This window comes from Pseudoalteromonas rubra, assembly GCF_005887095.1.
GTDB classification, from domain to species: domain Bacteria; phylum Pseudomonadota; class Gammaproteobacteria; order Enterobacterales; family Alteromonadaceae; genus Pseudoalteromonas; species Pseudoalteromonas rubra_E.
This window is the reverse complement of the sequence record NZ_PNCI01000013.1, coordinates 57,672-170,206: the sequence shown is the minus strand read 5'-3', so window position 1 is coordinate 170,206 and position 112,535 is coordinate 57,672. Positions and strand designations below refer to the sequence as shown.

Here is a 112,535-nt window from a genome sequence, read left to right as displayed (position 1 = left end):
CACTCCGCCAACATTTTAACGAGTAAAAAATTGCATTATATCTCTGCGGAGTGGTAGTTCAGTTGGTTAGAATACCGGCCTGTCACGCCGGGGGTCGCGGGTTCGAGTCCCGTCCACTCCGCCATTTGATATAAGCATAAAAAGTCATACCACTGCGGAGTGGTAGTTCAGTTGGTTAGAATACCGGCCTGTCACGCCGGGGGTCGCGGGTTCGAGTCCCGTCCACTCCGCCATTTCATGTAGTAATTCAGTTATATCCTTGCTTATAAGCCTTCATATTAGTCTAATTTCCGAGTCGTTTAATCAAAGCGCCTAATCTATATCATATTCACTACCCCAATAATGCGGTTAGCTTATCAGATTAAACCGATAGCACCGTTAGCGGCATATTTGCTCCTTCAAATTGAACAGGTATTAAGTGAAATTGGTATTATGTGTTGCCCAAAGACACCAAACCACTGCGTTGTCCTGTTTACTTTATGTGTATTCGATGGAATGATGGTTCGGTAAAGTATCGCCTGTATCGTCGGCTGACATCCCGACATCTTGGGCGGTAAGAAGGTTTTAGATCTAAAAGGCTGACTTTCGATGAGACTCAAGTTACTAATGGCATGTTTGACTTCCGTGCTTTCAGCTGATGCGCTTGCGGAGAATTTAGATCCAAAAACGGATTTAGAATATGCGCAAGTTATGATGGAGTGCTACACAGAAAACCTCCCAGCAAATGAAAGGTGGGAAGTTTTGAAGTTCACATACGTCAGAGATAAGACGGATAAAGAGGGGGAAAAGGAAGTTAACATATCGGCCAAATACAGTGCTGATAATCGATCCTGGAAAGATGCACCGTCATGCCATCCACTCGCTCCAATCGCAATTACTGAAAGCTTCCTGAAGAGTACTGGTAAATTCGATGACAAATTTAAAAGTATCGAACTCATAGTTAAGTGGGTCGGTGACTTTAAGGTAAATATAGTTCAGAAATAAACTTAACCGGCCCCGGTCCTTCGAGTCGGATTCGCAGTCCTTGGCCCGACCCCGCTTCGATTTATGCTTTGAGCTTTAATGCACGCTAATAGGGTGATCATTGACCACCAATGACTGGCCATTTTTCTGAGCGCGAAGAAAACTAGATATCAAAACATCATTCGATAGAGTGTTAATATCATCGACCTCTTCAACCATGCAAAACATAATAGATTCCCAGCCTAAATCTTTAATGAAAGTCTTGAGCTGACCGATGTTCTCTTGATAATTTTTATCGGTTGTAAGCAGGCCGATAGGGTGCTTGTTGCCTAGCTTGTACTTGCCCTGTTGAGTGGTCGAGCATTTGGCGTATCCACTCAACACGTAAACTGTATTAGCGCTTTTATTCATATTGGTGACGTTCTTAAAATGGCATTTGAACTTCTGATGCATTTTTTAAACCAGATTTATGAGTTGTTATGGTTTTAATCTAAGTGTTTGACCTTTAAAAGAAATTTCGCATTTTTTTGAGAGGGCACCATCATAAGTGTCAATTTTTTGCTTGTATGGCGATTTGATTCTGGATTGCGGTCAAGCCGTGATGGTACTTAGCAATCTGTGTGCTTGCCGGTGTCCTTTGATCGGATCCGGTTTTATTAATGGCGGTACTGGCCAAGTCCAGTGAAAGGCTTAATTTGGAACTGTCTTGCAGAACTTGATTCAGCAAGACAGGTCGTGGAGCAGGACAGGTAAACCAGAGACTAGGTTTAGTAATCCTCTGACTCATCGTCAGACGAATTATGCGCTTGCCTGACGGCTGGTTTTGCCATAATCTCTACATAGAAAGAAGTGAGGTTTTCTTCTTGCGTCTTGTCGATCAACTTGTTCAGTTGTGAGACATGCACTGGTTCAGCTTCTGCTTCTGTGTTGCCAAACTGGCAGTCAAAGTCCCAATAATCCGCGCCTGCGGGCAACGTCTTGTTACGCTCGCGCTTGAGATATTTTTTAAGCTCATGCTTTACGGCGTCAACGCGTCGTGCAAGTTTGATTTTAGGGTGAGTTAGTTCAAATGTTTTCTTCATAGTTGCCTTCAAGCAGGAATTACTCAATCGGCAAAAAGCATGCCTGAGTAGGGAATGTGTACTTATCAAGCGTAAAGCTTATATCTGGATAAATATAGAAATGTAATACGCTATTTTACGTTATATTCTGCGAGCTGGCGAGGGAGTAGATGTATGTACTACCCAGATCCTGATATTTATTTTGTTACTCTTGCACTTTTAAGGTTATATTGGCCTACGCCCGATGAGAGCAAACGCCGAAAATATTTCCCTTTCAAGTACAGCGAGCACAGTAAAAAGTGAAGGTAATACCCTGACTTTTTGTACGTTTTTGCTTTAAAAAAGAAAATAGATCCAGGCAATCGCTTCAGCAATAAACTATGGGAACAGCACTATACTGATTAGTTATTAAGGACGAGTGTTTACAGAGATGAGTCGTGCGCTGTGCATAAAGGAACCTCAATAGCTGGCACACAGCAACAACGTGCCAGCCTGCCACACGCAAGTAAAGCCGCAGCCTGAGCGGCTTTAGTACTCACATTCACCACTCTCACAGCACAATAGAAAGCGCCTGCCATACCCTCCGCCCATGATTGCCGCACCAAGCTTACTCGCATGTGTAAAGTACGTCAGAGTTATAATATCCATGCAGACCGCTTACATCACATCTGTCAGCCGGTAAACCTATCCCACTACCAGGCGATTATTGGTGTCCCGACTGGTTAGGATCTGGCCTGCATCAAATTCAGTTGCGCGTTTTGCCATGCGGTCATAAAGCAGTACATTAACCGTCGCGGCGAGATTCATGCAGCCGGTCGTTGGCACATACACCACGGCATCAGCGGCATCCACAATGTCTTGTGGCAGGCTACCATCTTCGGGACCAAAAACGTAAATTGCATTATCGGGGTGAACAAATTGCGGCAGTGGTGTTGCGCCTTCCACCAGCTCGATACAGATAAGCGCGCGGCCTGGTACTTTTAAGCTGGAGAGATCATCTACCTGTTGAATGGGAATATTACCGGCGATATTTTTGGTGTCGGTATGGTATTTGGCGGCCTTTGCGTAGCGATTACCATTAAAATAAACTGCTTGTGCATTATAGCAACCCGCAGCTCTTAACACGCCCCCCACGTTAGTTGGCGATTTAGGGTTGACCAGCCCAATCGCGACAAACGATTCACTCATACTTTTCACTCTCAATATACGGCAGCGAGGCTACCAAACTCTTAGTACACAAGCAGCAAAGCTACCTAAAGATCTGACGCGCGATTGTATCATGTGGATGATTTTGTGCCAGCCAGTGTGAGTGGTTAATGTCGCCATTGCATTTTCAATGACTTAAGTTATCCAGATTAAGCCCATACTTGGCTGATAGCCTACCAATTACGCCTTCTTGTCTGGCTTTATTGAGTGACGCTTGCATCTTTTCAAAAAAGGTTGCTGGGTCGGGAAGCACCTTAGATTGCTTCGACACAGCAATATAATAGGCCTTTTCTTGGATGATATAAGCGCCTATCGTGAGCGTATCCGGATATCCAAGTGCTTTTAACTCCGAGATCAAGGTATGTGTTGAGGCTGCGGTAATATCACTTCTGTTTGCAATGATCTTTTTCAGGGCATGTTCTAGGGTCACTGAGGTATACACATCCCTTTCAAGTGCATTGGCTGTTTCTCTGATCTCTTTTGTGTATGAAACGCCTCGAACAAACTCAAATCGCAATGGGGAAATGTCGTTTACATGCTGGATGTGAGCGTGTTCCGGTCGTGACACAAACCTAAGTGAAACACTATACAAAGGAAAATCAGCATAACTCACAAACTGGACGCGCTCGGGGCGATACGACAATACCGACACATCCAGTTTGCCCATTTTAATATACTGATTCCCGCGCTTTATGGGTAACGGAACAAAATGGTAGGCGTAACCATTATCTTCTAATAGGTACTTGAGTAACTCTTTGGCATAACCTGTGGCGGTATCATCATAAGTAAAATAAGGACGCCAGTCAGGGCTATTGATCAGCAGTGGTTGAGTATGAGCAGGATTTTGGCCAGTACAAAAGAGGCAAAGTAATAGGGCTGGAAGTCGCATCAACATATTCCAAAAGACCACTGTTCTTCACGTTTAGGCCACTTCTATGGCTGTTGCATCGAGTATTGATATTGCTTCGGTTTGTATATTCTACGGGGTCTTATTTGTTACGACCTGACAAAGAAAAATCGCACTAAGTTGGTATGTGCCTAATATGGGGATATTGTTGATGTGAGTGTTCACAAACCTAAACTAAAGGAAATATTATGAAGTTGTCACTTAACAAATCAAAATTGAAGAAACTTTCTCAAGATAGTGCGCTAGATAAAAACCAAACCTTGCACGTTGCAGGTGCAACGGGTTATTGCAGCACAATGTGCGGATGTCATACTGGTGGTCATCAAGATCAGTGCGAACAAAAATAAAATTTGAAAAAGGGAGCATGGACAAGCATTGACCTTGCTCCTGTCATTCCAACCTGTCTTTTATAACTCTAAAACTTAGTCTTCTGGCCCGTCTAAAGTAAAGGTTAAGTGTTTACGCATATCTTTGAGGATCACTCCTTTTTTCAGCATTGCGGCGCTCAGGCGCTTTTGCCACTTTAATAAGTCTGGTTTGGCAGCATCCAGTGCGGCTTGCTCTTCAAACTGAAAGCACAGCAGCAGTGAACCCGGGAACAAGTGATATTCCACATCAAACCAGCACTGCACCATACCGGGGATTTGCGCACGCGCCTGTTCTTCGATTGCATCGGCAACGCTGAGCACCAGCGCCTGCTGTTTTTGCTGGACTTTAGAGAGCTTTTTCATGGAGTTTCCAAGTTTTATGAATATAAGACTGTTACGTCGAATTATACCCAGTACCTTATAGAGATAGGAAGTGGAAGTAAGCTGAGGAAGCATAACAGTTAATATGAGAGTTGTGTGATAAATGTCCGATATCGGTATAATTAATAACCGGAAGTGTTCAGAGGTACTTAGCCTGTTTTAGCCATTTTATACACTTCTGCTCTGGTAGGGGCCTGTGCTGTACTATAGCCTGTAAGTTCAACCCCTTTACCAAATACGTCGTGCAACAGGGCTTGATAATCTTCAGGCGAGCGCTCGGGCGAGTATCTGAATAGCTCTTTAAGTATTTCTCTTTCTATGCCTCGTGCATCCGCTACGTCTAGCAGGGATTGACCAGCGTCGACAAAGCCTTTTTCATCTCTGCTTGCCACAACCTGGCCATCAACGCTGTATACACTGGTCTGTGGCGTTTGTTCAAACATCAGCTTTCTGCGGTAGTGTTCTTCAGCTGCAATTTGGTCGGTCAGATACTGGTCATTATAGCTTTGTACCTGTTCATGCACAAAGTCTTCATAGGATTCGCCATAGCGTAGTTCAAACACTTCGGCATTGGTTGGCCCTTTACCTTGTGCGTAAAATTCGACGTGGGCATCGGGGAAGTGTTGGGCAACGAGCTGTTTTATTCTTTCTGGATCATTACCGGCCTGGCTGAAAATATCGGCCTCAGGACCCTGACCGTATATGGCACCGTCATAATCTTGGGACGCGACCGCTTTACCTTCCACAAAGATAATGGCGCCCACATCTCGTTGCAGCCCATTTTGAATATATTGTTGCTCCAGCTCTTGCGGAGTTTTAGAGGCGGCATGTAAGTCGGCCAGAAAATTACGCTCACCCGAAAACTCGGTAAGGTCTTGCGGCTTAAGCAAATAGACAAGATTGACCTTACCGCGCACATCAAAGCCATTTTGTGGTGTACTTACCTGCTTCGAGTGTTGTTCGATCTGCTGCTGTACATAACCTGTGTTTTGTGTCGCTTTAGTGGGTTTCTGATATGCGTTGTTCACCGGATACGGGTTGGATGTAACTTGCATGTTCAGCTCCTTTGATGATGTTTGAGTTAACGACAAGTGTTCCGGCACTTGTACTACCTGATCAAGTAAAGCAAGTTGCATTCCATAAATTAAAGGGTGTAATGAAGCTGCTGCCGTGCAGTAACGAGGTTTTTATGGATAAGGGGTGAGTTGAATGAGCGAGAAAAGTGGCAATGGCTTGCCGCTGTGGGTTGGAGTCATCCAGCGGCAAGCTTTAACATATTTAGTCTTTTTGCTGATTCAACAGCGCGTCTAACTTGGCTTCAACGCGCTCAATGTCTTCACGTGTTGCCAGTACTTGATCTGGTTTTCCTTCTTCTTCATGCATTACCTGCATGGCGTCAACTATGATACCAATAAACAGGTTCAGAACCGCAAAGCTGGTAATAATGATAAAGGGCACGAAGAACAACCAGGATTGCGGAAACAGCTCCATCGTCGGACGCACAATACCCATAGACCAGCTCTCTAAAGTCATAACCTGGAACAGGGTATAAGCAGATGCCCCGATGCTGCCAAACCACTCCTGCATATTTGGATCCGGGTGCTGGCCAAACAGTTTTGTCGTTAGTACCGCAGAGACGTAAAATACGATCCCCAGTACGCCTATGACTGACGCCATTCCTGGCAGTGAGTGGCCCAGTGCACCAATAACCCGGCGCATTTGTGGAACAATAGAAAACAACCGTAAAACCCGCAGAATACGGAACGCACGCAATACCGATAGTGGACCACTGGAAGGAACCCAGGAAACGGCAACAATAATTAAATCAAACCAGTTCCAGCCCGACTTGAAAAACTTAAGGCGGTATACCACCAGCTTAAGCACTAGCTCTATGGTAAAAATCATCAGAATTACAAAATCGATTTTATGCAAGATGGTGGCATTGTCTTTACCAAACTGAGTGGTCTCCAGACCTAAGGTCATGGCATTAAATAAAATGACTGCAATCAGAAAGTTCTGAAACCACTTGGCTTCGACGAGGTCCGTCAGTTTCGACATAAAGGGAGTAGAGGTTGTCATGGTTCTTTTTTAGGTAATTTTAAAAGTAAATTATGATGTCGGGAAAAAGCGATTTTTTCAAGGCTTCTGGTTGTTGAGAACGCATAAAAATAGCAGGGCAAACGGTTCAGAGAGTATTTTTACCCAATTGAAATCAATGTATGTGCTTGTTGACTGGTTTGATATGAATACATGAATAGCTGCTTCTTCAGCATACAAGATATAACAATCCATCGGTAACTCAGTTATTATAAACCGCTTGTACCGCGACGGTTAATTTAAACAGGATGGTTTATTCCATGAACTCACTACTTAAAATGGTTACGCGCATTTTCCTCTGTAGTTTGGCAATGAGTTTGGTTGCCTGTGGTGGTAGCTCTGACTCTGGTACGACGCAGCAGTACTTGCCAGCTCAACCTTTTATGCCCGGCGAGCGACTGCAACTTGACGCGATTTCCTCGACTTATACAGGGGTGTCGTATCCGTTAAAAATTTATCTGCCACAAAATCGTACCGCCAACAAAACGTATCCTGTGATTTATACGTTGGATGCTGAGTGGCGTTTTGAAACGATTGCCGACAGCCTGGATAAAAATAAGATGGAAGTGATCCTGGTCGGTGTAGAAAATTACGTAGATGAAGGATATCAACATAGAGAGAGCTACTCACAGTGGCCTCTGGCGGCAGATTATTTTGCTTTTATTAGTAATGAGCTCGCGCCGTATATAGAAACCCAATATCCAGTCAATCAAGCTGATCGGACAATTATGGGACATTCTAATACCGGTTTGTTTGTTGGTCTGGTTTTGCTAATGGATGACCCTCATCAGCCATTCTTTCGTCGCCATGTGTCAATTGATGGCAGCTTCTGGGCGCATACCGAATTGACCTCACAGATGGTTGATGACAGGCGGTTGCTAAACCAGACATTAAAGAGCCGCACTATTTTGGTTGGTGCCAATGGCCGAGTTGGCAATGTCGTCTATGTGCGTAAATTCGACGACTGGCTTGAACGCGCAAACTTCTCACAGCTGGATCTTACTTACCTAGAGTATGAACAAGAGCATATTCCAGTGGTTGCACACTCGGTGGATGAAGTGCTCACTACTTTGTATCGCGAGTAACCAGATGTAAGGACCAAGTCGCTGTCAGTTCATTATGTCGAACGGGCATATAAATGCGCCATAATTTCATTTTAAGATTATGATTTAAATAGAACTAGATATGAGTATAAGATTAGATAATGCGTTTTGTGAACAATTAATTCTCAAGGCTGATGAAAGCCCCAGAAAACGCAGTCATTATAATTTACATCAGGCTTTGGATGAGCCTGTGCAAAGATTAGCAATTGCATTGAAAAAAGGCACTTACGTTCGTCCACATCATCACCCTCAATGCAATAAGTGGGAGCTATTACTGGCACTCAGAGGCAGTGTTATGTTTGTTGTCTTCAATAATGAAGGCGTAATACTGGAAAAGTTTGTACTGAGCCCGGACGATGCCCTCAGCGGAATTGAAGTCCAGCCCGATACATGGCATATGGTATACCCAATAACTGACCATGCCGTTATTTTTGAAGTCAAAGAAGGTCCATACACGCCTTCAGTAACAAGTGATTTTGCCCAGTGGGCGCCTGCAGAGGGCAGTGCACAGGTTGCGCACTTTTTAGATTGGGTGGACACGGCTTCCCTGGGTCAATCATACAAATTGGCTCAATATTAAGTCGGGCGTGTATCACTAAATCTGACAATGCAAGTTGGTTTATACAATCGTGAAACATCTTCACTTAATGGATAACAGACAATCAATGTAGCGCTTGCGTATTGGATACGTCTGGCAGATAAAATGAAGATATCAGAGGCACAAAGGCAGAGGTGAGACTTCCCCCCTCGGTACACCCACTCAAGGAGATAACATGACATTGTGGCAGCTACTATTCTTTATTCCTGCCTGTTTTGCCCTCAATATGGCGCCAGGCCCTAATAATTTATTGAGTATGAATAATGCGCGTTGTTACGGGTTCAGAACAGCGGTTATTGCAGGTGGTGGACGGATAGCCGCTTTTGCAATCATGATAGCTCTGGTGGCGTCTGGTCTGGCCGTGGTTTTGTATGCTTCTGAAACCCTGTTCTTTACCATTAAAGTGGCGGGGGCCGCTTATTTGCTCTGGCTTGCCGTTGCACTTTGGCGATCAGAAGTCAGTCCGTTGGCTGAAGTGAGCCGGGAAAAGAGTCGCTTTGGATTGGCAAGACAAGAGTTCCTGCTGGCGGCGGGTAACCCAAAAGCGATTTTGATTTTTACCGCATTTTTACCTCAATTTGTTGATAATACAGGAAATGTGCGAGAGCAGCTGTTCTCTTTAGGCTGCGCTTTCCTGGTACTTGAGTTATGCGCTATTTCTATCTATGCCCTGTTTGGCCTATATCTGAGGCAATGGTTTTCTAAGCCGCACATGGTGAAGCGTTTCAATCGGGCATGCGCGGCATTTCTGGCGGTATCTGGAATAAATTTACTGTTTAGCAGGCAGTCTTAATTCATCATAAAAATCAAATACTAAAATAGGCGTCCAGGCGCTTAGATTTAACTGAGCGTTTGGTCATGAAGATGGCCAGCTCAGCGACCCCAACGGCCAGCAATGTTGCACTGAATTTAAAAATCATAAATGGGGTAAATGCGAGGATCAGCGCCATATTGATCAGACAAAGTACGGTAACTAACCACACAATCGCAAGCAGCTGGGTTTGGCTTTTATTTATTCTTTCTGGTATTTGCATTGTTTTTTCCTGTTGATAGGTCATCTGTGATGACTGATTAGCGTTTTTTAATAAGTCGTAGCACATTTCTTACTATGGCCTTTCTGCCCTGTGCCAGAGCCAGACCCATTAATAAGGCACTCAGCCAGATAGCCGCCTCTGTCGCCAACGCAACGCTTGTCACCGCTGCGAGCCTGACTGCTTGGACATCACTGATAAACAGGACCGAAAGCATCACTATCCAGCCCAGAGCAATGCTTGTCCAAATGGTGATTAAGGCACGTTTTTTATTTGCTTTTAATATGGTCAGCATAAGTATCTCCTTAATATTATGTGAGTGAATTTGTGTTTCGTTGGGGTTAGTCGCAGCACGCGGGTCGTTTTTACAAATGTTTTATCTATTCTGGAACTTTTGTTTTATTACTATGATTTTTAAGTAGTTTTAATTGTTCTTCTAGTTTTCTAATGGCTGAGAATGAAAACAATTCGAATTGTCTGTAATAAAGGTAAACCTGCGCCGACTAACAGAGCATAATCAATATCAGGAATCGTTATGAAAAGTCTTAAAATGCTGTTTTTTGCCTTGTATCTGACTGTGTGCTGGGAACATCTGTTCGCAATCTGGCCCTGTTCAGTAAAGTGATGGGAGTTGATGTTTGCTAGGGTACTGTTTTTAAAAACCGGCTGGCTGTAATAAATGTCAGATCATATCGACTAGTATAGGCTAGTTTATAGTGAGTGGAGCAGTATCAGTGACTGAGCACATCAAGGAGCTGGACAGGTCGCACATTGTTGAGACGTTTTGGCCGCAGATCAGGCGTGCGGCGAAAGGTTATGAGCAGCGCTCGGCGTTGTGTGAGGAGTTGTCTCAGGATATGGCCTTTGCGCTTTGGCGGGCGCTGGGTAACTTTGATGGGCAATGTAAGTTAAACACTTATGTGTATCGGGTGATCCACAATGTAGCGGTTGATCATATTCGCAAGTACAGCAGACAAAAGGAAGATGAATTGGTTGAGGAGCAGGCTCATAGCGCTGATTCACCAGAAGTAAACATGCAACAACAGCAACAACAACAGCGGCTGGAAAGGGCTATTCAGCAGCTGCCTTTGAGTCACAGGCAGGTGATGATGCTAAAACTGGAAGGAATTGATACGGCTGAGATCAGTGATGTGCTGGGGATCAGCGAAGCTAACGTCGGGATCCGGCTGCATCGTGCCAAAGCGCAACTCACAGAGCAATTAATGGAGAAAAACTAATGGATAATCATGACTTTTCGGATTTGGCGCAGCTTTGGCAGTCGACGCCTGCATCCCCACCACCAGCATTGGAAAAGTGCATTCAGCGTCATAAAAAGCAGCAGCTTCGACTCTTTTTTGGTATCGCTCTTGAAACACTTATCATGTTGTTAGTGAGCGCTTGGTTTGTCCAGGCACTACAGGAGAGTGGACCTTTAATCACTCAACTTTGGCTTGGTTTTGGCTGCGTTTGGGGCGCGAGCATGTATGCACTGGTGAATAGAAGTCGCTTGACCAGTTTACGCATATTAAAAAATCAGCAGCTCTCACAGTCGCTGGAGGCGCATCAGCAGCTGCTCAGACAGGAGCTCTGGCGCTGGGATCTAAGCATAAAAGCCACTTTGCTATTTGCGCTGGCACTTGTGTTTTTGATTCTGGTTCAGTACGCGATGAGCTCGATATTTTTGCCTAATAGCCTGTTAGGCTTGCTGGTAGTGGCTGTCCTGTTATCTGTTTTTAAGGCCAAAAAACGCCGGGCACGGCAGGTATTGAAAACACTGAGTGAGTAATTACTCTGTGTTTTTTCAATTAAATTGCATGTTCTCTGTTCTGAAATCACTTACAAGCTTGGTGTGGTTATTGTGTGAATTCGCCAGCTCTGCCGATTGAATCGTTGTGGCTATCAGCGCTTCAAACAAGGCTAGCTGTCCAGCGGGTATCAATTGATTTTGTATGGCTTTTCGCTTGTTTGAGTCAAACAGCCGCTCTGCCAGCCAACCAATTAAATACATCAACGAAAGGCAGCCACCGGCAGTTGCTATATTACCATCTATGACGAGTGGTGTGTCCTGAACATCTCCGCCCAAACTTTGCAGGGCAGTCTTAGCATCTGGGTTTGTTGTCAAAGGCTTGCCCTTCAGTAAACCGAGCTCATGAAGGATGAATGAACCCGCACAAATCGAACCAATAAGCTGCTTTTTAGGGTCAAGGTTCAATGCCGACATAAACGCGGCATTCTTCATGGCCGCTGGAATACCGCGCTTGCCGCTTGTGATAAGTACGGCATCTTGCTCCGCCACTGCTGAAACGTGTCCGTCCGTTTTGACTGTTATACCAAGGTGAGAGTGATGTTCAGGCTTGGTACCAAGTATGCTAACCATCCAGCTATCGGCTGCTCGGCCAAGCAAGTCATACATAAGAAAGAAGTCCACATCCGTGAAATCATCAAACAAAACAATTCCGACTTTATACATACTGCATGCTCCCTTGCGGTGCTTGGTTAGGTGTTGACTAACCATGCCGCGACTACAAAGCAAGCCGAAGCGATTAAAATACCCGTGAAGGGTACTTTAAACCAATATTTTTTTGCCAACAGGAGGTAACCAACACCTACAACCGATGGCAGAGCTGAAAACCAGATAGTGCCCGCGACAACATCAAAGTGGTTGATGCATAGAGGAATGTAAAAGGCTGCAAATAACAACGCACCAAGGCTATGGCTCGCGTTAAACCCGACCCAGGCTTGCCACATATTGGTTTGTTTTGTGATTCTGGGAGAGGTATTAAGCATAGCTTCTTTCACAGCCAGGTTGTAGGGGTCGAACTTTTTAGAGAAGAAGGTATAAACCAGGTGGATCAACCCCAGAAGGCCAAAAATGGAAGCACCTACAATGAATAATGTTTTTTCCATAATGTGTTGTTTCCCTGGCGCGTCGCGCCTCACTCTGAGGCATCCCCAGAAATTAGATTTAAAGTTATGTGATGGACACGCACTGCATTGTTTTGGCGAGATTTACTTCGGCAAAAAATAACTTTACAACACTATGCGTGATACCATTATCCTACAGGATATACCAAGAAAAAATTGTCACAAATCTATAGGTATGTTGCGGGGCATCGGTAACGCACTCATTAGCTCTCTAATCTTAGGGCAGGTGTCTTCTAAAAACGTCTGTTAGATACGTAGTTTGCTTGCAATTGCACTTGCTGACTCTTCAGCTGACATTTGTGTTGTGTCTAAGGATATGGAGCTTGTGCCGGGAATGGATTCGCCAAAATCAAAGCGTTTTAAATAATCCAATAGATGTTCTTTAGTCTGAATTTTATTCGTGTTTTTTCGTCCTGTGCTTGTAACCCTTTGTATATGTTGATCTAAGTCGCATTTTATACGGACAAACTCTGCTGATATATCTAATTCGTGTAGTAGTGATAGCAGACCTTCAATAAAAAAGTCGCTAGCTTTTGTCACGTAGCAGAAAGTAACCACTACTCCTTTGGTGTTTCTGGCGTGAAGTGTTTTAATTGCCTGTAGACAAACATCCCTTTGATATTTTTCGAATCCGTTATTCCCAAAGCCAACGACAGCACTAGCAATATCGAATGCCAGATGCTGAGGAAAAACATGCCAATCTTTTTTTGCGGCCAAATTACAGGCTATCGTTTCTTTTCCGATCCCTGATGGGCCAAAAACCATAACTAACTTCATTGCTTAACTCCTTTGAGCATCTAACGCTTTAGTTTTGATGAGAACGCAGAACTATGCCAATTCCTGAAACAGCAAAATCTATTGTGCTCGAACATTTATCAATGTAGAGAGCAATAACCTATCACCAGCAACCTCGTCGTTCAAGCCAAACCAGTTTCCAAAAGAGTCATGTGATGGACACGTACGGCATTGTTTTAATTTACTGCGCTAAAAGCTAATTAGATAGCAACACCATGTGTGACGCCACCATAGTACACGATATGTTCAGAAAAAATTGTCCCTAAATTAATAGTTGTGTAATTGGATGTTTGACATCCCCCATCTGCACGACAATTTTAGGGTGGATACCTTCAAAAACGCTTTTCAGTTGCCTGTGTTTGAAAGGGGGTCGTTACCTGAACTCGATGCTCAGAGGCGGAACAGTGTGGGAAGCACCAAATGCTGAAATTTAGTTGTTGACGCCAAAGCCTCTTGTTATGTGCGTAACTCGTCTATGAACGTCTGTGCCTTTTTGGGGCTTGTTATCCTTACGAACTTGATATGACTGTATTTGGGGTCGTTAAGTAATTCGGCGTAGCGAACTCGATTGTAGCTGTATGTTTGCAATGTCCAAAGGATGATCGATTTTTTGCTTAGAAAGCACTTTCTGAACGATTCCACATTACCTGTTTTACCCCATAATTCCTTCTTTGTCACAATACGGATAAAAGCCCTTTTCACGGCTTGAAATAGTGTCCTTGCAAAAGAATAATCAACCCAAATGATGGTATCGACTCTACCCCATTTAATTTCTGAAGTACGGCTGTAATTGCCATCAAGAACCCAATGTTCGCCACTTAACCAGTCAGCCAAGTTTGAAAAGAACTCTTCATCTGAAGACTCTTGCCAATTAGGCTTCCAGAATATGGCATCCATTTCTAAATAAGGATAATTGAGCTCACTCGCAAGCATGCGGCTGAAAGTACTTTTTCCACTACCACTAGTTCCTATTACATTGATTCTTTTCATCGCCTGACCTGATTTTTTAGCCCTAGTACATAACCATTCATTCTGCCCTGACATGTCGGAACATAAATTGATGCATTTGACGTTATCACATAACACTATGACCTTAAAGTGAGAAATTAAAGTAAACAACCTGTTCCAACTGACAAAGTCACAGATATGTGAAATTTGAACGAATCGGGCCGAATAATGTTATTGAACAACGCTTAAGTTTCTGTTTGTATATCCAGTATCGAATTTGCTGGAGGGAATGCTTATAAAGCGCTTCAGTGCGCCTCGGGGCACCCACCTCAAAACGTGTGTGCTTTGCTCGGGCAGGCTCAACTTGAAAAAATTTTCAAGCCAAAGGTTTTAAGCCCGTGTAAGCTCAATCTCCATCAGGTATTTCAGCGAACTTACCTGATATTTTTTGACCGCTAATCTTATTTGAGTACCAATAGTAAAATGGAAATCCGAGCATTCCAGACAAAGCACCGCCAAGTGCTGAGGTGATAGGAGTAACCACTAAACCCATTATTACCTGTTCAGGCTGTCCTGATTGCATTGCCGTGATAAAAACTAAAACCGCGCCGAGCAAGCCAGCCCCAAACCCCAGAGTGGCGGATATAGTGATAACAGAAAGAAAGTCTAATTGGCTTCTAAAGCGCCTCTTCATAAATATTTCCAGAAACATAACGGTTAGCAACTTTGGGATAATGTACGCGTTTTGGTAACTTGTTGCCAGCGTCCCTTACACCAGGATTAGCTTTTATTTTTATCTGAAAACATCATGTTGCGAACAAAAGCATAAGTGTACAAGCCAATAACCGCCAGAAATATAAAACCTATAATCAAAGGCCAATATACCAAAAAGGATGAATAGGGCTTTTCTATATAATGAGGCGATGGGGCGTAGCCATTGCCAAAGTAATCTTGAATGACAGTCAAAGCTTTGTCATGATCCAAACCACAGTAACCATTTGGCATCAATACAAACCAGAACACATAGCAATGTAGAAAAAATTGAAACCAGAACTTTTTTCATTGGTGAAAATTTATGTATTGTCTTTGCCAAGACTTCTTACCACTAAAAAGTAATAAGATAGATATCCAACCCATGAAAACATAAAGGAGAGTAAACACCATACAATTTTTTGGGTCCTGGAAGTTTGTTTCGAAAATAAAGCCATTAAGACTGGCAAAATTGTAATACTAAGTAACACAGGAGTTATTAGTAACTGCCAAACACTGATACCCAAAAAGATCTCCTTAACTTAGATTTTTACGTAAACACATAACACCGAATTCTGAGAAGTCCCCAGATATTCATAACTAAAATCAATGTGATGGACTCACACGGTATTGTTTGAACTAATTCATTTCGTTAAAAACGAATTAGATAATAACACCATGCGTGACGACACCATAGTACACGATATGTTCAGAAAAAATTGTCCCTAAATTAATAGTTGTGTACTTGGATGATTGACATCCCCCATCTGCACGACAATTTAAGGGAGGATGTTCTGCAAAAAAACGTGATGCATTGCTTAAACAAATCAGCTAAGCCACAGCGCGACATCGACAGTTTACTGCCTTGGCATGTTGGCTTTTAGGTGTAGTTAGCCGCACGCTTACGGAGCGAGTGTCCTTAAGCACCTCCGATAAAACTGAAACAATATTTATGAGCTAACCAAGCCCGATCGTCTGGTTTGGCTAGCGTGTGGAGACTTGTGACAATAAGTTATAAAGATCTTTGCAATACTCGCTTGAGGTATTAAGACGTTTGATTCTTTTCTAAACGTTCGGTATCGATACTGGAGACTATTAACAGGGAAAGCACAAGACCGCAGATTATGGCTCTCAATGGATAGATAAATAGTTCATAGTTGTAGTAAATGAAGGTCCAGTTATAAAACATATCGGCTATTTCTTTGTCTACCCCAAGCTGTGCCAAATTCCGGAGTATATTTTCTGCTAGTGCAAGCCACATTACGATGGTGATAACACGGTAGATGCCCGCGATAATACCTTCAGCATGAGTCAGGTGCACTTCATGTACTTTGTTAACATTGAATTTAGTAAGCCATTTTCTGGAAATGTCGACTAACTCAGCCATGTGCTGTTGTGTTTTCCCGGCCAGAAGACGCATGCTCTTCAAGTCGTCCCCGGTTATCATGTGTGGCCTGTCCCTCACAGTCACGGTTCCTTATTCCTGCTCAATGGATACTTATCTAGTACCTTTGATTGAAATTGAAGGATAATAACTATTTAATAACTAATTTACAACATTGAGGCTGAGTAAGGTGGGAGGGAAGATTTATTAACACACCCAGCCCAGTGCAGATACGTAGCTGCTTGGCACTTTTGAGTTTGTCCGCACTGTTCAAATGGTCCAGGCTAAAAATCCGGGTGCAGAGATTATCGAAAGGCCAAGTGAATTATCACTCGGCGCCTCTTATCTGAAATACAAATTCGCTGCCCTGACCAAGTTGGCTGTTTACCTTGATTTCTGACTTGAGCAGTTTTAATAGTCTGGCGGTTATGGCCAGGCCAAGGCCTGCATGGGTTTTTTTGCAGCCTTTGCTGTTGCTGGCCTGATAGCGCGCTTCAAAAATATAGGGCAGCTCTTTGGGACTGATCCCAACTCCTGTGTCCTGAACTGCAATATCGTAACCGCCATCCTTGGGATTTACGGCAATAGAGATAATGCCACCAGCCGGGGTGTGACGCAGTGCATTCTCTATTAAGTTACTCAGTACGCGTTCTAGTTTGGCGATGTCTGAGTACACCACATAGTCACATTCCGTGGGGGTGACGCGCAGGGTGATCTCAGCCTGCTGGGCTTTGAGGGCAAACTTGGCGAGCACATCGTAAATGAGTTCACCCATATTAAAGACCTCAAAATGCACCTGAGTATGTCCGGATTCCAGATGTGCCAGCTCGAAGATCTGGTCGATGAGATTTTTCAGTTGTGAGCAGTTTTTCAGGGCAATCTCCATGTAACGCTGCATGTCGCCGGTTGCTGCAGATCCTCGCTCAACCAGTTCGAGATAGCCCTGTAAAGAGGCTAATGGGGTGCGCAAGTCATGTGACAGATGCGCCAGCAGCTGGCGGCGTTGCTCATCCACCGCTGTCAGTTGGGACATCTGCAGATTGATGGTGTGCAGCATGGTGTTGATGCCGTTGCCCAGCTGATGGATTTCATTATCCTGTTGCTGCCACTCAAGCAGGGGGGCTTGTTCAATATCAAATTTATGCGCCTCAACGGTGCGAATATATTGATTCAAACGCTTCAAAGGTTTGGTCATAAAACGGAACAGCAACAGCAGGGTGATAAATAAAAGCAGTAAAAAGACACCCAGCCATACTGCCTGTTTTACCAGTTGATCAGAACTGTTGAGCTGCGCCACAATCGAGTCATAAATCGACGAGCCAATAATAACGTACAGATATCCCTGCAACTTTTGTTCGTTATACACAGGTGCAACAGAAAAGATCTTTTGCCCTGTTAGAGCGCGTGGATCATCGCCATACACCGGGAGTCTGGCGGGGGCGTTGATTAGCTGTACCAGCGGGCTTAAATTAATCGACTCGCGTTTTACCTCGCCTGGTTTGGCAGAGTAGGTCAGCAGCTTGCCGCTGGGATCAACAAAATAGAATTCAAATGCCGGGCCCAACACCATCAGGGTATGAAACAGGTTCTCCAGCGCCTTATAGTCGTAGACTCCTTGCTGGAGTAGCGGGTTATCCTGTGCCAGATGCTCAGCAAGCCCAATATGCAGTTGTTGCTCTGCCTGTGCACGTGAAACCGATGACAGATTCTGGGTCCACCAGACAAACACCGACACGATAAGCATAAAAACGGCTGTGATTGTCAGTGCGAGGCGGTGATAAAGAGAGAGAGTCATTGCATTTCCTGCTGTAGCGGTTTGGCATTAAGTTTGTAGCCCACACCCCATACGGTTTCTATGATCGTATGCTCGGTAATTTGCTCAAACTTGTTGCGAATGCGGTTAATATGGGAATTGACAGTGTGTTCATAGCCCAGATGATCATAGCCCCACACCGACTCCAAAAGCTGAGCCCGGGAAAACACCTGGTTGGGGTGGCGGGCAAAAAACAACACTAAATCAAACTCTGTGGCAGTAAGGTCTACGGGGGTTTGCTGTAAAGTCAGTTCATGAAAATGCGGGTCGATATGTAGTTGGCCAATCACCACCGGGCTGGGAGTTGTTGCCGCTTGTTGTTGTGGTTCGCATAACAGTTTAATGTGTCTGAGTTGAGCCTTAACTCTGGCCTGAAATTCCCGGTAACTAAAGGGCTTGCAGATATAGTCGTCGGCCCCCATTTCAAGGCCAATAATGCGGTCCATTTCACTGCTTTTCGACGTCATCATGATCACACTGACTTTGGGATAGCGTGTTTTGATCTCCCGGCACAAGGTCAGGCCATCGACTTCGGGCAGCATGATATCGAGTATGACGATGGCATAATGATGATTGCTCAGATGTGGCATAACCCGATCTCCACTGGCAAGATGTTCTACGTCGAGATCCAACTCGTTCAGATGAACGCGCAATAGATCGGCAATATCGGCATCGTCTTCAACGATAAGCACTTTTTGCTGCATAGCAGGTCTCCGCACCGGTGGCTGACACCGGCTGTTCGCGCTCCGCAACCGCAACGGTTACGGAGCGGCTCGGAGACTACTTGGTTCTTGTAATGGTAACCGTCATCAGCGGGTTGTCGAATTTATGACTGCTCGTCAATACAGATGTTGTCAGTCCATCATCCATTCCAACCACACCAGGGTGCATAGCCACCTTGTTTAACGCTTCTCTGTCGGCACTAAATCCGGTGCCACCATCCGCCGGGCCGGGTATGGTGCCCTGAGCTTCTGTATTGGCCTCTGTGCCCGCGTCGTAGGCATGTGTCGTGAACGTCATGGCTTGACCCACTGTCATTGCAGACACATCCAAACCATTAAGACCGGTAAAGCCATCATTTGTATTCACCATCATGGAGATCAGAGATAACTTTTGTCCGTCAAGCGAGTCATGGGTCAGCGTCAGCTGGGTTTTTTGTCCGGGTGGTAAGGGGGCGGTTGCACTGGCCTTACTTTGTACAACACCGAGTGCAAGCAGGTCGCTGTTATCGCCGCCCTCAGCCAGTACCTCCAGTGCATTGCTGGCCGGTTCACCCACTTGCCAGAATTGTCCTTCCTGGTGCAGTGCAACTGCGATGGGAGACAAGGGTTGTGCATAGGTCAGGTTTGTTGCCGTGACCACTAACTCGATGGTTGTCGGGGTTGGGTCAACCGGGTCGACCGGATCAACCGGATCTACTGGGTCAACGGGTGCAGGGTCATCGACCATTTGCATATCTTCATCCGGCATCGTAGTCGGCATAGGGTCGTCATTGTCACTGCCACAGGCCGCTAATACTAAGCAGGCTGCGGGCAGGGTAAGTCTGAATAGTTTCATAATGGACCCCTTACTTAACTGTTACAGTCACTTTAGCAACCGGGTTTAACCAGCGGTGAACCGTATTGTGCAAATCGCTTTTACCGCCTGTTGTGTCGTCGTCACCTAAATTGCCGCGATGAATATGAACAAGCGTGTTACTTTCAGTTTCCGTCACACCGCTGCCCTGAGTACCTGGAGCAGCGCCCGGAGATGCGGGGATCCCTGGGGTGTTGGGTGCGCCAGAGCCATCCACCACCAACTCATTGTTTGCTTCTGTTCCGGCATCGTAGGCATTCAGGTAGATATGATATGTGCCTGGTGTAGTTGGAATGGGCCAGCTATTGAGACCAACGAAACCGTCGTTAGTAGGCAGCATCATGGCGACGATAGACAGGCGGTCGTTTCCGGCATCGGTTTCCAGACTGGTCATTGTTGAAGCAACCGGTCCGAGCAGACCTCCAGCCGGGTTTTCCATGGTGTTGGCATTGACACCCGTCAGTATCTCGCTCAGACCGGTTAGTGAGCCACCTTCGGCCATCGCCTGAAGTGCTTCAGACGCTTGCTCTCCAGTTTGGAATAACATGGCGTTGCTGGTATGGGCACTCACCAGTAAGGGAGTAAAGTAAATCCCTTGTGTCAGGTTAGTGATCTTAACGTCCAGAGAAGCTGCGCTGGCTGTGCCAGATGCCAGTAAAATACCTGTGATGAGGGGGATGATGCGTGTTTTCATAATTTACTCTTGTTGTTTGGATTTGACCCTGACAAGCATGCAGGCAAATTATGGAAAATCGCTCCCGGAATTATCACAAAACCATCACAATGTTGTGACTTTTCTGTCTGGCCTGGTTTTTAGGCTGATTTTCGATTGAAATTTGAGCCTTAGTCGGTGGATAAGTAAAAACGATAAATTAGTGGTATGTATAAGAAACTATGTCGGGCAGATGCACTCAAGCCTGCTGGGTGCATATTCTTACATTAAGTAGAATAAAATTTGTGGACAGAGGGGAGTGTTTGAATAAGTACTGGGTAAAAAATGTTTAAAATCAAACTGCCTGATAAGCCCGCCTGATAGGTGATTCGTTCAGCGGGCTTAAACTTCACTGGGTGATTAGCACAACCAAGAAGTTTGTGTGCCTGGGCAGCGATGATCTGACCAGCAGTAGTAAGTTTGCTCTACACCACCAGCAACTTGTGGTGTCATGTTTGCAGGTACGCCCGCTTTGTCGTTAGATAGGGCTTTCATTGGTTTCTTTTTTAGTTTTAGTAACATAGTTATCTCCTTTGTTTGTTACGGTAATCAAGCTAACATAGGACAAGTGTGAAAACAAAGTAAAATATTTAATTAATTTATCTGTGATAGGCTGTGGTTGGTATTACCTGAAACAACTACAAGGAAACTGTGATGAAACTTAATCTAAATAAAAAACAGCTCAAACGTTTAACCTTCTCCGGCAAAACACTGGAAGGCCAAACACCGAATGTCGCTGGTGGCGCAGGCTCTTACTACGCTTGCTGGACAGAGCAAAAGTACTATTGCATGACGTGGGACGCAGACTGTCTGACACAACGTCGTTGCCAGACCTGGGATGGATGTAACTAACAGGTTTATATAAGAAGGGGTGACTACTCACCCCTTTTTTTATACCGCCTGGGCGACTTCGTTCAGTGTCGGGTAATCCGTGTAACCCTTGGCGCCACCGCCGTACAGGGTGCTGTCATCCATATTGTTTAAAGGTGCGTTCAGCCTGGCTCTGTCTACCAGGTCCGGATTTGCGACAAATAAAGCACCCAGACTCACTCCATCGCACAGATCTTGTTGCAATACTTTGTCTGCAATTGCTGGCGTGACAGGCCCGTCTTCCCAGTGGTTATGTGGGTTCAGGATCAATGCCCCTTTCCATAATCGACGTATTGCATCACTGGTTTCACGGCATGCAGCTTCCATAATGTGTAGATAAGCCAGCTCGGTGGGCAGTGCTTGAATCAGCGCGCTGTATAACTGTTCGCTGTCCGTTTCGGCGATATCGTTGAAGGTATTGTGAGGCGAAATACGCAAGCCGATGCAATCGGCGCCAATGGCGTCTGAGACTGCCGCGACTATCTCCAGCGTAAAACGCGTTCGATTTTCAATGCTGCCACCATAGTTGTCTTGTCGCAGATTGGTATTGTTGGCCAGAAACTGGTGCGGCAGAAACCCATTACCAGCGTGGATTTCGACACCGTCAAAGCCTCCCATAATGGCGTATCTGGCTGCTTGTACGTAGTCTGAAATTGTGCTTTGGATTTCATCCATAGCGAGCGCCCGGGGTGGAGCAAAGTCTTTCATACCATCCGGCGTATACGTCTGACCCTGCGCAGTAATGGCACTGGGGGCGACAGACTGGTGTGCACTGGGATACAGGCTGGGGTGGCCTATGCGGCCGCAGTGCATGAGTTGTGCAACAATTTTGCCCCCTTGTGCGTGAACCGAATCGGTTACTTGCAACCAGCTTTTTGCCTGCTGCAGCGTGTGCAGTCCTGGCGAATTCATATAACCCTGACCAACCTGGCTGGGCTGTATGCCTTCAGAGATGATCAACCCGGCACTCGCGCGTTGACCGTAATAGGTTGCCATCAGCGCCGTTGCGTGGCCTTGTTCTGTGGCGCGGTTACGGCTCATAGGGGCCATTACAAATCGGTTAGATGTAGCGATGCTGCCGTACTGAACAGGTTCAAATAAAGTGTGCATAGTATTTTCCTTAAATTTTGCGAAAAGTATTAAGATGGTTTGGTACTTAACTGACTGTGGAGTTTGGCGTTTGAGCACCCAGCCTTCGAGTGTGTAACAGTGAGTCGCTGAGAGATAACGATGGCCAGCACAATGGCGCCGGCGCCGACCAATTGGTTGGGTGTCAGGGTTTCATCAAGCATGAAATACCCTAATAGTGCCGCACTCAGCGGGCTGGCAAACGACACAAAAGACACGCTGACCACGGGCAATTGTTCAATGGCTTTGAACCATATCAGATAAGCCAGCAGCGCGCCGACCAGGCTCAGATACCCATATCCCAGCAGGTTATTCCCGGTTAATACGGTAGGTAAGCCTTCCTGAATGAGCCCAAACGGCAGTAAAAAGAATCCTCCAACTGTCAGCTGCCAGCCTGTGAATGTAGCAACAGACACCCCCTCTGGTTTTCCCCATTTTTTGCTCAGCACCAGGCCAGTAGCCATCGACGCTGCACCAGCCAGCCCAGCCAGTACGCCCTTTGCAGGCAGCACCATACTGGGTTCGAGAACCAAAATTGACAGACCTGCAATGCCTGTCAGGCAAGCAAAGAACTGATGGAGCTTAAGAGACTCTTTGAGAATCAGCACACTCAATATCATAACCAGGACAGGCTGACTCGACATCACCAGTGCTGCCACGCCTCCCGGGAGCAGGTAAGCCGCCACAAACAGGCAATAAAAAAATCCGCCAATGTTTAATATCCCAAGGGTGAGTGTGCGCAGCCACCAGCGGCCCTGAGGCAAAGCAGGGGTAAATAGCAGCAGTAACAGGCCCGCGGGCAGTGCCCTGAATACCGCCGCCATTAAAGGTTTATCAGCAGGCAACATCTCTGTGGTGACGACATACGTGCTCCCCCAAATTACAGGGGCAACCATCGCCACGAGCAACCACCCTATGGTGTGTCCTTCACACCTGCGCTGCCGTGGCATCGCTGATCTGATCAATTCAATGAGTCTGTTCACCGCGGTTCTCCGTTTTAAAAACTATCTTGCTTTGATTAATCTTCACATGAAGATTATTGGCAATAAATCTCTTTGTCAAGTATCTTTATGTGAAGTTATTTGGGTATCATAAGCTCACCCTAATTATTTTAATAATTATCAAATTGAACAGGTATCAAGTGAAATTGGTATAAGGGTCGCAGAGGGTCTGTGTGTCGACTACGCAAAGGTACGGATCATTGAGGTAACGGCGTTGTGGGGAATGGCAAAAGGCAGAGCCCCGTCCATGGTCAGTGACAGGGCAGATGCACAGGCAGTGAGGCTTAGTCGTGCAGGATCAGCTGTTCCAAATCTCGGTGTAATACATCATCATCACCCAGATTCAGCTCAATCAGTCGCTTCAAATGGGTCACACTGTCGAGATCAATCTGGCTGCAATGTACACCAAGGTGGCCTTCTTCGATGTGACGGATCTGCACTTCCATTGCAATCTGTATGTCACTTTGTGGTAAGGCAAAGCGCAAGCTGGCGGGCTCATCTTTGAGGGGCACATATCCCACTGGCAAAGTCAGCAGGGCGCCATTCAGTGACAGGTCGATCACTTCGCACTTATAGTCTCCACTGGCGGTCATGAGTACGGCCGGGTTAGAAAACAGTACGCGTGAAAATCGTCTACGTTCTTTCATTAGTCTTCTCTTAGCTTGTTTATCTATAGCTTAGCCAGTTTTTTGCCGAGTCTCCACTTCACGGGCTAATTTCTGGTTTAAATCAAACATAAAAAAGCCCTGAAAATCAGGGCTTTTATCCGGTATTACTGGTGATTAACCAATTTTCTTGTACTTGATGCGCTTAGGCTCCGCGGCTTCTGCACCATAGGTCTTTTTCAGCCACTCTTCGTATTCGGTGTAGTTACCGTCGAAGAAGTTCACCTGACCTTCGTCGCGGTAATCCAGAATATGCGTCGCAATACGGTCAAGGAACCAACGGTCGTGCGAAATACACATAACGCAGCCCGGGAATTCCAAAATGGCGTTTTCCAGTGCACGCAGCGTTTCTACGTCGAGGTCGTTGGTAGGCTCATCCAGCAGGATCACGTTACCACCAGCTTTGAGTAGCTTAGCCAGGTGTAGTCTGTTGCGCTCACCACCTGAGAGCTCTTTTACGAACTTCTGCTGGTCGTTGCCCTTAAAGTTAAAGCGGCCCACATAGGCACGGCTGGGTACTTCAAAGTTACCAATTTTCAGGATGTCCTGACCGTCTGATACTTCCTGGAATACGGTGTTATTGCCATCCATATCATCACGGAACTGCTCAACAGTGGCCAGTTCCACGGTTTCACCCAGTACAATTTCACCACTGTCTGGTTGGTGTTGTCCGCTTAACATTCTGAACAGAGTCGACTTACCGGCACCGTTGGCACCAATAATCCCAACGATTGCGCCTTTTGGCACCGAAAAACTTAAGTTGTCGATCAGTACGCGATCGCCAAAGCTCTTGGTCAGGTTGTTCACTTCAATGACCTGATCGCCCAGACGCGGTCCTGGTGGAATAAACAGCTCGTTGGTTTCGTTACGCTTCTGGTAATCCGACTGCTGTAGCTCGCTAAACTGTGCCATACGGGCTTTAGATTTAGCCTGACGACCTTTGGGGTTTGAGCGAACCCACTCAAGTTCTTTCTCAATCGACTTTTGGCGTGCTTTTTCAGACTTTTCTTCTTGCTTCAGACGGGCATCTTTTTGCTCCAGCCATGAAGAGTAGTTACCTTCCCACGGAATACCATGGCCACGGTCCAGCTCGAGGATCCAACCTGCAACGTTATCAAGGAAGTAACGGTCGTGGGTAATGGCAACCACGGTACCTTCGTAATCGTGTAAGAAGCGTTCTAACCAGGCAACCGACTCTGCATCCAGGTGGTTGGTCGGTTCATCCAGTAGCAGCATGTCTGGTTTTTCAAGTAACAGACGACAAATCGCAACCCGACGACGCTCACCCCCAGACAGATGCTCAATTTTGGCATCCCACTCAGGCAGACGCAGTGCATCGGCTGCACGCTCTAATGCGTTGTCCAGATTGTGGCCATCATGTGCCTGGATAATTGCTTCCAGCTCACCTTGTTCTTTGGCCAGTGCATCAAAGTCGGCGTCTTCCATTGCATACTCAGCGTATACCTCATCCAGACGGCTCAGTGCGCGTTTTACTTCACCCACTGCTTCTTCAATGGTTTCACGGACCGTTTTACTTTCATCCAGTACCGGCTCCTGTGGCAGGTAACCGATTTTTGTACCTGGCTGTGGACGTGCTTCCCCTTCAAACTCGGTATCTACCCCAGCCATAATGCGCAGCAGGGTCGATTTACCTGCACCGTTCAGACCAAGCACACCGATTTTGGCACCCGGAAAAAAGCACAGAGAAATATCTTTTAGGATTGTGCGTTTGGGTGGCACTACTTTGCTCACCCGCGACATTGTATAGATATATTGAGCCATGAATTTTGCTTCTCTTTGTTTAGATGTGGTTATTTTAGTGAATGCCGTGCACTGGGGCAATGTTTGTCTGGTGCACAAGCTATTTTGTGAAGAATGCCTTTTATAAATTTACAATTGTTAACCTTTTTTTCTTTCATCATTATCCGCAAGTGAGTCTCGATAAGAATCTGAGCTAAATTTTAACTTTATAATTGTTAGGGCATTTTTGACCTGTTTTGGACCGATGAAAAAGGTATTATAACCCTAAGCTTGATAAAGCTACGACATGGAGTTGTAAACATGTGATGCGATTTTTGCATCAGCGCACTTTCCTTCAGTCTCTGTGCCAGCACACTTATAACAGCGGATGTTACATGGAGTGAGTGAACAGCCTACCTGATTCACTGACGCATCAGCTTAATTCAATGACCACAAATATAAACAGTGACCACGGTTGTCTGTGGCAGCTTACCTTGGCTGGCCATCACATACTGAGTGCTGCATATCGCAAGCTGCGTATAGGGCGCTGTTTAGTTGAATAAATGACTTCACAGTATAAGGAAAACGATGAAGCAATATATGTATGCAAAGCCGCGGTTAACGCAGCAAAAAAGAACCCCTTTGGGTGCAGATATCCTGAGATTTGCCCGTCGCCTGAGAGGTTACACTCAGGCTGAGTCTGCGGCACATTATGGCGTTGAAGAGCGCACACTGAGACGGTGGGAAAATAAAGAATACAGCCCCAGATGGAACGACGTTGTCGGTCTGGTCGAGGATGTTTACTCACTCGATATTTTAGAAGTAATAGGAAAGATCAATGATGATGACACAACCAACCATTAAGCAGTTACGCAGCGCTTTAAAACGCTGGGGTAGGTTCTGGCGAGCAAAAGAACTGGGTAAAGGGTTCAGCCGTCAGGCCGTGACCGAGCGGATAGGCGACTCCAGCGCACGCTACGTGAGCAGCGATATGATGAGTGTGCCGGAAGAAATAGAGGCACTGACGCAGCAAATTGCACAATTACGGCCTGAATGCATTCGAGCACTGCGCGGCAAGTATCTGGTCGAGGGAGACATAGCTCAGGTTGCAAAAACACTGGGTTTTGACTCAAAGCGATCGTTGGAGTTTTGGCTGGTTAAAGCAGAACGCAGTTTACTGCAGACATTGTGTCAGCCATAAGGAGTGCACCATGACAATTATGAATACAGTTGAGCAGATAAAAAAACATGAAGGATTTCGTCGTTTCCCTTACTACTGTACGGCTGGCAAGCTCACAATCGGGTATGGCAGAAATCTGGAGCACAACGGAATAGCCGAAGAAGAAGCCGAGCAGCTGTTGGCACAAGACGTAGCCAATGCACAGGCTGGGGTACGGCGTCGTGTGGATACTTCTCACTGCAATGAAGCCCGTCAGGCAGTACTGACAAATATGGCCTTTAACCTGGGTGTACAGGGATTGCTAGGCTTCAATAACATGTTGACTGCAGTACAAAAAGGTGACTTTGAGCAAGCTGCACTGGAAATGCTGGATAGCCGCTGGGCCAGACAAGTCCCGGAACGTGCGCAGGAGCTGGCACAGCAAATGCTGAGCGGACAGTGGCAGTCTTAAATTGGGGGCAACTATGAATGAGGAGGTGGCCAAACCATGCAAGCCGATCAATGGCAAATGAAAAAGGAGCTGAATCTGGCTCATATCCTGACCACCATAGCATTACTGGTATCGGGTATTTTATATCTCAATGATCTGGACAAACGGATCACCACAAACTCGCAGGAGCTGGCGCATTTGAAGCAGATCCGCAAAGAAGATCAGAAACGCATTGAAAAGCGTCTTGATTCGATAGACAAGAAACTTGACGCCCTGTTAAGTGCAAAGCGCAACAACAACTAATTAGTGACCCCAGCGGTGACAACCCTGTTATCACCTGTTCTACCAGCCTGAACCTTACTTGCTAAACCGAAGGTCGAACTGACCAAGTTCTCAAATCAACAACGCATCTGCCTGGGTATGTTTGTACAGGAAGGGATGGTTGTGCCAGAGGAAAAATCTATGAACACTGCGATTGACCTGTCACGCCTGGCACCGCCAGAAGTGATAGAAACGCTAAATTATGAGGAGATCCGTGCACAGCTGATGACAGCTTTGACGGATCAGATACCCGAGCAGACTTTACTGGCCTCAGATCCTGCGGTGAAAGTGCTGGAAGTGGCCGCTTATCGTGAGCTGTTGCTCAGACAAAGAGTAAATGACGCGGCCCACGCTGTGATGCTGGCTTTTGCCGCCGGCAGTAATCTGGATCATTTGGGCGCCTTGTTTGGGGTGAGCCGTGCTGAAGGGGAAAGTGATGAAAGGTATCGTGCCCGAGTACCATTGTCGCTGGAAAGTCACAGCATGGCAGGTACAGCCGGTGCCTATCAGTTTCAGGCTATGTCGGCCGACGCCAGAGTGCGCGATGTATATGTACAGTCCAATACACCGGGCGTGGTAGATATCACGGTGCTAACAGAATCCGGGTGTGATACTGCATCAGTGCAAGCGGCGGTGTCTGCGCATCTAAATCACGAGGATATTCGCCCGCTAACCGATCAGGTGCAGGTTTCGGTAGTCAGGCCCACAAACACGCTCGTTGAGGCACATCTTTACCTTAATCCAGGTGTCAGTGAAGCTCAGGTCAGGTTAGCAATAGATATGGCACTGGATGCCTTTAATCAGGAGCACACCCGCCTGGGTAAAGAGGTCCCCTATTCAGCCATTATCGATATGTTGCATCAGGGTGGCGTACGCAAAATTAAATTGTTGTCTCCGGCTGATGATATTACGCCCAGCGTGACTGAGGCGGTAAGCCTGTCGCTACAGCTGAGTTTTTTCTAGGAGTGTGTTTGTGAGTGAAACACCAAAGTTGCTGCCGCCCGGGTCGAGCGCGCTGGAGCGAGGCTTACTGAACTCGACGTCTGATGGACGAGGCATCATTCCAGAGCACATAGCCACCTTATGGGATCCACAACACTGTCCGGAGTCACTGTTGCCCTGGCTGGCGTGGTCATTGTCGGTTGATGAGTGGGACGAAAACTGGTCGGTGGAAACCAAACGGGCGTTGATCGCGCGCTCAGTACCAATCCATAAACACAAGGGCACAGTCGGTGCGGTGAAGCGGGCGCTGTCCTCTCTTGGCCTGGAGCTTGAGTTTTTCGAATGGTTTGAACAGACGGACGATGTCTATCTGGCGCCATACCTGAGCAAAGAGCCACATACCTTTGTTTTTGTTGCCTGGGCCAATGCGCTGCCTTACACCAGCCGGGCTATCAGACTCGATCAGGCTCTGTATGACGCCATTTATCGGGTGACTAATCAGACCAAGCCGCAAAAGGCCCACTTTGATTTCCTGGTTGGGATAAAAATGGCAAGTCATACGGCGGTGGGCGGAATTATCCATCCGGTTATACACAAGCGTGTGTACGGGGCGGTCGAGCCGTGTATTGGCGACAAAGCCAAACAGCGAGATAGCCAGGTTGGGCTGTCTGTGGCTAGCAACTTATCACGCGCGCGCTATCAGGTGCTCAGACACCGCAGCGCAGTGGATAAACTGCGCCACCGGATCTGGCAATGTGGTTTACGTCAGGCATTGTGCATGACTCGTAAGCCTGTGCAAGTCGTTCGTTTCAGAGGGCTGACAGATCAGCGTATTCCCGATGAGTTTATTAACAGTCGCAGTTGCGCCTCTGCGGTGATGCACATCAGTCGCCGCCGGGTGAGTGCTGTGCGTTGCTACGGCACGCTTAGCGTTTCTGCGTAAAGGAGTTTTTTAACAATGAGCATTTTACTACAACCCGTGATCACCTCGGCCGGGTTATCGGCGCTGTTCAGAGCGCAACAAGGTGGCTTTAAAGCCAAAATCAGCAAAGTAGGTCTGGGCAGTGGCAGCTATCAGCCGCATGAAGGGATCACCCGTTTACAGGATGAAAAGTACAGACTGGAGCTGGCCAGTGCCAAAACCCTGGCTGATGGCAAGCAGTTACATCTGACGGTGCGTGACGCTGAGCCGATCTCAGGAGAGGGCTTTTTCGTTAATGAAATCGGTTTTTACACCGAAGAGGAAGTCAATGGCGAAATTCAGTATGTGTTGTTCGCTGTGTATTCTTCCCCGACGGAATCAATTGCATATAAATCCAACGATGTTGAGTTATTGCTGGCGTTTGACCTGGCCCTTACGGGTGTGCCTTCGGACTCAATCACGGTGATCGACCAAGGAGTTGAGTTCAATATTTTAGTCGCCCCTGAGCTTGCCAAAATGGGCAAGGCACAAATTGGCAATATGCATCGTCACCTGAAACTGAAATTTGCATTGATGGATCAGGGCGTGCTTTAGGCGCCTGAGCAGAATAAACAAGGAGGCATCACGATGACGCAATACAACACGGCTCCTGAGCGGGCACAACAACTGGCTGAAGAGGCCATTAAATTACTCAAACAAGCCAAAGCACTGCAACACCAGGCGCAGGTGGATGCCGCCCGGATGCAGGCTTATCAGCAACACAGCGATGGCAAGGCCTTTCAGTTTCTGGCTGCCTGCGCTGAATACGGCGAACACAGCCCGCAGGCTGGCAAAGCCCGTGAACGCTGGCTGGGCGCACGCAACACCATTAAAGCACAGTTTCCAAGAACCTAATTTTACTTAACTTTTTAATTCCAATTTTAAACGGAGAGATGTATGGCATTAGAACACGATATTGCCAGCCTGGTTGAAGCCTCAGAAGCGCTGACCAGCACGGTAGATAACAAAATTCAGAGTATTGATAGCGCGCTCAGTGCGGCACTCAGTGCAAGTGAGACAAAAGCAAACCAGCACCTTGCAAAAGTAGATGCGCAGCTGAGTAAGTACACGGAATCTCAGTCGCATTTTCGGGTGACAAAGAACCAGGCATTAATTCCTAAAGAAGACGGCTCGTTTCCCAAAGATTGGAGTGCGGGCTATCTAAAGCAAGCCAGGTTGGTTGAAACCGTAGAAACGGGTGTTGAGCCGCAGAACAGAACTGATCTTGCGCGCGAGTTTTTACGCGCAATTGGTTCAGATACCAAGTACTTTGCCAAAAACTTTAATATCTGGGAAATGGAGTTTCTGCCTTATCGAAACGTGACCAACGAGAACGGAGACACGGTTAAAACCTATTCCTATATGATGTATCAGTATCTGCGTCGCCCTACCTACGTGACCTGTGCGGCGATAGTAAAGCACATTCGTGGTGCGGTTCCAACCGGGTTCTGGTGTAGTGGTTTAGAAGCAAATGCACCGGCTAAGGTATGCGGTGGTGGCATATCCCATAATAATCGCAACTTTTACACACATTGCCATCCCTATATCCATGGTGAAACCCTCGACTTGTCTGAAACAACGGTGATTCAGATTGCATTACCTGCGGTGGTTACGGGCAATGTTCCAATTGCGAACGCCTGGGGCCAGTTCCCATACTTGGGTGACAGTACTGTGTCTGCTTATGAACATCAATCAACCCCAACTTTACCTTAGGAGTGCAACATGGCAAAACTTATCGTCAATAATCAGGTAGCAGAGCAATTCTTTGACCCATTTACCCCACCTGCGGTGGTTGCACAGTTTGTGGAGGAAAACTTCGGTAAACACAGCGAATATTCAGTTGAACTAAGTGAGACCGAACAACAGATGAAAAACCGTATTCAGGTTCGTAGTGACGTAGAAAAGCAGGTGGCAGACAGTCACTCCTTACTTGGTACAACGTCAGATACGGCCCACTTATTACTGAATGAGCTCAGTGGTTTCGTCAACAAACTGTCTGAAGCAAATAGCCTGGAAGACGTGAAAGCGTCAGTGACCTCACTAAAAGCCACCATTGGTGATATTGAAGGCCAGGTGGCAACGGGTGAGCTGACCTTCCCGTATCAAAGCAAAGGACTGGACACAGTTAAACAGGAGATCATTGACCGTGCCAATGGTGTAAACAACCTGCTGTAACCTTGCCTTCCCACCGCATTTTTGCGCTGCCCTTTGCCTTTATTTCCACATTTGTAATATCAGGAGCTGCTATGTCTCTGACCAATTTTAGTGCCATAGATATGGCACGTTTACCTGCGCCAAAACTGATAGAGGCGCTGAGCTTTGATGAGATAAAAACCGCCATCGTGGCGGACTTTTCACAGCGTTATGACGGCGGGGGGCTGGATTATGCCAGTGACCCCGCCATAAAGCTCATAGAGGCATTTGCTTACCGGGAAATGCTCTTAAGGCAGCGCATTAATGAGGCGGCCGAAGCGGTGTTACTGGCCAAAGCCAGCAGCGCTGAGCTGGATTACCTGGGCGCGCGCTTTGGTGTCAGCCGTGCGATGCGCTCGGCAGGCGATACCTCTGCGACCTCGCCTTCACCACCTCAATATGAAAGTGATGAGCGTTATCGTGAGCGAATTCGTCTGGCGCTGGAAGGATTCAGCACTGCGGGACCGGCCGGCGCCTATGTGTTTCATGCCCTGAAAGCATCGTCAAACGTACGAGATGTGTATGTATCCGCGCCTGAGTTTGAGCGCTCAGCGGTGGCTGACGCCACTGCAACAAGCGCATTTGTACTGAACTGTACATCAAATGCGGGATTGAGCGAACCTATGCCGGGTGATGTGGCAGTGACCATTCTCAGTGATGAGGGAACCGGTGTCGCGTCGCCGGCTTTACTGGATACAGTCCAGACCTATCTCAACCAAGATGAGATCCGCCCGCTGACCGACCGGGTGCGGGTGAAATCCGCAACTATCAAGCCGTTTACCATAGACGCGCGCTTGTATCTTTATCCGGGGATGGATGGCGATGCTATCAAGCAGCAGGTATTAGACATCACCTCAGAGTGGCTCTCTGAACACCGTAAGCTCGGCCATGACATTTCGCTGTCAGCCTTGTATGCGGTGCTGCACCGCGAAGGTGTTCAACGGGTAGAGTTACTGGAACCACAGTGGGACATCACGGTTGGGCAGGATGAGGCAGCGTATTGCTCCGCGATTGAAGTCGACATCGGAGGTGAGCATGTCTGAATCACTGTTGCCCTGTCAGGCGAGCCAGTTTGAGCAGGCATTGGATGAGGCCGGAAGTCGTATTTCTATGGTGCCTGTGCCCATTTCGCAAATTTGGGATCCGTGGCGTTGTCCTGCGCATTTTTTGCCCTGGCTGGCCGATGGGCTCAGCGTGGATAGCTGGGACAGCCTCTGGCCCGAGCATATTCAGCGTCAGGTGATTGCCGACAGTGTGCCGAATCACAGGATCAAAGGCACCGTTGGAGCAATTAAGCAGTCTCTGAACAGCCTGAATGCCAGTGTCGAGTTGCAAGAGTGGTGGCAAACCGGAGGCGTACCGCACAGTGCTGAATTACTGGCACTGGCCAATGATAACCTCGACTCGCAAGGCAACACCTTACTAACGCCTAAGCTTCAGGCCCAGCTATGGCAAACCGTGGCGGCCACTAAACCATGTCGTAGTCAGATCCAGTTTAGTGTTGGTGTGATGCAACATAAGACGCTTGGTCTGGCTTTAGGTGCAAACTCACTGAGCGCTCAGACGGGGCAGTGGTCTGAACAATACGATTTTTCTTTTTCACCTTCATCAACATACCTGTCAGGGGCTGCACAGTCTTTGTCTGTGTCGACAAGCCGCTTAGATCAGTCTGCCCAGATGCAACTGAATAGCGCTGTGTGGGTGGCCAATGGGATGGCCACGATACAGCTGCAACAGGTCATGATGACAACTGTTTAGGCAACCTATGAGTATCTATACACCCATTATTACCCAGGCGGGGATCAACGCCGCCGTGAATGCACAAACCCATGGCATTCAACTAGAGATCGGGCGCATTGGCGTCGGTGACAAAGGCTATGTGCCCAATCGCACCCAGACGCGCCTGCAAAATGAACGTAACAATGTGCCGGTCACCGATGGTCGCGTGGTCGGCGATGGCCAGTTTCATTTGTCTGGCGTATTTACCGATGATACGCAATACGCGGTTCGTGAAGTAGGTTTTTATCTGAACGATCACGCTGATGATGCGCAGAAAACCCTGTTTGCCATCTGGTCGCACCCGGAGCATGTACTGTTCTATCAGACCCCGGTTGCCCGCGTTGTACAAGGCTTTGACCTGACATTAACGGCGGTGCCCTTTGAGCATCTGACCGTCAATACCAGCGGGGATCTGAACCTGTTTCATACCCCCGAATTTGTGGCCATGGCAGAAGCGCAAACAAATATTGCGATTGCCCAGCTGCAGTCAAACCACAGACAAATTCAATTTAACGACCGTTTACTCGAGCTAGGAGTGTAACTATGAGTAATTCACAAACTATGTCGCTGGATCAGCGTATCGCTGCATTGCAGCAAACCAATGGAGAGCTGGTGGCGTCAAACAACACGCTGACCCAAACCGTCACTGGAAAAATGGGCGCGATTAACGCCACAGTCGCCAGTGCTGAGGCACGTATGGACCAGGCCATCGCTAACTTGGCTGCCAGTCATTCGGACATGCGTATCAATTATTATGATGGGGTTGCGCACTCTAAAGCATCTATGGAGATTGAGGCCGATCCACAACAGCCACATATGTCCAAGTGGAAGCTTGTGCCTGTAAGTGATATTGGTTATCACCAATATCCGGTAGCAGGCGCTTTAACGCGAGTCCATTTAAAAAATGGCTACAGCTATGAGCCAGGTTACTCAGAGTCTCCCACCCAATATGCCGCGGACTGGAGTCGTTCCAATATGCAGTTCGTACTGGCAAATGAACATGCGAACAGTGAGCAGATCGATGCAGCAATAGAGGCTCAGGGCGCAACTGTTTACACAACTGGTGGATGGAATAGCTGCGCTAAGATGGTGATGATCCCCTGTCTGAGTATTGCCGGACTACACCCCTATACTCGACTTTTTGTTCGTTTTGTCAACGCAGTCAGCCCTCAGGTTCCGGCTGACAAGCAGCCACAAAACATCGTCGATTTTGGTGGAAACACGACATTTGCCGTTGACCGCGTTGTTAACTATCCGCATATCAAAGTATAGGAGTATCGAAATGGATCAAATTCCAACCCCAGAAGCACATCAGGCCATGCTGGCAAGCCTGGAAAAGCAAGTTAAACGTGGCCAAATCACGCAACAAGTCGGCGACAGTGAGTCACTGTTGGGCACGACTTCAGATACGACCCACTTGTTATTGGTGGAGCTTTCTAAACTGGTGTCTGCGATTGCCAGTGCAAATTCTCTGGATGATATTAAACCCACGGCACAAAACTGTGCCGATCTTATTGGTACAATCAGTGAGCAAGTTGATTCTGGTGCTCTGTATTTCCCCTATCAACAAAAAGGGACTGAGGTGGTTTTGTCTGACATTCAAAGCCGCGCCAAAGGGGTGTCTGAGATTTTAGCATCCTAATCACTCCATTCCAGAAGCACTTCGGCAGTCTCTGAGGCTGCCTTTACTCACCCCTGAGGCACTCCATGACCGATCTTTTCGATTTTACGGCGCTTCCTGCGCCCGATATTTTAGAATCTATTGAATTTGAAGACATTTATCAGGCGCGGGTGGCGCGGTTTAAAGCCCTTGCGCCTCAGTATGCAGACGCACTGTCTCTGCAAAGCGACCCGTTATCGGTGTGCTTGCAGGTCGAAAGTTACCGTGAATTACTACTACGCCAGCGTATTAATGAGGCTGTGCAGTCGAACTTATTGGCGACAGCACAGGATGCCGACCTGGATCAGCTGGGGGTGTTCTACGGTGTGCTGCGGGCGGCAAATGAAGCTGATAGCGGATTCCGCCAGCGGATCCGGCAAAAGACCCTGGCATCCAGCACGGCGGGCAGTAAAGATCACTATCGCAATGCGGCTCTGACTGCCGCACCCAGCGCTATCCGCGATGTGGAAGTCGACAGCCCCGAGCCCGGTAAGGTACGCGTGGCGGTACTCTTTCATACCGAACAGGAACCAACATCGGCGTTACAGCAGGTTCGAAGCTACGTACTCAGTGATGAAGTCAAAGTACTGACAGATACAGTAGAGGTTGAGCTGGCTGAAGCCATTGAGGTGGATGTCCACGCTGATATTTACCTTAATCCAAATACCCCTTTTCGGGTGTTTGAACAACTGGAAGGCAAGCTACGTGCCGCATGGCAGACTGAGCTGGCGCTGGGCACAGTGATGACCCCCAGCTGGCTCAGTGCACAGTTGCATGTCGCAGGTATTAAGCACGTGGAGATCCATACCCCGGCCACTTTGGTTGAGGTTGCGGCAAATCAATATGTCCAGCTTAAGCAGGTAAGCTTATGTCTGAAAACTTAACCCCGAATACCCCCTTAGTGCCACCTAATCACACCACATTGCAATGGGCGCTGGATCAACACGGACAACTCACCCAGACACTGGAAGCTGGTATTTCATTGCTGAGAGGCTTTAAGTCTCACCCCAACCCTAATTTGTTGCCCTGGCTGGTATGGGAATATGGCCTGGATCCGCTGGAGCCTTATCTGGACAATCTGGATGAGGTGCTGTTGCAGGGCCTGAGCTGGCAGCGGATCCGCGGCACGCGGGCCAGCCTGGCTATGGCAGTGGGCTGGCTTGGTGTGCCTTTATTGCAGATTGAAGAGTCGGGATCACTGCGGCATTTTTATCGTTATCAGTTACACCTCGATAGTGTCCCAGGTGAGTGGCAACTTAATCGGCTGGCACAGCTGAGTGAGCTCAGTGCGCCGGCTCGAAGCCAGCTGGTGAGGGTTACCTATCAGCTCGATATTCGTGAACTGGCACTTTCGTCAGGTCAGTTTGGCGATTTGCTCAGCGACCAGTCCGGCTTTCGCTACACCTTGCAAGATGGCAAACAAGTGAGGCTGTCCCGTCAGCGTTCCCACTGCGATGGAACTGATATATCCGCACACAGCGGGAATGGCGTAATTCGCAAGCGAGGGCAAATGTGGGGTCAAGTCCATAGCAGTCGCCTGGGTTCATTGGTACTCAGTGAACCGCCCGCCAGTCAGCTTCTCGCTGGCATTTCACATCAACGTAACGTTGCCAGTCACATCCATACCCAACCCGGACTCTGGCAGGGGAGCTGGTCAACGGTGAGCTGGTCACACAGTCAGACACCTCAGCTTGTCCAGTGTCATTACTCACTTACTTAACCTCTAAACAAGGAGTTACATTGTCTATTTTCACCTTTAACGGGCGGACCCTGCTTGCACGCAGTGTGGCCCAAACCCCACTTTATCTGGCATGGGGCCGTGGTGATGGCAACTGGCAAACGCCACCATCCGAGCCAATCAGTGCTGCGCATCTGGCCGATCCTCTGGGATATCGCAAAGTCAAAGTGCAAGGTTTTTGCGAACCGCACGAGCAGGGTGACATCGAAGTGCAGGGCGCGCGTTATCGCCACAGCGCAGAGCCGACACGCCATGTTTACTGCCAGTTTGTTTTTGATTTTGCAGATGCTCAGGGCGAGACCATTCGTGAGCTGGGGATCTTTTCTGGCACCACGTTCACAGCCGATGTGGCAGCAGGGCAGGTATACGTACCGCCGGAGCAAGTTGCATCATCGGGAACCTTGTTGCTACTGGACCATCGTGCCCCTTTGGTGAGAGAGCCAGGGGTGCGAGAAAGTTTTGAATTTGTGATGAGTTTTTAGGAGAGCCCATGCTACAGGATTATTATCACAATTATGATAAAGCCAATGGTTATGAGCGGCTGTTGTTTCGCTCCGGACGAGGGTTGCAAAGCCGGGAGCTGAATGACCTGCAGTCTCAGGTTCAACATCAGGTTAAAGACATTGCCGATGTTTTGCTAAAAGACGGCGATCTGGTGTCTGGCGGCGACGTGGTGATCGATACACAATCTGGTGAGACGCAACTAAGCGCTGCTCAGGTTTATCTGGATGGTCATATCAGAAGCCTGCCTGCTGCCACACTTAGCATTGCGTTGCAAGGCGGTGTGGATATTGGTGTCTGGTTGACCCACAATGTGGTGACGGAAGTGGAAGACCCGTCGCTCAGAGATCCCGCTGTTAATGCGCTCAACTACGACGAGCCTGGTGCTGCCCGGTTGCAGCAGCATTGCCAGTGGGGTTTGCGAGACGACGCCCTGGCCGAAGAAAACGCGTTTTATCCGGTACACCGCATTGAAGATGGGGTGCTGATCATCAAACAACCCCCGCCTCAGCTGGATGCCGTGACCCAGGCGCTGGCCCGCTATGACCGTGAAGCCAATGGTGGCAGTTATGTCGTTGAAGGCATGGCGCTGAGCTATCGTGACCGCGAAGCCGATCAACAGGTATTTAGCCTGCAAGAAGGAAAGGCGCATATTCAGGGCTATGAAGTGGCCTTTGATACCGCACGTAGCGCAGCGTTTGACTGGGACCCGGATATTGGCACCGTCAGGGAAGAACCTAAAGCCTTTATCAGTGTACCGGCATCGGACGATGGCACACGCAGTATGCGGGTTGACCTGGATTTCTTCCCGGTGAAAACCGTAGCAGAAGTGAATGTCAGCATCGAGAAAAGTGCCACACTGACGCGTGCTCAGCTGGCTGGGGGGGAAGATCTGCTGCTGGATGAATCGGTGCTGGAGATCCTCAGTGTCACTCAGGGTGAGACCACCTTTGTGGCCGGGGTCGATTTTCTCTTTTTGCGCAATCACATCAGCTGGCAGCTCAGTGGAGCAGAGCCTGCGCCGGGCAGTCAGTTTGAGGTGCGTTACCGCTTTCGTACCCAGGTTGTAGTGGAGCCCGATGAATTTGGTTTTACCTTACAAAAGCAACAGCCACAGGGAGAGCTGGTTGAGAATGCACTGATCACTGTGGACTATCAATGGTATCGACCGCGTATTGACTTAGTGGTACTGGACCGCTTTGGCCAGCTTAAACGTATTAAAGGCCAACCGGCCCACCAACTGCCCGTAGCACCAAAGGTACCAGCCAACCATTTACCTTTGGCGCAGGTGAGTCAGAGCTGGTTTACCGAGCAGGCGCCGGAAATTGAAAATCTGGCTGTCAGAGCGGTATCTATGTCTGAGCTGGAACAAATGCAGTCTCAGATCAGCGATTTGTACCAGTTGCTGGCGATTGAGCGGCTGCGTAATGACGCCAATAGTGAAGAGTCTTCCAGCAAGTTTGGTGTGTTTGTCGACCCCTTTATTGACGATGATATGCGCGATGCAGGTATTGAACAAACGGCGGCCATTGTCGATGGTGAGCTTATTCTGCCCTTAAGTGCTGATATCGTTGAACTGCCTTTGCCGACAGGCAATGTGCTGACCTTACCCTATGAGCTCGAAGACGTGCTGGCGCAAACCAAGCAAACCGGCAGCATGAAGGTCAATCCCTATCAGGCGGTGGAACCTATTCCAGCCATCGTGCGTTTGTCACCCAGTGTCGATCACTGGACTCAGACAAGCCGCAGCTGGACCAGCCCAATTACCCGGCGCTTTAATATTGGCCGAGGCCTGCGCAGGTTAACCCGTACACGCACCAGCACTCAGGTATTGAGCCGAACCACGCGTCAGGCTCAGTTTATGCGTTCACGTTGGGTGAACTTTACCATCTCCGGATTTGGCCCACAGGAAACCCTGGACAGGGTGACCTTTGACGGGATCAGTGTTCAGGCTCAGGAGGCATAATGATCAAGGCAGATAATAATGGTCAGGTACGTGGCCGATTTTTGATCCCCGGTAATGTACCGGTGGGCAGTAAAGATGTGCGCTTTAGTGGTGCCATGGGATCGGTGGGGCAGGCCCGTTATACCGGTAATGCGACCATCCGCAGCGAAACGGTCAGACGCATCAACTCCATCGTGACGGTTCGCTACGATCCGCTGGCACAAACTTTTACTTTGCCAGAGCGTCGCTTTATTGCGGCTGTGGAGTTGTGGTTTAAAAAGACCGGCAAGGAAGCGGTGCGAGTACAGATCCGCGAGACCGAGCTGGGGATCCCTAACCATACCGTACTGGCGGAGGCGACTTTGCAGCAAAGCGACATCAAACTCGGCGGCGAGTCGACCTTGTTCGAGTTTACGCCGGTGTCGCTTAATGCTGGCGAAGAGTACGCGATAGTAGTGCTCACGGATGGTGACGAGCATGAAGTGGCGATTGCTGAACTGGGTAAGTTTGACAGCCAAAGTGGTTGGGTAACCAGTCAGCCCTATCAGGTAGGTGTATTGTTGTCTTCAAGTAATGCGTCAACCTGGACACCGCATCAGAACCGCGATTTGGCGTTTCGCCTTAAAGCAGCGCGCTTTACGCAAACCGAGAGCCAGGTTGCACTGGGCGAGGTGGCACTGGATAGCCACACAGACTTGCTGGCGCTGGCCGTTGCTGAGCGCCCTGGCAGTGATACTCAGCTGCAACTTGAGTTCTCTGGTGAAAGTACAGGCACATTCAGCTTACAGGAGTTGCAGTCTGTACGACTTGCCAATAAAGCTACGGAAGCACTCAGTGTCAGCGCCAGACTGACCGGTACGGCGACTCAGTCTCCGGTGTTGTTTGAAAGCGTTCAGGCTGCGCTGGGCAAAGTCGCAGAGCAGGCTGATTACGTAACCCGGGCTATTCCCTGTGAACTGGATGGCAGCCTGAAAGTGAGCTTTGAAGCCCAGCTGCCCGGCGTGGCCAGGGTCACTGTCTTGATTGAGCAGGGCGACGCCTGGCTTGAGGTGCCACTGAAATCGACACAGGCGGCGGATGAAGGCTGGCAGCTGTGTCACTATCAGCTGGATAACCTGACCGAGCGCAGTGCCCGGGTCAAATTATTGCTGTCTGGCAGCCATACCGAGCGCCCCAGAGTACGCGCTTTGCGGGCATTTTCTATCTAAGGAGGTGGCATGAATAATCCACTAACCCCGCATTTTTCACTGCCTCTGCCGCACCCCGACAACTTGCTACAGCAGGATGTCTCGCGGCTGGCTAATGCCCTGACGGCAGTAGACACGCAGTTATATCAGCAACAACAGATTCAACAGCAACAATATCAGGGGGTGCAGGAAAAACTGCGCCGCAGTCGCCTGAACCAGCTGCTGGGTGAGCCCCTGCTTGCGCTCTAGTGCAGGCCCCTTCATTTACTTTCTACATTATTCAACGAGGAATTTATGGCAAGTATACAAACTGCCGTGCAGGTCATGGTCGACAAACTGGTCGCCGACATGCAAGGCGAACAACCACTCAGCGCCGAAGAGCAGGCACTGGTTAGCAATGCAATCACTAAACTGGCCGACAACGAAAAACTGGAACAGGCTGTTGTGGCCGTGGCTGAATCACATATAGACAATGCCACCACGGCGCTGCAACAGGCGGCTCAGGTCGGTCAGACCAGCTTGCAGCAGGCAGCGCAGACCCTGAACGACAATGGTACCACGCTTGAAGGTAAAGCGGCTAAGCTGGACAGATTGGATACCATGGCACCAAGCCTGGCGCGGGTTGAGGCATTGCAGGGGCGGGCTTTTACTAATCAGATACGACCTGTATTTGCCCTAACGCCAATAGAGGCAGCTGCAGCGTCTGGCAATAATGCCCGATCATCAGCTGTGTTTGCCGTCTATGATCATAGTGGAGAAACCTACTTGGTTAGACCAAGTACAACGTACAACAGTAGTACTGAAAACTGTAGGTTAGAGTACTTGCGAATTCCTGATGATGGCTCTGGAAAAACAACCATTCATTCCAGCTTTACTTACTCAAATGCATTTGCGCAGAATCCAACCAGTCAAATTTATCTACATGGTGCCAGTGCATTTATTCCACTTGGCAGCAAAGGAAATCCAGAAGATATAGACTATGATGTGGTGTACAGTACGCAGGAAGCTCAGGCAACTGGGAACGCAAGCTATGGAGGTGTATACGTGCGCTCTCAAGGCTACACCTCGCTTACTAAACCTAAGCAAAACTTGAATGCTCGTGATAGGTATGGCGTTACAACTAGAAGTAGCTATGGATCCGACGATGTTGCAGTATTATACGATAACCAGAAACATTGCTTGGTAATGGTGGATGAAGGTACTTCCTTAGTTATTGAAAAATATAGAGATGGTAATGTAATCACAAGTATTGCTATAGCTAACCAAGCAGAATGGCAGGCATATGTAGATGCTGGTGATTTTACAACCGTTTGTTTTATTTATCATAGTGTTGCTCAGCCATATGGGATGAGGCGTTATACAGCAGGGGAACATAGGCTCAACCATTATGCAGCAAGCTACTATGGATATTTTGGAGTACTGAATGGCAATGTAAAAATGGGGGGCTCAAAATATAGTGCACATTATCGATTTACCTCAGAGCTGCGTCTTGAACCGATAAATTTTTTCTTCACAAGCAACTCTGAACCTTATCGAGCTCCAAGCTCAAATGGTACCACAAACGGAGAGGGTGAAGTCACAGTTGCATTAGAAAGCATGAGCGGGGAGTTACTGGGTATGTATTCATATCGCTCCAGAGCAGAAACCCAGGGCTATGATGCGGGCTATGTAGCTGGTGCTATTAACTGTATTAATCCATACAGTCACATCGGATTGCTCAATGAGTATTATATGCACAATTCTCACGGCCTGGGCCGCACTTGTCGTGCATTTTAAGGAGAGATCATGAGTTGCGAATATTTTGCCGATAAAGGCATGAAAATCGAGGGAAACTACTGGCTGGTTCACCCGCAGACGGGCGAAGCCTGGGATGAGGAATCTGCAGCCGCTTTTGTTGCTGGCTATCAGCCGCCACATCTTAGTGAAGAAGCCATTACAGCACGTAAAGACGAGCTGGTCGATGAGATTAAACGTGCCGTCTATGCATGCCTGGAAGCGCAGCAGTGGCGCGTAACTAAGGCGCAGGAGCGAGTGCAACTGGCACAGCTGGGTGGCAGCGAGGCTGAGCAAGCCGCAGCTGTCGCTGCATTGCAGGCTGAACTGGCAAAACGCGAAGTGTTGCGTCAGAAAAGTAATGAGGCGGAACTTGAGGTTGCAGAGCTAACGTCTAATGAGGCAATTGATGCCTTCTCTTTTACGGCTGAGCTTTAGAACCACTCAGTTGACGTATTAAAAACGTAAAAATATCTAATCCGGTCAGAATTGACCGGTTTTCTTCCCGTTAAATCAGTAAGATACACCTAAGCTTGAGAAAGTTAAGTCAAAAGATAAAGACCGCTATTGCGAAGCTGCAAGATTCCGCAAGTTAAAAACCACCGGCTCATAATGATGAGCGGTGGTTTTTTTATACCCAGACTTTGGGGAATTAGCGTGTCGATTTTAAACCGGTCAGAATTGACCGTTTTTAATCCCTGAAAATCAGTAAGATACACCTAAGCTTGAGAAAGCTAACGAAAGATTAAAAACAGACTTCCCGTGATAAACCCGATGCGGTGCTGTGTTGTGCAGTGCCAAGTCGGGTTTTTTATTTTTGCAACAAACGAGGATGAGATGAGCCAATTTCTAACACCAGACCTGTCCCGGGTGCCCATGCCGGATCTGTTACGGGATGTGGATTTTGAGCAGCAGTTAAAGGAAATCAAACAGCGTTTTTTAGCGTCACATCCTCAATATGCCGATGCCCTTAAACTGGAAAGCGACCCGCTGACGGCCTTGTTGCAAACGCTGGCCTACCAGCAGGTATTGAATACTCAGCAGGTAAATGATGCGGTCAAAGGCGTGATGCTGGCAACGGCCAGTGGCGCAGATCTGGATGCCATAGCGTCGCGCTATAACCTGCTACGCGACGAAGGTGAAAGCGACTCCCGGTTTCGCCAGCGCATTCAGCTGGCCTTTGATGGCTTAAATACAGCAGGAAGCGCATCGGCTTATGCCTTTCATACTTTGTCACTCGACCCGGCCATTCGTGATGTCACAGTTCACAGCCCGGCGCCATGTGAGATTGTACTGACTGTTCTCAGCACAGAAGGCAATGGTACACCGTCACAGGCGCTGCTCGACAAAGTAGCCAAACACTTTGCTGCCCAGGGATGGGAGCACCAGCAAGCCTCTCGAGTCAGGCCCCTGGGTGATCGGGTGACGGTGAATGCCCCGCAGATTGTGCCTTACACAGTCAAAGCACAGCTGGTTGTATTGCCCGGGCCCTCAGCCGAAGCAATCCGCCAGGCCGCTGTGGAAAGAATGCAAACGTATCTCGCCAGCCGACAGAAACTCGGCAAAAAAGTGACCCGGGCAGGGCTGTTCGCAGCTTTGCACCTGGAGGGCGTGGAGGAAGTTAATCTGACGTCTCCAGCGTCAAATATATCCGTGACACATACTCAGTCATCCTGGTGCGAGCATTATGAAGTAGAGGTAGTCGTCAATCATGAATGAGCTGCTTCCCAGTAATGCAACACCTTTGGTACGGGCAATTGAAAGCGAATTCTCGCGGCCCGACAAAATACGGTCTTTGCTGCTTAACGTTTTGAACATCAAGGCGTTGAGCGAATCTAAGAGGCAAAGTCTGGCCGAACAATGGCAGTTACCGTCCTGTAATAAAGCCGCTTTTTATCAGGCTGATATTAACCTGCTACTCACCGTGCTGTGGGATGACGAGCTGTGCCCGGCGGCGATGTTACCGGCGCTTGCAGAGGCTTTAAAAATAGCCGACTGGGAACGTTATCTCGATGACAGAGCGCGGCGACGTGCGTTACAGGATGCCTGTATTTTACAGGATATTCGTCTGCTACTGCGTGCCATTTGGGATCCCATGTTATGTCCTGCCTCCCTGTTGCCCTGGCTGGCCTGGGCTATGTCGGTGGATGAGTGGGATGAAACCTGGTCAGAAACACTGAAACGCCGGGTGATCTGTGACGCTTTTGCAGTGCACCAGTACAAAGGCACGCCCTACGCGCTGCAAAAAGCACTCGACAGTTTAAACATTGCTACTGAAATCAAGGAATGGTGGCAGTCCGAAGGAGCGGACACCCCCTCAGATGAGGTCATGCTACCTGGGACGATTAAAGTTTGGGCATTGGTGAATCAGAATTTGGACGACCAACAGCAAGGACTGCTGACTCCCCAAATGCTGAAAAAAATCCGCCGGGTGATCAATGCCGTTAAGCGCGGCGCTATTCATGTGGATTTACAGCTGGGTATCGCACTGAGTGAATCCTTGGCCCCTTTTGGAGCTGCACAATCGGCGCTTAATCTTATCGACCATAAAGCCACGGGTTTGGGGGTGACGCCAGACTCGACACTGGGAGCTTTGGCTGCAGCCGCAGCGGGACACTTAGTTAATTGTCAGCGCTGGCACACAGAAGGCGAGGGGATCACTCCGGATCAGAGCGAGGGAGTAATGGCAGCTTATGCACAGCTGCAGTCCTTAAATACCGTCAGCCTGAAGGCCGAAAGTTCGGGTGTGATGCCCGACCCTGTTGTCGGCGCACTGGCGCTGTCTTCAGGGCTAGATGCGCTGAATATTCAATCTTTTCATTTCCAAGGAGTGACGTAATGTCAGCATTAACCTTGCAATTTACTCAGGTGGGGCTGGATGCGCTGTTGTCGGCGCGCGCCAGAGGCTTTAAAGGGCAAATCAGCCACATGGCCTTTGGCGATGCAAGCTACACCCCGTCTAAAAATCAAACCACGCTGCGCTCACAAAAAGAGCTGGTGGAAATTGCCGATTCGGATTACACCGACGGTGAAAGCAGCAGCCTGAAAGTGGCCGCCAAATTCGAAGCGCCGCTGGAATACGCCATTGGCGAAATTGGCGTATTTCTGGATTCCGGCGAAAAGCTGGCAAGCGGTCAGCCCAAACTGATTTTACTAGGCGTGTATTCTAAACCCAATACCACGCTTGGGTACCGCACGCCAGACGTTAAGGTGTTGCAGTGGCTCACCCTGAGCCTGACCCAGCTGCCCTCCGACAGTGTTGAGGTCAAACTCGGTATTGATAACCTCAATCTGATCCTCGACAACGAACTGGCCGAATTAACCCTGGTTCAGATAGATACCATGCACCGTCAGATTAATCAGGAATGGCGACTGACGGCGCTGGAACATGCCTGATAAAAGAGACTGACAAAATTCAAAGGAGACTATATGACAACTGAAACTAAACCAATCTCGCAGCAGCTTACTGAGGTCGCAGGGCGTGCCAACGCATTGTGTCAGACTGTGGCCGATAAAGCCGGTGAAATAACAACCACACTGAATGCCAAGCTAGCGCAGGTTGATGCGCGTGTAACAAACGCTGAAGCGTCGCTCAATACTGAAATGGCTCAGGCTCAGTCTGAGTTTAATAGTTGGAAAAGTGGCCATACTGAACTGGTTAACGGCTTGGATGTTCATAAGCAAGGCAAAATAAAGCGTTACTTTTTTGCGACTACTCTGGGTAATGGCGGATATACCGCAGACAGAGATGGACCTGATGCTGCTTTTCCGCATTGCGCCTCACCACAGGAACCCTATTACATCAATTTACTTGAATTTGATGCACAAAATGGTGGTGGTTTTGGCGCAGCCGGTGACTACTTTAAATGCGAAGTTATCATGACCCACCGGGGGATGTTTGCAACCAATTATACTGAACACTTAGTGTTTACCGGTACGTCATTTTCGGACTGTGTCTCTGCCGTAATGGAAGCAAAAAGTATTGTCCACAACAACCATTTGAGCCTGTTTATTTCAGAGCCGGACAACCCTGCGAAAGAAATTCCTTTGGGTTCGGATCTGGCTGGTTCTTCGGTTCCTGTGAATTTCAGGGCAATTGGTCAAGGATATGACTCTGGAACCGCGAGGTTAACTCTTAAAGTTGACCCAAGGTTCCACTGCGGCGCATCTCGAGCTATTAGTGTAAGCACTGAGTATACGTCGGAGCGCGGTCGCCCAAGTGCTGAGCGCATCAGTCAAAACCAACCAACATGGGAGCAATAAACATGGACATAACAGGAAATGAAGCGCAAATGCCTGTTCAGCAACTTGCAGATGAGAGTCTATGGCACTCAATCAGAGCAATGCGCGATGCTTATTTGCGTTCAACAGATTGGTTAGTACTGAAGTATCAGGAAACAGAAGGCGCGATACCTGATGAGCTGAAGCAATATCGTCAGGCGTTGAGGGATTTACCGCAGGCACATAGCTCGCCGAGCGAAGTTGTGTGGCCGGTCAGACCTGAGCTGTAATATCGTCCCCTTCGGGCACGTCGCCCGCCCTGACTCACAGATTGTCTTCGAGTCTTTTTAATCTAAGAGCAAGTCTATGCAACGAACGACCTTAATCACCCAGGTGCTTGAGCGCCTGACGACGTCCCTGGCACAGGTGGCTCAGGTGGATTATCTAATCCCGAGCCAGGTTGCCCCGGACCTGACCCAGCAAGCCCAACTAACAGTAACGCCTACGCAGGAACGCCAGGCCAGCGAGCTGCAAAGTAAAGGCACCGATAAAGGTGTCAGCTATGGACCAGCGTACAACAAAAACCTCAGCCCAAACTTGCTTGACAGGCGGGTGCTGAGTGTGCAGCTCGATATTGCGTTGATGGATGGCGATAAAGCCAGGCTGCTGGAGAGGCTGGATGAGGTACTCAGCAAAGGCGAAGCCGCGATGTTGGCGGACGACGTGCCCACCCACTGGCAACATTTTATTGCCGAGCAAACGACCTTTGCGTTTAGTCAGCACAGTGAAGGGATTAAAGCACAGTTACAACTGAGCTGGTCATTTTACTATCAGGTTGAACAGAGCGAGTCACCTGGCACGCCCATCACGGATGTTTATCTGGGGCAGCAGGGCTATGAGCACAAGTTAATCTACAGCACGCAAACGCCTGCCGGGGAGGTGCTATGAATCTGGATCCCGCTCAATCTGAGTTAGCGCTATCTGACTTACAGCACCGATTAAGCAAGCTGATCACGCTGGGTACGGTGCATGAAGTGGACTATGAAACGGCTCGTGTGAAAGTCAAAATCGGTGACTGGATCACAGCTAAACTGCCCTGGCTGACCGATATGGCTGCACATAGCATGACCTGGCGCGCACCGGAAATTGGTGAGCAGGTTATTGTTCTTGCGCCTTGTGGCGACACCGCTCAGGGCGTGATCCTGGGCAGTGTGTATAGTGCGGCTGCAGATCATCATAAACCCGACCACGTGTTAGGTGCGGGTGAAGGGGAAAGTTACGCTGCGGCAAGTAGTCGTGAACATATACATCGCACCCGCTATCAGGATGGCGCGCTGGTTGAGTATGACAACCAACATCATGCTTATCATCTTTATGTGCCGGATACGGGCGGTGAACAAACCGCGAAAATCACAATACACAGTGAAAGAGACCTTCGCATTGAGTGTGGGTTTAATGCGACGGTAGAAGTGGGCAACAACGCCTCAATTAATGTGGCTAAGGATGCCACCCTGACGGTGGGCAATGACGCTTCTGTCAGCGCTGAAAAGAACATTAGCATCGCGGCAGGAGAAACTCTGACGCTAGAGGGTAAGCAGGTCAATATCAGTTCAACGGCACAGGATATTGCTGTCGCGGCGAAGGGCAACTTGTTGCTCAATGCTGCAATGATCAAAGCCCAGGAGTAACTATGCCAGATATTGCATTAAATAAAGCCCAAACTAATTCGCATGACGATTTCAACCCAGCCACGGTGGCCGCAACGCAAAGCACCTTTAAGGTCAATAAAGAAGCCGTGCTGTGTGTTGGTGACACATTATCCGAGCACTCACACAGCAAAGACAGCAAGATACCACCTCATGTTGGGCAAACAGTAACTAAAGGTGCGCCGGGCTTTACGATTGGGGGCAACGCCGTTGTCCGTGTGGGCGATCCCAGCAGCTGTAACGCATTGATTGAAGGTGGGTATGCAAAGTTCATTGTGGGTAATAAAGGAGGTGAAACATGATTGGCATGAATGCCCAGACAGGTAAGCCGCTGAGCGGCGTTGAACACCTGAAACAAAGTATTCGCGATATTGTGACGACCCCTAAGGGAAGTCGGGTGATGCGTCGCGATTATGGCTGCGGCTTGTTTGAACTTATTGACCGGCCGTTTTCACACTCTCTGGTTGGTGATATTACCATTGCCATTTCCAATGCGCTTGAGCAATGGGAGCCAAGATTCGCACTTGAAGGGGTGGCGGTGCACCCGGCCGGAGACGGCAAATTATCAATCGCCATTGAAGGTTTATACCTAATCAATGGCGAACCGGTAACCATCGAAGGGATCCAAATCTAACTTGTGATTTTTTAATTTTCTCAATTTATTTTTCAACTTAAGCCACAGCACCTGGGCTGCGTTTGTAGCAGCTCGGCTGTGGCTTTTTTATTAGCTAATTGACATACCTTTAAAGGAGATATCTATGTCTAAATTTCTACACGGTGTAGAAGTCATCGAGGCGCAAACTGGCACGCGCCCTATTAAAACGGTTAAAAGTGCGGTTATTGGTCTGATTGGTACGGCCCCTTTTGCTGACGAAAAGGCGTTTCCGCTTAATACACCTGTGTTAGTGGCAGGCAAGCGTACAGATGCGGTTAAACTGGTTGACACAGCCAATGCGGATTATCAGGCAAAACTTGCGGCAGCAAAAACGGCTGCAGGCGATGCGGCGAAAGCAGAAAGCAGTGCGCAATATCTGGCGGCTGTGGAAGCGTTTAAAGCGGCTAACGATAAAGCGGCAGACTACGAGCTCACAGCGGAAGAAAAAACGGCTATTCAGGCTGATGTAGAAGCCAAAGCCAAAGCAGCGGTCACGGATATTTCTGATTCGCTAAAGGGCTCTCTGGTACGTGCCATTGATGGCATCTTCGACCAGGCAGGCGCCGCGGTTGTTATTGTACGTGTTGCCGACCATGCCGACGAAGCTGAAGTGATTAAAAATATGCAGGCAGGCACCACAGCTGATGGCGGCTATAAAGGTGTATCGGCGTTTTTGGCGGCGGAATCTGAGCTGGGCATGACGCCACGTATTCTCATTGCTCCTGAATACACTCATCAGTTTGACAAAACCACAGGTGAAATGAATGCCGTTGTGTCTGACCTGATTGGTGTAGCTGAACGACTGCGTGCGGTGATCATTGCCGACGGTCCAAATGAGAAAGAAAGCTCTGCGGATGCCACAGCGATTAAATATCGTCAGACTATTGGCTCACGTCGTGTGTATGTGGTTGACCCGCATGTACGTGTATTCCGCGATGGTGAATCTGTTGATGAGCCAGCCAGTGCCCGTGTTGCCGGTATGATTGCCAAATCGGACAACGACCGTGGCTTCTGGTGGAGCCCAAGTAATACCGCAATGAATGGTATTGTTGGTACTGCACGCCCGGTGGACTTCCAGTTAGGTGATGCAAACGCACGTGCTAACCACCTGAATGAAAACGAAGTAGCGACCATTATCCGCCAAAACGGCTTCAAGCTGTGGGGTAACCGTACGTGTTCTGGCGACCCGAAATGGGCCTTCCTGTCAGTGGTTCGTACCGCAGACATGATCAATGACTCACTGCTGCGTGCTCACATGTGGGCGGTTGACCGTAACATCACCAAAACTTATATCGAAGATGTGAAACAGAGCGTGCAGTCTTACCTGGACAGCCTTAAAGCACAGGGTGCAATCCTGGGCGGCGAAATCTGGGCAGATGAAGAGCTGAATACGCCGGAAAACATTCAGGCTGGCAAGGTTTACTTCAGCTTTGACTTTACGCCGCCAACACCGGCTGAGCACATCACCTTCAAGAGCATTCTGACAAATAACTACCTAGAGGAAATCGTATAATGGCAATGTCTCCTAAAATCCTTAAAAAATTCAAACTGTTCGTAGACGGCAAAGGCTACCTGGGCATTGCGGACGAAATTCAGCTACCAAAAGTCACGGTGAAAACCCGTGAAGTGACATCGGGCTTTCAGGCGCCGATTGAGCTGGACGTGGGTCAGCTTGAGAAACTGGAAGGCAGTATCACTTTGCTTGAATACAACGCCGACATGCTCAAGCTGCTGGGTGACTGGAGTGGGGCTACCACACCATTAACCGCGCGCGGTGCGATTCAGGCGCAAGGTCAGCCACCACAGCCTGTGGTTGTGACTCTGGAAGGCTACTTCAAAGAAGTCGATATGGGTAACTGGAAAGATGGTGAAGAAGCCAAGCTGACGATGCAGTACACAGTGCAGAAGTACAAGTTGGAGATCAACAACGAAGTGATCTACGAAATTGACCTGTACAACGATGTGCGCAAAATCAATGGCACAGATCAAATGGCGCTGTTACGCGCTGCCATTGGCGCTTAATTCGCGCTCTTGTCTTGATATGGTGGGTACTTCTTACTGGCTTAATCCCCGGAGGAGTGCCAACCTGCGCACTGAGAAAATAATAATAGGAGCAAAAGCATGAAAGAAATCATTACCCTGGCATTTCCAGTGACGGTTGACGGGCATGAGTATGCCGAATTGACAATGAGACGACCAAAAGTACGAGACCGGTTAATGGTGGACAAGGCAGATATCAGCGAGTCGGAAAGTGAAATTCGCTACTTCTCCAATTTGTGCGAAGTCTCGCCGGATATCATCGAAGAGCTTGACTGGAGCGACTTTGTGAAGCTCAGAGAAACCTTACAGGCTTTTCTCGTATCCCGCCCAGGCGCTTAAGAGCCATGGTTATCGCCTTAGCCAAATACACAGGTTGGGGCCTGACCGAACTCAATGCATTGACCGAAGATGAATTAGTCGATTGGTTCAATGCTGCGGTTGACTACAAAGAGGCAACCTCTGCGTCCTGATCCGCTGCGGGTCATACCTCCACAAACATGCGTTTTTGCGCATGTTTGTGGATTCAATTGCGGGCATTGCTCAGTGGCTTTTTTCAGGCTGTTTAGCAATGCCACACTCCACCTCCCTTCATTCTCTGGTATCACTTCTTAACTCTTTCAGGTAAATCTATGAAACAAGGAACTGTCGAACATCTTCGTGCTCCCGGCGGAGCCAAAAATAAAGTTAAACATCGCCTGGCGCAGAGCAATGGCGTGGACCAGCGACTGGCGAAACTCGGCCGGACACTGCATTCTCTGCAGCTGCAAAGTGATGCCAGTGCCGCGTCGGTCGGGCAATTGCTCGCACAGCTTCAGGCGCTGGTGTTACTAGCCCCACAAAGTAGTGATTTGCAAAAACGTCTGCAGGCTGTGATGACACAACAGGGGCCGTCGGCGCAACCAGCGTCTGGCCAAGGGGCTGTCAGCCTGAGTGTGGACAATCCGGGTGCATATGAAGTGCCCGACGCTTTACTGGCGTCTTTGGATAATCTTGGCGCTGTGATTGCGCGCCTTGCTGATAAAAATGAACAAGCCTCTCAGCCCAGTGGTGCCGGTCAGGTAGCAACCGCAACGGCACCAGATTTTACACCGGTAAACGCGTCCGAGCATCGTCAGGACTCAGTTGAACTGAATACCTCCGCGGGTATTGGCAATGATGTTGTAGCGACAGCTGTGCCTGAAGGTAGCGTAGATGTATCGGCTGTAACTGCGTTGTCCCAGTCAGTGAATACTGAACTGAACAGCCTGACCACTTTGGTGCCCGAAATGGCGCGTTCACTGGATCTCGGCCAGACGGTGGCGGCATTTCAATCCGCATTACCGGTATTACAAAATCTGGATCTTAAGGCGTTGTTCGCCGGTGACCTCAATGGGCTAAAAACGGCATTGCCTGCACTCATTGACGCGGTTGACTTACCTCAGTTGCAGCAGGCACTGGCTTCAGAATTGCCGGCACTGGCACAGCTAGACTTGTCTGGTGCATTGCGTGGTGATGTACAGGCTCTAACATCAGAGCTTCCGAACATGCTCAGCGCTTTACAGTTGGATGGGGTTTCGGCCAGTGTCGCGCAAGCCTTGCCTGCACTTGCGCAGCTGGATATGCCAGCAATTGCTTCAGGGGAGCTAGATTCCCTAATCCAGGCTGCACCGCAGCTATTTCAGGCATTGAATATGCCTGGCGCATCTCAGGCAATGGAAAAAGCCCTGCCGGTACTCAGTAAACTTAACGCGCCTGCGATCATCGAAGGTGACCTCAGCAGTGTACTGGACGCTGCGCCTGAGGTTTTGCGTGCATTTGAGCTGGACGCGGCTGCAGACAAATTGCAGGCCGCCATACCCAGCCTGACCCAGCTTGACCTCAAAGGCATAGCGCAAGGTGATGTGTCTACTTTAATGAACGTGGCGCCTCAGTTGCTGAGCGCGCTGGAGCTGGGGGATGCGGGCACAGCCATGGCTGCCGCGCTTCCGGCATTACAAAAATTTGATGTAGACGGGTTGCTCGGGGGGGATCTGACTTCTCTGGCTGAAGCCGGTCCGGATCTGCTCAATGCACTGGGCATGGAAGAGGCGGCAGCCCTGTTGCAACAACACGCTGGCATTGTGCAAAAGCTCGACATCCGGGGCGTGATGAGCGGCGACCTGGCCTCACTGGGAGAGGTTGCCCCTGCGGTATTTGATGCGCTGGATATGCCCGGCGCATCGGCAGCACTGCAAAAGGCCATGCCGGTGCTGAGTAAGCTCAATGCCCCGGCTATTATGGAAGGCGATCTGAGCAGTTTGCTGGATGCGGCGCCCGAAGTGTTGCGTGCGTTTGAACTGGACGATGCCGCAGATAAGTTGCAAACCGCCATTCCTGGTTTGGCCAAGCTTGATTTGAAAAGCATAGTGCAGGGGGATGTCTCCAGCCTGATGAACGCCGCCCCGGATTTGCTTAAAGCACTGGAACTGGGCGATGCAGGCGCCTTGCTTGAGTCTGCCTTACCTGCGCTACAGAAATTCGATGTGGACGCGCTGCTGAGCGGCGACCTGTCATCTTTGACAGAAGCGGGCCCTCAGTTGCTGAATGCTTTTGGTATGGATGAGGCCGCCTCGTTGCTGCAACAACATGCCGGGGTGTTCCAAAAACTTGATGTGAAGGGCGTGCTGGGGGGCGACTTGTCGTCACTGGTGTCTGCTGCCCCTGATTTGCTGAATACATTTGGCATGGACGGCGCAGCATCATTGCTGGCACAACATGAAGGGGCGCTCAGCAAGCTGGATTTTAAAGGGCTGATGAACGGCGATTTGTCGTCTCTGGGCGACGCCGCATCTGAGTTTTTGAGTGGCTCCGGTTTATTTGGCGATACTGAAGGGGACGCTGAGACGTCCAGTGTTTTTGATGAACTTGATGGGCACTTAGAAGACGAGCCGGAAGAAGAGAAAAAGCGGCCTCGCAAACGCAAAAACAAGGGCAAACCAAAGGGTAAGTCAGGTTCTAAACGAGGGCGAAATAAAGGGAAAGGCAAAGATCAGGCTGCTCCAGAGTCCCAAGAGAACGCCACCAGGAAAAATAAGCGCAAGCCAGCGGCACAGGGCAATGCGATCCGTGCACTTGACCGCGGCAGGCAGCTCCCCAATGCGACATCTAAGTCGATAGCGGTGCAGGCTGCAGCAAATGATGCTAAGGCAGGAAAACTGGGCCAGTTTGCAGGGAAAAAAGGTGGACTGTTTAGTCGCCTGCCTGGAGCCAAAATGCTCGGTAAGCTGGCTGCCCCTTTGAGTGCGGTGATGGGCGCGGTGGACGTTGCGACTACGCTGTCAGATGACAATCTCAGTGCCGAGCAGAAAACTCAGCAGGTTGGCAGTGCCGTCGGCGGTGCAGGCGGTGCCTGGGCAGGCGCCGCAGCAGGTGCAGCCATTGGCTCGGTGATCCCGGGGATCGGTACTGCCATAGGTGGTCTGGTCGGAGGCGCGCTGGGTGCGATGGGCGGTGAGTCTGTTGGCGGCTGGCTGGGTGAAAAGCTCGGAGGCTGGTTTGCTGATGATGAACCTGCCAAACCTCAGGCCACACCTGATATCAGTGGCAATGTTGAGACATCGCAGGGTACAGCGAATGACGCCGGCGTGTCCGGCACGGCGCCACAAAATGGTAATAGCAGTAACCTGCTGGGTCTGGCTGAAGGCTTTATCAAAAATCAGTTTATTAATCCGTTTAATCTTGTCGCAGGCACCGCATCCGCGCTGGCTGAACGCGCCGGAAATGACAAGAGTCGTGCACATAAAGTGGCAAAAGTTGGCAATTTTGTCGGCGATGCTTTGAATTATCACACCGTGTGGCATGCCGCCAATGATGAGTCTTTGAGTGGCTCGCAAAAAGCAGGGGTGATTGGCGGTACGCTCGGTGGCATGTTCTCAGCCAAGGCTGTGACAGGGTTAATGGAAAAAAGCCGTAATCCCTGGTTGAAAATGGCTGCGCCACTGGCAGGGTTTATCACCAATGCGGCGGTAGGGTCGCACATTAGCAGCTGGTTTGGTGCTGACAAAGTGGCCGAGCCGGGTGATGTGGCAGTTGATAAAGGCAACATCGCAAGCACGCCAGAAGCGCTGTCAACGTCACAGGCCTCATCTACAACACATGCAGAAGCCACATCCGTCAATAGTGACTCAGCACATCAGGGCGCACAGGTAACGGTCAATGCCAACATCACAGTCAATGCGCGCAGTGGCGAGCAGGCTCAGGATATTGCTGTTCAGGTTAAGCAGATCCTTGAACAGCAGCAACAGCAGGCCGTTCGCGATTTGAATGCGCGCTATTTCAATCAGGTGGCTTAAACCCACAATTCATTCTTCAGGTGAACAATGAGCAATACCAATCATGCCAGACACATGATGCAGCTGGGTGACTATAAGTTCTCGGTCAGCACAGCGGCATTTAACAAGCTGAAATACGACACCCAGTATCGCTGGAAGTCGCTTGATGCCCCGACAAATAAAAACAGCCCTTTGATGCAGTTTATTGGGGTAGGAGAACAAACGCTGGATCTCGAAGGCACCATTTTCCCGCAAATCGTCGAAAACGGGTTAAAGCAACTCGATTATATGCGCGAAGAGGCAGCCAAAGGGCAGCCTCTGACCCTGGGTTATGTAGAAGAAAGTGGCAAGACCAACCCCAGTGTGGGGCGGGTCCTGGGGAAGTGGGTGATCAGTAGCATCAGCGAAACCCGGACCTTGTTTTTCAATGACGGCATTCCCCGGGAGATCCAGTTTTCAATGCGCCTGAGTCGTTATCAGGCGGCACTTAAAGAGCCCGAATAAGGAGAAACCATGAAAGGTGTAAATTATGTGACTCGTGATGGAGACTGTCTTGATCTCATTTGTTATCGCCATTACGGGCAAAGTGCTGGCACGGTTGAAAAAGTGCTGGGGGCCAATGCGGGCCTGGCTGCACTGGGGGCAATTTATCCGGCGGGTGTGGAAATTTTTCTTCCTGAGCTGCCTAAGCCTAAGACCAAGCATGTGATCAATATTTGGGATTAGTTATGAACCAGCAACCCTATTTTTCTATCAAAGCGAATGGTAATGAAGTCACCGAGCGTCTTAAAGATCGGATCGTTGAAGTCAGTGTAACGCAGCGAACCGGCTTGCTCAGTGATGTATGCATGGTGCGATTCGATAACCTGGAAGAGCTGCCAATTCAGCTCCCGGAGCCTGGCAATGTACTGGAAATTGCGTTGGGATATAAAAACGGCACGCCAGACAGCCATGCTGCACTTACCCCGGTTGGTAAGTTTGATGTAGGGGCGTACGAACTAACGGGACCTGCCCGGGCACTCACTTTGTATGGCAACAGCATTATGTGGGATGCCGACTTTAAATCGCCAAGATACCGCTCCTGGCCTGAGCAGGGGAGTGATGAGCCTATTACCCTTGGCGACCTGGTGGCACAAATTGCTTCTGAGTATGGGTTGCAAAGTGGCGTGAGCGAAGCACTGCAGAGCATTACTCTGGAGCATCTGGAGCAAAGTGAAAGTGATATGCAGTTGCTTACGAGACTTGCCCGGCGCTACGACGCGGTGATGAAAATTGCGGCAGATAAGTTGCTGTTTGTCACTAAAGGCACCGGGCAATCGTTGTCAGGGCAAACCGTGACCTCGGCCACACTGAGTACACATCAAATAATACACTGGTCCAGGGCAACCAGCCACTACCACTTAGTGGGTGGTGTGCTCTGCTATTACTACGATACGCAGCAGGCACAGCGGATTGCGGTGCAGGCGGGGGCTGCGGCTCCTGTGGTGACTTTACCTTATCTCTATTCGGATGAAGCAGCTGCTCAGGCTGCAGCAAACAGTCATCTGACGCGCCTGAGACGTGCTCATGGTGAGGTGTATTTAACGGTACCTGGTAACCCAGACATAGTCGCCGGTGCTTTGATCACGGTAGATAAAACGGTGGAATACCTGAAGGGTGAATGGTTTATCAAAGAGGTCACCCATCAACTGACGTCACAGGGGTATGTGTGTCAGATCAAAGCAGAGCAACCCAGTTAACCCTGCCATCATGTCGGCCAGACGTGATTTTGTCCTTTCTCCTTTCCTGCCCCCGCATTGTCTGGCGTGACTAATACGCCAGGTAATGCCCTACCTATAGCCAAGCTAGAATAGTTCTATATCATCACCCGGGCTCGCTGTTTCCTGTTTCTCCTGCAGCATATCCAGTACCTCTGTCAACTGGTCTTCAATCACCAATCCCGATTGTACTTTTTCTTCCGCAGCGGTTTTGGCCGTTTGGATCATGTTGACCAGCAGCTCTTCTGAGGCTTCTGAAATGTCGTTATCGATACTGAGTGTGGAGAACAACACTTCCAACTGTATTTCCATATCGTCAATCAAGGTGACAATACCATTTTTAATGTCAGTATTTTGCGCCCTGAAATCCTGAATAGTTTGCTTCATGGTCTGCTCAGCCAGCACTTTGCCTGTGCATTGTTCCAGCCCGTCCATCATATAGGCGAGGTAATCTCGCATTGAGCCGGCTCTGTCTGGATCGGCAGGCATATTTTTGACCAGTAAAGAGGCATGACGCCAGTTGAATGCGGCCCTGTGTTTACCAAAGGCCATGATTCGATTTGCGCCCTGTAAGGACTCCAGCAAAGCCGCATCAATGTTTTTGGCGATCCCGTCATCAAAAAAGCAGGGATTGGCTTTTTGATCGCGAATAATCAGTGAGCACTTCAGACCAAATCCGCGGGTGAGCTTAAAAACGGCCTGAGCAAGATGTGTCAGATCATGGCAATGAAAACTGTCCCGGTAAAATCCCATTACATAGCCGAGAGATGACAGATCCGATAGTGCCTTAACGGCGACTTCGTCGGCATGGCCTGAGCTTGCTTTATGCGTTTTGAGCAGTATCGATACTTTGGTTAGCAGCTCCTGCTCATCCACCGGTTTGGCAATAAAATCGTTGCCACCGGCATCATAAGCCTTTAACCGTTCTTGTAGCGAATTCAGGTTTGAAAAAAACAGAATGGGCATAGTATGACCGGCAAGCCTGATTTTGTAGGCTGCTTCATAACCATTCATACGTGGCATCTGAATGTCCATCAAAATAAGGCACGGCGAGCGAGAGTCGACCAGTTCAAGTGCTGCTTCGCCGTCTTGTGCGACTTCTATCCGGTACTGTGGTGACAACATATGTGTGTGATATTCTACAACAAAGTCGTCATCATCAACGATCAGAATTGTCTCCATTCAGCTCACCAGTTAAGTTAACATCATCGTGGCTGACAGGTGCAATATGCTGCTATTTTCTTCGTTCAGCCCCCAAGTTCTCAATTCAAGACTAGAATACAAAAAGAAACTTTACCAATGACCTGGTGGATGGGGAAAGCAGTGAAACTTTTGTTGTTGGCACTGGTGTTTACACTGATTGTCGGGTGTTCTGATTCATCTCGCACGCAGCTCAGAGTCGGGTTTAATCTCTGGCCGGGCTACGAGACACTTTATTTGGCCAAGCAAAAAGGTCTGTTGAAAGAGAATATCAAGCTGGTTGAGCTGCTGTCTGCGACCGATACCATGGATGCATTTCGTCATGGTCGTATTGAAGTTGCGGCACTGACGCTCGATGAAGCCTTACTGTTGGTTGCTGAGGGGATTGCACTCAAAATCGTCCTGATCATGGACATATCAAACGGGGCCGATGCGGTGGTTGTGCGTGAGTCAGTTTCCGAACTGGCGCAACTCAAAGGTAAGCGCATAGCATATGAACAAACTGCAGTTGGTGCGTTGATGCTGCATGAAACTCTGGATGCGGCACAATTGAGTATGGAGGATATTGATGCGGTGCACTTGCCGGTCAATCAGCACTTTAGGGCCTTTCAGTCACGTGTCGTTGATGCGGTAGTGACATTTGAACCGGTTACCACTCAGCTTGTGAATCAGGATCATAAAATTATTTTTAATAGTGCGCAGATCCCGGGCAAAATCGTCGACGTGCTGGTGGTCAGAACCGCACACCTTAGCCATTATCATGAGGCGTTACAGGCACTGGTTTCGGCTCAATTTGAGACACTGGCATATATAGAAAAATACCCGGAAAACGCCGCACAGCTGATGTCCCCACGGCTTGGATTACAACCGCACGAGCTGTTAGCGGCACTCGGTGGTATTACGCTTGCCGATGCCCCGACCAACCGCTCCTTACTCGTAGGTAAGGGGGTAGATCCCCCTTTGCACTCAACCGTAGTACGGCTGTTATCTGTGTTGATTGAGCAGAATATGATTGATGAAGTGGCAGATGTGCGTGGCCTGGTTGATGCGAGGTTTGTGCGCCAATGAGACGGCCGGGTGTGCCCACCTCTTTGGCATTTTGGGTGCCTGTTGGCGTCCTGTTATTGTGTCTGGCTGTACTGAGTCTGAGTACTATGGTGATTTATACTGGCAGCCGGGATGCCTCTTATTCAAGCCATCAGTCACATGCCAACTACTTGCTGATGACATTGAAACGCCATGTAGAAGTAAACCTGAGTTCGGACAGGGCCGAAGAAATCCGCCATGATTTGTCTGTGATAGGCACGGTGCCGGAAGTCATCAGCATTGTGGTTGCGGATCATACCGGACGAATATTATTCAGCAATCAGTTTGCCGAGGTTGGCAAGTCCTTACAGGACATTGCAAGTCTGGGGTCTGATAAGGCGATTAAAGCTGCCCGGAGCAGCAACATGCCGCGGCTGACCTTTTCTGCTGACCGCACACAGCTTGAGGCATTTCAGAGTTTTGCCATGCCTTCCAGTACTGAGCTGCGGTCTACCCGACTTGGTATTATTTACCTGCATTACAATCTGGCGCTGAGTGAACAGGCTTTGTGGCGTAATATCCGGTTTAATTTGGCGCTGATGTGGATATGCTGTGGGGTACTGATCCTGGTGGTGATGATACTGCTCAAAAAGCGCGTTATTACACCTTTGGGTGAGCTTGCCAGACAGGCCTCTTTGCTTGCCGATGGCACCTATACGCATCAGAAAGTGGAATCAGGATTCAAGGAAATCGCCACGCTGACCAGGACGTTTAACTGGGCCGCCAGTGCCATTCGTGAACATATAACCCTGTTGGACAACAATCAGCGTGAGCTCGAATCTCGCGTAAAATTACGTACCGCGGAGCTGCAAAGTGCCAATCTGAATTATGAGCAGGCACAAAAAATGGCACGTCTGGGCCGCTGGGAGTTAGAACTGCAAAGCGGCCTGGTCCACTTGTCTCAGGAGGCTTATGAAATCCTTGGCGCATCTGCGGCGCAGCCGGCAACCGTACACACCTTATTTGGTCATAATGATAGCGCCTCCAAGGCGGCATTACAGACTATGTTAGATAAACAGCAACAGTACCATGATTTCAATTACGAGTTGTATAACAACGGGGTATGTCGCTTTATTCGGCTGATGGCTGAGCGCTATCTGGACAGTAATACAGGACACTACAAACTCGTGGGTATTGTCCAGGATATCTCTGAACAGATGCACAAAGAACGCTCTTTGATTGAAAATCAGGCCATGACTCGTGCCATCATTGATACGGCGGCTGATGCCATTATCGTGATCAACATTCACGGTGAAGTACAGGAGTTTAGTCCGGCAGCAGTGGACATGTTTGGCTACGCGCGCGACGAGGTGCTGGGAAACAATTTGCGTATGCTGATGCCAGAGCCAGACCGAAGCAACCATGACCAGTATATACAAAACTACTTTGATACAGGCGTTAAAAAAGTCATTGGTAACAAACGTGAGGTGACAGCACGCAAGAAAAATGGCCAGTGCTTTCCCATCGACCTGGCCGTTGCTGAAACCAAAGTGGGAGAGGTGAATTATTTCACCGCCATCATTCGGGACATTACAGAGCGCAAAGATACTGAGAAAAACCTTCTAGAAGCCATTCAGGCCGCGCAGAGTGCTACCCGCGCTAAGTCACAGTTCCTTGCCAACATGTCTCATGAAATTCGCACCCCTATGCATGCAATCACCGGGTTAACCCACTTGGCGCTCAAAATGGATGCGTCGCCAAAAATGCACAATTATCTGAAAAAAATACGTTATGCTGCGGATAACCTGTTGGTGATCCTGAATGATATTTTGGATATTTCTAAAATTGAGGCGGGCAAACTGAGTGTGGAGTCTGTACCTTTTCGTCCGAAAGTACTCATTGAGCATATCTGTGGCCTGATCGCCGTGCGGATCGAAGAGAAGCAGCTGGATTTTAAGGTAAACCTGGACAGCATGTTGCCTCAGGTTCTGCTGGGAGATTCACTCAGGCTCAGTCAGATATTGCTCAATTTACTCAGTAATGCGGTTAAATTCACACCGCACTATGGCAGTCTGTCTCTGCAGTTGGCAGTTAAGACCCTGACAGAATCAAGTGCAAAAATTGTGTTCACGGTATCTGATTCCGGCATCGGCATTTCACAGGAGCAGCAACAAACCTTGTTTACCCCGTTTACTCAGGCGGATGCGTCGACGACTCGTCAGTATGGTGGAACCGGTCTGGGCCTGGCAATCAGTAAAAATCTGGTAAAACTGATGGATGGCAGGATTTGGTGTGAAAGCAGCCAGGGAAAAGGCACACATTTTTTTGTGGAAATCGATTTTCCTATTGGAGAATTGAACGCAGAGCCTACACCACAAATCGGTACTCAGATTGAGCAAGGGGCTTTGCCAGAAGTGCTGGGAGGCGCACGGGTATTACTGGTTGAAGATAACGATATTAATCGGGAAATTGCCCAGGAGATACTGACTGACGCGGGTATGCAGGTGCTTACCGCAGAGCATGGTAAAGAAGCTCTGGAGCGATTACAGGAAACGCAAGTGGATTTGATCCTGATGGATTGCCAAATGCCAGTCATGGACGGTTATACCGCAACCCGGGAAATCAGAAAAAGGTCAGCCTGTCGGGAGGTGCCAATCATCGCGTTGACTGCAAATGTTATGCAACATGACCTGCAGGAAATCAAAGCCTGTGGTATGGACGATCATATTGCCAAGCCAATAAATGTTGAGCTGGCTTATCAGAAGATATATCAATGGCTTAGTCGAAAAACCACGCTGAGGTGTCATGAAGCGCCTGTGCTCAGCAAGCCTGAGCCTGCCGACACGCTGTCATCAATGCCGATATCTACGCAGGATAAAACTGAAAGTGAATTGCTTGATATTGCGCAAGGGCTCAAACACGTCAACGGCAACGAAGCGTTTTATCGAAAAATGTCTGATAAGTTTATTGTTGCACAGGAGGCGTTTTGTACGCGGCTGAGGGAAAGGTTGCAGGAAGAGGACATTGAAGAGGCAGCCAGAATGGCGCATACATTAAAAGGGCAGGCAGGTTACCTGGGGCTGGTGCGCTGTGCTGAGCTTGCTGCGCAGCTGGAACAGGCCATTGAACAGCAAAGCCCTCAGCAGTCAAATTTGATCCTGACACTGGAAGAGGTATTGACGCGCTCCAGCCACCTGCTCAGAGCGGCGTTTTAACGGGTGGATGAGCGCATATTTAATTTAGACGGCTAAACATCTAGAAGTTGAAATTTATTCCCGTTGCTTCATAATGTCGCAAGTTAGCGGATCTATCTTTAAGGGTCCTAGTCACTGAGGGGAATATCATGCCAATCACAGTCACCGACGATTTACCTGCCATCAGCCATTTGCGTCATGAAAATGTCTTTGTGATGCCACAAAGCCGAGCCAGTACGCAGGAGATCCGGCCTATGCGGCTGGCGATACTCAACCTGATGCCCAATAAGGTGGAAACAGAAGTACAGTTTATTCGTCTGCTGGCCAACACGCCGCTGCAAGTTAATGTCGACTTGCTGCGCCTGGATACGCATCGTAGTTCTGAAAACTCTGAGCAGCATCTCAATATGTTTTATCGCTATTTCTCAGATGTTACAGAAGAAAATTACGATGCGCTGATTGTTACCGGTGCACCACTTGCTCACCTCGAGTATGAAGAAGTGACTTACTGGGAAGAGTTGCAGGCATTTTTCGACTGGGCCGAACACCATGTAACCTCAACGCTGTTTTCCTGCTGGGCGGCACATGCGGGGCTGTTTCATCACCATGGCCTGAAGCGGGAACTTAAAAAAGACAAGCTTTGCGGGGTGTTCCGTCACCACTGTTATTTTGAACATGGTGCATTAACCCGTGGCTTTGATGATGAGTTTTTGGTACCCCATTCACGATACGGCCATATCGAGGCCAGCCAAATTGAAGCCTGTGAGGAGTTGGTGACGCTGGCGGGTTCTGAGCGAGTAGGGGCCTATTTAATTAAAAATGTCTCTGGCAGTCAGGTGTATATTACCGGGCACCCGGAATATGATGCCGATACTTTGAGTAAAGAGTATTTTCGCGATTGTGAAAAAGGGCCGAATGCACCCAAGCCGGAGAATTATTTCCCCGAAGATGATGTCAGCGCCAAGCCATCAAAGACATGGCAAAGCCATGCCTTTTTGTTATTCTCCAACTGGTTAAACTACTATGTTTACCAGACCACTCCGTACGATATTAATCTGGTTAGCCAGGATGTAAGGACTAACAATTATGCCGAATAAACCTATCACCACTGCGGCCGATGGCGCAGCCATTGCCGATGCACTCAAAACGGCCATGCAACAGCGTATTTTGATCCTCGACGGTGCTATGGGCACCATGATCCAAAAGCACAAATTTGAGGAAGAGGATTATCGGGGCGAGCGTTTTAAAGACTGGCATGTCCTTATCAAAGGTAATAACGACCTGTTAAGCCTGACTCAGCCTGAGGTGATCCGTCAGATCCATCGTGAATATCTCGAAGCGGGTGCGGACATTATTGAAACCAATACTTTTAACGCCACCACTATTTCGATGGAAGATTACGATATGGCCAGCCTGAGCCGCGAGATCAACGTCGAATCGGCCCGTCTGGCACGGGCTGTATGTGATGAGTTTACCGCCAAAGACCCGAGTAAACCGCGTTATGTGGCCGGTGTCCTGGGACCAACCTCTAAAACGTGCTCGATTTCACCGGATGTGAACGATCCGGGTTATCGCAATGTCTCGTTTGATCAGCTGGTGGCGGCCTATATCGAGTCGACCGAAGCCTTAATTGAAGGCGGTGCACATCTGATCCTGATTGAAACCATCTTCGATACGCTGAATGCTAAAGCGGCGGCGTATGGGGTGGAAGAAGCCTTTGAGCGCACTGGCATAACCCTGCCGGTGATGATCTCCGGGACCATTACCGACGCCTCGGGGCGTACCTTGTCGGGCCAGACCACCGAAGCCTTTTACAACTCTATCCGTCATATCAAACCGATTTCCATCGGACTAAACTGCGCGCTGGGACCGGATCTGCTGCGTGCCTATGTTGAAGAGCTATCGCGGGTGTGTGAAACCTATACGTCGGTGCACCCGAATGCGGGCCTGCCAAATGAGTTTGGCGAGTACGACTTGGAAGCCCCTGAAATGGCAAAAGAAATCATCGACTGGGGTAAGGAAGGCTTTATTAATATTGTGGGCGGTTGCTGTGGTACAACACCCGACCATATTCGCGCTTTTATGAAAGGGCTGGAGCAGGTGGCACCGCGCACTTTGCCTGAGCTTGAAGTAAGAATGCGCCTGGCGGGCCTTGAAGCCTGTAATCTTAATTAGGAAGTACTGACATGACGCAATCTACAGCCATTTTTACTAACGTTGGTGAAAGAACCAATGTGACCGGCTCGGCGCGTTTTAAGCGTTTGATCCTGGAGGAAGATTACGAAGCCGCGCTGGATGTGGCGCGCAGCCAGGTGGAAAACGGCGCCCAGGTGATCGACATCAATATGGATGAAGCCATGCTGGACTCTAAGGCCGCCATGGTTAAGTTCCTGAACCTGATTGCCTCAGAGCCGGATATTTCCCGCGTGCCAATTATGGTCGACTCCTCTAAATGGGAAGTGATTGAAGCAGGCCTGAAGTGTATTCAGGGTAAGGCCATTGTTAATTCTATCTCACTCAAAGAGGGCCGCGAGCCGTTTGAGCGCCAGGCGAAGATCATTAAGCGCTTTGGCGCGGCCGTGGTAGTGATGGCGTTCGACGAAACAGGCCAGGCCGAGACGGCCGACCGCAAGTTTGAGATCTGTGAGCGTTCTTATCGCATTCTGGTGGATGAGCTGGGTTTCCCGCCGGAAGACATCATTTTTGACCCTAATATCTTTGCCGTGGCAACCGGGATTGAAGAACACGACAACTATGCCGTCGAGTTTATTGAAGGTACGCGACGCATCAAGCAGAACCTGCCGCACTGTAAAGTGTCGGGCGGGGTGTCGAATGTGTCTTTCTCATTCCGCGGTAACAATCCAGTGCGTGAAGCTATTCACTCGGTATTTCTATATCATGCCATTCAGGCCGGTATGGACATGGGCATTGTCAACGCGGGTCAGCTGACGGTATACGATGATATTCCCGATGAACTGCGCAAGGCGGTTGAGGATGTGGTCCTCAATACTGACCCCGGTGCCGGTGAGCGTCTGGTCGAGATAGCGCCTAATTACTCGGGGATGGCACAGGCTGAGAAAGCGGAAGATCAGGAATGGCGCAGCTGGCCTGTGGCCAAACGCCTGGAGCATGCGCTGGTTAAAGGCATTACTGAGTTTATTGAAGAAGACACCGAAGCCTGTCGTCAACAGTTTGATAAACCCATTGAAGTGATCGAAGGCCCGCTGATGGATGGCATGAATGTGGTCGGCGACTTATTTGGTGCCGGTAAAATGTTCCTGCCTCAGGTGGTTAAATCTGCACGCGTGATGAAACGGGCAGTGGCCTATCTGGACCCTTACATTGAGGCGGAAAAACAGGCCGGTCAGAGTAATGGTAAAATCATCATGGCCACGGTAAAGGGAGATGTACACGACATAGGTAAAAACATTGTGGGTGTGGTGCTGCAATGTAATAACTATGAGGTCGTGGATTTGGGCGTAATGGTACCGGCAGAGAAAATTTTGCAAACGGCCATAGATGAAAACGCCGATGCCATTGGTTTGTCGGGTTTGATCACCCCTTCGCTCGATGAAATGGTGCACGTTGCGAAAGAGATGACCCGCCGTGGGTTTGAGATCCCGCTGCTGATCGGTGGCGCAACCACCTCTAAAGCGCATACGGCGGTCAAGATTGAGCCGCAATACGACAAGGGTGTGGTGTATGTGAACAATGCCAGCCGTGCGGTGGGCGTAGTTTCCAGTTTACTGAGTGCCACACAAAAGCCGGGCTTTTTAGAAAAAACCGCCAGTGAATACGTTAAGGTACGTGATCAGCAGGCGCGTAAAAAGCCCCGCTCAAAGCCCGTGACTTTGGCCCGCGCGCGCGACAATGCGGTAAAGCTCGACTGGGACAATTACACGCCACCGGTACCCAAAAAGTTGGGTATCACTGAGTTTAAAGACGTCAGTATTGCCACCTTACGCGAGTATATTGACTGGACGCCCTTTTTCATGACCTGGACACTGGCGGGCAAATACCCGCGTATTCTTGAAGACGAAGTAGTGGGTGAGGAAGCGAAAAAGCTCTTTGCCGATGCCAATGCCATGCTCGACGAACTGACTGCCAAAGGCAGTTTACAACCGCTGGGCGTAATTGGCCTGTTCCCGGCTAACCGGGTGGGTGATGACATTGAAATCTATCGCGATGAGAACCGCAGTGAAGTGCTGCTGACATCCTGTCAGCTGCGTCAGCAAACCGAAAAAACGGATTTCCCTAACTACTGTCTGGCCGATTATATCGCGCCGAAAGGCACGCCTGATTATTTTGGTGCGTTTGCGGTCACCGGTGGCCTGGAAGAGGACGATTTAGCCGAGGTGTTTGAGCAGCAGCAGGACGATTACAACAAAATTATGGTGAAAGCCGTGGCAGATCGTCTGGCCGAGGCCTTTGCAGAGTACCTGCATGAGCAGGTGCGCAAGCAATACTGGGGCTTTGCTGAGGATGAAAAGCTCAGTAATGAAGAACTGATCCGCGAGAACTATCAGGGGATCCGTCCGGCGCCGGGTTATCCGGCGTGTCCTGAGCACACCGAGAAGGACAAAATCTGGCAGTTGCTGGATGTAGAAAACCGCATTGGCATGAAGCTCACCAGCTCTTATGCTATGTGGCCGGGCGCGGCGGTATCTGGCTGGTACTTCTCGCATCCGGACTCCAAATACTTTGCCGTGGCAGCGATTCAACAAGATCAGGTTGAAGACTATGCCAAACGCAGCAATATGACACTGGCAGAAGCCGAGCGCTGGCTGTCGCCTAATCTGGGGTATGAACCCCAGTCGTAATAATGCAATATGAAGGGTGCCAAAGTGGCACCCTTGCTTTTTTAGGCAAAAAGTCAGTAAGTTTTGCTTGCATTAAGTTACTTTTTCGATATTATTACTCCCTTGCTTTAAATAACTTCTGATTTAAAGCGTCATAGAAGTAATGCCCTCTTGCCTTGATCCAGTAAGCCCGCATTAAAAATTACAAGTAGAGCTTATTATAGTCAGGCGATATACCACTGCAGTTACCCCAGTCGGGGGCGTTGTGAATGCAGATATTAAGATCGCCAGTACCATTTCCTTTGAAGCGCTTCGGTTTGTTGACTCAAAAGTGTCGAAAAATTGTTCGCAGTTTTTTTCAGGTTTGGTATCAAACTGTCATAAAGCTCGTTTATTGTCTAAAGCGTTAGCCCTCAGGCTGCGCATTATAAAAGTGAGTTTTATTATGTCTTATACATACAACGGAACAGAGATCCGTGTTGAGCAACCAATTCGCTCAATTTCGGTGAACAAATCAAAAGTCGTTTTTGCTGATGGCACAGGCCGCAAACAAACGCAATTTTCAAGTGGCAGCGAAGCCCGTCACTTCCTGAACTGGTTGACACGTGCTTGCTAAGTAAAACAAGCCTATCAACTCAGACACAGCGCCGAGGTAACTGACAAGTTACGTCGGCGTTTTGTTTTTATACGTTGCACTGATTGCTTTTCTAATGTACCTTCCCGTAGTTTTCATGGGGACATTCCGCCATGAAGACGTCAAAAGTGTGAAAACGAAAGAAAAACGATATTAGGAAGCCAACAATGGACTCGACTTCTACCACCACTGCTGCCGAACCGGGCAGCCAATCTACACCATCCCAACTGCTATTCACCGGTAACGGCAAAGAATATTTTGGTATCTGGATTGTTAACTTGTTACTGACGCTGGTGACACTGGGTATCTACTCAGCCTGGGCGACGGTACGGACTAAGCAGTACTTTTACGGTCATACCTTATTAGACGGGCACAGGTTTGACTATCTCGCTACGCCCATTCAGATACTCAAAGGTCGTTTGCTCGCCGTAGGCCTGTTCGTTATCTACAGTATGATATCAAGTTATTTTCCGCTGGTGGGCGCGATGATGGCATTTGCACTGGCACTATTGGTGCCCTGGATGATCAATCAGGGTCTGAAGTTCAGCATGCGTATGACCCGTTATCGTAATATTCGCTTTGCCTTTAGAGGCAGCTATGGCGAGGCGATGGTGAACTTTGTGGTGCTACCATTTGTTAGTATTTTTACCTTGTATCTGTTGATGCCCTGGGTGCTCAAGCGTATTGATGCCTACATTCACAGTAATATTCGCTATGGTGATAAGCCGGTACAAGTGCAATTACAAGGCAAAGAATACTATGCAGCCGCATTACTGGTGATGTTACTGGGCATACTGATGATGATGTTGCTGGGTCTCGCATTTAGCCTGGTAGGTGGTATCAACATTAACCCTGATGAGCTGGGAGCGGTTAACTTTGGCATGTTCCTGATTGTACCTCTGTATTTGTTTGTGATTAGTGCATTGCAAGGTATCTACCAGGCGCTGATCCGCAATCATATTCTGAACAATGCGCAAATTGACGAGGTTGCAGAATTTAAATCAACTCTGGCACCGCAGCGTTATGCCTTGATCCTGGCAACCAACGCAGCTGCGATTGTATTGACCGCAGGCCTGGCATTCCCCTGGGCAAAAGTGCGTAAGGTCAGGGCGCTGGCTGAGGCGACTCAGGTGGTGTTGCTGCCAGGTGCAGACCAGGTGCTGGATACGGCGCAGCAGGCTGAATCTTCCTTTGCTGAAGAAGCCGCCAATGTGTTTGACGTTGATATCTCGTTGACCTGATGATCCGGGGATACTTTTACCAGCCAAACAGCAGCCGGGTGCAAGAAGCCATTGCCCGGCTCAATGACAGCCACATTGCCGTTTACGCGGACGATGAGTGTGTGTGCGAAAGTTCGGTTGAGACGCTTCAGGTGTCGGCCCACTTACCTGGGCAGGCCAGCGAGCTGACCTTCACAGACGGGGCACGTTTTGTGCCGCTGGACGTGGCACATCGCTGGTCGTTTCAGTCAGGTAAAAGTTCGCTACTGGCCAAACTTGAATCCAATCTGGTCCTGATCGTGTGTGCCTTGGTAGCGACACCTGTATTGCTCTATGCTCTGCTCTTTAAACTGGTACCCGGGATTGCGGTGACTGCCGTACAGACCGTGCCAGATGCGGTTGTGGAGCAAATGGGCCAGCAATCAATGGCACTCATTGAGCGTACTGTGTTGTTGCCCTCGGATCTCTCTGAGAAAGAGCAGGCTGCCGTTGAGCAATTGTGGTTAGATACAGTGTCTCAGCTTGATCTGTCAGCACAGAAATATCGTGTTGATGTCTATCGCTCTGAGCATTTTGGCGCCAATGCCTTTGCCCTGCCACACGGGCAGGTCGTCGTGACTGATGAGTTGGCGCGACTACTGGCCGACAATCCTGATGCGCTCAGAGCCATTCTGTTGCATGAGATAGGTCACGTAGAGCGTATGCACAGTGTACGTCTGGCATCTCAGGCGGCGGTGGCCAGTATTGCCATTGCCATGCTGGTGGGTGACATGGACATAGTTGCAGAGGTGGTATTGGGGTCGGGTAGTGCCCTGCTGGATCTACAATTTTCTCAAAATATGGAGTGGGAAGCAGATAATTATGCGCTGGCACAGCTTCATCGTCTGGGCTACAGCGGTGAGCATTTTGCTCAGGCACTGGAGTCACTTGCCGAACTTGGTGAGGAACATGAGCAAAGCTGGTTAAAGTACCTGTCTACGCACCCCAGTTTGCAGGAGCGCATTGAGCACGCCAGAAGTTACACCCCATCTCCTTGATAGAGAGACAATACAACTTGCTATTGATGAGCGTCTGTTTGCACATCGAAACCGAGATTTTTATAAGGCCTCAGTGAGGCCTTTTTCTTTTTTGCTTTGCCATGCACGCATTGTCTTTAGTACAACATCAGACTTTTAAATGAACTCGTTAAATCTTTTTTAACCCTTTATTATTGTTCTAAAAAAGGCGATTTGTAGCGTGTTTTTACGGCATTGTGCTTATCTTTTGTTATTTTCAGGTTAACTTATGTTCGCTCCTTCCTGTATACTAGAGGATGCTGTGATTGATCTGTGTGCTGGGGAGGCAAATGAAGTTTTTGGTGTTGTTATTGCTCGTTGTGTCGCAATGTGCCAAAGCCCACAACCCTTTGATTGTTGATATCATCAGCAGTGAGAATTTTTCTCAGCGTTATCAGGCATTTTTACAGGGCCGCTCGGTGCTTGACATAACCGACTTTCGGCCATCCACGCAGGGCTCTCACATTGAAATCATCGAAATGGTGCTGCTGCAGCAAGCCTTGTTCCTGGGTGGCGAAACCCGGGAAGTGGTGTTCAACCCTAAGCCCTCAGTCAATATCCTCGAATTCACAGACATGATAGCCGGAGAGAGCCTGATCCTGGCGCGTACCGTCTGGCATGAAGATGTGATTAATTATCGTGGCTCAGTGTATGTCAGTGATCCGGTCGTCAAATTCGGAGAGTACGAAGCCGGTATATATGTCGCAAAACGTAATCAGGCGCTGCACCAGACCACACCGGATGGGCTTGAACAACTGACGCTGGTGGCCAACCCTCGTTGGCGGGTAGACTGGCATGCCCTGACGAACAGTAAAATGAACCTGGTGAGCTTTATTGGCCCATGGGAAAGCATGCTTAACATGGTAGAAACCGACATCGTTGATGGCATGCTGGTAAATTTTAGTGTGAGTGAGTCTTTACAGCTGGTGTTTGAAGGGCGCGACTATGTGCCCATAGAAGGTGTGAAAATGGTATTGCCAGACTCACGTCACTTTATTGTCAGTAAGCGCCACCCCGAAGGCGCACAGATATTTGCAGCCCTAAACCGCGGCCTGAAAGAGCTCAGGCGCCGAGGAGTGATCCGTAAAGCGCTGACAGAATCAGGGTTTATTAACAGTAAGGTGCGAGACTGGAGCGTCATCAATCGCGCTATGTTGCCGCAGGAGTCCAGACCATGACTCGCCTGGGCGCTCTGACAGGCTGGCTACTGTGTTTGGTGTTCAGCGTGTGTACCGCAGCAACTGAGCTGGCGTCACCCAGTGTACTTGAAAAGTCGCTGGCCGAACTAAGTGATACCCTAAAAAGTGACTTTGACCTCTCGCTATTACCTGAACTAAGAGCATTGCGACGCGATGCACAGGCGATAGACGCGCTGGAAATTGTTGCGCAAACCTTGTTGCTCGAAGGCCAGATCCGTCAACAGTATGGTGACTATCAGCAGAGCCTGATATTGCACAACGATGCGTTACAACTAGCCATTAAGCGAAATGATTTGGCGTTGATGGCACAAAGCCGACTGGCCATTGCCAAGTTAGAGATGGACCTTGAGCGCTATAACTATGCACAGCGCTCTTTGGATGATGTGCATCAGTTAATCACCCAGTTGAACAATCATGCTCAGACCATGCCCTATGTTGCTCAGTTACTGCTTTTAGAGCACCGGTTATGGCAAGGCTACTTGTATGTGCTATTGGGGAGCTATCATCAGGCGGTGGCTGAACTGCATACCGATGACCTGGTCGTCGCTGGCGCCCCAGAGTTGGTCGATAAACTGTATCTGGTACGGGCCTGGGCCTTGCTCAAACTTGGTCGCTTTCAGCAGGCACAGCCTATCCTCAATCGGGTCGCGCAAAGCGACACACTCATTCGCAATCAAAGAATGAAGATCCGTTTTAAGCTATTGCAATCCATGGCCTGGCTGCAGTCGGGCGATTTTCAGCAAACCCTGGAGACGGCCATGCCAGCGTTAGAAGCAACTTTTGCAACGCGGTTTTTGGAAGAGCAGGCCGACTTGCAGTTTGTATTATCCAATGCCTATGTACAACTGGGTGATTATCAGCTGGCCCACCTATATCTGAAACGCTACGCACTGACCAAAGATGCGCTTAACTTTCAAAAGCGTAACAACAAGTTGCTACAGCTGGAATCACAGTACGCACTGGCAACGCAAAAGCAGCAACTGAGCTTGCTGGAGAAAGACAATGCCTTGCAGGCCCAAGAGATCTTTCGCCACCAACAAATTCTTGAAAACACCCGCCTGGCCCAGCAACGTGGCGCATTGTTACTGATCCTGGCATTGGCATTATTGGGGTTCTTATACTGGCGATGGCAGAATAAACGTTACCTGTCGTTGCTTGAGGAGCAGGTAAAACAAAGAACGGCTGAGCTGGACGAGCGAAATCGCCAATTGCAAGCTCTGAGCTACTCCGACAGCCTGACCGGTTTGCACAATCGGCACTACTTCTTCAGTGAGGCTGATAAACTCCTGACACAAGCGCGCAGTGCATCGCAGAGCACAATTTTTTGTCTGATAGACATCGACCTCTTTAAACAGATCAATGACAGCTATGGCCATGCAACGGGCGATCTGGTGTTACAGCAATTTGCTGAGGTCGTTACAAAAGAGTTGAGAGAGCAGGACGAGCTGGTTCGCTGGGGGGGAGAGGAGTTTTTATTGGTGATGCCCCAGACCGATATGTTAACCGCACAGCAGGTCGTGGAGCGGCTTCACAATGCGGTGGCACAGTTTTCGTTTTGCCAGGACAGTCAGCCGCTAAGCTGCACCTGCTCGATTGGTTTTGCCGCTTTCCCCTTACGATTGGCCGAGGCGCAGCTTGGCAGCTGGGAGCAGGTGTTGGAGTTGGCGGATAATTGCCTGTATCGGGCTAAACATGGTGGCCGTAATGCCTGGGTAGGCTTGAACCTGCCAGCCCAGCCTCTGGGTATGACGTTACAGCAATTGCAACAGAATTTGGATGCATTTACCGTAAGCAGCACAAAACTTGCCGGGTAACTCTTTTTAGTCAAAGGGCGGTGAAGAATAAAATATTGCGGTAGTTGAAAGATGGGGTTTTAAACTGGCGAGCTTAGTCTATGCTGTGTAGATAAGGGAAATATAGATGACTAACTTGTGATACTTAATTTGCCGGACAACCCCAGAATACTGATTGTTGACGATGATCCCAGCAGCATTTTGATCATCAAAAAAGCCGTGAGTGATTTAGGTGAGGTGTTTTCAACTTCTGAAGCCAGTTATGCAGTGACCTTGATAAAAGAAGTAAAGCCGCATGTGATCTTGCTTGATATCGACATGGGCGAGTATAACGGTGTAGATATTTGCCGTATGCTCAAAAGCGACCCGGACACTGCCCACTATATCATTATTTTTATCACCGCCAGCCGTGACCCCGACATTGAATTTAAGTCGCTCACTGAAGGGGGCGCCGATTATATTCCTAAACCCTTAGACCTGAGAACCTGCCGAATGCGGGTCTATAACCAGCTGGCCATGCTGGCCTATCAGCAAAATCTGGAGCGTACTTCGCAAGCGCTTTATCAGGAAAAACAACGTCTGGCAGTCACACTCAATTCCATTGGCGATGCCGTAATAGCGACAGATACACAGGCCGTGATCACCTACATGAACCCCATCGCCGAGCGTCTTAGCGGGTACGCCGCAGGCTATGCTGTAGGAAAGCACATTGAGGAAATTCTCGATTTGCGTGATGCATCGTCACAAAGCCGCTCTTTGAACCCCGCCGTGATGGCACTGGAAGAAAAACGCAATGTGGCGATGGCACTCAACTGTCAGCTGCACAGCCGTGAGGGGCAAATTTACCGGGTTGAGGATTCTGCTGCGCCTATTCGCGATGAAGACAACACCATTATCGGGGCCATTATGGTGTTTCATGATGTCAGTGAATCGGTGGCGATGGCGGTTAAAATGAACTTTCTGGCCAATAACGACCAGCTGACCGGATTACCTAATCGTATTTTGCTGCACGATAGGTTACAGCATGCCATTACCTGTTCCGAGGCCTCCGACACTTACACTGCGCTGTTACTCATTGATCTTGACCATTTTAAATACATTAACGATGCGCTGGGCCACTTTCTGGGCGATGAATTAATCAAGAAAGTGGCAAAACGGCTGGAGTCGGTGATTGATCCTAACGCGACACTGGCACGCGTTGGGGGTGATGAATTTGTGTTGGTCTTAGAAGAAGTGCGCTCCGTCAATTATGTGGCTGTAGTCGCCAGTAACCTGATTGCCAGCTTTAAAGAGCCTTTTATGCTGGAGCAAAAGGAATATCAGATTTCGGTCAGTATTGGTGTGAGCATGACGGAGCTGGATGCGAATGAGGAAGAGGTCATGATGCGCCATGCCGATGTGGCCATGTACCGAGCTAAAAATCAGGGGCGAAACACTGTGTGCTTTTTTTCGCAAGAGCTTGAAGCTGAACTGATGAAACGCCATGAGTTGGAGCAGCTGTTACGTGATGCCCTGGAAAAAGACAACTTAATCGTGCTGTTTCAGCCTCAGGTTGAGATAGTGTCTGGGAAAATTTGTGGTTTTGAGGCGTTGGTACGATTGAAAGACGACAGTGGCGGTTTGGTTTCACCGCTAGAATTTATCCCGCTTGCTGAGGAGATAGGTCTGATTGATACTTTGGGTCATCAGGTGCTGCAAAAAAGCTGTGAGTTTGCCAGCCAGTTGGTGACACTGAGCGGAGATCTTAAAGTGAGTGTTAATGTCTCTGCGCAGCAAGTCCGTGATGAACAATTTATCGAGCATGTTGTAGAGTGCCTGGAGGCAAGTCTGGTGCAGAGCAGGATGCTGGAACTGGAGGTCACAGAAAGTGCCCTGATTGAAGATTTTGAGCAGACGCGACGGACGCTGTTAGCACTGTCTAACATGGGAGTCAGTATTGCCATAGACGACTTTGGCACCGGCTATTCTAGTTTATCTTATCTGAAATCGCTTCCGCTTGATGTGCTCAAGATAGACAGGGCATTTATTATGGATATGAGCACTGACGAGCAGAGCCTTGGCATTGTGCAGACCATTGTTTTGCTGGCTCAGGCACTGGGCCTGAAGCTGGTTGCAGAGGGGGTCGAAACACACTCTCAGTTGTCTGAACTAAGCAGCCTTAACTGTGATGTGGCACAGGGATATCTATATGCCCGACCACTCGATAGTCAGGCGGCCTATGAGTTTGCTGAGCACAATTTGGCTGCGGGTGCCAAGTCAGGGTGATAGCGGGTAAGGCTAAACACGGTCCAGCTAAAAGTGAAAAGTCTTTACGGGAGTCATGTAAAGTGTGCACCATAGACTATAGTTTGGATGTAGCAGCTGTTTTTAAAGTTATTTTTTCGGTCAAAGGCTAGTCAATGCAGGCTTATGACCAAGCTGACATCGGTAAAAAACCATTAGAGAACACCCTGTATACAGGGGAAAAGGTCAGACTATGATAAGGATCCTGTCAGCAAAACAAGGTAATCAAACGCGTTGGTTTGCAGGCGTGTTCAGCCTGTTTTTGCTATTGTTAGTTGCACTGGCGGTGTTTTTCTTTGAACGCAAGCTGCAACGTGAAGTACAGTTTGAAGTAGAAAGTCAGCTCAAACTAAATACGGCGCACATTGCAGAACAATTTGAGCAGCGCTATCGGGCTGATTTAAGCTACCTGCACTTTTTGAAAGATACCCCGCCTTTTCCGGGCATAGCTCGTGCACTGAAAAACAATGGCGTTGATCCAAAGGACAATCAGCCCATTGAACTGTGGAAAACACGCATTGCCACCATTTTTAGCTCTCTTATTCATAACAACTCCGAGCTACTGCAACTGCGGATCATTATGCCAGATGGGCGGGAGTTTGTTCGGGTTGACCGGCGACGTGGCAAGGTAGAGCGAATTCCTGAAGCCAAACTGCAGGATAAATCGAATAAAGATTATGTTCAGGAAACCCTGGACTTGTCCGAAGAAATGCACTTTGCATCGCGTATTTCCCTGAATTTTGAGAATAACAAAGTGCAGCGTCCGTTTACTCCTGTACTGCGCATTGCCATGCCGTTGTTTGATGCAGAAAACGATCTGTTTGGTTTATTGGTGCTGAATTCCAGTGCCCGGCAGCTGATTGATTTACTCAATAGTGATACCGGGGAATATTACCTGACCGATCATCAGGGACACTATATTTATGGCCCGGAACCGGTGTTTCATTATACCCGGGATCTGGCCAGGCCCAGGCTGTTTGATGATGACTTTAAGTTACACAGCACAGCAAAAGGGCGTGTTGACGGTGTTGCAAAACATGGTACTTCGGTAATGCAGGTTGCCATACAGCGAGAGTTAAACAGTGGTTATCAGGGGCCTGGGCACGAAATGTTTATTACCGCCATTGCCTTGCCGCAGCAGGCTGCTACGTTATTAAATGAGCGACGTTTGTCAAGCTACATGCTGCTGGCTGTGGTCACCTTGGTGCTGCTGTTATTTATGGGCGGTATTGTACTTTTTTATCGTAATCGTGAGCAGTATCAGGAAGATAAGGCGGTGTATGAGTCTATTATTGACGGGGCGGATGAGCCTATCATCAGTTTTGACACTCAGTTGAATGTACAGACTTACAATAGTGCGTCTTTGCTGATTTTCCCCAGCCTGGCGGCCAGCGAGCGGCAGCACAACATCACCGACTTGATTGAATTACCTATGGATCGTTTGCAGGATGCCGTGACATATTTTAAAAATGAAAACGGCACAAAAAGCACCGATTGGTACGAAAGCTACACGCTACAAGAGCAGATCCGACATGTTAACTTTACCGTTTCACCCGTACGTGGTCCCGATAACCAACTGGTTGGGATAACCTTATTTGGCCGTGACACAACCAAAGAAAAGCTTAGTGAACAGCAAGTTAAAAGTGCTAATGAAGGCCTTGAGCGGCAGGTCAAAGAACGCACAGCTGAGCTGGAAGCAGAGAAGGCGAAGGCGGTGAAAGCTTCGGCGGTAAAAAGTGCCTTTATCTCTACCATCAGCCACGAAATGCGCACACCACTGAATGGTATTTTGGGCACGCTTAATCTCATTCGCCGCGAACCACTGACCAAAAAACAGCTGTCTTATCTTGAGATGACCGAAACCAGCTCCTCGACACTGGCCTCTTTGATCAACGATATTCTTGATTTATCAAAAATTGAGGCCGGCAAGCTGGAACTGGAACAGGAGCCTCTCAATCCTATTTCAGTGGTAGAGCATGTTGTCACTTCCATTTCGCTAAAAGCCTATGAGAAACAGTTGAGCCTGGTGGTGGATGTAACAGACATTGACTTTGTTGAGCTGGCGGGAGATGCCGGGCGGATTAAGCAAGTCGTCTTTAATTTGGTGAGCAATGCCATCAAGTTTACCAGTAAGGGGGGCGTCTGCGTACGTGCTCAGACTACGCAGGAAGAGGGTAAGGTGAACCTCACTGTAACCGTGGAAGACACTGGGGTTGGAATAGATAAACATAATCACCATAAAATTTTCTCTGCCTTTACTCAAGAAGACAGTGGTGTCAGTGCAGAGTTTGGTGGCACCGGACTGGGCCTGTCGATTTGCAAGAATCTGTGTGAATTAATGGGCGGAGAAATCGGCTTTGAGTCGCAGAAAAATGTCGGCAGCAAGTTTTATTTTACCCTGCCATTTGCACTGGATACGGCCAAGCCTAAGCCTCATGAAAATACGCTGGATGGTCGGCGTTTCGAGCTTCATGTAGAAGACGCCCGCGAGCGCAGTTATCTTGTGCATGTGATAGGTAAATATGGCGGTATTGTGGTGGAGCGCGATGGTGAGTTTGTCGTGGTTGACCACGACCATCCCCATGTGCAGAACCTGGTCGATACCCCTATGTATGAGCGAGCCATAGTACTGTATAGCGAGTTTACGCATCAGAATGTTACAGAGGGCTGTTTAGCTAAACTGGTTAAACCTATCCGTTTGGGGGCTTTTTTGTCGGTCTTTGATCAGGATGCGATTGCTAAGATGCTAAAAAATCAGCACCAGGTCATGGTACCCAGCATGCAATGTACTGAGCAGAACGACTTGGGCGGTGCAACTGTGATGATTGTAGACGACAATCAGATCAACCGGGAAGTAGCCCGGGGGATCCTGCAGGGGATCCATGCCCATGTGGTGACCTGCCAATCGGGCCACGAGGCATTGAGCGCGCTATTAAACTCTGAAAAAAACAACCAGCCTGTATTTGCCGTTTTAATGGACTGCAATATGCCCACCATGGATGGCTATCAGGCAACGCGCTTGATTCGGGAGGGAAAAGGGGGAGAGTCTTTTCGGCATATCCCGGTTATTGCGATGACGGCGAATGCGATGTCTGGTGAGCGCGAACGGTGCCTGGCTGCGGGCATGGACGACTACGTGACTAAGCCGATACAGCCCAAACTGCTATTTGATGTATTGTCTAAGTTTAAGTCATACCAACAGCCAAAAAGGCATTATCCATCACATCAGCCCGCCGATATGCCTTCATCAAGTCCCTCAGGACAGAGTGTAGCAGCTCAGGAGGCTGAGCAGGCGCCTGAGCTGACGGGGAAAGTGCTTGATGTAGATGGCACCATTGCACGTTTGCAAGGTGACGCCGAGCTGTATCTGCAAATTTGTATGCTGTTTTATAATAAAGCCCCCCAGAAATTGTTATCTCTGAAGGAGCACTGTAATAAACAAGACCATGGTCAGGTTAAGCAGATCAGCCATGCCTTGCGCGGACAAAGTGCAGACATAGGTGCGCAGCGGCTGACCCAGTTACTGGCCAAGCTGGAAGAAGGCGCCAGCCATGAAGATGGGACCGACTACGGCACACTGGTCGACAACATTGAAGCTCAGTATCTGGTACTGGAGCAGGTGCTGCAAGAAGACGTGTTCACTGCGTCGTCTGCGTCAAAACAAAGCAATGAAAACTAGCGGATTGACAAAAAGGACAAAGTGCCTTGCCCCATTAAAAGGGTGGCAGGGCGGAGTAAGGTGAGTAATGTGACAAACCATCAGGATGCACCACAACAGAATAACCGGTCTCTGTGGCAACTTGTTTGGCCTTTGCTGCTCGTAATGGGGATGGGCACCTTGGGTGGCTGGTATAGCCATCAGTCTCATCTGCAAGGTATTGATACACGAATAAAAGAGGCCGTGGCAGCCGACTTGGCACTGCTTACTCAGGCGGTGCAAGAGCGGATGGCATTGTATCGATACGGCCTGGCAGGCTTGCGCGGTGCCACTCAGACAGTGGGGGTAGAACACTTTGACTATGAACGCATGCAGCGTTATGCCGGCAGTCGCTATCATGAACGGGAGTTTCCCGGTGCCCGGGGGTTTGGCTTTATCCGCTTTGTGCCTTTTGAGAATAAAGCGGCGTTTGTGCAGGGGGCGCGACAACAGCGGCCCGATAAACAATTTAACATCAAGCAGCTAACGCCCCACGAACAAAGTTTGTATGTGATCCAATTTATTGAACCTGAATCGCGCAATAAACAGGCCGTGGGGCTGGACATTGGCTCTGAAACAATGCGCCGGGTTGCGGCAACCGAGGCCGCCAGACGCGCCGAGGTGATGCTGACGGCACCCATCACTCTGGTGCAAGCCAATCAGAAGGTACAGCATGGCTTTTTGATTTTGATGCCGGTTTACACCCAAAGCGATGCACCTGATACCCCGGCAGAGCGCATGTCGCAACTAGCAGGCTGGAGTTACAGCCCAATACTTATTGATGAAGTACTGGGTTCATTGACAGGGATTAAACGCAATCTGGTAGCTAAGATCAAAGATATAGACCGCCAGGCCAGCACCTTGTTTTTTAGCCGCGGTGAAGCACAGACACAGCTCAGCCAGTATCGGGGACATAGTGTGATCCAGTTGTACGGTCGCACCTGGCGGCTCGAACTCAGCCCCACGAATGATTACATTCAGGGACTTGGGTTACCCAGCCCATACCGGGCATTGCGCGAAGCGGTCATGATCACTTTGGCACTGATGCTGGTGATATTTTGTGTGCAATTGCTGGTCTTGCGTGCACACCAGTCTAAAGCACATCAGCTGGACTTGTCTGAAACCCGCGAGAGGGCGTTATCTGAAGCCAATGCCGTATTAGAGCAAAAAGTGCAGGCCCGAACCGCTGAAATAGAACAAGTGGGTGCGCTACAGCGCAGTATTTTAGACAGTGCGACTTATTCGGTGGTGGCAACCGACGTGGATGGGGTCATTACGGTGTTTAACCCTGCGGCTGAGAAACTGCTGGGTTATAAAGCCGAGGAAATGATTGGCAAACTCACGCCTGCCGTGTTTCATTTGGAACTCGAAGTGGTTCAACGTGCCGAAGAACTGTCTCAGGAGTTGGGTTATCCTGTGGAGCCAGGCTTTGAAGCCTTTGTGGCGAAAGCGCGGCTTGGCAAAAATGACATCAATAACTGGACCTATGTTAAAAAGAGCGCGCAACTTACACCTGTGCGCCTGAGTGTATCACGATTACAGGATAATCGAGGCCAGCTGGTGGGGTTTCTGGGGGTAGCGTATGACCTGACTGAACAGCTGGAGCATGAACAGGCTCTGGCGGAAGCCAAACAAGTCGCAGAGCAGGCTACCCGGGCTAAGTCTGAATTTTTGGCCAATATGAGTCATGAGATCCGCACACCCATGAATGGTTTATACGGCACCTTGCAGCTACTGAACGAGGAACCCCTGTCCAGCAGAGCAAGGGAATACCTGGAAAAAGCCACTTACTCGGCCAGAGCCTTGATCACTATTATCAATGATATTTTGGATTTCTCTAAGATTGAGGCTGGTAAGCTGACACTGGAGGTCCGGCCGTTTAACCTGAGCGAATTGATCAGCCATATTCAGTCAGACTTACAAACAGTGGCCTCTCAGAAAGGGATCTACTTGTCTGTGACGGGCAGTTTTGAGCACGCTAGTTGGGAAGGAGATGCGGTCAGGATCCGGCAAATACTGCTCAATCTGCTGTCTAATGCCATAAAGTTTACCCAGCGCGGTGGTGTAGACCTTGAGATTGAAGAAGTACAAGGTGAGCCTGGCGTGGTATTTACCGTGCGCGATTCCGGCGTGGGCATTGGCAAAGAAGCACTGGAGCGCTTATTTCAACGCTTTGAGCAGGCCGACAAATCAACCACCCGAAAATTCGGTGGCACGGGTCTTGGTTTGTCTATTACCCACTCTCTGGTTGAGTTGATGTCAGGCAGCATTGACGTGCAAAGTATGGAAAACGTGGGTAGCGTGTTTACCGTATTTCTGCCGCTTGAGAAAAGTGCCCACACTCAGAGCAGTTTGTCAGAGGAGCTGGTGGTACTTCCTGAGCTGTCCGGTGTCCGGGTTTTGGTGGCGGAAGACAACGAAATTAACCAGCTGGTGATCCGTGCCTTGCTTGATAAAAGTAATGCGGATGTGGTGCTGGTGGCAAACGGGCAGGAAGCGGTCACTCAGGTAAAGCGTCAGCGCCCTGATTTTGTTCTGATGGATATTCAGATGCCGGTGATGGATGGGCTTGAAGCCTGTAAGTTAATAAAGCAGCAACATCCGACATTGCCAGTAATAGCCCTGACTGCTAATGTGTTATCCGAAGACAGACAAAAATATCAGCATGCAGGTTTTGATAGCTATATTGCTAAGCCCATTGAGCAAAAAGTGCTATGGCAAGTGATTTCTGAATGTGCAGTGCAGCCCAGCAATGCGCTGGGTCGGTTGAAATCTGTATAATAGGCTATGATTGTAGTGTTATCCTCGTTAATTAACTCAGGCTGTTCAACCTGTCTTAGTGTTGGGGAGAATGGCAGAATCCGGGGTAAACGGGATGGAATTCGATGTTTGAAATTGTACACAGTATCGAGAGTTGTACGGTATTGGTGGTTGACGATTCAAAGTTGGTACGCAAGCTGGTTAGCAGAATACTCAAGCCAGTTTGTCGCACGGTTAGCTTTGAAAGTGCAGAAACAGCATTAAAAGTGTGCCATAAAATTAAGCCAGACTTAATTGTTATGGATATTAATTTAGAAGGCATGTCAGGACTTGAAGCATGTAAAGCGCTCAAGTCACAACCAGAACTTGCCGATATTCCATTGCTTTTTATCACCTCAAGTCAGGAGCCAAAAGTACAGGAAAAATGCTGGGATGCGGGGGCTGTGGATTTCATTGAAAAACCTCTGGTTGCCAGTACGCTGGTCAAACGTATCACCACCCACCTAAAGTACAAAGTGCAGGCCGATATCCTGACCAATCAGTCGTTTGTAGATGGTCTGACCGAGCTGTATAACCGTCGCTTTTTTGATATCGAAATCGACCGCCTGTTAAAAGATAGTGTACGCCGCCGCGTGCCCTTGACCCTGTTGCTGATTGATATTGATTTCTTTAAGAAATTTAATGACAGTCTGGGCCACCTGGAAGGGGATCAAGCATTAAAAAGCGTGACCAGGCAAGTATCTGAATGTGCCAGGCGCCCCGTAGACCTGGTCTGTCGCTATGGCGGTGAGGAAATTGCAGTACTGTTACCTGATACATCAATACACAGTGCACAACAGTTCGCATCCGAGGTAGTACAAAGCATCGCAGATCTGGCCATTGTCCACCCTTGTTCTCCTCACAAAGTTGTGACTGTGAGTGTGGGTTTGTCGTGTACAGGCAGTACCAAAGCGACGACGCCTGCCGAACTTATTGAGCAAGCGGACAGCGCGCTGTACAACGCAAAAGAATGTGGCCGTAATCAATACCAGGCGTGTATGGCCGTGTCGTCATAACAAGGCAGCCCAGCTTTGACATGTTACCAAACAAGGACACAAGAGAGGCTTAACAGCCCTCAGCAATGTCTGGACATGAGTCTGGCGCACAGTGAACGTGCAGCCTCGTCCAGCCTGGGCCCAAACAGTTCAAAAAATGAAATATTGCTGTGTCGTATGTATCCTATACAGGCCAATGCAAGGAATAACCAAATAAGGTGATTTTGCCAGGCATTCAGGGCCCACTGGCCCTGCCAGGTGTACCCGGTATGATTGAATGGGTATAAGTACTGGATTGGCCATTGATACCCGTCCGGTCCTCTTGAGCCGGTTAGGTCGGTGAGCAGATGCAAATGGATTGCGACAAATGACATCAGCCATACGCATTTCTTTCTGGTCCGGGCCAGTAAACTTGCACAGGTTGCGATGCCTAGCGCAAACAACAGATTATGACCTAAAACGTGATGCCACTGATGATAGAAACGCGTTGTGCCTGTGATCCAGTCAGCCAGCAGGCCGATGCCATCTACATCAGGGGACAAGCCCGCTACAGTGATAAGTATCCGTTCTCGTTTTGTTGAGACTGTACTGGCACCGCATAGCCAGCTCATCATCAGGTGCCCACTGGGAGTCATGCATTCCTCTTTAATACCAATTCACTCAATACTTGTTCAATTTGAAGGCGCAAATATGCCGCTAACGGTGTTAAAAATTTCTCATTTAGAACCTTTACCTAAGGTATGAGTTCGCAAATTTTTGCCTGGTTATCGACGATATTTTCTCGCCTCAAAATAGAACACTTAATTAAGCAAATTGGTATAACTTGTCTATAGTGCGGGGTGTTAGGTAGCAGGGATCATTTCACTCAAATAGCTGGCTGTCCACTTTTTCAGGTCAAAGTTGCGCTTTACTGAGGGCACCGGTCATGCAACTTGCTTTGAATGAGTCACTTTTTTGAATGGGTTAGTATAAACTAGCCCCATATCAGATTAGACAAAGCAATATCAATGAGTACAGTGCTACCTATCCAGGCCGTTTATGATCAACTTCTATCGCAACTCACTACGCAACCCCGAGTTTTGCTTCAGGCACCACCTGGCGCGGGTAAGTCTACCTGGTTGCCGTTACAACTGATGCTGGATGGACACTTTAAACGTATCATTATGCTGGAACCCAGGCGACTGGCTGCACGTAATATTGCCCGTTTTCTGGCTGCGCAACTGAATGAGGCCGTCGGTGAGCGAGTGGGCCTCAGGATCCGTCAGGAAGTTAAAGTCTCCGCACGTACCCAGCTTGAAATTGTGACTGAAGGCACATTAACGCGCTTACTTCAGGCTGACCCTGAGCTGGAAGGGGTCGATTTACTTATCTTTGATGAGTTTCACGAGCGCTCTTTAGCAGCAGATACGGCATTGGCATTTGCTCTGGAATCACAACAGGCTTTGCGTGACGACCTGCATATACTGGTGATGTCGGCGACCCTGGATAGTGAGCGATATCAGCAATTTCTGGATTGCCCTGCGGTGCGCTCCGACGGACGTAGTTTTCCGATTGATGAGGTGTATATTCCACTCAAAGATGAGAGCCGCTGGCTAGAGCAAATCCCACCCATAGTGCGCCAGGCGCTCAGTGAACAGTCTGGCAGTGTACTGGTATTTTTACCCGGGCAAAAAGAAATTCGATATGTATCCGATGCACTTCAGAACACGATAGCATCTGATCCACAATTATTACTAGCAACGTTGTCCGGGGAGCAGGATAAGCAAACTCAGCAGGCTGCTATTGCACCTGCACCTAAAGGAATGCGTAAGGTGGTACTTACTACCAATGTCGCTGAAACCTCACTGACAATAGAAGGAATCCGTGTTGTTGTGGACAGCGGCAAGCGACGGGCAGCACATTACAACCTGCGCACTGGTGTCAGTGAGTTGGTCACTCAGTCTATTTCTCGTAGCTCTGCGGTGCAACGAGCGGGGCGGGCAGGGCGTATTGAAGCCGGGGTCGTTTATCGGCTGGGGAGTAAGGCGTTGTTTGAGCGTCGAGATGGCTATGACCGGCCTGATATTTTGTGTAGTGATCTGAGTGGTCTGATGCTTGAGGCCAAAGTGTGGGGCAGCGAAATTCATGAACTGGCATTATTGGACATGCCCACAGATGCGCAGCTTGCAAAGGCGAACGAGTTATTAAACGCGCTGGAACTCATTGATATTCGTGGCCGTGTTACGCCATTGGGCAAACAGGTCCAGTCGCTGGGTGCGGATCCTCGCTTTGGCCACATGCTATTAAAATCACAAGAGTTAGAAGCTGAATATCCAGGCATTGTGCAGCTTGGCTGCTATTTTGTTGCGCTGTTAGAGAGTCGGGTATCGGCATCCGCTGAACTCAGCGTTGCCCTGCAGCAGCAAGCTACTCGCCCTCACCCTGTGTTTCGTCAGCAACTGCTATTTTGGTTGCGCCGCGCACAGTTACAGCATACATCCGATGAACTGGCGATAGAGCATTTACCTCTGGTGGTCGCGCTGGCGTTTCCGGACCGCCTTGCAAAGCGTCGTGGGCAGGGCTGGGTACTGGCTAATGGGGCTGGTGTAAGTGCGCACAAGGAATATTGGCAGGATGCTGACTATCTGGCAATTGCCGATTTAGGCGGGCACAAAGGCCTGCAAATATTTAGCGCAACTGCTTTTGAGCCCAAACATGTACAAAATGCATTGCCTCATCTGTTTCGTGAACGTGATGTCTGTGAATTTGAGCAAAAATCAGGGCAATTTGTTCATGAGCAGCGACTATATCTGGGGCACTGGATTTATACCGCGAAGCCTGCGCCAGGTCCGATAGATACTGAGTTGCGTACAGAAGCCTGGCTTACCCTAGTCCGCCAGCAAGGTTTGCCGATATTTAAAGACTATGCAGACTGTGAAGGCCTACTGACCAGGATGACGTTGGCGCAAGCGTTATACCCTCAGGAGTTTCAGGCGATAGATGAAGCTAGTTTGCTGGCAAAGGTGGAAGTTTGGCTTGCGCCCTATCTGAGCGATGTGAAACAACTTCCCCAGTTAAAAAAGCTTGATTTACATGCTGCCTTGTTAAGCAATCTGGAGTGGGCGCAGCAGCAGCGTCTTAATGCACTATTACCACAGCGAATCACTGTTCCAAGCGGGTCAAATATACGTATTCACTACCAGCTTGATGGTCCGGCTCGTTTATCGGTGCGGATGCAGGAAGTCTATGGGATGAGCCACAGCCCGATATTGTGTGAGGGGCGCCTGCCGGTACTGATGGAACTCCTGTCTCCGGCGCAGCGCCCGCTGCAACTCACCCAAGACCTGGCGCATTTCTGGCAATCCAGCTATCGTGAAGTGCAAAAAGAGATGAAAGGACGCTATCCCAAGCACTTTTGGCCAGATGATCCGGCCACGGCTCAGGCAACCAATCGGGTCAAAAGCCGCATGTGATTACGCGCAGGTGGGGTTATCTTTAATAATTGGTATCACTGACACTGCTGATGATTGAATTACAGTTTGTATTGTTGTGATTCTCGCAATATTGTGGGATTGTGCTATCCTGAATAGATCAATCACACAGTGTTTCGGGCGCATGTGAAGTTAAAACACCTGCTTATCGCAACCTTTATCGTAGTGACGGCATTACCCCTGTTTATCGGGCTGTATTCTCTCAACAGTTACACGGGCGTGCAGTATCGGGAGCAGGTTAAGTCTAATCTGAACGCGATTTCACAAATCGCCAAGCTACGAATCCTTGCTGGCGTAGAACGCGCAAACGACAATGTGGCGCAAATAGCCAGCAGGACGCAGCTGCGCCGATCGTTGGCATTGTGGAATAATACGCAGGAAACTCAGCACCAAGCGCAAATCACCCGGATCATTAATGATGCCGCCATCGATCGATCCTACCTTAAAAGCATAGGCGTGTTTGATAGTCAGGGGCAGTTTGTTACTGCAACCAATGGGTTTGAGAAGCTCGATAGCCTGGCAGCTGCACAATTTGAAGATCGCCCCATGCGTCTGGAACAGCATAATGGACAGGTACAGTTGAGCCGTGTGGCACCTTTGTTGTTAGACGGGCGGCTGGTTGGCTATGTTAAGGTGAACTTTTCGACTCAATTTCTTAATCAACTGGTCAGAGACCGAACCGGTTTGGGCCAGACTGGGGAGTGGCTTATTGCTATGCAGGATAGCAATGGCGATGCCCTGTTTGCGACGCCTCTCAAGTATGACCTTAAAGCCGCGTTCACGCGCACAGTCTCTTTTGCCGAAGGCACTGTGCCCATCATACAAGCCTTGTCTGGTAATGAACTTGTCCTGGAACAGTCCCCTGACTATCGCGGCGTCCCTGTGCTCGCATCAACTCGCTACATCGAGCAGTTGGGCTGGGGGTTAGTGGCCAAAATGGATGAAAACGAAGTGAATGCTATGGTCTATGCCAATCGTTCGGTTATCTATGCCGCTGAATTGGGTATTGTGCTAATGGCTGTGATTGTTGGCATTGGGCTGTCGATTTATATTTCTCAGCCCATTGAAAACCTCAAGTCCTATATTGAAAAGGTAACCCATGAGGGAGATCTGAGCGAGCTTCCAAGAGTCACGCGTGGCTGGCAGGAGGTTCGAGAGCTGACAGCCCACTTTAGCTATATGATGCGCACACTGAGGGCACTGAATGATAACCTGCAGGATAAAATTGACGAACGCACGGCGGAGCTCACAGAGGCGAATGCTATGCTGGAAAAGACTGCCAATCAGGATCCCCTGACGAGTTTATTCAACCGGCGATTTTTTACATTGCGCTTCGAGCAGGAGCTGGACCGCTCATCCCGTTACGGGTGTTTGTTTGCGCTGGTTTTGCTCGATATTGACTATTTTAAGCAGATCAATGACCAGTGGGGCCATGATATGGGTGATGAAGTGCTCAAAGAGGTCGCACGGTTTTTACTGGCGTCCAGCCGCAGCTCAGATTTGGTTGCGCGCATTGGTGGCGAAGAGTTCTGTATTTTGATCCCTGAATGTGAACAGGACAAAGTGGTTGTTTATCTGGAGCGCCTGCGCTGCGATCTGACTGAGCTTAACTTTACCGCTAAAGATACCCTGTTTACCATTTCAGCCAGTTTTGGCGTCGCCTTTTATCAACCTGGTATGGATAGTGGAAAAATACTTTTAAAACAGGCTGATGAAGCACTTTATGATGCAAAACGCGGTGGTCGTAACCGAGTATGTGTTTACCAGGGGCAGCTCCACGCTTAGCTTTCAATCTCTCTCTTTTTTGTACACATCACCCGAGCGGCGCGGTACGTCGACCTTCTGTTGGCCGCAGTAGGTGTTTGTTACTGAGTTCATAAATTGCATTTGAGTGGATTGTATTTTTTACAACGTCTTTAATATTAATATTTTCATGGTAACTTAGCTTTAAACGTCCCTGCTAACTATGTCTGGTCATACTGCTTTTGGTTAATCTAATGTTAAATTTAAGTTGAATATCCAGCCGTGCTTGTTTAACATGACTGCAGCAGGTGGCTGAGATTGTTCTATCCAATAAGCTATGAAAGGAAAAGCCCATGAAAGCTACTACCAAGAAAAACAACCATCGTTTAATTGTGAAAGCAAAGAAATTGAAGCAGTTAAACGGTTATGGCTTGTCAAAAAAACAACTTGCTAAGGTATTTGGCGGCATCACTTCTGATGGAGACCAGCCCAGAGACTGTGAGCAGGGTACTTTGTCGTCGCAATACTGCTAGTGTCGCGCTATATAAAGGACAAAACATGAGTGAGTTTTATGTAGTAACGGGATGGACGTTACGATGTTTACAGCTGATGGTTGTTATATATTTGTTGTATTACTTCAAGCAGTACAGGTTAAATCTTCTGTTCGGCGGAAAAGCGAGTCTTAAAACAATCTCAGATCATAAACTTCATTCATGTTTCTTGACTGCTCTGACGTGTCTGATTTTCAATATAACCAGTGGCCAACTGGCATCATTTATCCTTGCTTTGGAAATCGATCTGCAGATAAAGATCCAGATATATTACTTCACCTTGGTGTGTTGTGGAGTTTCTTATGCGGTTACTCTGTATATTGTGCACTTGATCCGAGGTTGTTTGTTCACACAGGCTGCACGCTATACATTATATATTACTTTCTTACTGGTTCTGTTGAATGCGTTACAATTAGTATTGAGAGGTTTCCTTGAAAGCAACGCAATCTATGCTTTATATGGCCCAATAACTGTGTGCGCCAATATTATGATCTGGTTAATTGTTGCCAAGTATCCATTCTATAAGTTTATGGAATCACGGATCAGACAGGAGGCATAAACATGCTATTGTTAGCATTAACAATTATTGCGCTATTTTTATTGCTTGCCATTATGATAGGGGCCTGTATTCAGGGCATTGAATTACATGGACCCGAGCAAAAAGTGCAGAATTTCTTTATGCGCTTTCGCGCTGAAGAAGATGCCAAACAAGAATTGTACGAATCGGCGTATCGGATCGTTATGGATTTGGGTGAGGCACTGGATGAAGAAGATATTATCGCGCAATGCGATGCGGTTCGCAGTGCACATGACAGAGCCCGTGCCTTTCGTGCCAGGGCTGCAGATCACCCAGTGCCGATGTCTTCTTCTGTATCGAGGCTGAGCCTGAAAGTCGTCAAATAACCGTTACATTCAATTGGGCTAGATACACAATGCTGACCTGTGTTCACCAGATCAGCATACGGTTGTGTATTGCATCTCTAGAAATTAATGATCGTCGACACCGCTTCTTCCTTCGCTGTTTCTATCGATAACTTGATGGTGCGTTTTTGCCAGTCTATATCCAGCATGCCGTAGTTGCTGCCAGATTTGTTGATCAGATGACGGTTACTGGTAGTCAGATCCGCAATATCTTTACTGACAACACCAACCTGGCCGGTGGGAATCGTTGCACCACTGGCCGCACAGTTACCCCATTCACCCTTTATACCATTGCCATTCTCGTCCACCTCGGTGTAGCACCAGGGTTTATCGTGGTCCCGGGTAATACAACCCTGATAGGTCACGGCAGCGTATTTGGCTGGAAACTTACATTGCTTGGTATAGTTGCCATCCCCTTTGGTATCAGCATATACAGGTAAGCGTAAAGGGTTTTCAATATGATAGGGCCAGTTCTGACCAAATCCAGAAGCAGTTACCTCATAGACTCTGGCCATTTTGCCGTACTCCGCGCTGGCCGGAATGTCTTTTTGCAGTAGTTCACCCCAATGCTGGTCGCCGGATAAGAAAATCACGGCTTTTGTTTTGCCTGCGTTGATTGACTTTTGTACTAGCCTCAACAGGCGTTCACGCTCCAGTGGGACCTCTGCCCAGGATTCATAACTGGTGCCAGACATCTCTGACTCTTGCAGGTTACTGAGTACCTGCTCAAATTTCTTGCCATCACCATATGCACAGTAACTGCTGCGACTGCGACCCTGATATAAGGGAGGAAGGACTTGGATCCCACTGGCAATGAGCTTAATTTCAGAGGGTTTGTTGAGTTCTTGTTCCAGCCACTGCCATTGCTGCTCGCCAAGTATCGTCGTGGCGTTTCCTTCACAGGCACCATAGTTAGAAAAGGTGGGGGAGCGGAAATAGCGAGCATCCAGCGTGATGACATGAGTTTGCTCGCCCTTTTGTCCCAGCATTTTGGCTTCATAGATGCCAGCCTGGCCATTTAGCCTGGGATCATCTGCGGGCGCATCGAAGTGTCTTAAGTATTCGAGCTGACTTTGGGCACGTTTAGGGTAGTGTTTGCCGTCATTATTGCGACCAAAGTCGTGGTCATCCCAGGTTGCCATGACAGGGATCCCAGCTGCCAGAAACTTCTGATAGTCAAGGTTGCGTTTTTTATCATCATATTTTTGTCGCATAGTGCTCATATCTGTGGTGTCGGCATAGATATTGTCACCCAGCCAGAAGAATAAGTCGGGTTTGTGTCCTATCAGGCGTGCCAGTGCTTCGGGCATATCGCCCTGTGTTTTAAAACAAGAGCCCAGTGCAACGCGGTCAAGTCGTTTATTCGGCTGAGGATGGGTGTGGCTCATGAGCGGTTCAGGCTCTTCGGTGGCACATTCCTCCCAGCTACCTTGTTCATCAACATAGCACCAGGGCGCACTATGATTACGCGTTGTGCAGCCATAAAATTGCTCTCCCTGATAACTGGAGGGGAGGTTGCAACTTTTTCCTGTGACTGTGGTAAACGCTGGAATGGTCTCAATCCTTACATTACCCCAGCTAGAGCCGTCAGTGGCTTGCTTCAGGTAACACCACTGGCTGCCTGAGTTATTTTTGTCAGTGGTGCCCTGGTAGCTGGCGCCCAGATAGCTAAAAGTGCTCTGACATTGGTCGTAATGCACCTCAGGTGCGCCAAGAGAGCAGAAACTGCTGAGCGCAGCGCTGATGCTAAGTAATAAGCGTATTTTTTTCATTATTTTACCTGGTATTAACGTAAGCAGAGCGACACGTTTGTGCTCGCATGTTTTGTTTGTATTCCCTTTGTTAATTCAACCCAGATTGTCTTTGCAAATTGCAGAGTGTTGGTGCACGGGAAGCTCTCTTCCTGCTGAGAGAGGCGCTATTCTAGAGACAAGATGTGAAAAAATGCTTTCAACTTTATGTCAAAATCATGTTGTGATGCTTTGTGTGTCTTATTGTTGTGTTTTTTGGTGAGACTGGTGCGGGTATTTAATTAATGCTTTGTGTGTAATGGTGTAATAATTAATCCAGCCTTGTTTTTTGTTTTTTGTTTTTATTTTGTTTCAATGGTTTATTATTTGTTTTTAGCTGTTTTCTATGAATATTTTCATTGCTAAAAAAGCAGTGAAAATTGTAGATGGCGGCGCTGTAGCTTCAGCAATAAGCGGATGCAAAGAAGCACCCTGCCAACCTTGATGGGCAGCTGACTCATCACTCTTTACTCAGAGTACTTTCTGAATCTGAACATTTAAAAAGTCTCCTGTCATTTTTAGTTGGACCACAGATGTGGCTCGATTTCTACTCTATTTCTACACCTTAATTCAGTTGGTCTGAATTGGTCATACCTGATTGACATCAAAAACCAATCTTTTATTACTAGTATCAAAGTATTAAAAGGTGTAGGTTAGTTCATGTATCAAATCAATTTTAATAACTAATTCATGTCAAGGATACGCGAGTCATGACAGCCTTTTCACTAAGGCAGGCCCTGGCTGTAGTCTGACATGGTGTATGTGCTACTTCTGATGTTGTTAAAGCGCCCACTCGTTATTTAGGGCCTACATCGGTGTTGGCTGTGGTATACATTTTGCCAGTTCCCCCGGCCTGGAACTGAGCTGCTTTGTGCTGTAGGAGTTTACGTGCAATTAAAAAACCGTCTGAGTATCCTTGCTGTTCTGCTTGCTGTAATTCCCTTACTTATCACCTGCTTTGTTATCGGCTTACTGGCTTACCAGGAGGGAAAGGCCGCCGTGACAAAGGAAATTGAAAACAATCTGGTATCGCGTCGCAACGCGATGCAAACTCAGGTTGAACGCTATTTTAAAACGATTTCTGATCAGGTTGTGACCCTGGCAGGATCCACCATGGTGATAGACGCCAGTCGAGCTTTTTCGCAGGCATTTACAAGCTATTCCCATGTGACGTCAGATGAAGATCTCGCTCTGAGTCGTTATTATAACACTCAGTTTCTTCATCAATATGAGCAAAAAAACCGCGGTGACAGCCTGAGTATGAGTCAGCTGTTAGCGGGTTTAAGCCCCACGGCTCGGGCTTTACAATCCCACTATATCGCTACTAATCCCAATCCTTTAGGCAGTAAAGATAAGCTTCTGGATGCGGGTGACAACAGTGCCTATAGTGCTGTACATCGCCGTTATCACAAAGCACTACGAGAGTTTCAGGCGCGTTTTGGCTTTTACGATATATTCATTACCAACCCTCAGGGCGATGTGGTGTACTCTGTATTTAAGGAACTGGATTTCGCGACTTCCTTAACCGCTGGGCCGTTCCAGAAGTCCGGTTTAGCACAGGCCTATGAGGCGGCTCGTACTCAGCAGGTACGTCAGGGTCACTTTGTGGATTTCAGTCCCTATCTGCCTTCCTACAATGCGGCGGCTGGTTTTGTCAGTTCCGCGATCCTGGCTGATGATGGCACACTACTCGGCACTTTGATATTTCAGTTACCTGTTGATGAGATTAATCGTATGTTGACGCTGGATGGACAGTGGCGTGCTCAGGGACTGGGAGACAGTGGTGAGGTGTACCTGGTCAATCAGCGCAAGCTGTTGCTCAATAACAGTCGGTTTTTTGTCGAAGATCCAGGAGGTTTTATCGCTCAGCTTAGAACCTTTGATGTTGATAAAGCCATGGTTGATGACATTGAGCAGAAGCACACAACCATAGGCACGCTCAGAATTGATTCTCCGGGCACCCGAGCTGCGCTGGCTGGTCAAAGTGGCTTTGCTATTTTTTCGGATTACCGGAGTGTGCCTGTGGCATCAGCCTATGCGCCGTTGGATATTGACGGATTACATTGGGCAATTGTGAGTGAAATCGATGAAAGTGAAGCGTTTGCAATGATTTCTGAGCTGAAGTATTCCGTGCTCAGTTCTTCTATTCTGTTCGTTTCTGTGGCTGCGATCATTGCTAGTCTGGTTGGTTTCTATGTGGCTAATCGTGTTACACGACCGGTCATTGCTGCCAGTAAAGCGATCCGTGGTATTGCAGATAATAACGACTTCAGACTGCGTGCGCCCGATGAAGGAGATGATGAGATCCGTGATTTAAGCCGATCAGTCAATAGTCTGGTAGAGCGATTACAGCATAACTTCGCTGACTTACTACACAGTGCTCATACACTCAAGGAAATGTCAGTGGCGCTCTCTGATCGTGTGGCAGGTCTCATTGATGGTGTGAATAAGCAGTCGCAGGATTGTGAGCAGTCGGCTACGGCCGGGCAACAAATGCAGTATACGGTGCAGGAGGTGGCTAGCAGCGCACTTAATACCTCAGAACAAACCCATCAGGTGAGTTCTTTGACCTGCCAGACCAATCAGCTAGTGGAGCACTGTGCTGAGGTGTCAGAACAACTGGCTGAAGAAATGGATAAGGTCGGGGATGTGATGAATGGCTTGTCGTCTCAAAGCGAGCAGATAGGAAGTGTGCTGGATGTGATCCAGTCTATTGCAGAGCAAACTAACTTACTGGCGCTGAATGCTGCGATTGAGGCTGCGCGGGCCGGTGAATCCGGGCGAGGTTTTGCGGTGGTCGCAGATGAAGTAAGGGGGCTGGCGCAGCGTACTCAACAGGCAACCGAGGAAATTGAGCAGATGATTAAGGCACTGCAAAACGGTGTTGGCGAAGCTCGTCAGTCCGTGCAGCAAAGTCGAGAACGCTCCGTTGACAATGCGCAGACCTCTGAGCAGGCAAAGGACTCGTTGATAGAGGTGTCTGATGCCATTGAGCAGATTGTGGCGATGAATACTCAGGTTGCAACGGCTGCAGAAGAGCAGTCGGCAGTTGTGGCACAGATCAGTCAGGCCATCAGTGCAATTAGTGAAGAGGCCAATGGTAATCTGGGACGTAGTCAGGATATTGACGACCGATCACAGCATCTGGCTAAGCTTGCCGTTCGGCTGGATGACATTCTGGCGCGATACCAGGTGTGATTCTTATTGTCCGTGTCGGGGAGGATCTTTGGCAATATAAGTGACCTCGCCCAGCGGGTTGTAACTACTGGGTTTGTCTATCTGCAGGGCGGCCAGGCGCTGATATAAATGTGGGATCAGCAAATGCGTAAAGCCGCCGCCATTGTGCTGGGTGCTGTCTAGCCAGGCGTTGAGCTCAGCAGGCGAAGGTGGCAGGATCAGAGGACTCGCTTTGTCGTGGTAACGGCGCAGTTTTGGGTGTGCAGGCAGAGTGATCACTGAGCAGGAGTAGTGCTTTTTTCCGCTGTGTGGATGGTGCCACACCTTATATAGTCCACCTAAGCACAGTGCGCCGTCAGGGGCGATAAAATCATAATAATGCTGTGGTTTGCCTTTGGTAAACTGGGTTTCACCAAAGCCTTTTACCACGATAATACAGCGGCTGTAATGAAATGGCAGATAGGCGGCGCTGCCTTTAACGTGAAGTTTGTCATAGCGGCTGTTAAATGACGTGTATTTGGACGGTTTAAAACCTTGCTCTGGTTTTGGGTCTAGCAACAGCCACCAGGTTGCGCTACTGAGTTGCCGCTGGCCATTTTCTTCATGCACAATACTGATGCTGTCCGCTGCTTTTTTGAAGCGGCCAAAGTGCATGTTTTCTCTCGGGTTCTCAATGCCCAGCCCCTCTAATATCTCGATCACAAAGGGATCATCGGTGATATTTAATCGTCCACACATAATACGCTCCTGTTGTCTCTCTCACTTTAACTGACTCTGGTTGTCACTGCTTGATCTGGATTAACCGTTATGTGTTCTCTGTGCTGTTTAGCGGGTCTGCCTGCGGCGAGATACACAGCATGCTTGCACTTTGGTCAACAGTAATTATACTGTATAAATATACAGTTTAAGGTGTGTTATGAGCAATTTAATTGAACGATTACAGCGTCAGGATTTGGTTTGGCAAGGCTCAGGGCTTATTGGGCGTCAGCAACACAGTAAAGCGCTCACGACGACAGGATATACAGAACTGGATAAACACTTACAGGGTGGCTTTCCTAAAGTCGGCGTCGTGGATTTGCATACTGAGCTGGGCATTGGTGAGCTGAGATTGCTATTGCCCAGTCTGATGCAACAAAGTGGTTTAACGGCGATCATTAATCCGCCGGCTCGTCTGAACGCCGATGCTTTGCAGCGTATCGGAATGGACACCGGCAAATTGCTGGAGATCACCCCAGGGTGCCCGCAAGAAGCACTGTGGGCTGCTGAGCAGTGCCTGAAAAGTGGCGCCTGCAACAGTGTCTTGGTATGGCATGGGGCACTCCAGGTGTATCAGGTCAAGCGTCTGCAGCTGGCAGCTCAGACTGGCGAGGCGTGTCTGTATCTTTTACGTCGTGAACACTATGGCGAGGGGACCTTGCCAGTGTCTTTAAGCCTGGGACTTAACCCACATACCAAAGGTCTGAGTATCACAGTTAAAAAGCGCAAAGGCGGCTGGGCTCAGTCCCAATTTGCACTGGATATGTCACTGCTCTGGCCTGAGCTGACCGAACAATTTCATACTCAGAGCAAGGAAGTGCCAGATGTTGCACAGCAATATTCTACAGGCAGGTAGTGGTAATGACTTTGTGGTTGTATTTACACTTTCCTGCTATTCAGCTCGATAAACTGAAAATCGCGGAGCAAACGCAAAAATCGGATGAGACAGAGCCTGATGGTATCACCACTGAGTTATCTCGGCCCTGCATCATCGTAGGTGGGCGTGACAACAGGGTGATGCAGCTGGATCAGGCTGCTGCACAACTGGGAATTTCGACGGGTATGGGACTGGCCGCCGCCGCGGCCCGCAGTCGAGAGCTGGTTGTACATCCCTATGATGAAGCCGATGAAAGCCGAACGATCCGTGAAATTGCCCAGTGGTTGTATCTGATCACGGCAGATATTGCTCTGTTTGCGCCTCAGGGCTTATTACTGAAAGTCAGCGGTATGCTCGCCATGTACCGGGATTTATCTCACTACCTGAGCACACTGCGCTCACATCTGGATACACAGTCCTTTACCTATCGGTTTGCATTTGGCTACTCTCCGGAGGCCGCCCGGTTGCTGGCAAAACAGCATGGCGCTTTGGCACATCAGAACCCAGAAGCGCTTGAAAAAGCCTTACATGGCCTGCCGTTGGTGGCTTTATCACTGCCTGCTAAACAGCTTGAGCGGCTACAACGGGTTGGGTTTAAAACTGTCGGTGAGTTGTTCGCGCTGCCTCTGGTGGAGCTGGGAAAACGTTTCGATTGTGAGCTGGTACAGTATGTGTCCAGATTGCGCGGGAAAGTGCCTCATCCTGTGACTTTTTATCAACCAGAGCCAGAGTTTGAACGCTATCTGCCACTGCTGTATGACATAGAAAATCTGGACTGGCTGAATAAACCGCTGCTTAAACTGTTGGTGCAACAGGAGCAGTTTTTACGGTTACGTAATCGACATGCCAGGCAATTAATACTGACCTTGTATCAGCGCGATGCTGAACCCCTGCAGCTTGAAGTGGGTCGTGCAGAAGGTACAGATCGGGCCGATCTGTGGCTGAACTTATGCGACCTTAAACTCAGCTCAGTGACACTCAATGGTCCGGTACAGGCAATAGGGCTAAAAGTTGCACAGATGTGTCAGCCCGATGAACTGATGCATGACTTATTTGCCGAGCAACGCGGTACAATGACGCCTGCTGGTCTGGTCGCTGTGTTGCAGGCTAAATTAGGTGAGCGTGCTGTACAGGGGCTGACAGCCTGTGATGATTTGCGCCCTGAGCTGGCAACTGGATACTGTACGCCACTGAGTATGCCGGGGACACCTTTGTCGGGGACATCTTTGCCGAATGCACCTTCGTTATACCCTGAAATGGGCTATCTCAGACCCGCCTTTTTACTGCCGAGTATCGAGCCATTACAGCATAAAATTAATGTCCACTTAGGCCCTGAACGGATCTGCACTGGCTGGTGGGATGCTCATGAGGTTGAACGAGATTACTTTGTGGCTCAGGATGCACAGGGGCGTTGGTTATGGGTGTTCCGAGATCGCCAGCAGCGCTGGTTTTGCCATGGGGTTTTCAGCTGATGGCAAAGAATAAGTCAGCGATGTTCGCCTTACCAGTTTCTTCACCGGGGATAAAACAGACGGTTGGCCAGGGGACGGGTGAGCCGCCCGGAAGTGCCAGGCTGCATGGTTATGCAGAACTGTTTTGTCAAACTAACTTCTCTTTTTTAGAGGGCGCATCGAGGCCAGAAGAACTGGTGCGTCAGGCTGATTTTCTCGCTTATACTGCGCTTGCCATTACCGATGAATGCTCATTGGCTGGGGTAGTGAGGGCGCATACGTTAATTAAGGAGCTGCAACTTGATTTACAACTGATTGTGGGCAGCCTGATGCGTTTTGAGTCACTGGATATGGTGTTACTTTGTCCGAATAAAGCAGCCTACAGTGAGTTATGCCGGGTGATCACCAATGCCAGACGACGTGCTGAAAAAGGTTACTATCAGCTGGCCGAATGGGATTTACTGTCGTTACGTCACTGCCTGCTTATCTGGTTACCTAAAGGAGATGACCGAGATGAGCACTGGGGAGCCTGGTTGGTGCGTCATCATAAACATCGTAGTTGGGTGGGCATGCAGCGTCATTTAGTAAATCAGGAGCAACGTTTTATTACCCACTGTGAGGTGTTGGCTGCGCGCTATCAGTTACCCATTACGGCATGTGGTGGTGTGTTAATGCATAGCAGTGAGCGACTCAGACTACAACAGACACTGACGGCCATTCGGCTTAATCTGCCGCTTGAACAAGTCAAAGGCCGGTTATTGGTTAATGCCGAACGCGCATTGCGTAGCCGGGAAAAGCTCAGCAAGCTGTTTAAGGCACCCTGGCTGGCAGAATCTTTACGCATAGCAAAGCGCTGTCATTTTAATCTGGACTCTTTGCGTTATCAGTATCCGGCAGAGCTGGTGCCCGCAGGAAAAACGGCGATGCAGCATTTACGCGATTTAGTAAAACATGGGCAAAAAAAGCGCTTTCCACAAGGCGTGCCGCCAGAGATAGCCGAGATCATCACTAAAGAACTGGCACTGATTGAGGAGCTGGACTATCCCTACTTTTTTCTCACCATTCATGATCTGGTACGTTTTGCACGTAGCAAAGCGATTTTATATCAGGGGCGGGGCTCGGCAGCCAACTCGGTGGTGTGTTATTGCCTGGAGATAACCGCGGTAGATCCACGCCAGGTGTCGGTGTTGTTCGAGCGTTTTATTAGTAAAGAGCGTAACGAGCCGCCAGATATCGATGTGGATTTTGAACATGAACGTCGTGAAGAGGTGATCCAGTACATTTACCATAAATATGGTCGTAAGCGCGCCGCGCTGGCTGCAACGGTGATCAGCTACCGTTTTAAGAGTGCGGTCAGAGACGTCGGGAAAGCGCTGGGAATTGAAGCAACTCAGCTGGACTATTTTATCCGCAATGTGAACCGTCGTGACCGTGGTCAAAACTGGCAAACTCAGTTGAGTGAGCTTGGCTTGCAGCCAGACTCACTGAAAGGGCAGCACTTCATCAGCCTGGTTGAAGAAATCATGGGCTTTCCCCGCCATCTTTCTCAGCATGTGGGTGGCTTTGTGATTTCCGCAGGCCCTTTGCACGATCTGGTACCCATAGAGAATGCTGCTATGGCAGAGCGCACAGTGATCCAGTGGGATAAAGACGACCTTGAAAGCCTTAAACTGCTCAAAGTCGATGTACTGGCTCTGGGTATGTTGAGTGCCATTCGTAAAACGTTTGCGTTGATCGCACAGCACACATCAAGACAGCTGGATTTGGCTGAGTTAACCCGGATGGGTGACGACCCTCAGGTATATAAAATGCTTCAGCGGGCAGATACTGTTGGTGTGTTTCAGATAGAGTCCCGTGCACAAATGAGCATGCTGCCCCGATTAAAGCCCGCCTGTTATTACGATTTAGTGATCCAAATTGCCATTGTCAGGCCTGGTCCTATTCAGGGGGATATGGTGCACCCTTTCTTAAAGCGTCGTAATGGTGAAGAAGCCGTGACTTACCCGTCGCAAGAGGTGAAGTCGGTGTTGTCTCGTACTATGGGCGTCCCTATCTTCCAGGAGCAGGTGATTAAACTGGCGATGGTTGCGGCGGGCTTTTCCGGTGGGGAGGCAGATCAGCTGCGCCGGGCAATGGCGTCGTGGAAAAAAAGCGGTGAACTGATGCAGTTTAAAGAGAAGCTGATCAATGGCATGCAACAGCGGGGCTATGAGGTGAGTTTTGCCGAGCGCATTTTTGAGCAGATCTGTGGTTTTGGTGAGTATGGCTTTCCGGAAAGCCACTCCGCCTCGTTTGCTGTGCTGGCCTATGCATCAGCCTGGCTGAAACACTACTATCCGGCGATGTTTTATACCGCACTATTAAACAGTCTGCCAATGGGGTTTTATAGTGCTTCACAGTTGGTCCAGGATGCCAGGCGTCATCAGGTTGAGGTTCTGCCTGTGTGTGTCAATGCCTCTGAGTACGATCATCATATTTGCCAGCAACAGCAACAGCAACAGCAACAGCAACAGCAACAGCAACAGCAACGGTTTGCGATCCGACTTGGGTTGCGCCTGGTAAAAGGCTTACAGCGTGACAATGCAGAGCAGTTACTGGCTGCTCGCCCGGGTAGAGGGTTTCAGAATATCGCTGAACTAAAGCACATCGGATTGTCTGGTCATGTGCTGGAGTGTCTGGCGTCTGCCAATGCGCTGAAAGCGTTACAGGGCGATCGTTATTCAGCTCGCTGGACACTGATGGATCAGGAACAGGCCTTGCCGTTATTTGCCACACGTACGGAGCTTGACGGTTCGCATTCGCTGGCGGAATCGCAATCTTGTATTTTCCAGCCAGATGATATGGACGATCTGGTGGAAGACTATGCGGCGCTGGGCCTCACGCTGGGCCAGCACCCGGTCACCTTGCTCGACAAGGCCGGTAAACTGGGTCGTTTTACTCGCATGGCGCAGCTTAGTGCTTGTCGGCATAAATCTCTGGTGACTGTGGTTGGGATCGTGACTGGCAAGCAGGCGCCAGGCACTGCGGGTGGGGTGACCTTCTTTACGCTTGAAGATGACACAGGCAATATCAATGTGGTGGTATGGGCGGGCACGGCACGTGCTCAAAAGCAGGCTTATCTCAGTGCTAAACTTCTGGAAGTAAAGGGGGTTGTTGAAAAAGAAGGCGAGGTGATCCATGTCATTGCCGGCAGGCTGACTGACCGCAGTGAGATCCTGGGCGCCTTGCACAGTAAGTCTCGGGACTTTCATTAAGTCAAGCAACAGTGTTCTCGATATTCAGGCACTGTAAGGAGTGCAGCGCCTGAATACCTAGGTAAAATTAAGTTCTGAGTCTGAATTTACGAACCAGTTGAGCCAGCTGCTCAGCTTGTTTATTGAGCTCTTGTGCAGACAAAGCGGCAACCTGGGTATCCTGTAAGGAACTCTGACTGGATTGCTCTATTTTTGAGATGTCCTGCGCCATTTCACCGGCAACCACAGATTGTTCCTCGGTTGCTGTGGCAATCGACTGGATCATGGCGGCAATTTCAGACGCACCGCGCACAATATCATCCAGCTGAGCCCCCGCAGCTTCTGCCATAGAAACACTCTGGTCAACCTGGGACACGCTGTTTTGCATTGAGCTGACGGCATGTTCGGTCTGCGACTGAATTGACTGAACTGTAGAAACCACTTCCTCCGTCGCTTTTGAAGTACGTTCCGCCAGCGTTCTGACTTCATCGGCAACCACGGCAAAACCACGACCCTGTTCGCCGGCACGTGCAGCTTCAATAGCGGCGTTTAATGCGAGCAGGTTGGTTTGCTCGGCAATACTGCCAATCACGCCGATCACGTTACCTATCTGGCTACTCAGCTCGCCCAGGTGAGTCACGTTTTCAGCGGTTTTCTGCACGTTTTGTGAGGCCGTTTTAATTTTACTGACGGTTTGTCCGACGGTGTCTCCACCTCCGGATGCCAGAGTGCGTGCCTGATCGGCGTGGCTGGCTGCTACCTGACTCTGTGACGCAACCTCTGAGACTGTGGCGCTCATCTCCTCAATGGCCGTAGCAACTTGAGTTGATTGATCGGCAGATGAACGGCTGCGCGAGGCGATTTGGTCATTGGCTTCGGCAATATCGTGGCTCGAAGTACGCACATCATCTACCACCTGAGCAATTGAGTGTAATAGCTCGTTCAAAGAGCGAGCCATTTTATTGGTGGCTTCGGCCAGTCCGTCAATTTCGTCCTGACCTTTGTGCGCAATGTCTCTGTCAGAGATATCACCGGCACTGATCCGCTCAGCCACGCCCAGCACCTGACTAAGTCGCGATACAATTGAGCTACTGATCAGGTAGGCAATGACCATACCAAGTACGGCAGCAATCAAAGTAATCACTATAATTACAATCGAGATAGCGCTCAGACCCTCTACGAGTAAGGCAAGTGCGCTGGAGGCATCGTCAATTTCTTCCTGGGCGGAGACATCCAGAATCTTCGCCACATCCTGAATATACTTTTTGTTCAGCTCATTGAGCGTGTTCGTTGCTTGCTTGTACGCCTGAGGATCATAACTTTTGAACACGGTTTCCGCTTCATCCTGGATGATTTTATACATCCGTTTTATTGTTGCAATATCTTGTAACTCATTCGGTTTTTGTTCCAGTGGAATAAGCAAATTTAAATACTCCTCGAAGCTGGCTGCATCATCGTTAAAGTCTGTTTCGGCATTGGTGTTACCTGTGGTGTGAGAGATAACCGCGGCTATCATATCGCCGGCTTCGTCAACCAGCTCCAGGTAATAGCGTACGCCTGGCAGGTCGTCGCTAAGTGACTCCTGTAAATCCGTTGACTGCATAGCATCGTTAAACTCCTGCTCTTTAAGCTTATCGAGCAGGGCTTCTAATTGTTCTCCGGTGGTTGACTCCAGGCGGTCAACTCGGGTTTTAATGCGCTGATAAGCATCGGGGTCATAGCGATTAAACACATCCTGATTCACTCGCTGGTGGTATGAGGTAATACTTTTGAGGATATGGGCCATTTTTTCGCGGTCGGCCTGTTTGGCAGACTCATAGCGGTACAATTCTGTATGTACTTCCTTAAATTTACGAAATACCTCGTTGAATAAGGACTTTTTATTAACATCGCCATTCATATATTCGAGTGCGGCACTTTTGAGCTGGTGCTCGGTGTCCAATAAGCGGCTGTAGAGGATCATACCGGGTAAGTCATCACCTGTGACCTCTGTTGCTCGAGCGGTCTCTGTTGAGACCTTAAACCAAACCAAAGTGCTGGACATCAACATCAGCACAATAAGAACACCAAAGGCTGAGTAGAGTTTGTTACTGAGTTTCATAGGATCACCAAGTTAGAAAGAGGCGTCATCCATGGCATACTTTTCATTGCGCTATTGTTTATAATTAAAGTCGTTAATTATCAAAACAGGCAAGTTTTATCTTGGCTTTATGTACGTTGAACACGTTCTGGCAAAGGCGACATAAATTATTACCGGACTGAACGTATCTGTCATTTCAGACCGGTAATTGGTGAGCTGCGTGAGGTGGTGCTGACTGTTTAGGTCCTCAGTTTGAACCTGCTGACCAACTGGGCCAGCTCCTCAGCTTGCTGATTCAGTCCCTGGGCAGATAGAGCTGCAACCTGGGTATCTTGCAGAGAGTGCTGACTGGACTGCTCAATATTAGAAATATCTCTGGCCATTTCACCGGCAACCACTGACTGCTCTTCCGTTGCGGTGGCAATCGACTGGATCATAGTGGCAATGTCGGAGGCGCCACGCACAATGTCATCTAACTGTATGCCTGCGGCTTCGGCCATAGAAACGCTTTGGTCAACCAGAGATACACTGTGTTGCATGGAGCTTACCGCGTGATCCGTTTGTGATTGAATGGATTGCACGGTGGAGACAACTTCCTCGGTCGCTTTGGATGTTCGCTCAGCCAGGGTTCTGACCTCATCTGCAACGACGGCAAAGCCACGACCTTGTTCCCCGGCCCGGGCTGCTTCAATGGCGGCATTGAGTGCTAACAGGTTGGTTTGCTCCGCAATGCTGCCAATTACCCCGATCACGTTGCCAATCTGGCTACTGAGTTCGCCCAAGTGAGTGACATTTTCTGCGGTTTTTTGCACATTTTGTGACGCCGTTTTTATTTTACTGACGGTTTGTCCGACGGTATCTCCTCCGCCAGAGGCCAATGTACGTGCCTGCTCGGCTTGGCTTGCTGCCACTTGACTCTGAGAGGCCACTTCAGTGACCGTCGCGCTCATTTCTTCAATGGCCGTAGCGACCTGAGTCGACTGATCGGCGGATGAACGACTACGGGCGGCGATCTGCTGGTTCGCTTCGGCAATATCCTGACTGGATGAAGTCACATCGCCAACCACCTGAGTGATAGAGTGCAGCAATTCGTTCAGTGAGCGGGCCATTCTATTGGTCGCTTCTGCCAGCCCATCAATTTCATCTTGCCCCTGATGCACAATATCCTGCTCAGAGATATCACCCGCACCGATCCGTTCCGCAACACTCAGCACTTGATTGAGACGTAACACGATTGAGCGACTGATCAAATATGCGATAACGAGGCTAAGCATCGCGGCAACGAGAGTGATCACTATGATGGCAATAGACGTAGAACCCAGGCCTTTAACCAGTTGCGCCACAGCATTGGTCGCATCATCAATTTCCTCTTGCGCAGAGACTTCAAGAATATTGGCAATATCTTGTATGTATTTTTTATCTAAAGCCCGAAGTGTCTCACTTGCTTGCTTAAACTCGCTTGAGTTGTCAAAAGCCAATGAAGTTTGGCTCTGGATCGTCTGAGCCACAGCTGGCTGATAACGCGCAAACACGTCCTGATTAACCTTCTGGTGGTAAGATGAAATACTGCGCAGAATATGTGCCATCTTATCTCGATCAGATTGCTTGGCTGATTCGTAACCGTAGAGTTCGGAGTGGACTGTTTTAAACTTCTCAAATGTATCGTTAAAGGTCGCTTTTTTACTTGCATCACCATTCATATATTCGAGCGCAGCGCCTTTGAGCTGGTGCTGAGTATCCAGTAAGCGGCTGTAGAGGATTATGCCGGGTAGATCGTCACCGGTTACTTCTTTTGCACGGGCAGTTTCAGTGGATATTTTAAACCATACTAATGTACTGGAAATGATCATTAGTATGATTAACACACCAAATGCTAAATAGAGTTTATTACTGAGTTTCATAGTATCACCTGAGTATACGTGACGGTATCCGCCGAATATGGAGCAAGTTGAAAAACTGATTATAAAGTTGAAAGCTGTATTTTGAATCGTTCCAAAATAAACTGGGAACTCTCCAGTGATGAACTATCAGCTGGGATAAGCATGAGAAACAGAGGGTTACTTGACAGGCTCTTCAAACTTACAAAAAGTACTTTCTTGATTATTCATAAATAATTCTAGTGTTTTTCATTTGAAGAGTGAAGTGTTTAACTTGATTAATTGAGTTTGTTTCTAACTATGATTTTATTTATATTAAATATATCATAATTCGTGTTTTTCAGTCGCAGTTGAGGCGCAAGTGATATTTATTATCAACTATACAATTAATGTAAAACATGGTGCTATTTTAAACTTTGCTTTTTTATATGGCCAGGTGAGCTTATAAAGGCTCATCATGAGTGCCATAAAGTAGTGATTTGTCCTCCGGCATTCATGTTAATTGCACAGAGAACAGGCGTGAGTAGTCAATAGGGAGTATGTCAGAGCAAGGAAGCCGTTGATCAGCGAAGCAGTTGATATAGCTGAATTTGAGCCAAGCAGATCGCACTCAGCAGCGATATAATGAATGTCATTGGCTCAACTGGTCAGATGTGTTAGTGTGAGGTGTTATCTAAATCCAACAGGTAAGCGTTATGGCAACACCCTTATTAAAAACCTATAAGAAGTTTAAATGGTTGCCCTTTGGCAACTGGCTATTTAGCAAGGCGGTCTGTAAAAGGGCACCTTATTTTGGCACCATCAAGCCTAAGATCACCCACCTCAGTGAAGGCCGTATTACGGCTCAGATGCCTAATCGCAAGGCTGTGCACAATCACATTGGGACAGTGCATGCGATCGCGCAGTGTAACCTTGCAGAGTTATGCGCAGGAGTGGTGACCGATGCCAGTATTCCGTCGAAAACACATCGCTGGATCCCAAAAGGGATGACAGTGCAGTACCTGAAAAAAGCAGACACTGATCTGCATGCAGAAGCAGTCATTCCATTACCGCGCCAATGGCAGGATAAAGAAGAGCTAATCGTACCGGTTGAGGTGTTCAACAGTGAAGGTGTTAAGGTGTTTCACGCAGATGTGACTATGTATATATCGGCTAAGAAGTAAAAAAGGCCTGCAATGAGCAGGCCTTTTTTCAAATCAGAAAGTGTAGCGGTATTTTACTTCTGTCTGGTTGTAGTCCACACCATTGGTGTATTCAACGACAACACCTGAGTGATCAGTAAAGTCAAAACGTAGTCCGGCATTAAAGTAAACGCCATTTTCGTCGCTAATAGCGGTTGGGAAGTCTAGCATCTCATATCCGACCTGAGCAAATGCGCTGAAACGTTTGTTAAGCGCATGTTCGTATTCACCATAAACTCGACGTGTGTCTATTGAAGTACTTCTGCCGTTTATGGACACCTCAAATTCACCTACCTGAGCACCTGCTGCAAATCGGCCTTTGTCTGTCTTGTGGAGTATGTAGCCCAGATTAAAGGTGGTTTCATCAACATCGTAGTCGTCATTGATTAAACCATCAAAAACATTAAGAGTATCGGAGTGCTGATCGATTTTTAGGCCGATAAAAATGCCGTTGGCAAATTCGTAACTCCCTGCAAAAATAAAACCTTGTGGATCTGAACCACTTGGGGCGCCATCCAGGCTCGTTTCACCATATCCTACTTCCAGGTAGCTTTTACTTAGCTCGGTAGCCTGAGAACCCAAAGACGTGGCAGCTAGTAGTAGACCTAAAATATGCTTCTTCACTTTATATCCTTTTATTTGCTTAGTATGGGATGAAAAAAACGAGCCCAATAAGCTCGTTCTATTTTAATAATATGCGTGAAATGTATCACTATCGGATACAAAAGTGAAAGGCTAAGTCTATGTTTTGTGTTATTAAATGTTACCGATGATACGCTTTGGGTACGCTATTCAAGCTTCGCTGGCTTTATCCAGTGGTGTGACATTAGATGGCTCAGCGCGGTGGTTCAGCTGGCCCTGGATATGCGCGCCGGCCTGAATACTCAGTGTATCGTGTTCGATATCACCAGTAACTCTGGCGCTGGGCTCCAGCGTAACGCTGTTGGCGTTGATCCCGCCCTGAACTTGGCCACGCACCTGCACCTGCTTGGCGACAATATTGCCTTCTACAAGCCCAGATTCGCCGATTATCAGCTGAGCGACATTGAGATCTCCCGTGACTTTGCCATCAATTTGCAGTTCACCATCGCACTGGATGTTGCCTGTGATTTCGGTGTCGGGAGAAATAAGCGAGAAAGGAAATGAGTTTTTCTTTTTATTGAACACGTTTAAGCACTCTTGCCAGTTTTACAGGGTTTATATGCTTTTTATCCTGTAACACCTCATAATGCAAGTGTGTACTGGTACTACGACCTGTACTGCCCATCAGCGCTATGACGTCTGACTGCTTTACTGTCTGGCCTTTTTTCACTTTGATGGTGTGCAAATGACCATAGCGAGTGACAATACCATTGGCATGTTGAATTTCAATAAACTTACCGTATCCGCCATTTTTACCGGCCTTGCTCACCACACCATCAGCTGGCGCAATGATCTGGGTTTTATGCCAGCCTGCCATATCTACGCCTTTGTGGTAGGCGCGGCGGCCAGTGATGGGGTCTTTACGAAAGCCAAAAGCGCTGGAAATATAATATTTGTCGTGCGCAACGGGCATCATTTTAGGCGTTGAATGTAATAGGTTTTCTAACTGATTGAGTTGTACAGAATCATCAATTAGCTGGGTGTAGTGTGCATTTAGCAGCGTGGCATCAACCTGATGATACGGACCACCCTGTGCGATGTTATTGTCCGTTGTCAGAGATAGGCCTGCTTCGTTAAATCCGGCCATTAGCTGGTCGTGGCGTGCCGAAATGATGGTTTGTAGTGTTCTCAGCAAAGCGGCTTGGGCATCGTCCAGCTCAGCGCTATGTACTTCAAACTCATGTGCATCATTACCCGTTGGCTCTATATCAACTTGATTGTCTGTATCTGGTAAAGGGGCAGGTGTATCTGCTTGCTCAGTGATCGATGTAGGCAGGGCACTGACAATTTCACTAAGTACAGTATGCTGTTCGTTTAAGGTGACAAGCTGTGTATGTTGTTCAGTCAGACGTTCGGCCAGCAGCTGTTTTTCTTTTGCCCAGGCTTGCTGTTGAGTCTGTAGTTCAGCCTGGAGGGCATTAACCGTTTTTTGCTGTTTAAAAAACGCTGATGTACTGATAACTAACCAGGTAAGAGCACCACAAACCAGCACTAGTGCGATAAATTGCAACCAGCCAGGCACAACCATCAGACTAACCTGGCCATTCTGGCGCATCATTAGCTGTTTAGGTTGAAATAGCGATGTGATCAGGCGTTTGATATAGCGAAACATAACATATAAAAATTAAAAATAACGACTCACTTTAACAATTTTTATGCAAAAAGCCAGTATTTACTTACAAAAAAAAGGTGTACTTAAGCACACCTTTGTTTTTTATAGAAAAGCTTTTGCGTTTGCGATTACTTCGCTGGCAGGATAGTGCCTTCGACAGAACCGAAGCCAATACGTGCAAAGCCGTTCGCTTCACACCAGCCACGCATAATGACCTTATCACCGTCTTCCAGGAACTTACGCTCTTCGCCATTGTCCAGGGTGATGGTCTCTTTACCGCCACGAGATAGCTCAAGCAAAGAGCCCGCTTCTTCGTGCTCTGGACCAGACTGAGTACCTGAACCCAGCATGTCGCCCGGCAGGAAGTTACAGCCGTTTACTGTGTGGTGAGTGACCATTTGTGCCACTGTCCAGTAGCTGTGCTTAAAGCTTGATTCTGACAGCTTGCTTGGCGCTGCATTGGCTTCACGCATTTTCGCTGTTTCAAGTAGCACGTCCATCTGGATATCAAACGCACCCGATTCACGGTTTTGTGCAGACTCAAGATATTCCAGAGGCTGAGGATCTTGCTCATTACGGTGCCAGTTAGTGCGATACGGCGCCAGCGCTTCTGTGGTGACAATCCACGGCGATACCGTTGAGGCAAAGTTTTTCGCCAGGAACGGGCCTAACGGCTGGTATTCCCAGGCTTGCAGATCACGGGCCGACCAGTCGTTGAACAGACAGAAACCGAACACATGGCTTTCGGCATCTTCAATTGAGATTGAATCGCCCAGCTCGTTACCTTTACCCAGGTAGATACCCAGCTCCAGCTCATAGTCCAGACGCTTACAAGGACCAAATGATGGTGTATCCGCATCAGGAGCTTTGGTTTGACCTTTCGGGCGTGGGAAGTTTTGACCAGATACATCAATCGATGAAGCACGGCCGTGGTAACCGATTGGTACCCACTTATAGTTAGGCAGCAAAGGGTTGTCAGGGCGGAACAAGCTACCTACCGCTGTAGCATGGTAGATTGAGGTATAGAAATCGGTGTAATCACCAATATGACACGGCAGCGCATATTCAACGTCGGATTGAGCAACTAATGCTGCTTCCAATGCGCCCTGGTGCTCAGAGCCTTCACGAAGAGCGCGAGATAACGCCAGACGCAGAGCAGACCAATAATTTTGACCCATTCCCATAAACTCATTGAGTTTAGGTGCATTCGCCGCTTCTACTGCATCCTGTGCTTCGCCACTGAAAATACCTGCACCAGCAACCACAGCCAGATCCAGTACTTGATCACCAATGGCGACACCGCCACGGAACTCTTCAGCGCTGCCTTTGCGGCGGAATGAGGCAAATGGCAGGTTTTGAATAGGGAAATCAGTCCCGGTCTGGTTGGCGCTGGCAACCCAACTTTTCAGATTAATGTCGTGCGTTTCGTTGATAAAAGACATGGTCTTTCCTTTTTGCAAGTTTGAGGCTGTTCTCAGATGTGGTGATAGCGTTCTGATTTTTCAATGCAACACCTGAGTCTCAGACAAATTAAACGGCAAAAGCAGCCACAAGGCATCGCCCCAAGCTGCTTTTAAATTTCTACTCTCAAAGGAGAATTAGATGACGCCGCGACGTTCCTGATCACGCTCGATAGACTCGAACAGCGCCTGGAAGTTACCTTCACCGAAACCACCGTCGTCAACACGCTGGATCATCTCGATAAAGATAGGGCCGAACAGGTTCTTAGTGAAGATCTGTAGCAGGTAGCAATCTTCGCTCTGGCTGTCTACCAGGATCTGATGCTCTTTGATCTTGTCACGGTCTTCTTTAACCCAAGGTACACGGTCAAAGATGGTGTCGTAGTAGTGATCAACAATATCGAGAGTTGCAATGTTAGTCTGGTCAAGCTTGTCCAGTGACGCAACCAGGTCGTTGGTCAAAAACGCCAGGTGCTGTACGCCCGGGCCATTGTACTCGTCCAGGTACTCGTCGATCTGGTTGTTGTTGTCGTCTTTACCTTCATTGATAGGAATTGAGAAGGTGCCGCACGGAGACTTCAGTGCGTATGACAACAGAGCAGTTTTCTGGCCTTTGATGTCGAAGTAACGAACTTCAGTAAAGCCGAATACGTCTTTGTAGAAGTTTGCCCATGTTTCCATGGTGCCTTTGTATACGTTGTTAGTCAGGTGGTCGATACGCAGGAAGCCTTTGTCTTCAACAACCACTTGCTCTTCAAGGTCAACAAAGTCTTGCTCGAAGATAGAACCTTTATCACCGAATACGTCGATGAAGTAGATCAGGCTGTCGCCGATGCCGTAGATAGCAGGGTAAGGCAAGTCTTTGTGGGTTGAATCAGTTGCTGGTTTTGCACCGCGCTCAACCGCGATTTCGAACGCTTTTTGCGCGTCTTCTACACGCCAGCCCATAGAGCAGATAGCCGGACCGTGGCTCTTAGCGAACTCAGCAGAGAAACCGCCGCGCTCTTTGTTCAGCAGGAAGTGAATGTCGTGCTGGTTGTAGTATAGGATGTCTTTGTCTTTAAACTTTTTCAGTTTAGAAAAACCAAAATCGGCAAAAATCTTTTCCATGTAGTCCGCATCTGGTGTTGCGTACTCGGTAAACTCAATGCCAACTAGGCCTAGAGGATTTGTTACTTCACTCATTGTCTTACTCCCGCTTAAAAGCACTGGATCGCTATTTGTTTTGTGCTGTGGATGATTAATCAAAATGCTCAAAAGGGGAAGCTATGGGGGTGAATTAGCAAGAGGGCGAAATGTAAATTCTGTCGTACAAATTATCAGGGTTATACGGATTGAGTGAACAGGATAATTTTTTCGATTACAAACCTCGTTCCGTTCTGTAAATTGGATTGTTTGGCCGTGGTATATTTAAAAGAAAAATCCTTAACAATATAATATAAAAGAACTTTTAAGTTCTTTGTTGACAGCGATATCACTTTGGAACTTTTAAGGGGGCGATCTCACTGAGGGATGAATTCTGCCTAGGTGTATCTAAAAGTTTACAAAAGCAAGCCAGAAATAGAAAAGCCGCACAGATTTAGTGCGGCTTTTACATGAATCACAGTTAAAAAATTATTGTCTTTCGCCTGAGATCTCCAGTTCTTTTTCCAGGTAATGTTCCTGAGTATGCGGCTCATCATTGGTACCTTCCGCGCCATGCATCCAGTCAACCAGCTTGTTGCTAAGCAGGTACATTGCCAGTGCAGACAATAAGGCAGTCGCACCCAGGCCGATGAAAATGCTCATGGCATTGTTCATTGCTTCCTGACCTTCGCCGATGAATGAGCCAACGAAACCTGCGATCTTGTTTGCAACCGCTGTACACAGGAACCATAGACCCATTAATAATGAAGCCAGGCGCAGTGGTGCCAGTTTACTCACCATAGACAGGCCAATTGGCGACAGACACAGTTCACCCAGCGTGTGGAACAGATAGAAAAGTACCAGCCACATCATGCTGATCTGCAGGTTGCCAGCGTCACTGCCTTCGGTGATAAGCGCCATCATCATTGTCAAAAAGCCCAGCGCCAGGAATACTAACGCGATGGCAAACTTAACCGGTGAGTTAGGCTCACGCTTGTCCAGCTTGAGCCAGATCATGGCCACCAGTGGTGCGAAGATAATAATAAAGATAGAGTTCAGAGACTGGAACCATGACGCCGGGATTTCAAAGCCCATCAGCATACGGTCGGTATAATCAGCGGCAAACAGGTTCATCAGGCCACCGGCCTGCTCAAAGCCCATCCAGAAGATAATACTGAACACACTCATAGTGAAGATAACGCGGATACGGTCTTTTTCTTGACTGGTAAGAGGCTCTTTGGTGTTGCTGTTAGATTGCTGCTGAGACAGCTTGGCTGCTGGGACGACACCGATGTCACCCAGATATTTCTGGCTTAATAGTAGTTGCATAACAACGGAGATCACCATGCCGATACCCGCAGCGATGAAACCAGCTTGCCAGTTAATTTGTGCAGCA

107 protein-coding genes and 2 tRNA genes (1 of these 109 only partly in view) are annotated in these 112,535 nt (G+C 48.7%); 73 read left to right on the top strand and 36 right to left on the bottom strand.

Features of this window, described 5'->3' with window-relative positions; translation table 11 throughout:
• The first annotated feature begins 47 nt into the window (after positions 1 to 47).
• From CWB99_RS06705 to CWB99_RS06690, 3 genes are all read left to right on the top strand, one after another.
• A tRNA-Asp gene (locus CWB99_RS06705) sits at positions 48 to 124 on the top strand.
• Positions 125 to 156: 32 nt separating this feature from the next.
• Positions 157 to 233 (top strand) — tRNA-Asp (locus tag CWB99_RS06700).
• 355 nt (positions 234 to 588) lie between these two features.
• Positions 589 to 984: a hypothetical protein gene (locus CWB99_RS06690; RefSeq protein ID WP_138550348.1), complete on the top strand. Its 396-nt coding sequence runs from the start codon at positions 589 to 591 to the stop codon at positions 982 to 984.
• 75 nt (positions 985 to 1,059) lie between these two features.
• Here the strand turns inward: CWB99_RS06690 and CWB99_RS06685 are convergent, their stop codons facing one another.
• The 4 genes from CWB99_RS06685 to CWB99_RS06670 all read right to left on the bottom strand — a co-directional run bounded on the left by CWB99_RS06685 (position 1,060) and on the right by CWB99_RS06670 (position 4,119).
• Positions 1,060 to 1,374 (bottom strand): hypothetical protein, encoded by a 315-nt coding sequence (locus tag CWB99_RS06685; protein ID WP_138550347.1) that lies wholly within the window; start codon positions 1,372 to 1,374, stop codon positions 1,060 to 1,062.
• Positions 1,375 to 1,730: 356 nt separating this feature from the next.
• Entirely contained in the window at positions 1,731 to 2,045 is a 315-nt protein-coding gene (locus CWB99_RS06680; RefSeq protein WP_138550346.1) for a DUF6172 family protein, read from the bottom strand.
• 663 nt (positions 2,046 to 2,708) lie between these two features.
• Positions 2,709 to 3,212, bottom strand: coding sequence for an RNA methyltransferase (locus CWB99_RS06675; protein WP_138550345.1), 504 nt, complete (start codon positions 3,210 to 3,212; stop codon positions 2,709 to 2,711).
• Positions 3,213 to 3,357: 145 nt separating this feature from the next.
• Entirely contained in the window at positions 3,358 to 4,119 is a 762-nt protein-coding gene (locus CWB99_RS06670) for a substrate-binding periplasmic protein (protein ID WP_171045282.1), read from the bottom strand.
• A gap of 206 nt (positions 4,120 to 4,325) precedes the next feature.
• Between CWB99_RS06670 and CWB99_RS24000 the strand changes: the two genes are divergently transcribed.
• The gene (locus CWB99_RS24000) at positions 4,326 to 4,484 is read left to right on the top strand and encodes a hypothetical protein (protein ID WP_171045281.1); all 159 of its coding nucleotides are present in this window, start codon (positions 4,326 to 4,328) and stop codon (positions 4,482 to 4,484) included.
• A gap of 75 nt (positions 4,485 to 4,559) precedes the next feature.
• Here CWB99_RS24000 and CWB99_RS06665 read toward each other — a convergent pair whose 3' ends face one another.
• The 3 genes from CWB99_RS06665 to CWB99_RS06655 all read right to left on the bottom strand — a co-directional run bounded on the left by CWB99_RS06665 (position 4,560) and on the right by CWB99_RS06655 (position 6,965).
• Complete coding sequence (locus CWB99_RS06665; RefSeq protein WP_054015418.1) at positions 4,560 to 4,868, bottom strand: hypothetical protein; 309 nt, start codon at positions 4,866 to 4,868, stop codon at positions 4,560 to 4,562.
• A gap of 167 nt (positions 4,869 to 5,035) precedes the next feature.
• Positions 5,036 to 5,941 (bottom strand): hypothetical protein, encoded by a 906-nt coding sequence (locus CWB99_RS06660; RefSeq protein ID WP_138550343.1) that lies wholly within the window; start codon positions 5,939 to 5,941, stop codon positions 5,036 to 5,038.
• A gap of 223 nt (positions 5,942 to 6,164) precedes the next feature.
• Complete coding sequence (locus tag CWB99_RS06655) at positions 6,165 to 6,965, bottom strand: ion transporter (RefSeq protein WP_138550342.1); 801 nt, start codon at positions 6,963 to 6,965, stop codon at positions 6,165 to 6,167.
• A gap of 278 nt (positions 6,966 to 7,243) precedes the next feature.
• Here CWB99_RS06655 and CWB99_RS06650 point away from each other — a divergent pair, with 278 nt between their 5' ends.
• The 3 genes from CWB99_RS06650 to CWB99_RS06640 all read left to right on the top strand — a co-directional run bounded on the left by CWB99_RS06650 (position 7,244) and on the right by CWB99_RS06640 (position 9,477).
• A complete protein-coding gene (locus CWB99_RS06650) occupies positions 7,244 to 8,068 on the top strand; it encodes an alpha/beta hydrolase (RefSeq protein ID WP_171045280.1) in 825 nt (274 codons plus the stop codon).
• A gap of 100 nt (positions 8,069 to 8,168) precedes the next feature.
• Positions 8,169 to 8,666 carry a WbuC family cupin fold metalloprotein gene (locus tag CWB99_RS06645; RefSeq protein WP_138550340.1) on the top strand — a complete coding sequence of 166 codons (498 nt, stop codon included), beginning with the start codon at positions 8,169 to 8,171 and terminating at the stop codon, positions 8,664 to 8,666.
• A 193-nt stretch (positions 8,667 to 8,859) separates the two neighbouring features.
• Positions 8,860 to 9,477, top strand: coding sequence for a LysE family translocator (locus tag CWB99_RS06640; protein ID WP_138550339.1), 618 nt, complete (start codon positions 8,860 to 8,862; stop codon positions 9,475 to 9,477).
• A gap of 13 nt (positions 9,478 to 9,490) precedes the next feature.
• Here CWB99_RS06640 and CWB99_RS06635 read toward each other — a convergent pair whose 3' ends face one another.
• A complete protein-coding gene (locus CWB99_RS06635; protein WP_138550338.1) occupies positions 9,491 to 9,718 on the bottom strand; it encodes a hypothetical protein in 228 nt (75 codons plus the stop codon).
• Between the two features lie 37 nt (positions 9,719 to 9,755).
• Positions 9,756 to 10,010, bottom strand: coding sequence for a hypothetical protein (locus tag CWB99_RS06630; RefSeq protein WP_138550337.1), 255 nt, complete (start codon positions 10,008 to 10,010; stop codon positions 9,756 to 9,758).
• Between the two features lie 439 nt (positions 10,011 to 10,449).
• On the opposite strand from CWB99_RS06630, the gene CWB99_RS06625 reads away from it, so the two are divergent.
• Both CWB99_RS06625 and CWB99_RS06620 read left to right on the top strand, forming a co-directional pair.
• Positions 10,450 to 10,953, top strand: a complete 504-nt coding sequence (locus CWB99_RS06625) for an RNA polymerase sigma factor (RefSeq protein WP_171045279.1) — start codon at positions 10,450 to 10,452, stop codon at positions 10,951 to 10,953.
• Entirely contained in the window at positions 10,953 to 11,501 is a 549-nt protein-coding gene (locus CWB99_RS06620) for a hypothetical protein (RefSeq protein ID WP_138550335.1), read from the top strand. The genes CWB99_RS06625 and CWB99_RS06620 overlap by 1 nt, the downstream gene beginning before the upstream one ends.
• 15 nt (positions 11,502 to 11,516) lie before the next feature.
• Here CWB99_RS06620 and CWB99_RS06615 read toward each other — a convergent pair whose 3' ends face one another.
• From CWB99_RS06615 to CWB99_RS23995, 11 genes are all read right to left on the bottom strand, one after another.
• A complete protein-coding gene (locus CWB99_RS06615) occupies positions 11,517 to 12,185 on the bottom strand; it encodes a DJ-1/PfpI family protein (RefSeq protein ID WP_138550334.1) in 669 nt (222 codons plus the stop codon).
• 26 nt (positions 12,186 to 12,211) lie between these two features.
• Positions 12,212 to 12,622 (bottom strand): LIC_13387 family protein, encoded by a 411-nt coding sequence (locus CWB99_RS06610; protein ID WP_138550333.1) that lies wholly within the window; start codon positions 12,620 to 12,622, stop codon positions 12,212 to 12,214.
• Positions 12,623 to 12,886: 264 nt separating this feature from the next.
• Positions 12,887 to 13,417 (bottom strand): hypothetical protein, encoded by a 531-nt coding sequence (locus CWB99_RS06605; RefSeq protein ID WP_138550332.1) that lies wholly within the window; start codon positions 13,415 to 13,417, stop codon positions 12,887 to 12,889.
• A gap of 474 nt (positions 13,418 to 13,891) precedes the next feature.
• Positions 13,892 to 14,425: a shikimate kinase gene (locus CWB99_RS06600; protein WP_138550331.1), complete on the bottom strand. Its 534-nt coding sequence runs from the start codon at positions 14,423 to 14,425 to the stop codon at positions 13,892 to 13,894.
• Positions 14,426 to 14,789: 364 nt separating this feature from the next.
• On the bottom strand, positions 14,790 to 15,077 hold the full coding sequence (locus CWB99_RS06595; RefSeq protein ID WP_138550330.1) for a hypothetical protein: 288 nt from the start codon (positions 15,075 to 15,077) through the stop codon (positions 14,790 to 14,792).
• A 1,101-nt stretch (positions 15,078 to 16,178) separates the two neighbouring features.
• On the bottom strand, positions 16,179 to 16,562 hold the full coding sequence (locus CWB99_RS06585; RefSeq protein WP_138686201.1) for a hypothetical protein: 384 nt from the start codon (positions 16,560 to 16,562) through the stop codon (positions 16,179 to 16,181).
• 283 nt (positions 16,563 to 16,845) lie between these two features.
• Positions 16,846 to 18,312, bottom strand: coding sequence for a sensor histidine kinase (locus tag CWB99_RS06580; RefSeq protein WP_138550328.1), 1,467 nt, complete (start codon positions 18,310 to 18,312; stop codon positions 16,846 to 16,848).
• A complete protein-coding gene (locus CWB99_RS06575) occupies positions 18,309 to 19,034 on the bottom strand; it encodes a response regulator transcription factor (protein ID WP_138550327.1) in 726 nt (241 codons plus the stop codon). The genes CWB99_RS06580 and CWB99_RS06575 overlap by 4 nt, the downstream gene beginning before the upstream one ends.
• A gap of 76 nt (positions 19,035 to 19,110) precedes the next feature.
• A complete protein-coding gene (locus tag CWB99_RS06570; protein ID WP_138550326.1) occupies positions 19,111 to 19,887 on the bottom strand; it encodes a spondin domain-containing protein in 777 nt (258 codons plus the stop codon).
• A 10-nt stretch (positions 19,888 to 19,897) separates the two neighbouring features.
• Positions 19,898 to 20,599: a spondin domain-containing protein gene (locus tag CWB99_RS06565; RefSeq protein ID WP_138550325.1), complete on the bottom strand. Its 702-nt coding sequence runs from the start codon at positions 20,597 to 20,599 to the stop codon at positions 19,898 to 19,900.
• A gap of 378 nt (positions 20,600 to 20,977) precedes the next feature.
• Positions 20,978 to 21,139: a hypothetical protein gene (locus CWB99_RS23995; RefSeq protein ID WP_171045273.1), complete on the bottom strand. Its 162-nt coding sequence runs from the start codon at positions 21,137 to 21,139 to the stop codon at positions 20,978 to 20,980.
• 132 nt (positions 21,140 to 21,271) lie between these two features.
• Here CWB99_RS23995 and CWB99_RS06560 point away from each other — a divergent pair, with 132 nt between their 5' ends.
• The gene (locus CWB99_RS06560; protein WP_138550324.1) at positions 21,272 to 21,469 is read left to right on the top strand and encodes a hypothetical protein; all 198 of its coding nucleotides are present in this window, start codon (positions 21,272 to 21,274) and stop codon (positions 21,467 to 21,469) included.
• Positions 21,470 to 21,508: 39 nt separating this feature from the next.
• Here the strand turns inward: CWB99_RS06560 and CWB99_RS06555 are convergent, their stop codons facing one another.
• The 4 genes from CWB99_RS06555 to ettA form a co-directional block, all read right to left on the bottom strand.
• On the bottom strand, positions 21,509 to 22,597 hold the full coding sequence (locus CWB99_RS06555; protein WP_138550323.1) for an alkene reductase: 1,089 nt from the start codon (positions 22,595 to 22,597) through the stop codon (positions 21,509 to 21,511).
• A gap of 29 nt (positions 22,598 to 22,626) precedes the next feature.
• On the bottom strand, positions 22,627 to 23,598 hold the full coding sequence (locus CWB99_RS06550) for a DMT family transporter (protein WP_249331751.1): 972 nt from the start codon (positions 23,596 to 23,598) through the stop codon (positions 22,627 to 22,629).
• Between the two features lie 302 nt (positions 23,599 to 23,900).
• Positions 23,901 to 24,263: a PilZ domain-containing protein gene (locus tag CWB99_RS06545; RefSeq protein ID WP_138550322.1), complete on the bottom strand. Its 363-nt coding sequence runs from the start codon at positions 24,261 to 24,263 to the stop codon at positions 23,901 to 23,903.
• Positions 24,264 to 24,398: 135 nt separating this feature from the next.
• Positions 24,399 to 26,063, bottom strand: coding sequence for an energy-dependent translational throttle protein EttA (ettA, locus tag CWB99_RS06540; protein ID WP_138550321.1), 1,665 nt, complete (start codon positions 26,061 to 26,063; stop codon positions 24,399 to 24,401).
• A 546-nt stretch (positions 26,064 to 26,609) separates the two neighbouring features.
• On the opposite strand from ettA, the gene CWB99_RS06535 reads away from it, so the two are divergent.
• The 40 genes from CWB99_RS06535 to CWB99_RS06345 all read left to right on the top strand — a co-directional run bounded on the left by CWB99_RS06535 (position 26,610) and on the right by CWB99_RS06345 (position 57,281).
• Complete coding sequence (locus CWB99_RS06535; RefSeq protein ID WP_054015395.1) at positions 26,610 to 26,885, top strand: helix-turn-helix domain-containing protein; 276 nt, start codon at positions 26,610 to 26,612, stop codon at positions 26,883 to 26,885.
• Positions 26,860 to 27,222 carry a hypothetical protein gene (locus CWB99_RS06530; RefSeq protein ID WP_054015394.1) on the top strand — a complete coding sequence of 121 codons (363 nt, stop codon included), beginning with the start codon at positions 26,860 to 26,862 and terminating at the stop codon, positions 27,220 to 27,222. The genes CWB99_RS06535 and CWB99_RS06530 overlap by 26 nt, the downstream gene beginning before the upstream one ends.
• A gap of 10 nt (positions 27,223 to 27,232) precedes the next feature.
• Complete coding sequence (locus tag CWB99_RS06525; RefSeq protein ID WP_138550320.1) at positions 27,233 to 27,652, top strand: glycoside hydrolase family protein; 420 nt, start codon at positions 27,233 to 27,235, stop codon at positions 27,650 to 27,652.
• Positions 27,653 to 27,688: 36 nt separating this feature from the next.
• Positions 27,689 to 27,934, top strand: coding sequence for a hypothetical protein (locus tag CWB99_RS06520; protein ID WP_054015392.1), 246 nt, complete (start codon positions 27,689 to 27,691; stop codon positions 27,932 to 27,934).
• Between the two features lie 159 nt (positions 27,935 to 28,093).
• Complete coding sequence (locus CWB99_RS06515) at positions 28,094 to 28,915, top strand: baseplate assembly protein (protein WP_138550319.1); 822 nt, start codon at positions 28,094 to 28,096, stop codon at positions 28,913 to 28,915.
• Between the two features lie 10 nt (positions 28,916 to 28,925).
• Positions 28,926 to 29,837 carry a phage tail protein I gene (locus tag CWB99_RS06510; RefSeq protein ID WP_138550318.1) on the top strand — a complete coding sequence of 304 codons (912 nt, stop codon included), beginning with the start codon at positions 28,926 to 28,928 and terminating at the stop codon, positions 29,835 to 29,837.
• A 15-nt stretch (positions 29,838 to 29,852) separates the two neighbouring features.
• Complete coding sequence (locus tag CWB99_RS06505; RefSeq protein WP_138550317.1) at positions 29,853 to 30,410, top strand: phage tail protein; 558 nt, start codon at positions 29,853 to 29,855, stop codon at positions 30,408 to 30,410.
• A gap of 33 nt (positions 30,411 to 30,443) precedes the next feature.
• Positions 30,444 to 30,710 carry a hypothetical protein gene (locus CWB99_RS06500; protein ID WP_138550316.1) on the top strand — a complete coding sequence of 89 codons (267 nt, stop codon included), beginning with the start codon at positions 30,444 to 30,446 and terminating at the stop codon, positions 30,708 to 30,710.
• Between the two features lie 42 nt (positions 30,711 to 30,752).
• Positions 30,753 to 31,568, top strand: a complete 816-nt coding sequence (locus tag CWB99_RS06495; protein ID WP_138550315.1) for a hypothetical protein — start codon at positions 30,753 to 30,755, stop codon at positions 31,566 to 31,568.
• Between the two features lie 9 nt (positions 31,569 to 31,577).
• Positions 31,578 to 32,030, top strand: coding sequence for a hypothetical protein (locus tag CWB99_RS06490; RefSeq protein ID WP_138550314.1), 453 nt, complete (start codon positions 31,578 to 31,580; stop codon positions 32,028 to 32,030).
• 71 nt (positions 32,031 to 32,101) lie between these two features.
• On the top strand, positions 32,102 to 33,091 hold the full coding sequence (locus CWB99_RS06485) for a baseplate assembly protein (RefSeq protein ID WP_138550313.1): 990 nt from the start codon (positions 32,102 to 32,104) through the stop codon (positions 33,089 to 33,091).
• On the top strand, positions 33,084 to 33,806 hold the full coding sequence (locus CWB99_RS06480; protein ID WP_138550312.1) for a phage tail protein I: 723 nt from the start codon (positions 33,084 to 33,086) through the stop codon (positions 33,804 to 33,806). Before CWB99_RS06485 ends, CWB99_RS06480 begins: the two co-directional genes overlap by 8 nt.
• A 7-nt stretch (positions 33,807 to 33,813) precedes the next feature.
• Complete coding sequence (locus tag CWB99_RS06475) at positions 33,814 to 34,368, top strand: phage tail protein (protein WP_138550311.1); 555 nt, start codon at positions 33,814 to 33,816, stop codon at positions 34,366 to 34,368.
• A 2-nt stretch (positions 34,369 to 34,370) separates the two neighbouring features.
• Positions 34,371 to 35,099 carry a hypothetical protein gene (locus CWB99_RS06470; protein WP_138550310.1) on the top strand — a complete coding sequence of 243 codons (729 nt, stop codon included), beginning with the start codon at positions 34,371 to 34,373 and terminating at the stop codon, positions 35,097 to 35,099.
• A gap of 10 nt (positions 35,100 to 35,109) precedes the next feature.
• Positions 35,110 to 35,469 carry a hypothetical protein gene (locus tag CWB99_RS06465; protein ID WP_138550309.1) on the top strand — a complete coding sequence of 120 codons (360 nt, stop codon included), beginning with the start codon at positions 35,110 to 35,112 and terminating at the stop codon, positions 35,467 to 35,469.
• A gap of 65 nt (positions 35,470 to 35,534) precedes the next feature.
• The gene (locus tag CWB99_RS06460) at positions 35,535 to 36,371 is read left to right on the top strand and encodes a baseplate assembly protein (RefSeq protein WP_138550308.1); all 837 of its coding nucleotides are present in this window, start codon (positions 35,535 to 35,537) and stop codon (positions 36,369 to 36,371) included.
• A complete protein-coding gene (locus CWB99_RS06455) occupies positions 36,356 to 37,207 on the top strand; it encodes a phage tail protein (RefSeq protein WP_138550307.1) in 852 nt (283 codons plus the stop codon). Before CWB99_RS06460 ends, CWB99_RS06455 begins: the two co-directional genes overlap by 16 nt.
• Positions 37,208 to 37,227: 20 nt before the next feature.
• Positions 37,228 to 37,707, top strand: a complete 480-nt coding sequence (locus tag CWB99_RS06450) for a hypothetical protein (RefSeq protein ID WP_138550306.1) — start codon at positions 37,228 to 37,230, stop codon at positions 37,705 to 37,707.
• Positions 37,708 to 37,715: 8 nt separating this feature from the next.
• Entirely contained in the window at positions 37,716 to 39,692 is a 1,977-nt protein-coding gene (locus CWB99_RS06445; RefSeq protein WP_138550305.1) for a DUF4815 domain-containing protein, read from the top strand.
• Entirely contained in the window at positions 39,692 to 40,879 is a 1,188-nt protein-coding gene (locus CWB99_RS06440) for a hypothetical protein (protein WP_138550304.1), read from the top strand. The genes CWB99_RS06445 and CWB99_RS06440 overlap by 1 nt, the downstream gene beginning before the upstream one ends.
• Positions 40,880 to 40,888: 9 nt before the next feature.
• Positions 40,889 to 41,107 (top strand): hypothetical protein, encoded by a 219-nt coding sequence (locus CWB99_RS06435; RefSeq protein ID WP_138550303.1) that lies wholly within the window; start codon positions 40,889 to 40,891, stop codon positions 41,105 to 41,107.
• A gap of 45 nt (positions 41,108 to 41,152) precedes the next feature.
• Positions 41,153 to 42,634 carry a hypothetical protein gene (locus tag CWB99_RS06430; RefSeq protein WP_138550302.1) on the top strand — a complete coding sequence of 494 codons (1,482 nt, stop codon included), beginning with the start codon at positions 41,153 to 41,155 and terminating at the stop codon, positions 42,632 to 42,634.
• Positions 42,635 to 42,643: 9 nt separating this feature from the next.
• On the top strand, positions 42,644 to 43,069 hold the full coding sequence (locus tag CWB99_RS06425) for a hypothetical protein (RefSeq protein WP_138550301.1): 426 nt from the start codon (positions 42,644 to 42,646) through the stop codon (positions 43,067 to 43,069).
• 399 nt (positions 43,070 to 43,468) lie between these two features.
• Positions 43,469 to 44,350 (top strand): baseplate assembly protein, encoded by an 882-nt coding sequence (locus CWB99_RS06420; RefSeq protein WP_171045278.1) that lies wholly within the window; start codon positions 43,469 to 43,471, stop codon positions 44,348 to 44,350.
• The gene (locus CWB99_RS06415; protein WP_138550299.1) at positions 44,343 to 45,470 is read left to right on the top strand and encodes a phage tail protein I; all 1,128 of its coding nucleotides are present in this window, start codon (positions 44,343 to 44,345) and stop codon (positions 45,468 to 45,470) included. The genes CWB99_RS06420 and CWB99_RS06415 overlap by 8 nt, the downstream gene beginning before the upstream one ends.
• Positions 45,470 to 46,027, top strand: coding sequence for a phage tail protein (locus tag CWB99_RS06410; protein ID WP_138550298.1), 558 nt, complete (start codon positions 45,470 to 45,472; stop codon positions 46,025 to 46,027). Before CWB99_RS06415 ends, CWB99_RS06410 begins: the two co-directional genes overlap by 1 nt.
• A 33-nt stretch (positions 46,028 to 46,060) precedes the next feature.
• A complete protein-coding gene (locus tag CWB99_RS06405) occupies positions 46,061 to 46,894 on the top strand; it encodes a hypothetical protein (protein WP_138550297.1) in 834 nt (277 codons plus the stop codon).
• 2 nt (positions 46,895 to 46,896) lie between these two features.
• Complete coding sequence (locus tag CWB99_RS06400) at positions 46,897 to 47,142, top strand: phage tail assembly chaperone (protein WP_138550296.1); 246 nt, start codon at positions 46,897 to 46,899, stop codon at positions 47,140 to 47,142.
• A gap of 76 nt (positions 47,143 to 47,218) precedes the next feature.
• On the top strand, positions 47,219 to 47,800 hold the full coding sequence (locus CWB99_RS06395; RefSeq protein WP_054015369.1) for a hypothetical protein: 582 nt from the start codon (positions 47,219 to 47,221) through the stop codon (positions 47,798 to 47,800).
• Complete coding sequence (locus CWB99_RS06390) at positions 47,797 to 48,540, top strand: phage baseplate assembly protein V (protein WP_138550295.1); 744 nt, start codon at positions 47,797 to 47,799, stop codon at positions 48,538 to 48,540. The genes CWB99_RS06395 and CWB99_RS06390 overlap by 4 nt, the downstream gene beginning before the upstream one ends.
• Positions 48,541 to 48,542: 2 nt before the next feature.
• On the top strand, positions 48,543 to 48,860 hold the full coding sequence (locus tag CWB99_RS06385) for a PAAR domain-containing protein (RefSeq protein ID WP_138550294.1): 318 nt from the start codon (positions 48,543 to 48,545) through the stop codon (positions 48,858 to 48,860).
• Entirely contained in the window at positions 48,857 to 49,192 is a 336-nt protein-coding gene (locus tag CWB99_RS06380; protein WP_138550293.1) for a GPW/gp25 family protein, read from the top strand. The genes CWB99_RS06385 and CWB99_RS06380 overlap by 4 nt, the downstream gene beginning before the upstream one ends.
• 124 nt (positions 49,193 to 49,316) lie before the next feature.
• Positions 49,317 to 50,726, top strand: coding sequence for a phage tail sheath C-terminal domain-containing protein (locus CWB99_RS06375; protein WP_138550292.1), 1,410 nt, complete (start codon positions 49,317 to 49,319; stop codon positions 50,724 to 50,726).
• Positions 50,726 to 51,235, top strand: coding sequence for a phage major tail tube protein (locus CWB99_RS06370; RefSeq protein ID WP_125720012.1), 510 nt, complete (start codon positions 50,726 to 50,728; stop codon positions 51,233 to 51,235). The genes CWB99_RS06375 and CWB99_RS06370 overlap by 1 nt, the downstream gene beginning before the upstream one ends.
• A 99-nt stretch (positions 51,236 to 51,334) precedes the next feature.
• Positions 51,335 to 51,592: a phage tail assembly protein gene (locus CWB99_RS06365; RefSeq protein ID WP_125781843.1), complete on the top strand. Its 258-nt coding sequence runs from the start codon at positions 51,335 to 51,337 to the stop codon at positions 51,590 to 51,592.
• Positions 51,593 to 51,597: 5 nt separating this feature from the next.
• Positions 51,598 to 51,723, top strand: coding sequence for a hypothetical protein (locus tag CWB99_RS24770; RefSeq protein WP_283235352.1), 126 nt, complete (start codon positions 51,598 to 51,600; stop codon positions 51,721 to 51,723).
• A gap of 159 nt (positions 51,724 to 51,882) precedes the next feature.
• Entirely contained in the window at positions 51,883 to 55,563 is a 3,681-nt protein-coding gene (locus CWB99_RS06360; RefSeq protein ID WP_138550291.1) for a hypothetical protein, read from the top strand.
• A gap of 27 nt (positions 55,564 to 55,590) precedes the next feature.
• Positions 55,591 to 56,046: a phage tail protein gene (locus CWB99_RS06355; RefSeq protein WP_010385141.1), complete on the top strand. Its 456-nt coding sequence runs from the start codon at positions 55,591 to 55,593 to the stop codon at positions 56,044 to 56,046.
• A 9-nt stretch (positions 56,047 to 56,055) separates the two neighbouring features.
• On the top strand, positions 56,056 to 56,268 hold the full coding sequence (locus CWB99_RS06350) for a tail protein X (RefSeq protein WP_138550290.1): 213 nt from the start codon (positions 56,056 to 56,058) through the stop codon (positions 56,266 to 56,268).
• Between the two features lie 2 nt (positions 56,269 to 56,270).
• Positions 56,271 to 57,281: a phage late control D family protein gene (locus tag CWB99_RS06345; protein WP_138550289.1), complete on the top strand. Its 1,011-nt coding sequence runs from the start codon at positions 56,271 to 56,273 to the stop codon at positions 57,279 to 57,281.
• A 105-nt stretch (positions 57,282 to 57,386) separates the two neighbouring features.
• Here CWB99_RS06345 and CWB99_RS06340 read toward each other — a convergent pair whose 3' ends face one another.
• Positions 57,387 to 58,481, bottom strand: a complete 1,095-nt coding sequence (locus tag CWB99_RS06340) for a response regulator (protein ID WP_138550288.1) — start codon at positions 58,479 to 58,481, stop codon at positions 57,387 to 57,389.
• A gap of 141 nt (positions 58,482 to 58,622) precedes the next feature.
• On the opposite strand from CWB99_RS06340, the gene CWB99_RS06335 reads away from it, so the two are divergent.
• The 14 genes from CWB99_RS06335 to CWB99_RS06275 all read left to right on the top strand — a co-directional run bounded on the left by CWB99_RS06335 (position 58,623) and on the right by CWB99_RS06275 (position 83,214).
• A complete protein-coding gene (locus CWB99_RS06335) occupies positions 58,623 to 59,567 on the top strand; it encodes an ABC transporter substrate-binding protein (RefSeq protein WP_171045277.1) in 945 nt (314 codons plus the stop codon).
• A gap of 11 nt (positions 59,568 to 59,578) precedes the next feature.
• Positions 59,579 to 62,740 carry a PAS domain-containing hybrid sensor histidine kinase/response regulator gene (locus tag CWB99_RS06330; RefSeq protein WP_171045276.1) on the top strand — a complete coding sequence of 1,054 codons (3,162 nt, stop codon included), beginning with the start codon at positions 59,579 to 59,581 and terminating at the stop codon, positions 62,738 to 62,740.
• Between the two features lie 128 nt (positions 62,741 to 62,868).
• A complete protein-coding gene (locus CWB99_RS06325; protein ID WP_138550285.1) occupies positions 62,869 to 63,816 on the top strand; it encodes a homoserine O-succinyltransferase in 948 nt (315 codons plus the stop codon).
• 55 nt (positions 63,817 to 63,871) lie between these two features.
• Positions 63,872 to 64,894: a homocysteine S-methyltransferase family protein gene (locus tag CWB99_RS06320; RefSeq protein ID WP_138550353.1), complete on the top strand. Its 1,023-nt coding sequence runs from the start codon at positions 63,872 to 63,874 to the stop codon at positions 64,892 to 64,894.
• A gap of 11 nt (positions 64,895 to 64,905) precedes the next feature.
• Positions 64,906 to 67,539 (top strand): methionine synthase, encoded by a 2,634-nt coding sequence (gene metH / locus CWB99_RS06315; protein WP_138550284.1) that lies wholly within the window; start codon positions 64,906 to 64,908, stop codon positions 67,537 to 67,539.
• Between the two features lie 424 nt (positions 67,540 to 67,963).
• Positions 67,964 to 68,134 carry a hypothetical protein gene (locus CWB99_RS23990; protein WP_164488164.1) on the top strand — a complete coding sequence of 57 codons (171 nt, stop codon included), beginning with the start codon at positions 67,964 to 67,966 and terminating at the stop codon, positions 68,132 to 68,134.
• Positions 68,135 to 68,319: 185 nt separating this feature from the next.
• Positions 68,320 to 69,393, top strand: coding sequence for a YjgN family protein (locus tag CWB99_RS06310; protein WP_138550283.1), 1,074 nt, complete (start codon positions 68,320 to 68,322; stop codon positions 69,391 to 69,393).
• Positions 69,393 to 70,409, top strand: a complete 1,017-nt coding sequence (locus CWB99_RS06305) for a M48 family metallopeptidase (RefSeq protein WP_138550282.1) — start codon at positions 69,393 to 69,395, stop codon at positions 70,407 to 70,409. Before CWB99_RS06310 ends, CWB99_RS06305 begins: the two co-directional genes overlap by 1 nt.
• A 308-nt stretch (positions 70,410 to 70,717) precedes the next feature.
• Entirely contained in the window at positions 70,718 to 71,605 is an 888-nt protein-coding gene (locus CWB99_RS06300) for a hypothetical protein (RefSeq protein ID WP_138550281.1), read from the top strand.
• On the top strand, positions 71,602 to 73,440 hold the full coding sequence (locus CWB99_RS06295) for a GGDEF domain-containing protein (RefSeq protein WP_138550280.1): 1,839 nt from the start codon (positions 71,602 to 71,604) through the stop codon (positions 73,438 to 73,440). The genes CWB99_RS06300 and CWB99_RS06295 overlap by 4 nt, the downstream gene beginning before the upstream one ends.
• 117 nt (positions 73,441 to 73,557) lie before the next feature.
• Entirely contained in the window at positions 73,558 to 75,684 is a 2,127-nt protein-coding gene (locus CWB99_RS06290) for a two-component system response regulator (protein WP_138550279.1), read from the top strand.
• A 211-nt stretch (positions 75,685 to 75,895) separates the two neighbouring features.
• Positions 75,896 to 79,381, top strand: coding sequence for an ATP-binding protein (locus tag CWB99_RS06285; protein WP_138550278.1), 3,486 nt, complete (start codon positions 75,896 to 75,898; stop codon positions 79,379 to 79,381).
• A gap of 69 nt (positions 79,382 to 79,450) precedes the next feature.
• Positions 79,451 to 82,180, top strand: a complete 2,730-nt coding sequence (locus tag CWB99_RS06280; protein WP_249331748.1) for a CHASE domain-containing protein — start codon at positions 79,451 to 79,453, stop codon at positions 82,178 to 82,180.
• A gap of 104 nt (positions 82,181 to 82,284) precedes the next feature.
• Positions 82,285 to 83,214, top strand: coding sequence for a diguanylate cyclase (locus tag CWB99_RS06275; RefSeq protein ID WP_138550277.1), 930 nt, complete (start codon positions 82,285 to 82,287; stop codon positions 83,212 to 83,214).
• A 59-nt stretch (positions 83,215 to 83,273) separates the two neighbouring features.
• On the opposite strand, the gene CWB99_RS06270 is transcribed toward CWB99_RS06275, so the two are convergent.
• The gene (locus CWB99_RS06270) at positions 83,274 to 83,828 is read right to left on the bottom strand and encodes a metal-dependent hydrolase (RefSeq protein WP_138550276.1); all 555 of its coding nucleotides are present in this window, start codon (positions 83,826 to 83,828) and stop codon (positions 83,274 to 83,276) included.
• Positions 83,829 to 84,209: 381 nt separating this feature from the next.
• Between CWB99_RS06270 and hrpB the strand changes: the two genes are divergently transcribed.
• The 4 genes from hrpB to CWB99_RS06245 all read left to right on the top strand — a co-directional run bounded on the left by hrpB (position 84,210) and on the right by CWB99_RS06245 (position 89,860).
• Entirely contained in the window at positions 84,210 to 86,645 is a 2,436-nt protein-coding gene (hrpB, locus tag CWB99_RS06265; protein ID WP_138550351.1) for an ATP-dependent helicase HrpB, read from the top strand.
• A 144-nt stretch (positions 86,646 to 86,789) separates the two neighbouring features.
• A complete protein-coding gene (locus tag CWB99_RS06260; protein WP_138550275.1) occupies positions 86,790 to 88,448 on the top strand; it encodes a sensor domain-containing diguanylate cyclase in 1,659 nt (552 codons plus the stop codon).
• A gap of 311 nt (positions 88,449 to 88,759) precedes the next feature.
• The gene (locus tag CWB99_RS06255; RefSeq protein ID WP_138550274.1) at positions 88,760 to 88,939 is read left to right on the top strand and encodes a hypothetical protein; all 180 of its coding nucleotides are present in this window, start codon (positions 88,760 to 88,762) and stop codon (positions 88,937 to 88,939) included.
• A 579-nt stretch (positions 88,940 to 89,518) separates the two neighbouring features.
• Positions 89,519 to 89,860, top strand: coding sequence for a hypothetical protein (locus CWB99_RS06245; protein WP_138550272.1), 342 nt, complete (start codon positions 89,519 to 89,521; stop codon positions 89,858 to 89,860).
• Positions 89,861 to 89,937: 77 nt separating this feature from the next.
• Here the strand turns inward: CWB99_RS06245 and CWB99_RS06240 are convergent, their stop codons facing one another.
• Complete coding sequence (locus CWB99_RS06240) at positions 89,938 to 91,650, bottom strand: alkaline phosphatase D family protein (protein WP_138550271.1); 1,713 nt, start codon at positions 91,648 to 91,650, stop codon at positions 89,938 to 89,940.
• A gap of 906 nt (positions 91,651 to 92,556) precedes the next feature.
• On the opposite strand from CWB99_RS06240, the gene CWB99_RS06235 reads away from it, so the two are divergent.
• The gene (locus CWB99_RS06235) at positions 92,557 to 94,866 is read left to right on the top strand and encodes a methyl-accepting chemotaxis protein (RefSeq protein WP_138550270.1); all 2,310 of its coding nucleotides are present in this window, start codon (positions 92,557 to 92,559) and stop codon (positions 94,864 to 94,866) included.
• Positions 94,867 to 94,869: 3 nt separating this feature from the next.
• Here the strand turns inward: CWB99_RS06235 and CWB99_RS06230 are convergent, their stop codons facing one another.
• Positions 94,870 to 95,583 (bottom strand): SOS response-associated peptidase family protein, encoded by a 714-nt coding sequence (locus tag CWB99_RS06230; RefSeq protein ID WP_138550269.1) that lies wholly within the window; start codon positions 95,581 to 95,583, stop codon positions 94,870 to 94,872.
• Positions 95,584 to 95,761: 178 nt separating this feature from the next.
• Here CWB99_RS06230 and imuA point away from each other — a divergent pair, with 178 nt between their 5' ends.
• The 3 genes from imuA to CWB99_RS06215 are packed head-to-tail and all read left to right on the top strand — an operon-like array spanning position 95,762 to position 101,183.
• Positions 95,762 to 96,457 (top strand): translesion DNA synthesis-associated protein ImuA, encoded by a 696-nt coding sequence (gene imuA, locus CWB99_RS06225; RefSeq protein ID WP_138550268.1) that lies wholly within the window; start codon positions 95,762 to 95,764, stop codon positions 96,455 to 96,457.
• Between the two features lie 5 nt (positions 96,458 to 96,462).
• Positions 96,463 to 97,950 (top strand): Y-family DNA polymerase, encoded by a 1,488-nt coding sequence (locus CWB99_RS06220; RefSeq protein ID WP_138550267.1) that lies wholly within the window; start codon positions 96,463 to 96,465, stop codon positions 97,948 to 97,950.
• Positions 97,896 to 101,183, top strand: a complete 3,288-nt coding sequence (locus CWB99_RS06215; RefSeq protein ID WP_249331745.1) for an error-prone DNA polymerase — start codon at positions 97,896 to 97,898, stop codon at positions 101,181 to 101,183. Before CWB99_RS06220 ends, CWB99_RS06215 begins: the two co-directional genes overlap by 55 nt.
• A gap of 67 nt (positions 101,184 to 101,250) precedes the next feature.
• Here the strand turns inward: CWB99_RS06215 and CWB99_RS06210 are convergent, their stop codons facing one another.
• Positions 101,251 to 103,263: a methyl-accepting chemotaxis protein gene (locus CWB99_RS06210; RefSeq protein WP_138550265.1), complete on the bottom strand. Its 2,013-nt coding sequence runs from the start codon at positions 103,261 to 103,263 to the stop codon at positions 101,251 to 101,253.
• Between the two features lie 218 nt (positions 103,264 to 103,481).
• Entirely contained in the window at positions 103,482 to 105,143 is a 1,662-nt protein-coding gene (locus tag CWB99_RS06205) for a methyl-accepting chemotaxis protein (RefSeq protein WP_138550264.1), read from the bottom strand.
• Positions 105,144 to 105,814: 671 nt separating this feature from the next.
• Here CWB99_RS06205 and CWB99_RS06200 point away from each other — a divergent pair.
• Positions 105,815 to 106,282, top strand: a complete 468-nt coding sequence (locus CWB99_RS06200; RefSeq protein ID WP_138550263.1) for a hotdog fold domain-containing protein — start codon at positions 105,815 to 105,817, stop codon at positions 106,280 to 106,282.
• Positions 106,283 to 106,315: 33 nt separating this feature from the next.
• Here CWB99_RS06200 and CWB99_RS06195 read toward each other — a convergent pair whose 3' ends face one another.
• From CWB99_RS06195 to CWB99_RS06170, 6 genes are all read right to left on the bottom strand, one after another.
• Entirely contained in the window at positions 106,316 to 106,924 is a 609-nt protein-coding gene (locus CWB99_RS06195) for an outer membrane beta-barrel protein (RefSeq protein WP_171045274.1), read from the bottom strand.
• A 168-nt stretch (positions 106,925 to 107,092) separates the two neighbouring features.
• Entirely contained in the window at positions 107,093 to 107,467 is a 375-nt protein-coding gene (locus CWB99_RS06190) for a bactofilin family protein (protein WP_138550261.1), read from the bottom strand.
• Positions 107,457 to 108,554, bottom strand: a complete 1,098-nt coding sequence (locus CWB99_RS06185; RefSeq protein WP_138550260.1) for a M23 family metallopeptidase — start codon at positions 108,552 to 108,554, stop codon at positions 107,457 to 107,459. The genes CWB99_RS06190 and CWB99_RS06185 overlap by 11 nt, the downstream gene beginning before the upstream one ends.
• Positions 108,555 to 108,682: 128 nt before the next feature.
• A complete protein-coding gene (gene fahA, locus CWB99_RS06180; RefSeq protein WP_138550259.1) occupies positions 108,683 to 109,996 on the bottom strand; it encodes a fumarylacetoacetase in 1,314 nt (437 codons plus the stop codon).
• 156 nt (positions 109,997 to 110,152) lie between these two features.
• The gene (gene hppD, locus CWB99_RS06175; protein WP_046005648.1) at positions 110,153 to 111,199 is read right to left on the bottom strand and encodes a 4-hydroxyphenylpyruvate dioxygenase; all 1,047 of its coding nucleotides are present in this window, start codon (positions 111,197 to 111,199) and stop codon (positions 110,153 to 110,155) included.
• Positions 111,200 to 111,628: 429 nt separating this feature from the next.
• Positions 111,629 to 112,535, bottom strand: the 3' portion of a protein-coding gene (locus CWB99_RS06170; RefSeq protein ID WP_138550258.1) for a peptide MFS transporter. 530 nt of this gene lie beyond the right edge of the window; 907 of the gene's 1,437 nt are visible here — the last part of the coding sequence; the start codon falls outside the window, past its right edge; it ends in the stop codon at positions 111,629 to 111,631.

Excerpts from the sequence above, each read along its gene's own strand:
- CWB99_RS06690 (WP_138550348.1), top strand. The coding sequence starts at position 589 with ATGAGACTCAAGTTACTAATGGCATGTTTGACTTCCGTGCTTTCAGCT.
- CWB99_RS06685 (WP_138550347.1), bottom strand. The coding sequence starts at position 1,374 with ATGAATAAAAGCGCTAATACAGTTTACGTGTTGAGTGGATACGCCAAA.
- CWB99_RS06680 (WP_138550346.1), bottom strand. The coding sequence starts at position 2,045 with ATGAAGAAAACATTTGAACTAACTCACCCTAAAATCAAACTTGCACGA.
- CWB99_RS06675 (WP_138550345.1), bottom strand. The coding sequence starts at position 3,212 with ATGAGTGAATCGTTTGTCGCGATTGGGCTGGTCAACCCTAAATCGCCA.
- CWB99_RS06670 (WP_171045282.1), bottom strand. The coding sequence starts at position 4,119 with ATGCGACTTCCAGCCCTATTACTTTGCCTCTTTTGTACTGGCCAAAAT.
- CWB99_RS24000 (WP_171045281.1), top strand. The coding sequence starts at position 4,326 with ATGAAGTTGTCACTTAACAAATCAAAATTGAAGAAACTTTCTCAAGAT.
- CWB99_RS06665 (WP_054015418.1), bottom strand. The coding sequence starts at position 4,868 with ATGAAAAAGCTCTCTAAAGTCCAGCAAAAACAGCAGGCGCTGGTGCTC.
- CWB99_RS06660 (WP_138550343.1), bottom strand. The coding sequence starts at position 5,941 with ATGCAAGTTACATCCAACCCGTATCCGGTGAACAACGCATATCAGAAA.
- CWB99_RS06655 (WP_138550342.1), bottom strand. The coding sequence starts at position 6,965 with ATGACAACCTCTACTCCCTTTATGTCGAAACTGACGGACCTCGTCGAA.
- CWB99_RS06650 (WP_171045280.1), top strand. The coding sequence starts at position 7,244 with ATGAACTCACTACTTAAAATGGTTACGCGCATTTTCCTCTGTAGTTTG.
- CWB99_RS06645 (WP_138550340.1), top strand. The coding sequence starts at position 8,169 with ATGAGTATAAGATTAGATAATGCGTTTTGTGAACAATTAATTCTCAAG.
- CWB99_RS06640 (WP_138550339.1), top strand. The coding sequence starts at position 8,860 with ATGACATTGTGGCAGCTACTATTCTTTATTCCTGCCTGTTTTGCCCTC.
- CWB99_RS06635 (WP_138550338.1), bottom strand. The coding sequence starts at position 9,718 with ATGCAAATACCAGAAAGAATAAATAAAAGCCAAACCCAGCTGCTTGCG.
- CWB99_RS06630 (WP_138550337.1), bottom strand. The coding sequence starts at position 10,010 with ATGCTGACCATATTAAAAGCAAATAAAAAACGTGCCTTAATCACCATT.
- CWB99_RS06620 (WP_138550335.1), top strand. The coding sequence starts at position 10,953 with ATGGATAATCATGACTTTTCGGATTTGGCGCAGCTTTGGCAGTCGACG.
- CWB99_RS06615 (WP_138550334.1), bottom strand. The coding sequence starts at position 12,185 with ATGTATAAAGTCGGAATTGTTTTGTTTGATGATTTCACGGATGTGGAC.
- CWB99_RS06610 (WP_138550333.1), bottom strand. The coding sequence starts at position 12,622 with ATGGAAAAAACATTATTCATTGTAGGTGCTTCCATTTTTGGCCTTCTG.
- CWB99_RS06605 (WP_138550332.1), bottom strand. The coding sequence starts at position 13,417 with ATGAAGTTAGTTATGGTTTTTGGCCCATCAGGGATCGGAAAAGAAACG.
- CWB99_RS06600 (WP_138550331.1), bottom strand. The coding sequence starts at position 14,425 with ATGAAAAGAATCAATGTAATAGGAACTAGTGGTAGTGGAAAAAGTACT.
- CWB99_RS06595 (WP_138550330.1), bottom strand. The coding sequence starts at position 15,077 with ATGAAGAGGCGCTTTAGAAGCCAATTAGACTTTCTTTCTGTTATCACT.
- CWB99_RS06580 (WP_138550328.1), bottom strand. The coding sequence starts at position 18,312 with ATGACTCTCTCTCTTTATCACCGCCTCGCACTGACAATCACAGCCGTT.
- CWB99_RS06575 (WP_138550327.1), bottom strand. The coding sequence starts at position 19,034 with ATGCAGCAAAAAGTGCTTATCGTTGAAGACGATGCCGATATTGCCGAT.
- CWB99_RS06570 (WP_138550326.1), bottom strand. The coding sequence starts at position 19,887 with ATGAAACTATTCAGACTTACCCTGCCCGCAGCCTGCTTAGTATTAGCG.
- CWB99_RS06565 (WP_138550325.1), bottom strand. The coding sequence starts at position 20,599 with ATGAAAACACGCATCATCCCCCTCATCACAGGTATTTTACTGGCATCT.
- CWB99_RS23995 (WP_171045273.1), bottom strand. The coding sequence starts at position 21,139 with ATGTTACTAAAACTAAAAAAGAAACCAATGAAAGCCCTATCTAACGAC.
- CWB99_RS06560 (WP_138550324.1), top strand. The coding sequence starts at position 21,272 with ATGAAACTTAATCTAAATAAAAAACAGCTCAAACGTTTAACCTTCTCC.
- CWB99_RS06555 (WP_138550323.1), bottom strand. The coding sequence starts at position 22,597 with ATGCACACTTTATTTGAACCTGTTCAGTACGGCAGCATCGCTACATCT.
- CWB99_RS06545 (WP_138550322.1), bottom strand. The coding sequence starts at position 24,263 with ATGAAAGAACGTAGACGATTTTCACGCGTACTGTTTTCTAACCCGGCC.
- ettA (WP_138550321.1), bottom strand. The coding sequence starts at position 26,063 with ATGGCTCAATATATCTATACAATGTCGCGGGTGAGCAAAGTAGTGCCA.
- CWB99_RS06535 (WP_054015395.1), top strand. The coding sequence starts at position 26,610 with ATGAAGCAATATATGTATGCAAAGCCGCGGTTAACGCAGCAAAAAAGA.
- CWB99_RS06530 (WP_054015394.1), top strand. The coding sequence starts at position 26,860 with ATGATGATGACACAACCAACCATTAAGCAGTTACGCAGCGCTTTAAAA.
- CWB99_RS06525 (WP_138550320.1), top strand. The coding sequence starts at position 27,233 with ATGACAATTATGAATACAGTTGAGCAGATAAAAAAACATGAAGGATTT.
- CWB99_RS06520 (WP_054015392.1), top strand. The coding sequence starts at position 27,689 with ATGCAAGCCGATCAATGGCAAATGAAAAAGGAGCTGAATCTGGCTCAT.
- CWB99_RS06515 (WP_138550319.1), top strand. The coding sequence starts at position 28,094 with ATGAACACTGCGATTGACCTGTCACGCCTGGCACCGCCAGAAGTGATA.
- CWB99_RS06505 (WP_138550317.1), top strand. The coding sequence starts at position 29,853 with ATGAGCATTTTACTACAACCCGTGATCACCTCGGCCGGGTTATCGGCG.
- CWB99_RS06500 (WP_138550316.1), top strand. The coding sequence starts at position 30,444 with ATGACGCAATACAACACGGCTCCTGAGCGGGCACAACAACTGGCTGAA.
- CWB99_RS06495 (WP_138550315.1), top strand. The coding sequence starts at position 30,753 with ATGGCATTAGAACACGATATTGCCAGCCTGGTTGAAGCCTCAGAAGCG.
- CWB99_RS06490 (WP_138550314.1), top strand. The coding sequence starts at position 31,578 with ATGGCAAAACTTATCGTCAATAATCAGGTAGCAGAGCAATTCTTTGAC.
- CWB99_RS06485 (WP_138550313.1), top strand. The coding sequence starts at position 32,102 with ATGTCTCTGACCAATTTTAGTGCCATAGATATGGCACGTTTACCTGCG.
- CWB99_RS06480 (WP_138550312.1), top strand. The coding sequence starts at position 33,084 with ATGTCTGAATCACTGTTGCCCTGTCAGGCGAGCCAGTTTGAGCAGGCA.
- CWB99_RS06475 (WP_138550311.1), top strand. The coding sequence starts at position 33,814 with ATGAGTATCTATACACCCATTATTACCCAGGCGGGGATCAACGCCGCC.
- CWB99_RS06470 (WP_138550310.1), top strand. The coding sequence starts at position 34,371 with ATGAGTAATTCACAAACTATGTCGCTGGATCAGCGTATCGCTGCATTG.
- CWB99_RS06465 (WP_138550309.1), top strand. The coding sequence starts at position 35,110 with ATGGATCAAATTCCAACCCCAGAAGCACATCAGGCCATGCTGGCAAGC.
- CWB99_RS06460 (WP_138550308.1), top strand. The coding sequence starts at position 35,535 with ATGACCGATCTTTTCGATTTTACGGCGCTTCCTGCGCCCGATATTTTA.
- CWB99_RS06455 (WP_138550307.1), top strand. The coding sequence starts at position 36,356 with ATGTCTGAAAACTTAACCCCGAATACCCCCTTAGTGCCACCTAATCAC.
- CWB99_RS06445 (WP_138550305.1), top strand. The coding sequence starts at position 37,716 with ATGCTACAGGATTATTATCACAATTATGATAAAGCCAATGGTTATGAG.
- CWB99_RS06440 (WP_138550304.1), top strand. The coding sequence starts at position 39,692 with ATGATCAAGGCAGATAATAATGGTCAGGTACGTGGCCGATTTTTGATC.
- CWB99_RS06435 (WP_138550303.1), top strand. The coding sequence starts at position 40,889 with ATGAATAATCCACTAACCCCGCATTTTTCACTGCCTCTGCCGCACCCC.
- CWB99_RS06430 (WP_138550302.1), top strand. The coding sequence starts at position 41,153 with ATGGCAAGTATACAAACTGCCGTGCAGGTCATGGTCGACAAACTGGTC.
- CWB99_RS06425 (WP_138550301.1), top strand. The coding sequence starts at position 42,644 with ATGAGTTGCGAATATTTTGCCGATAAAGGCATGAAAATCGAGGGAAAC.
- CWB99_RS06420 (WP_171045278.1), top strand. The coding sequence starts at position 43,469 with ATGAGCCAATTTCTAACACCAGACCTGTCCCGGGTGCCCATGCCGGAT.
- CWB99_RS06415 (WP_138550299.1), top strand. The coding sequence starts at position 44,343 with ATGAATGAGCTGCTTCCCAGTAATGCAACACCTTTGGTACGGGCAATT.
- CWB99_RS06410 (WP_138550298.1), top strand. The coding sequence starts at position 45,470 with ATGTCAGCATTAACCTTGCAATTTACTCAGGTGGGGCTGGATGCGCTG.
- CWB99_RS06405 (WP_138550297.1), top strand. The coding sequence starts at position 46,061 with ATGACAACTGAAACTAAACCAATCTCGCAGCAGCTTACTGAGGTCGCA.
- CWB99_RS06400 (WP_138550296.1), top strand. The coding sequence starts at position 46,897 with ATGGACATAACAGGAAATGAAGCGCAAATGCCTGTTCAGCAACTTGCA.
- CWB99_RS06395 (WP_054015369.1), top strand. The coding sequence starts at position 47,219 with ATGCAACGAACGACCTTAATCACCCAGGTGCTTGAGCGCCTGACGACG.
- CWB99_RS06390 (WP_138550295.1), top strand. The coding sequence starts at position 47,797 with ATGAATCTGGATCCCGCTCAATCTGAGTTAGCGCTATCTGACTTACAG.
- CWB99_RS06385 (WP_138550294.1), top strand. The coding sequence starts at position 48,543 with ATGCCAGATATTGCATTAAATAAAGCCCAAACTAATTCGCATGACGAT.
- CWB99_RS06380 (WP_138550293.1), top strand. The coding sequence starts at position 48,857 with ATGATTGGCATGAATGCCCAGACAGGTAAGCCGCTGAGCGGCGTTGAA.
- CWB99_RS06375 (WP_138550292.1), top strand. The coding sequence starts at position 49,317 with ATGTCTAAATTTCTACACGGTGTAGAAGTCATCGAGGCGCAAACTGGC.
- CWB99_RS06370 (WP_125720012.1), top strand. The coding sequence starts at position 50,726 with ATGGCAATGTCTCCTAAAATCCTTAAAAAATTCAAACTGTTCGTAGAC.
- CWB99_RS06365 (WP_125781843.1), top strand. The coding sequence starts at position 51,335 with ATGAAAGAAATCATTACCCTGGCATTTCCAGTGACGGTTGACGGGCAT.
- CWB99_RS24770 (WP_283235352.1), top strand. The coding sequence starts at position 51,598 with ATGGTTATCGCCTTAGCCAAATACACAGGTTGGGGCCTGACCGAACTC.
- CWB99_RS06360 (WP_138550291.1), top strand. The coding sequence starts at position 51,883 with ATGAAACAAGGAACTGTCGAACATCTTCGTGCTCCCGGCGGAGCCAAA.
- CWB99_RS06355 (WP_010385141.1), top strand. The coding sequence starts at position 55,591 with ATGAGCAATACCAATCATGCCAGACACATGATGCAGCTGGGTGACTAT.
- CWB99_RS06350 (WP_138550290.1), top strand. The coding sequence starts at position 56,056 with ATGAAAGGTGTAAATTATGTGACTCGTGATGGAGACTGTCTTGATCTC.
- CWB99_RS06345 (WP_138550289.1), top strand. The coding sequence starts at position 56,271 with ATGAACCAGCAACCCTATTTTTCTATCAAAGCGAATGGTAATGAAGTC.
- CWB99_RS06340 (WP_138550288.1), bottom strand. The coding sequence starts at position 58,481 with ATGGAGACAATTCTGATCGTTGATGATGACGACTTTGTTGTAGAATAT.
- CWB99_RS06325 (WP_138550285.1), top strand. The coding sequence starts at position 62,869 with ATGCCAATCACAGTCACCGACGATTTACCTGCCATCAGCCATTTGCGT.
- CWB99_RS06320 (WP_138550353.1), top strand. The coding sequence starts at position 63,872 with ATGCAACAGCGTATTTTGATCCTCGACGGTGCTATGGGCACCATGATC.
- metH (WP_138550284.1), top strand. The coding sequence starts at position 64,906 with ATGACGCAATCTACAGCCATTTTTACTAACGTTGGTGAAAGAACCAAT.
- CWB99_RS23990 (WP_164488164.1), top strand. The coding sequence starts at position 67,964 with ATGTCTTATACATACAACGGAACAGAGATCCGTGTTGAGCAACCAATT.
- CWB99_RS06310 (WP_138550283.1), top strand. The coding sequence starts at position 68,320 with ATGGACTCGACTTCTACCACCACTGCTGCCGAACCGGGCAGCCAATCT.
- CWB99_RS06305 (WP_138550282.1), top strand. The coding sequence starts at position 69,393 with ATGATCCGGGGATACTTTTACCAGCCAAACAGCAGCCGGGTGCAAGAA.
- CWB99_RS06300 (WP_138550281.1), top strand. The coding sequence starts at position 70,718 with ATGAAGTTTTTGGTGTTGTTATTGCTCGTTGTGTCGCAATGTGCCAAA.
- CWB99_RS06295 (WP_138550280.1), top strand. The coding sequence starts at position 71,602 with ATGACTCGCCTGGGCGCTCTGACAGGCTGGCTACTGTGTTTGGTGTTC.
- CWB99_RS06285 (WP_138550278.1), top strand. The coding sequence starts at position 75,896 with ATGATAAGGATCCTGTCAGCAAAACAAGGTAATCAAACGCGTTGGTTT.
- CWB99_RS06275 (WP_138550277.1), top strand. The coding sequence starts at position 82,285 with ATGTTTGAAATTGTACACAGTATCGAGAGTTGTACGGTATTGGTGGTT.
- CWB99_RS06270 (WP_138550276.1), bottom strand. The coding sequence starts at position 83,828 with ATGACTCCCAGTGGGCACCTGATGATGAGCTGGCTATGCGGTGCCAGT.
- CWB99_RS06255 (WP_138550274.1), top strand. The coding sequence starts at position 88,760 with ATGAAAGCTACTACCAAGAAAAACAACCATCGTTTAATTGTGAAAGCA.
- CWB99_RS06245 (WP_138550272.1), top strand. The coding sequence starts at position 89,519 with ATGCTATTGTTAGCATTAACAATTATTGCGCTATTTTTATTGCTTGCC.
- CWB99_RS06240 (WP_138550271.1), bottom strand. The coding sequence starts at position 91,650 with ATGAAAAAAATACGCTTATTACTTAGCATCAGCGCTGCGCTCAGCAGT.
- CWB99_RS06230 (WP_138550269.1), bottom strand. The coding sequence starts at position 95,583 with ATGTGTGGACGATTAAATATCACCGATGATCCCTTTGTGATCGAGATA.
- imuA (WP_138550268.1), top strand. The coding sequence starts at position 95,762 with ATGAGCAATTTAATTGAACGATTACAGCGTCAGGATTTGGTTTGGCAA.
- CWB99_RS06220 (WP_138550267.1), top strand. The coding sequence starts at position 96,463 with ATGACTTTGTGGTTGTATTTACACTTTCCTGCTATTCAGCTCGATAAA.
- CWB99_RS06215 (WP_249331745.1), top strand. The coding sequence starts at position 97,896 with ATGGGTGTTCCGAGATCGCCAGCAGCGCTGGTTTTGCCATGGGGTTTT.
- CWB99_RS06210 (WP_138550265.1), bottom strand. The coding sequence starts at position 103,263 with ATGAAACTCAGTAACAAACTCTACTCAGCCTTTGGTGTTCTTATTGTG.
- CWB99_RS06205 (WP_138550264.1), bottom strand. The coding sequence starts at position 105,143 with ATGAAACTCAGTAATAAACTCTATTTAGCATTTGGTGTGTTAATCATA.
- CWB99_RS06200 (WP_138550263.1), top strand. The coding sequence starts at position 105,815 with ATGGCAACACCCTTATTAAAAACCTATAAGAAGTTTAAATGGTTGCCC.
- CWB99_RS06185 (WP_138550260.1), bottom strand. The coding sequence starts at position 108,554 with ATGTTTCGCTATATCAAACGCCTGATCACATCGCTATTTCAACCTAAA.
- fahA (WP_138550259.1), bottom strand. The coding sequence starts at position 109,996 with ATGTCTTTTATCAACGAAACGCACGACATTAATCTGAAAAGTTGGGTT.
- hppD (WP_046005648.1), bottom strand. The coding sequence starts at position 111,199 with ATGAGTGAAGTAACAAATCCTCTAGGCCTAGTTGGCATTGAGTTTACC.